The 112807-nt window shown below is 59.6% G+C and carries 109 protein-coding genes and 1 tRNA gene (1 of these 110 cut by a window edge); 61 read left to right on the top strand and 49 right to left on the bottom strand.

The window, feature by feature from the left end; translation table 11 throughout:
- The 8 genes from ACSHXH_RS05250 to ACSHXH_RS05215 all read left to right on the top strand — a co-directional run.
- Positions 1-1312 carry the 3' portion of a hypothetical protein gene (locus ACSHXH_RS05250; RefSeq protein WP_435670722.1) on the top strand. 185 nt of this gene lie to the left of the window's left edge, so 1312 of the gene's 1497 nt are visible here — the last part of the coding sequence; its start codon lies beyond the left edge, outside the window; it ends in the stop codon at positions 1310-1312.
- Between the two features lie 123 nt (positions 1313-1435).
- A complete protein-coding gene (locus ACSHXH_RS05245; protein ID WP_435670721.1) occupies positions 1436-2308 on the top strand; it encodes a glycosyltransferase family 2 protein in 873 nt (290 codons plus the stop codon).
- Positions 2308-3666: an oligosaccharide flippase family protein gene (locus ACSHXH_RS05240; RefSeq protein WP_435671000.1), complete on the top strand. Its 1359-nt coding sequence runs from the start codon at positions 2308-2310 to the stop codon at positions 3664-3666. Before ACSHXH_RS05245 ends, ACSHXH_RS05240 begins: the two co-directional genes overlap by 1 nt.
- Before the next feature lie 104 nt (positions 3667-3770).
- Positions 3771-10247, top strand: coding sequence for an SDR family NAD(P)-dependent oxidoreductase (locus ACSHXH_RS05235; protein ID WP_435670720.1), 6477 nt, complete (start codon positions 3771-3773; stop codon positions 10245-10247).
- 5 nt (positions 10248-10252) lie between these two features.
- Positions 10253-11278 (top strand): glycosyltransferase family 2 protein, encoded by a 1026-nt coding sequence (locus ACSHXH_RS05230; RefSeq protein WP_435670719.1) that lies wholly within the window; start codon positions 10253-10255, stop codon positions 11276-11278.
- Positions 11275-15855 (top strand): MupA/Atu3671 family FMN-dependent luciferase-like monooxygenase, encoded by a 4581-nt coding sequence (locus tag ACSHXH_RS05225; RefSeq protein WP_435670718.1) that lies wholly within the window; start codon positions 11275-11277, stop codon positions 15853-15855. The genes ACSHXH_RS05230 and ACSHXH_RS05225 overlap by 4 nt, the downstream gene beginning before the upstream one ends.
- Before the next feature lie 3 nt (positions 15856-15858).
- Positions 15859-16809, top strand: a complete 951-nt coding sequence (locus tag ACSHXH_RS05220; protein ID WP_435670717.1) for a hypothetical protein — start codon at positions 15859-15861, stop codon at positions 16807-16809.
- Between the two features lie 185 nt (positions 16810-16994).
- Positions 16995-18329 (top strand): Wzz/FepE/Etk N-terminal domain-containing protein, encoded by a 1335-nt coding sequence (locus ACSHXH_RS05215; protein ID WP_435670716.1) that lies wholly within the window; start codon positions 16995-16997, stop codon positions 18327-18329.
- Positions 18330-18336: 7 nt separating this feature from the next.
- On the opposite strand, the gene ACSHXH_RS05210 is transcribed toward ACSHXH_RS05215, so the two are convergent.
- The 6 genes from ACSHXH_RS05210 to ACSHXH_RS05185 form a co-directional block, all read right to left on the bottom strand.
- Positions 18337-19542, bottom strand: a complete 1206-nt coding sequence (locus ACSHXH_RS05210) for a P-loop NTPase (RefSeq protein WP_435670715.1) — start codon at positions 19540-19542, stop codon at positions 18337-18339.
- A gap of 132 nt (positions 19543-19674) precedes the next feature.
- Entirely contained in the window at positions 19675-21783 is a 2109-nt protein-coding gene (locus ACSHXH_RS05205) for an NAD-dependent epimerase/dehydratase family protein (RefSeq protein ID WP_435670714.1), read from the bottom strand.
- Between the two features lie 13 nt (positions 21784-21796).
- The gene (locus ACSHXH_RS05200) at positions 21797-22765 is read right to left on the bottom strand and encodes a glycosyltransferase (protein WP_435670713.1); all 969 of its coding nucleotides are present in this window, start codon (positions 22763-22765) and stop codon (positions 21797-21799) included.
- Positions 22762-24018 (bottom strand): glycosyltransferase, encoded by a 1257-nt coding sequence (locus ACSHXH_RS05195; protein WP_435670712.1) that lies wholly within the window; start codon positions 24016-24018, stop codon positions 22762-22764. The genes ACSHXH_RS05200 and ACSHXH_RS05195 overlap by 4 nt, the downstream gene beginning before the upstream one ends.
- Entirely contained in the window at positions 24015-24950 is a 936-nt protein-coding gene (locus ACSHXH_RS05190) for an NAD-dependent epimerase/dehydratase family protein (RefSeq protein WP_435670711.1), read from the bottom strand. Before ACSHXH_RS05190 ends, ACSHXH_RS05195 begins: the two co-directional genes overlap by 4 nt.
- Entirely contained in the window at positions 24938-26062 is a 1125-nt protein-coding gene (locus ACSHXH_RS05185) for a Gfo/Idh/MocA family protein (protein WP_435670999.1), read from the bottom strand. The genes ACSHXH_RS05190 and ACSHXH_RS05185 overlap by 13 nt, the downstream gene beginning before the upstream one ends.
- A 223-nt stretch (positions 26063-26285) precedes the next feature.
- Between ACSHXH_RS05185 and ACSHXH_RS05180 the strand changes: the two genes are divergently transcribed.
- Positions 26286-27095 (top strand): WecB/TagA/CpsF family glycosyltransferase, encoded by an 810-nt coding sequence (locus ACSHXH_RS05180; protein ID WP_435670710.1) that lies wholly within the window; start codon positions 26286-26288, stop codon positions 27093-27095.
- A 16-nt stretch (positions 27096-27111) separates the two neighbouring features.
- Here ACSHXH_RS05180 and ACSHXH_RS05175 read toward each other — a convergent pair whose 3' ends face one another.
- The 3 genes from ACSHXH_RS05175 to ACSHXH_RS05165 all read right to left on the bottom strand — a co-directional run bounded on the left by ACSHXH_RS05175 (position 27112) and on the right by ACSHXH_RS05165 (position 30676).
- Entirely contained in the window at positions 27112-27750 is a 639-nt protein-coding gene (locus ACSHXH_RS05175; RefSeq protein WP_435670709.1) for an ATP-binding cassette domain-containing protein, read from the bottom strand.
- Positions 27743-29386 carry an ABC transporter permease gene (locus ACSHXH_RS05170; RefSeq protein WP_435670708.1) on the bottom strand — a complete coding sequence of 548 codons (1644 nt, stop codon included), beginning with the start codon at positions 29384-29386 and terminating at the stop codon, positions 27743-27745. The genes ACSHXH_RS05175 and ACSHXH_RS05170 overlap by 8 nt, the downstream gene beginning before the upstream one ends.
- Before the next feature lie 84 nt (positions 29387-29470).
- Positions 29471-30676 carry an ABC transporter substrate-binding protein gene (locus ACSHXH_RS05165; protein WP_435670707.1) on the bottom strand — a complete coding sequence of 402 codons (1206 nt, stop codon included), beginning with the start codon at positions 30674-30676 and terminating at the stop codon, positions 29471-29473.
- 162 nt (positions 30677-30838) lie between these two features.
- Between ACSHXH_RS05165 and ACSHXH_RS05160 the strand changes: the two genes are divergently transcribed.
- The 6 genes from ACSHXH_RS05160 (at position 30839) to ACSHXH_RS05135 (ending at position 36610) form a co-directional block, all read left to right on the top strand.
- Entirely contained in the window at positions 30839-31444 is a 606-nt protein-coding gene (locus tag ACSHXH_RS05160; RefSeq protein ID WP_435670706.1) for a CDP-alcohol phosphatidyltransferase family protein, read from the top strand.
- A gap of 171 nt (positions 31445-31615) precedes the next feature.
- Positions 31616-33133, top strand: coding sequence for a 2,3-bisphosphoglycerate-independent phosphoglycerate mutase (gene gpmI, locus ACSHXH_RS05155; protein ID WP_435670705.1), 1518 nt, complete (start codon positions 31616-31618; stop codon positions 33131-33133).
- Positions 33130-34260 (top strand): murein hydrolase activator EnvC family protein, encoded by a 1131-nt coding sequence (locus ACSHXH_RS05150; protein WP_435670704.1) that lies wholly within the window; start codon positions 33130-33132, stop codon positions 34258-34260. Before gpmI ends, ACSHXH_RS05150 begins: the two co-directional genes overlap by 4 nt.
- Positions 34257-35594 carry a S41 family peptidase gene (locus tag ACSHXH_RS05145; RefSeq protein WP_435670703.1) on the top strand — a complete coding sequence of 446 codons (1338 nt, stop codon included), beginning with the start codon at positions 34257-34259 and terminating at the stop codon, positions 35592-35594. The genes ACSHXH_RS05150 and ACSHXH_RS05145 overlap by 4 nt, the downstream gene beginning before the upstream one ends.
- Positions 35595-35648: 54 nt before the next feature.
- The gene (locus ACSHXH_RS05140; RefSeq protein WP_435670702.1) at positions 35649-36131 is read left to right on the top strand and encodes an RNA pyrophosphohydrolase; all 483 of its coding nucleotides are present in this window, start codon (positions 35649-35651) and stop codon (positions 36129-36131) included.
- The gene (locus tag ACSHXH_RS05135) at positions 36131-36610 is read left to right on the top strand and encodes a hypothetical protein (RefSeq protein WP_435670701.1); all 480 of its coding nucleotides are present in this window, start codon (positions 36131-36133) and stop codon (positions 36608-36610) included. Before ACSHXH_RS05140 ends, ACSHXH_RS05135 begins: the two co-directional genes overlap by 1 nt.
- A gap of 70 nt (positions 36611-36680) precedes the next feature.
- On the opposite strand, the gene ACSHXH_RS05130 is transcribed toward ACSHXH_RS05135, so the two are convergent.
- From ACSHXH_RS05130 to dapE, 5 genes are all read right to left on the bottom strand, one after another.
- Entirely contained in the window at positions 36681-37457 is a 777-nt protein-coding gene (locus ACSHXH_RS05130; protein ID WP_435670700.1) for a transglutaminase-like domain-containing protein, read from the bottom strand.
- Positions 37458-37531: 74 nt separating this feature from the next.
- Positions 37532-38869, bottom strand: a complete 1338-nt coding sequence (locus ACSHXH_RS05125; protein WP_435670699.1) for a lytic murein transglycosylase — start codon at positions 38867-38869, stop codon at positions 37532-37534.
- Between the two features lie 155 nt (positions 38870-39024).
- The gene (gene rnr / locus ACSHXH_RS05120) at positions 39025-41313 is read right to left on the bottom strand and encodes a ribonuclease R (protein WP_435670698.1); all 2289 of its coding nucleotides are present in this window, start codon (positions 41311-41313) and stop codon (positions 39025-39027) included.
- A gap of 48 nt (positions 41314-41361) precedes the next feature.
- A complete protein-coding gene (locus tag ACSHXH_RS05115) occupies positions 41362-41790 on the bottom strand; it encodes a GNAT family N-acetyltransferase (protein ID WP_435670697.1) in 429 nt (142 codons plus the stop codon).
- Positions 41787-42935, bottom strand: coding sequence for a succinyl-diaminopimelate desuccinylase (gene dapE, locus ACSHXH_RS05110; protein ID WP_435670696.1), 1149 nt, complete (start codon positions 42933-42935; stop codon positions 41787-41789). The genes ACSHXH_RS05115 and dapE overlap by 4 nt, the downstream gene beginning before the upstream one ends.
- 274 nt (positions 42936-43209) lie before the next feature.
- Between dapE and ACSHXH_RS05105 the strand changes: the two genes are divergently transcribed.
- Together ACSHXH_RS05105 and ACSHXH_RS05100 are read left to right on the top strand one after the other, a co-directional pair.
- Positions 43210-44781 (top strand): Hint domain-containing protein, encoded by a 1572-nt coding sequence (locus tag ACSHXH_RS05105; RefSeq protein ID WP_435670695.1) that lies wholly within the window; start codon positions 43210-43212, stop codon positions 44779-44781.
- A complete protein-coding gene (locus ACSHXH_RS05100) occupies positions 44778-45857 on the top strand; it encodes a Hint domain-containing protein (RefSeq protein WP_435670694.1) in 1080 nt (359 codons plus the stop codon). Before ACSHXH_RS05105 ends, ACSHXH_RS05100 begins: the two co-directional genes overlap by 4 nt.
- Here ACSHXH_RS05100 and ACSHXH_RS05095 read toward each other — a convergent pair.
- The gene (locus tag ACSHXH_RS05095; RefSeq protein WP_435670693.1) at positions 45854-46204 is read right to left on the bottom strand and encodes a hypothetical protein; all 351 of its coding nucleotides are present in this window, start codon (positions 46202-46204) and stop codon (positions 45854-45856) included. The genes ACSHXH_RS05100 and ACSHXH_RS05095 overlap by 4 nt on opposite strands.
- Before the next feature lie 113 nt (positions 46205-46317).
- Here ACSHXH_RS05095 and ACSHXH_RS05090 point away from each other — a divergent pair, with 113 nt between their 5' ends.
- Complete coding sequence (locus tag ACSHXH_RS05090) at positions 46318-46707, top strand: rhodanese-like domain-containing protein (RefSeq protein WP_435670692.1); 390 nt, start codon at positions 46318-46320, stop codon at positions 46705-46707.
- 64 nt (positions 46708-46771) lie between these two features.
- Here ACSHXH_RS05090 and dapD read toward each other — a convergent pair whose 3' ends face one another.
- Both dapD and ACSHXH_RS05080 read right to left on the bottom strand, forming a co-directional pair.
- Positions 46772-47599 carry a 2,3,4,5-tetrahydropyridine-2,6-dicarboxylate N-succinyltransferase gene (dapD, locus tag ACSHXH_RS05085; protein WP_435670691.1) on the bottom strand — a complete coding sequence of 276 codons (828 nt, stop codon included), beginning with the start codon at positions 47597-47599 and terminating at the stop codon, positions 46772-46774.
- A gap of 66 nt (positions 47600-47665) precedes the next feature.
- The gene (locus tag ACSHXH_RS05080; protein WP_435670690.1) at positions 47666-48085 is read right to left on the bottom strand and encodes a hypothetical protein; all 420 of its coding nucleotides are present in this window, start codon (positions 48083-48085) and stop codon (positions 47666-47668) included.
- 127 nt (positions 48086-48212) lie between these two features.
- On the opposite strand from ACSHXH_RS05080, the gene ACSHXH_RS05075 reads away from it, so the two are divergent.
- From ACSHXH_RS05075 to ACSHXH_RS05060, 4 genes are all read left to right on the top strand, one after another.
- Positions 48213-49055 (top strand): TIGR00730 family Rossman fold protein, encoded by an 843-nt coding sequence (locus ACSHXH_RS05075; RefSeq protein WP_435670689.1) that lies wholly within the window; start codon positions 48213-48215, stop codon positions 49053-49055.
- A 115-nt stretch (positions 49056-49170) separates the two neighbouring features.
- Positions 49171-50157: a Hint domain-containing protein gene (locus ACSHXH_RS05070; protein WP_435670688.1), complete on the top strand. Its 987-nt coding sequence runs from the start codon at positions 49171-49173 to the stop codon at positions 50155-50157.
- Positions 50158-50288: 131 nt separating this feature from the next.
- Positions 50289-51311, top strand: a complete 1023-nt coding sequence (locus tag ACSHXH_RS05065) for an aspartate-semialdehyde dehydrogenase (RefSeq protein WP_435670687.1) — start codon at positions 50289-50291, stop codon at positions 51309-51311.
- A gap of 260 nt (positions 51312-51571) precedes the next feature.
- Positions 51572-51898 (top strand): hypothetical protein, encoded by a 327-nt coding sequence (locus ACSHXH_RS05060; protein ID WP_435670686.1) that lies wholly within the window; start codon positions 51572-51574, stop codon positions 51896-51898.
- On the opposite strand, the gene ACSHXH_RS05055 is transcribed toward ACSHXH_RS05060, so the two are convergent.
- Positions 51899-52549, bottom strand: coding sequence for a carbonic anhydrase (locus tag ACSHXH_RS05055; RefSeq protein ID WP_435670685.1), 651 nt, complete (start codon positions 52547-52549; stop codon positions 51899-51901).
- 149 nt (positions 52550-52698) lie between these two features.
- Here ACSHXH_RS05055 and ACSHXH_RS05050 point away from each other — a divergent pair, with 149 nt between their 5' ends.
- The 4 genes from ACSHXH_RS05050 to ACSHXH_RS05035 are packed head-to-tail and all read left to right on the top strand — an operon-like array spanning position 52699 to position 56670.
- Positions 52699-53079: a hypothetical protein gene (locus ACSHXH_RS05050; RefSeq protein WP_435670684.1), complete on the top strand. Its 381-nt coding sequence runs from the start codon at positions 52699-52701 to the stop codon at positions 53077-53079.
- A gap of 60 nt (positions 53080-53139) precedes the next feature.
- Positions 53140-54525, top strand: coding sequence for a leucyl aminopeptidase family protein (locus ACSHXH_RS05045; RefSeq protein WP_435670683.1), 1386 nt, complete (start codon positions 53140-53142; stop codon positions 54523-54525).
- Positions 54522-55388: a C40 family peptidase gene (locus ACSHXH_RS05040; protein ID WP_435670682.1), complete on the top strand. Its 867-nt coding sequence runs from the start codon at positions 54522-54524 to the stop codon at positions 55386-55388. Before ACSHXH_RS05045 ends, ACSHXH_RS05040 begins: the two co-directional genes overlap by 4 nt.
- A 37-nt stretch (positions 55389-55425) precedes the next feature.
- Positions 55426-56670, top strand: coding sequence for an MFS transporter (locus ACSHXH_RS05035; RefSeq protein WP_435670681.1), 1245 nt, complete (start codon positions 55426-55428; stop codon positions 56668-56670).
- A 58-nt stretch (positions 56671-56728) separates the two neighbouring features.
- Here ACSHXH_RS05035 and ACSHXH_RS05030 read toward each other — a convergent pair whose 3' ends face one another.
- Genes ACSHXH_RS05030 through ACSHXH_RS05010 form a run of 5 tightly spaced genes read right to left on the bottom strand, consistent with a single transcriptional unit; the run spans position 56729 to position 60470 of the window.
- Complete coding sequence (locus tag ACSHXH_RS05030; RefSeq protein ID WP_435670680.1) at positions 56729-57646, bottom strand: ornithine cyclodeaminase family protein; 918 nt, start codon at positions 57644-57646, stop codon at positions 56729-56731.
- Positions 57643-58245 (bottom strand): HAD family hydrolase, encoded by a 603-nt coding sequence (locus ACSHXH_RS05025; RefSeq protein WP_435670679.1) that lies wholly within the window; start codon positions 58243-58245, stop codon positions 57643-57645. The genes ACSHXH_RS05030 and ACSHXH_RS05025 overlap by 4 nt, the downstream gene beginning before the upstream one ends.
- Entirely contained in the window at positions 58242-58703 is a 462-nt protein-coding gene (locus tag ACSHXH_RS05020) for a YaiI/YqxD family protein (protein ID WP_435670678.1), read from the bottom strand. The genes ACSHXH_RS05025 and ACSHXH_RS05020 overlap by 4 nt, the downstream gene beginning before the upstream one ends.
- A complete protein-coding gene (gene fghA / locus ACSHXH_RS05015) occupies positions 58700-59530 on the bottom strand; it encodes an S-formylglutathione hydrolase (protein ID WP_435670677.1) in 831 nt (276 codons plus the stop codon). Before fghA ends, ACSHXH_RS05020 begins: the two co-directional genes overlap by 4 nt.
- Before the next feature lie 13 nt (positions 59531-59543).
- On the bottom strand, positions 59544-60470 hold the full coding sequence (locus ACSHXH_RS05010; protein WP_435670676.1) for an AEC family transporter: 927 nt from the start codon (positions 60468-60470) through the stop codon (positions 59544-59546).
- Between ACSHXH_RS05010 and ACSHXH_RS05005 the strand changes: the two genes are divergently transcribed.
- Genes ACSHXH_RS05005 through ACSHXH_RS04995 form a run of 3 tightly spaced genes read left to right on the top strand, consistent with a single transcriptional unit; the run spans position 60471 to position 63798 of the window.
- Positions 60471-60734 (top strand): hypothetical protein, encoded by a 264-nt coding sequence (locus ACSHXH_RS05005; RefSeq protein ID WP_435670675.1) that lies wholly within the window; start codon positions 60471-60473, stop codon positions 60732-60734.
- Between the two features lie 59 nt (positions 60735-60793).
- Positions 60794-62635, top strand: coding sequence for a DNA mismatch repair endonuclease MutL (mutL, locus tag ACSHXH_RS05000; protein WP_435670674.1), 1842 nt, complete (start codon positions 60794-60796; stop codon positions 62633-62635).
- A complete protein-coding gene (locus ACSHXH_RS04995; RefSeq protein WP_435670673.1) occupies positions 62632-63798 on the top strand; it encodes a DNA recombination protein RmuC in 1167 nt (388 codons plus the stop codon). The genes mutL and ACSHXH_RS04995 overlap by 4 nt, the downstream gene beginning before the upstream one ends.
- Positions 63799-63892: 94 nt before the next feature.
- Here ACSHXH_RS04995 and ACSHXH_RS04990 read toward each other — a convergent pair whose 3' ends face one another.
- On the bottom strand, positions 63893-64114 hold the full coding sequence (locus ACSHXH_RS04990; RefSeq protein ID WP_435670672.1) for a DUF6356 family protein: 222 nt from the start codon (positions 64112-64114) through the stop codon (positions 63893-63895).
- A 119-nt stretch (positions 64115-64233) separates the two neighbouring features.
- On the opposite strand from ACSHXH_RS04990, the gene ACSHXH_RS04985 reads away from it, so the two are divergent.
- The 4 genes from ACSHXH_RS04985 to ACSHXH_RS04970 all read left to right on the top strand — a co-directional run bounded on the left by ACSHXH_RS04985 (position 64234) and on the right by ACSHXH_RS04970 (position 66050).
- Positions 64234-64692, top strand: coding sequence for an Lrp/AsnC family transcriptional regulator (locus tag ACSHXH_RS04985; RefSeq protein WP_435670671.1), 459 nt, complete (start codon positions 64234-64236; stop codon positions 64690-64692).
- Positions 64693-64719: 27 nt separating this feature from the next.
- Positions 64720-65178: a DUF6173 family protein gene (locus ACSHXH_RS04980; protein ID WP_435670670.1), complete on the top strand. Its 459-nt coding sequence runs from the start codon at positions 64720-64722 to the stop codon at positions 65176-65178.
- 91 nt (positions 65179-65269) lie between these two features.
- A complete protein-coding gene (locus ACSHXH_RS04975) occupies positions 65270-65404 on the top strand; it encodes an aa3-type cytochrome c oxidase subunit IV (RefSeq protein ID WP_435670669.1) in 135 nt (44 codons plus the stop codon).
- Positions 65405-65423: 19 nt separating this feature from the next.
- Positions 65424-66050 (top strand): hypothetical protein, encoded by a 627-nt coding sequence (locus tag ACSHXH_RS04970; RefSeq protein WP_435670668.1) that lies wholly within the window; start codon positions 65424-65426, stop codon positions 66048-66050.
- Between the two features lie 4 nt (positions 66051-66054).
- Here ACSHXH_RS04970 and ACSHXH_RS04965 read toward each other — a convergent pair whose 3' ends face one another.
- Positions 66055-66378, bottom strand: a complete 324-nt coding sequence (locus tag ACSHXH_RS04965; RefSeq protein WP_435670667.1) for an AzlD domain-containing protein — start codon at positions 66376-66378, stop codon at positions 66055-66057.
- Positions 66375-67082: an AzlC family ABC transporter permease gene (locus tag ACSHXH_RS04960; RefSeq protein WP_435670666.1), complete on the bottom strand. Its 708-nt coding sequence runs from the start codon at positions 67080-67082 to the stop codon at positions 66375-66377. The genes ACSHXH_RS04965 and ACSHXH_RS04960 overlap by 4 nt, the downstream gene beginning before the upstream one ends.
- Positions 67083-67144: 62 nt before the next feature.
- Between ACSHXH_RS04960 and ACSHXH_RS04955 the strand changes: the two genes are divergently transcribed.
- From ACSHXH_RS04955 to ACSHXH_RS04940, 4 genes are read left to right on the top strand one after another with little or no spacing between them, the layout of a single operon-like run.
- Positions 67145-68023: a formate dehydrogenase accessory sulfurtransferase FdhD gene (locus tag ACSHXH_RS04955; protein WP_435670665.1), complete on the top strand. Its 879-nt coding sequence runs from the start codon at positions 67145-67147 to the stop codon at positions 68021-68023.
- On the top strand, positions 68020-68652 hold the full coding sequence (mobA, locus tag ACSHXH_RS04950) for a molybdenum cofactor guanylyltransferase MobA (RefSeq protein ID WP_435670664.1): 633 nt from the start codon (positions 68020-68022) through the stop codon (positions 68650-68652). Before ACSHXH_RS04955 ends, mobA begins: the two co-directional genes overlap by 4 nt.
- Positions 68649-69140: a molybdopterin-guanine dinucleotide biosynthesis protein B gene (mobB, locus tag ACSHXH_RS04945; protein WP_435670663.1), complete on the top strand. Its 492-nt coding sequence runs from the start codon at positions 68649-68651 to the stop codon at positions 69138-69140. The genes mobA and mobB overlap by 4 nt, the downstream gene beginning before the upstream one ends.
- Complete coding sequence (locus tag ACSHXH_RS04940) at positions 69137-71254, top strand: molybdopterin-binding protein (protein WP_435670662.1); 2118 nt, start codon at positions 69137-69139, stop codon at positions 71252-71254. Before mobB ends, ACSHXH_RS04940 begins: the two co-directional genes overlap by 4 nt.
- Before the next feature lie 108 nt (positions 71255-71362).
- On the opposite strand, the gene ACSHXH_RS04935 is transcribed toward ACSHXH_RS04940, so the two are convergent.
- Entirely contained in the window at positions 71363-72370 is a 1008-nt protein-coding gene (locus ACSHXH_RS04935) for a hypothetical protein (RefSeq protein ID WP_435670661.1), read from the bottom strand.
- A gap of 17 nt (positions 72371-72387) precedes the next feature.
- Entirely contained in the window at positions 72388-72858 is a 471-nt protein-coding gene (gene greA, locus ACSHXH_RS04930) for a transcription elongation factor GreA (RefSeq protein ID WP_435670660.1), read from the bottom strand.
- 272 nt (positions 72859-73130) lie between these two features.
- Between greA and ACSHXH_RS04925 the strand changes: the two genes are divergently transcribed.
- The 3 genes from ACSHXH_RS04925 to ACSHXH_RS04915 all read left to right on the top strand — a co-directional run bounded on the left by ACSHXH_RS04925 (position 73131) and on the right by ACSHXH_RS04915 (position 77390).
- Positions 73131-74780, top strand: a complete 1650-nt coding sequence (locus ACSHXH_RS04925) for an electron transfer flavoprotein-ubiquinone oxidoreductase (protein ID WP_435670659.1) — start codon at positions 73131-73133, stop codon at positions 74778-74780.
- A gap of 101 nt (positions 74781-74881) precedes the next feature.
- Positions 74882-76609, top strand: coding sequence for a tetratricopeptide repeat protein (locus tag ACSHXH_RS04920; protein ID WP_435670658.1), 1728 nt, complete (start codon positions 74882-74884; stop codon positions 76607-76609).
- Positions 76593-77390, top strand: coding sequence for a 4-(cytidine 5'-diphospho)-2-C-methyl-D-erythritol kinase (locus tag ACSHXH_RS04915; RefSeq protein ID WP_435670657.1), 798 nt, complete (start codon positions 76593-76595; stop codon positions 77388-77390). The genes ACSHXH_RS04920 and ACSHXH_RS04915 overlap by 17 nt, the downstream gene beginning before the upstream one ends.
- On the opposite strand, the gene ACSHXH_RS04910 is transcribed toward ACSHXH_RS04915, so the two are convergent.
- Entirely contained in the window at positions 77383-78381 is a 999-nt protein-coding gene (locus ACSHXH_RS04910) for a polyprenyl synthetase family protein (protein ID WP_435670656.1), read from the bottom strand. The two genes, ACSHXH_RS04915 and ACSHXH_RS04910, sit on opposite strands and share 8 nt — an antisense overlap.
- A gap of 56 nt (positions 78382-78437) precedes the next feature.
- Here ACSHXH_RS04910 and ACSHXH_RS04905 point away from each other — a divergent pair, with 56 nt between their 5' ends.
- The 3 genes from ACSHXH_RS04905 to ACSHXH_RS04895 all read left to right on the top strand — a co-directional run bounded on the left by ACSHXH_RS04905 (position 78438) and on the right by ACSHXH_RS04895 (position 79691).
- A complete protein-coding gene (locus ACSHXH_RS04905; RefSeq protein WP_435670655.1) occupies positions 78438-78653 on the top strand; it encodes a DUF2007 domain-containing protein in 216 nt (71 codons plus the stop codon).
- Between the two features lie 19 nt (positions 78654-78672).
- Positions 78673-79416 (top strand): tRNA1(Val) (adenine(37)-N6)-methyltransferase, encoded by a 744-nt coding sequence (locus ACSHXH_RS04900; RefSeq protein WP_435670654.1) that lies wholly within the window; start codon positions 78673-78675, stop codon positions 79414-79416.
- A 113-nt stretch (positions 79417-79529) separates the two neighbouring features.
- Entirely contained in the window at positions 79530-79691 is a 162-nt protein-coding gene (locus ACSHXH_RS04895) for a YdcH family protein (RefSeq protein ID WP_435670653.1), read from the top strand.
- A gap of 33 nt (positions 79692-79724) precedes the next feature.
- Here ACSHXH_RS04895 and ACSHXH_RS04890 read toward each other — a convergent pair whose 3' ends face one another.
- The 7 genes from ACSHXH_RS04890 to ACSHXH_RS04860 all read right to left on the bottom strand — a co-directional run bounded on the left by ACSHXH_RS04890 (position 79725) and on the right by ACSHXH_RS04860 (position 86585).
- Positions 79725-80663, bottom strand: coding sequence for a transcriptional regulator GcvA (locus tag ACSHXH_RS04890; protein WP_435670652.1), 939 nt, complete (start codon positions 80661-80663; stop codon positions 79725-79727).
- 280 nt (positions 80664-80943) lie between these two features.
- A complete protein-coding gene (locus tag ACSHXH_RS04885) occupies positions 80944-81540 on the bottom strand; it encodes an alpha/beta hydrolase (RefSeq protein ID WP_435670651.1) in 597 nt (198 codons plus the stop codon).
- Positions 81533-82465: a VOC family protein gene (locus ACSHXH_RS04880; RefSeq protein ID WP_435670650.1), complete on the bottom strand. Its 933-nt coding sequence runs from the start codon at positions 82463-82465 to the stop codon at positions 81533-81535. The genes ACSHXH_RS04885 and ACSHXH_RS04880 overlap by 8 nt, the downstream gene beginning before the upstream one ends.
- A 109-nt stretch (positions 82466-82574) precedes the next feature.
- Positions 82575-83438 carry an aromatic amino acid exporter YddG gene (gene yddG, locus ACSHXH_RS04875; RefSeq protein WP_435670649.1) on the bottom strand — a complete coding sequence of 288 codons (864 nt, stop codon included), beginning with the start codon at positions 83436-83438 and terminating at the stop codon, positions 82575-82577.
- A 79-nt stretch (positions 83439-83517) separates the two neighbouring features.
- A complete protein-coding gene (gene phbB / locus ACSHXH_RS04870) occupies positions 83518-84240 on the bottom strand; it encodes an acetoacetyl-CoA reductase (protein ID WP_435670648.1) in 723 nt (240 codons plus the stop codon).
- A 153-nt stretch (positions 84241-84393) separates the two neighbouring features.
- Complete coding sequence (locus tag ACSHXH_RS04865; protein ID WP_435670647.1) at positions 84394-85569, bottom strand: acetyl-CoA C-acetyltransferase; 1176 nt, start codon at positions 85567-85569, stop codon at positions 84394-84396.
- A 188-nt stretch (positions 85570-85757) separates the two neighbouring features.
- Positions 85758-86585 carry an EAL domain-containing protein gene (locus ACSHXH_RS04860; protein ID WP_435670646.1) on the bottom strand — a complete coding sequence of 276 codons (828 nt, stop codon included), beginning with the start codon at positions 86583-86585 and terminating at the stop codon, positions 85758-85760.
- Positions 86586-86814: 229 nt separating this feature from the next.
- Here ACSHXH_RS04860 and rpsD point away from each other — a divergent pair, with 229 nt between their 5' ends.
- Positions 86815-87435 (top strand): 30S ribosomal protein S4, encoded by a 621-nt coding sequence (gene rpsD / locus ACSHXH_RS04855; protein WP_435670645.1) that lies wholly within the window; start codon positions 86815-86817, stop codon positions 87433-87435.
- A 162-nt stretch (positions 87436-87597) separates the two neighbouring features.
- Here rpsD and ACSHXH_RS04850 read toward each other — a convergent pair whose 3' ends face one another.
- A complete protein-coding gene (locus ACSHXH_RS04850) occupies positions 87598-87813 on the bottom strand; it encodes a DUF1127 domain-containing protein (protein WP_435670644.1) in 216 nt (71 codons plus the stop codon).
- A 218-nt stretch (positions 87814-88031) separates the two neighbouring features.
- Between ACSHXH_RS04850 and ACSHXH_RS04845 the strand changes: the two genes are divergently transcribed.
- Both ACSHXH_RS04845 and preA read left to right on the top strand, forming a co-directional pair.
- Entirely contained in the window at positions 88032-89366 is a 1335-nt protein-coding gene (locus ACSHXH_RS04845) for an NAD(P)-dependent oxidoreductase (RefSeq protein WP_435670643.1), read from the top strand.
- Positions 89359-90666, top strand: a complete 1308-nt coding sequence (gene preA, locus ACSHXH_RS04840) for an NAD-dependent dihydropyrimidine dehydrogenase subunit PreA (protein ID WP_435670642.1) — start codon at positions 89359-89361, stop codon at positions 90664-90666. The genes ACSHXH_RS04845 and preA overlap by 8 nt, the downstream gene beginning before the upstream one ends.
- 173 nt (positions 90667-90839) lie before the next feature.
- Here the strand turns inward: preA and ACSHXH_RS04835 are convergent, their stop codons facing one another.
- Positions 90840-91082, bottom strand: coding sequence for a hypothetical protein (locus ACSHXH_RS04835; protein WP_435670641.1), 243 nt, complete (start codon positions 91080-91082; stop codon positions 90840-90842).
- A gap of 42 nt (positions 91083-91124) precedes the next feature.
- Positions 91125-91739 (bottom strand): TetR family transcriptional regulator C-terminal domain-containing protein, encoded by a 615-nt coding sequence (locus ACSHXH_RS04830; protein WP_435670640.1) that lies wholly within the window; start codon positions 91737-91739, stop codon positions 91125-91127.
- A gap of 176 nt (positions 91740-91915) precedes the next feature.
- On the opposite strand from ACSHXH_RS04830, the gene ACSHXH_RS04825 reads away from it, so the two are divergent.
- From ACSHXH_RS04825 to ACSHXH_RS04800, 6 genes are all read left to right on the top strand, one after another.
- Positions 91916-93166 (top strand): Zn-dependent hydrolase, encoded by a 1251-nt coding sequence (locus tag ACSHXH_RS04825; protein WP_435670998.1) that lies wholly within the window; start codon positions 91916-91918, stop codon positions 93164-93166.
- Between the two features lie 78 nt (positions 93167-93244).
- Positions 93245-94699, top strand: coding sequence for a dihydropyrimidinase (hydA, locus tag ACSHXH_RS04820; RefSeq protein WP_435670639.1), 1455 nt, complete (start codon positions 93245-93247; stop codon positions 94697-94699).
- A 41-nt stretch (positions 94700-94740) separates the two neighbouring features.
- On the top strand, positions 94741-95520 hold the full coding sequence (locus tag ACSHXH_RS04815; protein WP_435670997.1) for an ABC transporter ATP-binding protein: 780 nt from the start codon (positions 94741-94743) through the stop codon (positions 95518-95520).
- A gap of 6 nt (positions 95521-95526) precedes the next feature.
- Positions 95527-96459, top strand: coding sequence for an ABC transporter permease (locus ACSHXH_RS04810; RefSeq protein ID WP_435670638.1), 933 nt, complete (start codon positions 95527-95529; stop codon positions 96457-96459).
- Positions 96456-97304, top strand: a complete 849-nt coding sequence (locus tag ACSHXH_RS04805; protein WP_435670637.1) for an ABC transporter permease — start codon at positions 96456-96458, stop codon at positions 97302-97304. Before ACSHXH_RS04810 ends, ACSHXH_RS04805 begins: the two co-directional genes overlap by 4 nt.
- A gap of 24 nt (positions 97305-97328) precedes the next feature.
- Positions 97329-98315 carry an ABC transporter substrate-binding protein gene (locus tag ACSHXH_RS04800; protein WP_435670636.1) on the top strand — a complete coding sequence of 329 codons (987 nt, stop codon included), beginning with the start codon at positions 97329-97331 and terminating at the stop codon, positions 98313-98315.
- 61 nt (positions 98316-98376) lie between these two features.
- Here the strand turns inward: ACSHXH_RS04800 and ACSHXH_RS04795 are convergent, their stop codons facing one another.
- On the bottom strand, positions 98377-99408 hold the full coding sequence (locus tag ACSHXH_RS04795; protein ID WP_435670635.1) for a LacI family DNA-binding transcriptional regulator: 1032 nt from the start codon (positions 99406-99408) through the stop codon (positions 98377-98379).
- 122 nt (positions 99409-99530) lie between these two features.
- On the opposite strand from ACSHXH_RS04795, the gene ACSHXH_RS04790 reads away from it, so the two are divergent.
- A tRNA-Arg gene (locus ACSHXH_RS04790) sits at positions 99531-99607 on the top strand.
- Positions 99608-99622: 15 nt separating this feature from the next.
- On the opposite strand, the gene ACSHXH_RS04785 is transcribed toward ACSHXH_RS04790, so the two are convergent.
- Genes ACSHXH_RS04785 through ACSHXH_RS04775 form a run of 3 tightly spaced genes read right to left on the bottom strand, consistent with a single transcriptional unit; the run spans position 99623 to position 101106 of the window.
- Complete coding sequence (locus tag ACSHXH_RS04785) at positions 99623-100231, bottom strand: MotE family protein (RefSeq protein ID WP_435670634.1); 609 nt, start codon at positions 100229-100231, stop codon at positions 99623-99625.
- Positions 100228-100587, bottom strand: a complete 360-nt coding sequence (locus ACSHXH_RS04780; protein ID WP_435670633.1) for a hypothetical protein — start codon at positions 100585-100587, stop codon at positions 100228-100230. The genes ACSHXH_RS04785 and ACSHXH_RS04780 overlap by 4 nt, the downstream gene beginning before the upstream one ends.
- A gap of 9 nt (positions 100588-100596) precedes the next feature.
- The gene (locus tag ACSHXH_RS04775; protein ID WP_435670632.1) at positions 100597-101106 is read right to left on the bottom strand and encodes a flagellar basal body-associated FliL family protein; all 510 of its coding nucleotides are present in this window, start codon (positions 101104-101106) and stop codon (positions 100597-100599) included.
- Positions 101107-101204: 98 nt separating this feature from the next.
- Here ACSHXH_RS04775 and fliF point away from each other — a divergent pair, with 98 nt between their 5' ends.
- From fliF to fliP, 4 genes are read left to right on the top strand one after another with little or no spacing between them, the layout of a single operon-like run.
- Positions 101205-102833 (top strand): flagellar basal-body MS-ring/collar protein FliF, encoded by a 1629-nt coding sequence (fliF, locus tag ACSHXH_RS04770; RefSeq protein ID WP_435670631.1) that lies wholly within the window; start codon positions 101205-101207, stop codon positions 102831-102833.
- Complete coding sequence (locus ACSHXH_RS04765) at positions 102830-103432, top strand: ABC transporter ATP-binding protein (RefSeq protein WP_435670630.1); 603 nt, start codon at positions 102830-102832, stop codon at positions 103430-103432. The genes fliF and ACSHXH_RS04765 overlap by 4 nt, the downstream gene beginning before the upstream one ends.
- Positions 103425-103721: a FliM/FliN family flagellar motor switch protein gene (locus tag ACSHXH_RS04760; RefSeq protein WP_435670629.1), complete on the top strand. Its 297-nt coding sequence runs from the start codon at positions 103425-103427 to the stop codon at positions 103719-103721. Before ACSHXH_RS04765 ends, ACSHXH_RS04760 begins: the two co-directional genes overlap by 8 nt.
- A gap of 3 nt (positions 103722-103724) precedes the next feature.
- Positions 103725-104453 (top strand): flagellar type III secretion system pore protein FliP, encoded by a 729-nt coding sequence (fliP, locus tag ACSHXH_RS04755; RefSeq protein ID WP_435670628.1) that lies wholly within the window; start codon positions 103725-103727, stop codon positions 104451-104453.
- A 2-nt stretch (positions 104454-104455) separates the two neighbouring features.
- On the opposite strand, the gene ACSHXH_RS04750 is transcribed toward fliP, so the two are convergent.
- From ACSHXH_RS04750 to sfsA, 6 genes are all read right to left on the bottom strand, one after another.
- A complete protein-coding gene (locus ACSHXH_RS04750; protein ID WP_435670627.1) occupies positions 104456-105343 on the bottom strand; it encodes an extensin-like domain-containing protein in 888 nt (295 codons plus the stop codon).
- A 9-nt stretch (positions 105344-105352) separates the two neighbouring features.
- The gene (locus tag ACSHXH_RS04745) at positions 105353-106264 is read right to left on the bottom strand and encodes a prephenate/arogenate dehydrogenase family protein (protein WP_435670626.1); all 912 of its coding nucleotides are present in this window, start codon (positions 106262-106264) and stop codon (positions 105353-105355) included.
- Positions 106261-107346 (bottom strand): histidinol-phosphate transaminase, encoded by a 1086-nt coding sequence (gene hisC, locus ACSHXH_RS04740; protein ID WP_435670625.1) that lies wholly within the window; start codon positions 107344-107346, stop codon positions 106261-106263. Before hisC ends, ACSHXH_RS04745 begins: the two co-directional genes overlap by 4 nt.
- An 80-nt stretch (positions 107347-107426) precedes the next feature.
- On the bottom strand, positions 107427-108110 hold the full coding sequence (locus ACSHXH_RS04735; RefSeq protein WP_435670624.1) for a hypothetical protein: 684 nt from the start codon (positions 108108-108110) through the stop codon (positions 107427-107429).
- A gap of 14 nt (positions 108111-108124) precedes the next feature.
- Positions 108125-108916, bottom strand: a complete 792-nt coding sequence (map, locus tag ACSHXH_RS04730) for a type I methionyl aminopeptidase (protein WP_435670623.1) — start codon at positions 108914-108916, stop codon at positions 108125-108127.
- 92 nt (positions 108917-109008) lie between these two features.
- Positions 109009-109725, bottom strand: coding sequence for a DNA/RNA nuclease SfsA (sfsA, locus tag ACSHXH_RS04725; RefSeq protein ID WP_435670622.1), 717 nt, complete (start codon positions 109723-109725; stop codon positions 109009-109011).
- Positions 109726-109772: 47 nt separating this feature from the next.
- Here sfsA and ACSHXH_RS04720 point away from each other — a divergent pair, with 47 nt between their 5' ends.
- The 4 genes from ACSHXH_RS04720 to ACSHXH_RS04705 are packed head-to-tail and all read left to right on the top strand — an operon-like array spanning position 109773 to position 112717.
- Complete coding sequence (locus tag ACSHXH_RS04720) at positions 109773-110495, top strand: competence/damage-inducible protein A (protein WP_435670621.1); 723 nt, start codon at positions 109773-109775, stop codon at positions 110493-110495.
- Positions 110492-111229 carry a GNAT family N-acetyltransferase gene (locus tag ACSHXH_RS04715; RefSeq protein WP_435670620.1) on the top strand — a complete coding sequence of 246 codons (738 nt, stop codon included), beginning with the start codon at positions 110492-110494 and terminating at the stop codon, positions 111227-111229. The genes ACSHXH_RS04720 and ACSHXH_RS04715 overlap by 4 nt, the downstream gene beginning before the upstream one ends.
- Complete coding sequence (locus ACSHXH_RS04710) at positions 111226-111798, top strand: peroxidase-related enzyme (protein ID WP_435670619.1); 573 nt, start codon at positions 111226-111228, stop codon at positions 111796-111798. The genes ACSHXH_RS04715 and ACSHXH_RS04710 overlap by 4 nt, the downstream gene beginning before the upstream one ends.
- The gene (locus tag ACSHXH_RS04705; RefSeq protein WP_435670618.1) at positions 111770-112717 is read left to right on the top strand and encodes an OmpA family protein; all 948 of its coding nucleotides are present in this window, start codon (positions 111770-111772) and stop codon (positions 112715-112717) included. The genes ACSHXH_RS04710 and ACSHXH_RS04705 overlap by 29 nt, the downstream gene beginning before the upstream one ends.
- The last annotated feature ends 90 nt before the right edge of the window (positions 112718-112807 follow it).

Genomic DNA, 112807 nt, shown 5'->3' with positions numbered 1-112807 from the left:
TCGGTACCATGTGATCTTTGACGGTCAAGGCACACTTGACGTCACCGGTCGGGGGCGCGTGATCAAGAGGGAACCGGGGCTGCATGTATTCGCCTACACACCAGGACCCGGCCTTGTCGGGATCGCTATACGCGACACCGTTGCCGTCGATCCCATCCGCAATATCCGGGTGATTAAAGAAGATCAGGTCGCAGCGTATCAATCGGGCGCGGTCTTTAATCCAGTCTGGCTTGATCGTCTGGGGCGGGTAGACACCGTGCGATTCATGGACTGGATGAACACAAATGATTCCCCCGTTAAACGCTTGGATCAACTGCCGCTTGAGAGCGATTTCAGCTATGCATGGCGCGGTGCTCCGCTTTCGGTAATCGTCGATCTTGCAAATACCATGCAGGCCGATCCGTGGCTCACGTTACCGCATTTGGCCGATAATGCGTTTGTCCAAAAGGTTGCGGAAACCGTGCGGGACACGCTTGATCCAGATCTTGTGGCGCATGTCGAGTATTCCAATGAGGTTTGGAACTTCATTTTTGAACAGGCCCGATGGGCGCAAGGGCAGGCAGAAACCCTGTGGGGCGACATCGGCGATGGTTGGATGCAGTTTTACGGCAAACGCGCGGCGGAGGTGATGCAGATTTGGACGGATGCTTACGGCGCACAGGCCGAAGGCCGTTTGAAACGGATTGTGTCGGTTCACACCGGATGGCCGGAGCTTGAGCAAGCTGTGCTTTATGGGGACGAAGCTCAAGCCGCGTTGGGCTTTGCGCCTGCGGATATGTTCGATGCCTATGCGGTCACGGGTTATTTTGGATACGAAATCGGCGAAGTCGGTGCATTGCAAGATGCGTTCACCTTATCCGAGGCCAAGGCCGACGCGGATGGTCGTGCAGAGGGCCTATCGCGCGTGGCGTTGCGGGAATACGTGTCCAGACATCGGTTTGACGGGGTGATGGATCAGGCGTTGGAACAGGTGCGGAACGGGTCGTGGCGCGAGTTGACGCAAACGCTTTGGCCCTATCACGCAGGCGCTGCTGCAAATGCGGGGCTTGAGTTGATTATGTACGAAGGTGGCACTCATGCGGCTCCAATCGGAGAGGCGATCGAAGATGATCGGCTTGTCAATTTTCTAATTGGGTTCAGTTATTCGCCGCAGATGGGTGCGCTTTATCGGGACACTCTTGCGGCTTGGGCGGGTTTGACGGACAGCCCGTTCAATGCCTTTGTGGATGTTGCGCCGCCAAGCCAGTGGGGAAGTTGGGGCGCATTGCGCCACTTGAACGACGAAAATCCGCGTTGGGGCGCGTTGAGGTAGTCCTATTCCGCCAAACAGGACAACGAGACCGGACTTTTCCCTCTATCCTTAAAATTGACACGATCCTATGCAACTCGGACACTGCTTCAGCAGGTCCTGTGAAAGTTTGGGAATTGCCTTACCATGTTGCCAGTACTGCGCGGTCACGCGGATGAACCCTTGCCGGTTCTGAGTGTTCTGATCCCGGCCTCGAACGAAGAGGCCCTGATCGGGTCCTGTTTGCGCGCGCTTTTGCAGAGTGAATGGGCGCTTGGCGACCCGGTGGAGGTGATTGTGATCTCGAACGGCAGCCATGATCAGACGGCGCAGCGGGCGTTGTCGCATCAGGGTGCGTTTGAAGACAAAGGCTGGGATTTGCGCGTTCTGGACCGCAAAGAAGGTGGGAAACTTGGCGCGATGAATGCCGGCGACAAAGTCGCGCGAAGCGATGTTCGTGTCTATCTTGATGCCGATGTCGAAGTGTCGAAACGACTGCTTGCCGATCTTTTCACTGCACTTGATACGCCTGACCCGCGTTATGCGAGCGGCACGTTGCACCTGATCCCGCCGAAAACATGGGTGACGCGCGCCTATGCACGCATCTATGCCAAGGTACCGTTTATGCAACACGGCGTGCCTGGTGCAGGCTTGTTTGCCGTAAACGCCGCAGGCAGGATGCGCTGGGCAGAGTTTCCCAAGATTATTTCTGACGATACCTTTGTCAGGCTCAGCTTTCGCCCCCATGAACGGGTGGGCGTTCCGGCGACCTATACATGGCCGCTGGTCGAAGGTTGGGGTAATCTCGTCCGGGTGCGTAGACGACAGAACGCGGGTGTGGATGAAATCAGAGATCACTATCCCGATCTGATGCGCAACGATGACAAGCCGACATTCACCCTCTTGGACAAAGCAACGCTCGCGTTGAAAGACCCTATCGGGTTTGCTGTCTATTCGGGTGTTGCGCTGGCCGTTCGACTGACCGCGACCGGCGCAACCGATTGGAGCCGTGGCCGGTGATACATGCATTGGCCGCACAACTCCGGGGGGGATCGCTGAACGCCCGGTTCATGCGAAGCTCGATTTTCACGCTGGGCGGGTACGGTATGGGGCAGGCATTGCGCCTTGCTTCCAACTTGATTTTAACGCGGCTCTTGTTCCCCGAGGCGTTTGGAATGATGGCGCTGGTCGCGGTGATCATGCAGGGGCTTGCGATGTTTTCCGATGTCGGGGTCAGCCCGGCCATCATGCAGTCCAAACGCGGCGACGATCAGGATTTCCTGGATACGGCGTGGACCATTCAGGTCATCCGTGGTGGGCTTTTATGGGCGTTTGCGTGTCTTATCGCGCTGCCGGTCGCGGCGTTTTATGGCGAACCATTGCTGGCCTGGATTTTGCCCTGCGCTGGGATCAGCCTGTTGATTTCGGGATTCAACCCGACCCGCATGGACAGCGCCAACAGACATCTGATGCTTGGGCGTTTGACCGGGCTGGACCTCATGTCTCAAGGGTGCGGCATCGTGATTGCGGTGGTCTTTGCATGGTATCTGCAATCCGTTTGGGCGCTGGTGATCAGCGGCGTTGCTGCGTCGGTGATCTTATTGGTGCTTTATTCTGTCTTCCTGCCCGGGCAGCGCAATCGATTTCGTTGGGAACGGGCTGCTGCGAATGAGCTGATCGGCTTTGGGAAATGGATTTTCCTCAGCACGATTTGCGGCTTTCTTTATATGCAAGGCGACAAGCTTTTACTGGGGAAGTACCTGCCACTGGATCAGTTCGGCATCTACAATATCGGGTTCTTCCTTGCGAGTTTCCCGCTCTTGATGGGGGGTGTCATGACGCGCAAGGTTTTGATCCCGGTCTACCGCGAACGTCCCCCGTCCGAGAGCGTTGAAAACTTTCGCAAGCTACAGAAGATGCGCTTTCTTCTCACGGCGGCAATGATCGCGCTGACCGGGGCGGTGTCTGCGGCGGGGGTTGTTCTGATCAGCCTGCTTTACGATCCGCGCTATGCGATGGCAGGGGCGGTTGTCGTGCTGATCGCCGCAATGCAGATCCCGCAGATCATCGTGTTGACTTATGAACAGGCGGCTCTTGCCGCCGGGGATTCGCGCCGGTTTTTTGTTCTGTCCGCCGCGCGCGCGGTGTTGACACTGGCCTTCTTGATCGGGGGGCTTGAATTGGGTGGCTTATTCGGAGCGTTGATCGGGCAAGGGCTTGCCGGGGTCGCGGCCTATCCCTTTGTGGTTTGGATGGCACGCCATGTGGGTGCCTGGGATCCCAAGCATGATCTTGTCTATGCAAGCATTGGCATTGCAGTCGTGGCCTTCGCACTTTGGCTGAACGCGGGTGCCCTTGGCGACTTGGCCGCGCTTTAATCGACCAAAGGACGCTGCTACATTTTTGACCCTAGACGCATGTCGCGCCCAAGTTTCATCATAATTACACGCTAAGACGTCCTTTCAGGGACTAGGGTAAGACTATGACGGATGAATCAACCGCGTCGGAGTTGGTCGCGGATGGGGATATTGCCATCGTCGGGATGTCCGTGCACTTGCCGGGCGCGGCATCACTGGCAGAGTATTGGCGAAACTTGCGCGATGGTGTGTCGTCGATCCACCGTCTGAGCGATGACGACCTGACCAAGGCAGGCGTGCAGCCCGGTCTTATGCGGCACCGTGACTATGTCCCCTATGCTGCGCGGCTAGACAGGTTCGATCATTTTGATGCCGACTTCTTTGGCCTGTCGCCCAAAGACGCTGCGATCATGGATCCGCAGCACCGGCAATTTCTTGAATGTGCGTGGGAGGCTTTCGAGAACGCGGGCCACATGCCCGAACGTCATGACGGGCGCATTGGTGTGTTTGGTGGCTGTGGCATGGGCAGCTATTTCTACGTCAACCTGTGTTCAAACCCTGATCTGGTAGAAAACACCGGCATGTTCCTGTTGCGCCATACGGGCAATGACAAGGATTTCCTGACCACTCGTGTCAGCCACATTTTCGATCTTGATGGTCCATCGGTCAACGTGCAGACAGCTTGTTCGACCTCTTTGGTCGCCACGCATTATGCCTGCCAATCGCTGCTGAACGGTGAATGCGACATGGCGTTGGCAGGCGGAGTGACGATCGAACTGCCACAGGGGCAGGGCTATCTGTACAAGGAAAACGAAATCTTGTCGCCCGACGGTCAGTGCCACGCGTTCGATCACCGCGCGCAGGGTACGGTGTTCGGGTCTGGTGCGGGTGTGGTTGTGCTGCGCCGGCTGTCCGATGCCTTGGCTGATGGCGATCACATTTGGGCTGTGATCAAGGGCAGTGCCGTCAACAACGATGGAGCGGCCAAGGCGGGCTATCTTGCGCCCTCGGTTGACGGGCAGGCTGACGCCATCGCCGAAGCACATGCGATCGCAGGCGTTACTGCGGACAGCATTGACTATGTCGAATGTCACGGCACTGGCACCTATCTGGGCGATCCAATCGAAGTTGCCGCACTGACACAGGCGTTTCAGGCGACAAGCAACAAGGTTGGCCATTGCCGCATCGGGTCGGTCAAGACAAATATCGGCCACCTTGATACTGCCGCCGGGGTCGCTAGCCTCATCAAGGCGTCCATGGCGCTGCATCACCATCAGATGCCGCCAAGCCTCGGGTTCGAGAAACCGAACCCGGTGATTGATTTCGAAACTTCGCCGTTCCGGGTCAATGACCGCCTGACCGATTGGCCAAAGGCCGATCACCCCCGCCGTGCAGGTGTGAATTCGCTTGGCGTTGGGGGCACCAATGCGCATGTCGTCCTGCAAGAAGCGCCATCTGTCACAGCGCCGGACCAAAGCGATTGGCCGTTCCAGATCCTCACCGTATCAGGCCGCAACAATGCCGCGCTTGATGCGAACGCGGCTCAGCTTGCTGCGCATTTGCGGGCAAACACGGATCAACCGCTGGCCGATGTGGCCTGGACGCTTTGGACAGGTCGGCGCGCGTTTGAAAAGCGGCGCGTTGTGGTTGCATCTGATCATGCCGAAGCGGCGCGTCTGCTTGAACAAAAAGACACCCGGCGCGTGCACAGTCATGACGCTCTGACGAAACCGGACACCGTGTTCCTGTTTCCAGGTGGGGGTGCGCAATATGCCGGTATGGCGCGTGATCTTTACGAGACGGAACCTGTTTTTGCCGAATGGATGGATCGTGGGCTGACCCATCTGCAAACGCTTGATACGCGTGAAATTCACGCGCTTTGGCTTCCCGGTCCGGGGCAAGAGGCGCAGGCCGATAAGGTCTTGCGCACGCCATCGCTGCAACTGCCACTCATCATGATCGTCGAATATGCGCTGGCCCAGCTTTGGATGAGCTGGGGGGTGCAGCCCGCAGCGCTTACCGGTCATTCGATGGGGGAAAACACCGCTGCCTGTGTCGCCGGGGTCATGTCTTTTGAGGACTGTATTGGCCTTGTGCATCTGCGCGGCACGCTGTTCGATACTGTTGCAACAGGCGGCATGATTTCGGTCGCTCTGCCTGCGGAAGACCTGAAACCGCTCTTGGGCGATACGCTTGATCTGGGTGCGATCAACAGTCCGGGTCTGAGCGTTGCCTCGGGGCCAATCGCTGCTTTGGCGGCACTTGAACACGAGTTGACCCGCCGCGGGATCGAGCATCAGCGCATCCCGATCGACATTGCTGCGCATTCCCGGATGCTGGACCCGATCCTAGATCCGTTCCGCGCCTACCTGACCGCCATCCCTCTCAATCCGCCGCAAATCCCAATCACGTCCAACCGGACGGGCACTTGGATGACCGACGCTGAGGCGACCAGCCCGGACTATTGGGTGTCGCATTTGCGTGGCACGGTGAATTTCGCGGCCTGCCTCGATACGCTGTCGGACAAACCCAACCGCATCTATCTGGAGGTGGGGCCCGGCAAAGCGCTGTCCGCTCTCGCGCGCCAACCCGATGGCATCAGCGCCAACCAAGTGCTGTCGAGCCTCCGTCATCCAGATGAGTTGGTCGAAGACGACCGTCACATGCTCGAAGTGTTGGGGCGGATTTGGGCGCTTGGCGGGACTTTCGATTGGGAGCAAATCTGGGGTGACGCCCGCCGCAACCGCGTGCCGCTGCCCAGCTATGCGTTCCAGCGCGCCCGCTATTTCATCGAACCGGGCACGCCGCAAACGCACTCGGTATCGAATTTCCTGACCCGCATCGACGGCGTTGAAAACTGGGGTTGGACTCCGACTTGGCGTCCAGCCTACGCAGCCACGCCCGTAGATGTGCGCCGCGAACTGGACCGAGCCGACCTGCAAAGCTGGCTAGTGTTCATGGACGATACGGGCGTTGCATCCGCCGCTGCCAAGCGCCTGCGCGCCGCAGGCCATTCCATCGTTGAGGTGTGGCCTGGTGACAGCTTTGCCCGGCTGGATGACACAACGTATGTGCTGGCCCCCGAACGCGGGCGCGAAGGCTATGATCTTTTGTTCAGCGATATGCTGTCCCAAGGGTTGGTGCCAAGCCGTATCGCCCATTTTTGGGGAGTGACCAAGGATCAAAGCCATCGCCCCGGTTCTAGTTTCTTCCACCGGATGCAGGAACACGGATTTTATTCGCTGATGTTCATCGCGCAGGCGATTGCTGATGACTCTTTGCCAAAGCCGACCCAGATCACCGTGTTCACGAATGGCGCTTCCGCGCTATCGGACGAAGTGCTGGTAACGCCGGAAAAGGCGATCCTGTCTGGCCCTGTCCGTGTGATCCCGCGCGAGATACCGGGCCTCATGGTCAGTTCGGTTGATATGATTGTGCCAGAGAAACCCGGCAAACGCTTGTTCGGTACCAAACCCGATCAAGCCACGTTTGCGCAGGCGTGGGATATGCTGATTGATCAGGTGATCGAAGACATGATCGCCGACCCTTCAACCTCGATTGCCGCGCTTCGGGGGGAGAGGCGGTATGAGCAAAAGTTGCAAAAGACGCCGCTGACATCTGTGGTAGAGACAACATTGCGCAACCAAGGCACATTTTTGATCACGGGCGGGTTTGGAGGAATTGGCCTGACGATCGCCAAAGCGTTGGCCGAACGCAAATGCACCCTCGTGCTGACGGCGCGCGACGCGGTGCCGGACCGGACGGTCTGGGACCGATACCTGCACCGTCACGCACCACAGGACAAACAGGCCCGCCGCATCCGGGCGGTGCAAGAGCTTGAGGCGCTGGGCGCAACCGTACATACCTATGCCGCTGATGTTTGCAACCTGACCGATATGACCGCCGTGGTGGACAGTACCCTTGCCCAGACGTCGCGCATTGACGGGGTGATCCACGCCGCCGGTGTGATGGATGATGCCCCGCTTCTCGCAAAATCCACCGGGTCGGTTGAACGGGTCTTTTCTGCCAAGATCCATGGCACCAAGGTGCTGGATCAACTGTTCCCCGATGGATCGACTGATTTGATCGCACTTTTTGCATCTTCCTCAACCATGACCGCGCCTGCTGGTCAGATCGACTATGTCGCGGCCAATGAATACCTCAACGCCTATGCGCAATCGCGCAAGGGCGGCGCGACCAAGGTGGCTGCGATCAACTGGGGCATCTGGTCCGGAGTTGGCATGGCTGCTGATGCCTTGGCTGACCGCATTGGTTATAGCGAACCGACACAGTTCACCAAAGTTGATCTGCCCCTGTTGCACGAAACCGGCTTTGATCCGGCAGGGCACCGCCTGTTTGGCGCACGCTACAGCACGCAGGACTGGTTCATCGACGAACACCGCACCGGCCAAGGTGACGCGCTTTTCCCCGGTGCTGGCTATCTGACATTGGCAGCGCAGGCGTTGCGTGGGCAGGGCGAGACCGACAGTTTTGCAATTCGCAACATGACGTTCCTGCGCCCGCTGCACGTGGTCGAGGGTGCACAGCGTGACATCCGCCTGCGTCTGATCCGACGCGATACGGGCTATCACATGGATGTGCTGGGGAGTTGCACCCATGAGGGGCGGGCGGGCTTTGTGCCGACGGTCACCGCTGATCTGTCCCTTATCCCAGAAGCCGCACCAAAACCGATCAACATAAAGGCCATTCGCGCCCGCTGTGGTGTGGCTCGAACCGCCACCACCGGGGCCAAGCTTGACGCTGCGCAGGAAACGCAACTGGCCTTTGGCCCGCGTTGGAAAGTGCTGGATGGCTACGCTTATGGTCAGGGCGAAGGCATTGCCGATCTCTCGCTGAATTCTGCGGCGCGCAATGATGAGGGGTGGCATTTCCACCCTGCGTTGCTCGACATTGCCACGGGCTGGGCGATGGAACTGATCGAGGGCTATCGCGCCGACAAACTGTGGGTGCCGGTGTCGTATGACAGCGTGCGTGTGTACCACCGCTTGCCCGACCGCATCATCAGTTGGGTCCGCTCTGCGGGCAGCAATCGCAACGAAGATGAAACCGCGTCTTTCGACATCACCTTGGCCACGCCTGATGGAACGGTGTGCTTTGAGATTGAAGGCTTTTCGATCAAGCGCCTGTCGGACATGGCTGCTTTGTCGGCTCCTATCAAAGTCACCAAGTCGGAATTTGAACCCGCCGACTTCAGCCGGGCGACACAACCGCTCTCCTCCGCCGAGGAACGGTTCCAGCATAACCTGTCTCAGGGCATTCCATCCGCTGATGGTGCCGACGCGTTTTTGCGTGCCATTGGACGCAATGCGCCCCAGACCTATGTCTCGTCACTGGATATGGAAGCGCTGATTGAACAAGCGGGGGCCACCACCGACACTGGATCCGAGACGCAGAAATTTGACCGTCCGCAGCTAGATGGCGACTATGCGGCGCCCGAAACCGAGGTGGAACGCACCCTTGTTGGCATTTGGGAAGACCTGCTTGGCGTGCAGAATATCGGCGTAGAGGACAGTTTTTTTGATCTTGGGGGGCATTCGCTTATTGCGGTGCGCCTGTTTGCCAAGGTGCGCAAAACCTACAATGTTGATTTCCCGATCTCGATCCTGTTCGAGGCCCCGACGATCCGCGCCTGCGCTGCGTTGATCCAAGACCGCACCGGGATATCGGAAACGCCCCAAACGCAAGGTGCAAAACCAAAACCCAAGACACGGCGCTTCAAGCATCTCGTTGCCATGCATGACGGTGAGGGCGGACCAAAGACGCCATTCTTTCTTGTCGCGGGTATGTTTGGAAACGTGCTTAACCTGCGACATCTGGCGCAGCTATTGGGCACGGACCGACCGTTCTATGGGCTTCAGGCCAAAGGGCTTTATGGTGATGAAACCCCGCACAGGTCGATCCGGGATGCTGCGCGCGATTACATTGCCGAGATGAAGCAGGTCCAACCCCAAGGGCCCTATTTCATCGGTGGTTTTTCGGGCGGCGGGATCACCGCCTATGACATCGCGCATCACCTGCGTGCGATGGGGGACGAGGTTGCGCTGGTGGTTCTGCTGGATACCCCTTTGCCGCAGCGCCGTCCGCTGCACCGCCGTGACCGGCTGCTGATCCAATGGCAGGAAACCCGGCGCAAGGGATTGGCCTATCCGTTTGTCTGGCTGCGCAACCGCATCCGCTGGGAGATCGAAAAACGCAAGGCGACCGGTGAAACCCGGACCGCTCACAGTTTCCACAATGCCGAGATCGAACAGGCGTTCCTGCACGCTGTCTCCACCTACGAAATGCAGCCCTGGGGTGGGCGCATCGCGCTCTTCCGCCCGCCCTTAGTTGGGACCTGGACAGTGTCGGATGGACGGCTGGTCAACCACGAACGGGCTTATCTGTTCGATGATAACGATTGGGGCCAATATGCCCCGCAGATCGAAGTCTTCGAAGTGTCGGGCGACCATGACAGCATGGTACTTGAACCAAATGTTCGGGTTCTGGCCAGCTATTTGCGCAATGTCATCACCACGACCGAAGCGTCGGTGGCGGGCAAAGGCGCAGTTTTGACATTCAAGGCTTCAGAGGCCGCGGAGTAACCTGTATGACGCATATCGTCGTTGTTGTTCTCAACTACAAAACACCCGACCTGTCGGTTAAAGCGGCGCAATCCGCGGCCGCTGCGATGGGCGGTTTTAGGGGCGCAATTGTGCTGGTCGATAACGACTCGCCCGACGCGTCCTTTCAGCAGATGCAGGCTGGCGTGCGCGCGGCCACTTGGCCCGATCATCTTGAGGTGCAGGTCTTGCAATCAGGGCGCAATGGCGGCTTTGGCGCGGGCAATAATTTTGGCATCCGCGCTGGGCTAGAGATCTGCCCGGATGCGGAATTTGTCTATATCCTCAACCCGGATGCACAGGTTGAACCAGATGCAATTGCGGCGCTGGTCGATTACCTGAACACCCATCCCAAAGCCGCGATTGCCGGAAGCTGGATCTACGGTGAAGATGGGGCCAACCATTGCAGCGCGTTCCGCTTTCCTGGCCTGGCCTCTGAATTCGAGGCGTCGGCCCGGATCGGGCCAATGACCAAACTACTCAAAAAATATGTGCTGCCGCTACATGTGCCCGCCGCCTCTGGCCCGGTAGGTTGGATCGTCGGTGCGTCGATGTTGGTGCGGACCAGTGTGCTGAAGGACATTGGTTTGTTTGACGAAACGTTCTTTCTGTATTTCGAAGAAACCGATCTGTGCCTGCGCGCCCACCGTGCCGGTCACGAGGTGCATTTTGTGCGCGAAAGCCGTGTTTGCCATATAGGCTCAGTCTCAACCGGGATGGGCACATGGAAGCGCACGCCATCCTATTGGTACGAAAGCCGCTGGTACTATTACAGCAAGAATTACAGCCGCGCGTATGCAATGGCGGCAACCATCCTTAATGCGATTGGCACGACGTTTTGGCGTTTGCGGCGGCGGATCGAAGGTAAGCCGAACACCGATGCCAATCGCTTTGTCCGGGACCTGATCGCGCATGATGTTCAGGCGCTGTTCCGCCCGATCCCTGATGCGTCGATCCGTGCCATCGGATTGCGCCCGGAGCCTGCGCTTCAGACCAGTTTGGATGGATCATGAGCAAATTTGACAGCATCATCATTGGCGACGAAAGCCTGACGCACCATTGCGCCGAAACCCAGTTGAATCAGGGACATCGGCTGAGTGCTTTGGTGACTGACAATCCTGATTTGGCGGAATGGGCCATGTCCCGCAACCTGCGGGTTGAAGCGCATGGTCCTGATCTGGCGGCACGCCTGTCCGGCTTGTCCGTCGACTGGGTGCTGAGCATTGCCAACCTCAAGATCCTGCCGCCCGAAGTTCTCGCGCTGGGCCACAAAGGTGCTGTGAACTTTCATGACGGGCCGCTGCCGAAACATGCCGGGTTGAATGCGCCGATCTGGGCACTGATCGAAGGCGAGGTGGCGCACGGCATCACGTGGCACCTGATTGATGGCGGTATCGACACCGGCGACATCCTTGTGCAGCGCAGTATCGACATCTTGCCCGAGGACACCGCCCTGTCACTCAACACCAAATGTTACGAGGCCGGGCTGACCAGTTTCCCCGACCTTTTGGAAGAGCTCGTAGGCGGTCTGCCCAATCGGCGCGCACAGAACAGTGCGCAGCGCAGCTATCACGCGCTGACCGACCGGCCACAAGCAAACGGTGTGTTGCGCTTTGATCAACCAGCAGAACAGGCCTTGCGCCTGATCCGCGCGCTGGATCATGGCAGCTACTGGAACCCGATATGCACACCCAAGCTGCGTATGAAAGGCATGGTTGTGCATATCGGCACTGCGACGGTTACCCCAAGTAGCGCCGCTGTGGGTACAGTGATTGATGTGACTGACACGTCGCTGACAATCACTTTTGCCGATGCCGCGTTATGCCTGAATGACCTGACTGGTGCGGATGGGAAACCAGTCTGCCCCGCCAACCACATCACCCTTGGAGAGACGCTAACCGACCTGACCGAAGCGGAAAGCACTGACATCACCGCCTGCATGCAGCGTGTCGCCAAACATGAGGGCAAGTGGCGCGGCACGCTCTTGGGTACCGTCCCGCTGTCATTGCCGTTTGTCAAATCTGGTGGACTGGCGGCTGTCAGAACCGAACCTACCCAGATCGTGGCAGATCACCTAGCCCAGGCGCTGGCCATTCTGACGGACGGCATGTCTGCTCAAGCTGACACCAGCCTCGCGCTGTCCAACCCGTCGCTGATCGCAGGTGCGCACATGGGCCTTGTCTGCCCTTGGGTGCCCGTAAGCGCCGCGACCCTCAAGCAGTGCATCCCGACAATCGAGACCGGCTTTGCCACTGATTTGCCCCTGCGCGATCCGTCCCTGTCACCGCTTCTAACGCCGGGCTTGGGCTTGTCGCTGAACGCTGGTGCGATCCCGGGTGCTGCAATCACCTTCGAGCTGACAGGCAACACTGTGTCTGCGCATATCGACGACGCGCGTATCGCACCGGATTTCGCGCATGTTTTGATCCGCCGTATCCGCTGGATCGCGGATCAATTGTCCGACGGCAAAGTGCCAGAGGCGATTGACACCTTGCCGCCCGGTGAACGCCGCGACGTGTTGGAGACACACAACTCAACCGTGCATGGCATTGACGGCCCCGCCACGATGCATGCTGCTTTCGAAGCGCAGGTCGCCCGGACCCCCGATGCACCCGCCCTGGTGTTCGAGAATGACACGATCAGCTTTGCCAGCCTGAACGCCCGCGCCAACCGCGTGGCCCACACCTTGCGCAACATGGGCGTAAAGCCTGACACGATGGTCGGCCTGCACTGCCGTCGCGGGCCAGACCTGATCGCTGCGGCACTGGGAATTCTCAAGGCAGGCGGCGCATACCTGCCGCTTGACCCTGACTATCCAAAGGACCGCCTTGCGCATTATCTCAAAGACAGTGCTGCATCTGTGCTCATCACCCAAAGCAGCCAGCGCGCAGGTCTGCCGCCAACACAGGCAGACCTGATGGTCATCGACAATGACTCACGCTTGGCAATGGCCGCGTCGGACAACCCGGCACCGGCAGCTGCGCCTGAAAACCTTGCCTATGTGATTTACACCTCTGGATCGACCGGTATGCCTAAAGGCGTCATGGTTGAGCATCGCAACGTAGTGAACTTTTACGCAGGCATGGATGCCGTTGTGCCTGATCGCGACGGGGCGACATGGCTTGCCGTAACCAGCCTGAGCTTCGATATCTCGGTGCTCGAACTGTTTTACACAATGTCGCGCGGGATCAAGGTTGTCCTGCCCAGTACCAGCAAACGGGGTTTGCTGTCGGGTGGTCCTGTGCGCAAACGCGGCGCAGGCATGGAGTTTTCGATCTACTATTGGGGCAACGATGACGGTGTGGGGCGGGACAAATACCGCCTGCTGCTGGACGGGGCGAAGTTTGCCGATGAAAATGGGTTCTGTGCCGTCTGGACACCGGAACGTCATTTCCACGCCTTTGGCGGGCCCTATCCGAACCCGTCCGTCACGGGTGCGGCTGTGGCCGGTGTGACCAAGAATATTGGTGTGCGCGCGGGCAGCTGTGTCGCCCCTTTGCACCACCCCGCCCGTATCGCTGAGGAATGGGCGGTCATCGACAACCTGACCAACGGGCGCGCAGGGCTTGCCATTGCAAGCGGCTGGCAGCCGGATGATTTTGTCCTGCGCCCCGAAAACACCCCGCCTGACAACAAATCCGCGATGTTTGATGCCATCGATCAGGTGCGCAAGCTGTGGTGTGGTGACCCCGTCGCGTTCCCGCGCAAAGACGGCCAGATGCACGAGGTGATCACCCAACCACGCCCCGTCTCCAAGGAACTGCCGATCTGGGTCACAACCGCGGGCAATCCCGAAACGTGGCGCGAGGCCGGGAAAAACGGCACCAATGTCCTGACCCACCTTTTGGGCCAATCGATTGACGAGGTTGCGGAAAAGATCACGCTTTACCACCAAGCGCTGCGCGAGGCCGGGCACGCTCCGGATGATTTCACCGTCACGTTGATGCTACACACCTGCCTGTCCGACACCCGCGACCATGCGCGCGAGATTGCCCGTGAACCGATGAAGGATTACCTGCGCTCGGCTGCTGGCCTGATCAAGCAATACGCCTGGGCGTTTCCGGCCTTCAAAAAACCCCTTGGTGTCAAAAACGCGTTCGAACTCGACCTAGGCGATCTGAGCGAGGAGGATCTTGAGGGCATCCTCGATTTCGCTTTTGAACGCTATTTCAATGAGTCCGGTTTGTTTGGCACCATTGACGATGCGCTGGCCCGTGTGGACCAACTCAAGGCCATTGGTGTGGGCGAAATCGCCTGTCTCATCGACTATGGCATCGACACGGATCAAGTTCTCGAAGGGCTACAACCATTGGCCGAGGTGGTGCGCCAGTCCGCCGCTGCGCCCGCTCACGAAGAAGCAGATTTCTCGATCGCAGCGATGCTTGCCCGGCACGACGTGACGCATATGCAATGCACCCCTTCTATGGCGCGGATGATTGCGGTGGATGATGGCGCCCGCGCGCAGTTGCGTGGTCTCAAGCACCTGCTCCTTGGCGGCGAGGCTTTGCCCGGTGCGTTGGTTGCGGACCTGGCCAACGCCACGGATGCCATTATCACCAATATGTACGGACCCACAGAGACCACCATCTGGTCATCGACCGAACGCGCCACCGCAGACGAGGCGACGGTCAATATCGGTCGCCCCATCACCAATACGCAGCTTTACGTCCTTGATAATGCTTTGAATCCGGTTGGCATCGGCGCAGAAGGCGAGCTTTGGATCGGTGGCGCGGGTGTGACCCGTGGCTACTGGAACCGGGCGGACCTGACGGTGGACAGGTTCCGCGACAACCCATTTGGGCCCGGGCGCATCTACTGCACGGGTGATCTGGTGCAGCGCCGTCCCGATGGCCGCCTGAATTTTCTGGGCCGGGTGGATCATCAGGTCAAATTGCGTGGATTCCGCATCGAACTGGGCGAGATTGAAAGCGCGCTTCAAAACGTGCCAGGTATCACACAGGCGATTGTGCTGGCCCGCGAAGATACCCCCGGAGATGTGCGTCTGGTGGCCTATCTGACTGCTACGACGGCGATTGATACAAAGGCCCTGCGCAGCGATTTGGCCACCCGACTGCCAGACTACATGATCCCGGCGTATTTCGTGACGCTTGACGCGTTTCCAGTCACACCGAACCAAAAGATCGATCGCAATGCGCTGCCTACACCTGTGGCGGCAACAGCCGGGCCCAAGCCGCAGGTTTTGCCCGCGGCACATCCCAATGCAGGGCAGGCGGAGGATGCGCTCTGCGTGCGCGTTGCCGCCATCTGGACAGAGGTGCTGGGCGTTCAGTCAATGCAGCCTGATGACAATTTCTTCGATCTTGGTGGCCATTCCCTTTTGGCGGTGCAGACCCACCGCGTGTTGCGGGATCGGCTGGGTGTGGCAAAGCTGTCGATCACCGACATTTTCCAGTTCCCGACTCTGGGCGCTTTGGCGGATCGCTTGGCCAAGCTGGGTGCTGGGTCAAACGGTCAGGCTAAGGCTGGCACGATCACATCTTTGCCAAACCCCGTCGCCACGGATCGTGCACAGGCGCGGTCTGATGCGATGGCACGCCGCCGCGCGATGCGCGCCTGTCGTCAGGCCTGACAGATGAAGACAGCGTACGGATTTCTTGCGGGTGTTGCAGTCCTTGGAAGCGCGGTTGCCGTTTGGGGGTTCCTCACTGCGCCGACGGGGCTATCGCCAGAGCAGTTGGAAGCGCGCTATGAAACGCCTTTGCAAGCGCCGACTGGCCCGCTCAGCGTTTACCACCTTGGTCATTCGCTGGTCGGGCGCGACATGCCTGCGATGCTGGCGCAATTGGCCGGCCATGACCACGCCTCGCAATTGGGATGGGGCACACCGCTGAAGGCGCATTGGGAACCGGACGAGCCAATCCAAGGCTTTGACACCGAAAATGCCCATGCCCAGTACCGCGATGCCAAAGAAGCGCTGGCCAGTGGGGACTACGGTGCGTTCGTTCTGACCGAGATGGTCGAGATTGAAGCTGCGATCGCGTATTTCGAATCCCCGATCTACGTCGAAAAATGGGTGGGCGCCGCACGGGACGGCAACCCCGAGATCCGAACATATCTTTACGAATCCTGGCATGACCTCAACGATCCGCAAGGCTGGCTGAATCGACTGGATGCAGACCCGGCCCGGTATTGGGAGGGTGTGCTTTTGTCACAAGCGATGGCGCATCAACCCGATGCCAACCCGATTTATGTCATCCCGGCAGGCCGCGTCATGGCAGAACTTGTCCGCCGCATTGAAAACGGCACAGGCGTTGATGGCATGACGTCCCGCGAACACCTTTTTGCCCGTCTCGAAGACGGGTCTTTGGACACAATTCATGTCAACGATCTGGGGGCCTACCTTGTTGCGTTGACACATTATGCCGTTCTCTATCAGCGATCTCCCGTGGGCTTGCCTGCCCAGCTCAACCGCTTTGACGGCACCCCGGCAGAGGCCCCAAGCCCCTTGCTGGCAAAGCTGATGCAGCAAACTGTGTGGGATGTTGTCTCGGACTTGCCGATTACCGGCATCCCCCGGAACTGATCCTCCAACCACCTTCAAACTGCTGTCCCACTGCCAGGAATGGAAACGCGTTGTTTCCATTCCTGCAAACCTTTGCTGTCGCATTCTCGCCTTGTTTTGGCTAAATTGTGTCTTGTTCGGGGCGGGGTGTCATAGTTTGACCTCAACTTGGGCAAGGCGGGGGCCTTGGTACTGGAGTTGATCGCGTGTTGTATTTTCAGTCGTTCGAAGAGGTCTTCTCCGCGCTCAAGCGGCGCATGGGTTTGATTGTCCTGAGCACATTGATCGGGTGCATTGTGTCGGTCGCGGTCGCGCTGACACGCGTTCCTGTCTACAACGCGATTGCCGTTGTGCAGATCGAAGACCCTCAGGTGGCAAGCACCAACTCCACTCCGGGGGCTGCAACGGATGCGCGCGGTGGTCTTGATACACGCCGCACTGTGCGTCTGATCGAACAGCGCGTCATGTCGCGTGGCTCGCTGGTCGAGATCATGGACACCCATAACCTCTTCAATGACGACCCAAGCATGACACTGACGGAACGTCTGACCGCGATGCGCGAGTCTGTCACGATTGACGCCATTCTTGCGGGCGAAGCATGGCAGCCGAACCAATCCGTGTCCGGAATGGTGATCGAGGTTAACCTGAACGATCCCCAGGTCGCTGCTGACGTGGCCAACGATATTCTGGCCCGCGTGTTGGAAGAAGCGCGTACCCGAAGCGTGGATCGCGCACAGGTTGAGCTTGAGTTCTTTAACGTCGAAGAGACGCGTATCCGGACCGAGATCATTGCCGCTGAATCCATCATTTCTGGCTACAAATCCGCCAATGCTGAAGTACTGCCTGCCAACATTTCGATCCTACAGGGTGAGTTGACCACGTTGAATGCGTCGCTGCTAACCCTGCGCCAGCAGATCGTTGGTCTTGACTCAAACAGCAGCCGCGTGCGCCCCGAAGCGTTGCAGCGTCAGGTGTCCGTGCTTGAAGACCAGATTGCCTTGATCGAAAATCGTACATCGCAAATCACTGCGCTGCTCACCCGCGCCCCTTCGGTGGAGCGTGAATTGGCCTCTCTGGAACGCGAATTGGCACAATTGAACGAACAGTTTACCGTTATTTCGCGTCGCAAGGCTGATGCTGAAATGAGCCAGAGCCTTGAGCAGCAGCGCCAGTTGGCCCGTTTTGAAGTGCTTGAGCCCGCAATCGCCCCGGTCTACGCAATTTCGCGCAGCAAACGGTCAATAGCGATGTTGGGTGGCGTGGCCAGCTTGATGATGGGTGTGGGTCTGGCGTTTGTTCTAGAATTGCTGAACCCGCCGATCCGCAACGCAGCCCAGATGGAACGTATCCTTGGCTTGCGTCCTGTGATTTCGGTCCCGATGCTGGGTACAGTGTCGTCTGATGTCAGCAAGAAAAAGCGCAATGGTTCCAAGTTTGGGTTGGGCATCCTTGCGGCGATGTTTATGGGCTTGATTGGGCTGATCGCAAAGCCGCTGGCGAACCTCGCGGGTTTGTCAGTGTCGCCGCGCCGCGCACAGTGAGCGCTGCTTAGTAGGTGTAATCGCCCGTTTCGGCCTGTTCAGCCTTGTTCAGGACAACGCCCAGGAGCGGAATGTTTTCGCCGATCCGACGTTCCGTTTCCTTGATGTCGTTGGCCTTGGTCATTCCGCCCGCCGCCACGATCAACAATGCATCCATGTGAGGGCGCATCGCGATTACGTCATCATTCAATAGCGCGGGTGGCAGGTCGAACAGCATCACGTCAGGCGCGAACTGTTCTTCGATCTGGTTGAGCACCCGCTGGGTGGACGGATCTTGCAACAGCTCTGCGGCATAGGGCTCGACGATCCCGTTGAATCCGATTGCCACATGCGATCCGGCCGAAATTGAATTTGAGGCAAAACCCTGCAAATGGGCGTCCGGCGCTATCTCTTCGCGCAGCATGTCCCCGATAGCGCCTGTGTCTCTGACACCAAAGATCTTGTGCAGGCTCGGGTTTCGCATGTCGAGGTCAAGCAGCACGGTCCGGCAGTTTTCCTGCCGCGAAAGACTGATCGCCAGATTGGCCGCTGTAAAGGTTTTGCCGCAATCCTTGGTCGGTGACGTAATCGCAACCCGCTTCCACCCGTTTTCCGCCAACGCCTGAAGCATGCGTGTCCGCAGGATATCAAACCGCGTATGGGACGGATCGGTGCGCAGCGCGGTGATCACATGGCGTTCATCCAGCCGCCGTTCGTCCAACGGAAACCGGTCAATGCTGCGCCAGCATTCTTCGGGATCATTTAGCAGCTTTTTCGGGGCGCTGGCCAGAACAAGGGGCGCTTTGGGCTTTGCCGCACTCTCTTTTTGACGTGCTTGTGCAGCGCGTGCTGTTTCGGCCTCGTGTTCGGCTTCAAGGCGCTGTTTCTCGCGCTCGGCTTCAAGGGCAGCGGCCTTTTTTGCCGCGATCCTACGTTCGGTTTCCAATTCCGCGTCACGCCGCTTTTGCGCCTCAAGCTCGGCCTCTCGTTGCAACTCGGCTTGGCGCGCCACTTCGGCTGTGCGCAGGCGTTCCGCTTCGATCTCGGCTTGGCGCGGACGCTCTGCCTCGCGCTCGGCGCGCAACTGCAACAGCGCCTCTTTTTCCGCGATCAGCGCTTCCAGGTCTTCCATTGAAGCATCGTATTGCGGCTTGGGTTCAGGGCGCTTTGGAGGCTCCGCAGGCACACCCGCCCCACGCCGGTTCCGGCGTTGGAATTTGGGCTGCTCGGTCATGTTTCAGCCTCGTTGCGGGGCATTGTCACCTTCCGGTTTTCATCCACGGGCAAGCCGCATGCAAACGGTCTGACAGCGTAATCTGTCAAGAATACGACCGATTTGAGGGGATTGTTGATCACATGACAGCGATCAAAACCCAAACAGGTTCGCTTTGCCAATCGCCTCTTTGATAAAACGCGCCTTGTCCTGTTCCGGGGCCCAGCCCAGCTCTGCTTTTGGTTTTGTGTTCACAAACGGAGACAGATGCGCCCGGCTTTTCCAATCGGCCAGCGACGGACGGGTCAACCCCTTGCGGCGCAGCGCATACACTTTGAGCATATGCTTTACCGCATCCGCCGCCCAGAACAGGGTCAGATTCCCGGTACTGACCCGCACGCGCGCACCCAATGCTGTGTGGATCGCATCAAAATAGCCTTTGCCCGACAGCATCGGTTCGCCGATCAGGTTATAGCTTTGACCCACCGCATCAGGATGGTCCCCCATCAGGATCAGCCCTTCGGCCACGTCGTCGATCAGCACAAAGGGCAGGATGTTCAGACCATTGCCCCATATGCGCACCGCGCCTGCACCATGCCAGCGCCCAATGCCCCAATGCTGCAACGGTCCGCCATGGCCCACAACAATTCCCGGACGCGCGATCACCAAGGGCAACCCATCGCGCCGGTGCATCTCCATCAGACGCTTTTCGCATTCCGCCTTGGACCGCGCATACATGTTGCGGTCGCTCATATCGGTGGGAAATGCGACGTCCTCGGTGATCTTTTGCAAAGGCGAGGACATGTCGTAGCTGGCAATCGTGCCGGTATAGACCAGCCGTTTGACGCCCGCCTCTTGGCAGGCTTCGGCAATGCGCACGGCCACGCCCACGTCATGTTCAAGCGCCTCGTCCCAGGTGCCTTCCAGTGACCGCGCAAGGTTAAACACCACGTCGATCCCCTGCATCGCATCGACCAATGCGGCCTTGTCATACAGCGACACACCCACGGTTTCGACCTCATCGGACAGGTCGGGGAAGGGGCCGTGTTTGCCCCGGCTTAGAACGCGCACATCTTGCCCCTTGGCAACCAAGGCGCGGGTCAATGCCCGACCGATAAAGCCGGTGCCGCCAATCACCATCGCGGTTGCCTTAGGATCGCGCGTTTTCTGTTTCGGTGCAGCGGGTTTGAGGTCGGCGTCCGGCAGTAAGGCCAAAGCCTGATCAAGGGCGTGCATCACCGCGACAGCGCTAGCACCCGAGAAGCGCGCATCTGCCGGAACATCACGCCGCAATGCCCCATAGACAGCCGCATCCATGCCTTGAAAGCTGAGCGCGTAGGGAGACTTGCGATTTAGCGATGCGACCTGCGTAAAGGTGTTGCCCAGCCCTTCGCGCAGGTGTTGCCAGCTCAGGTCCAGTTGCCGCCGAAGCGGGTTGAGCACCAGATCAGACGCGTTCTCGCGCTCTACCACCAAGGTGTCTGCGGCAAAGTCCAACCGCGCCCGTCCTGACGATCCACGCAGTGTCAGGGATCGGTCGTCTATCGTTTCCACCATCGAGATGGTCAGATTGACATCCACATCACCGGCCCGCGCCATGATGCGCCATGCCTGATGGCGGGTGTCGTTGCCCGGCAGGTCAATAGGTTTCGACAGATGCACCGATACAATATCCGGCGCTCCAAACAGGTCGACGATGAACCCCATCAAATGCGGTCCAAGCTCAAGCAGCAGGTTTTTCGGGTCGCGCAGCAGCCAGATGCCAAACGGCCCCGACCGCAGCGGCGCAAGCGGAAGGCACCAATGCACTTCGGCCACTGACACGCGACCCAGATCGCCCGTGGCCAGCATGGCTTTCAACCGCTCGTAAGACGGCAGGCCCATGAAGTTGTGCCCGGCATGAAACCGCACGCCGTTTTCTTGCGCCACAGCTTCGATCTCGGCGGTCTGGGCAGCTGTGGTTGCAACCGGCTTTTCCACCAGCACATGCACTCCGCCCCGAAGGCATTGGAGTGCCAGCGGATGATGCAGATGCGGCGGCGTCAGGATATGCACCGCATCGCAGACACCCGCCTCAATCAGGTCGCCGACATCTGCGAACACCGGCACGCCCAACCCGTCAGCCAGCGCCTTGGCTGCTGCTTCGGACGGGTCGCAGACGGCTGAGATTTCGACCCCGTCGGTCGCGCGCAACGCATCCGCGTGCCAGCTTGCGATATAGCCCGCACCAATCAGGCCAACCCGTATTTTCGAAGACGCCATACGCCCAAACCCCTTACTTGTATTCAATGATGCGCATCTGCGCGTGGCTTAGACGCCGCCAATGGTAACGGATCATGCCAATGACATTCGGAAACTTGGACAGCGTCAGGAACACCGCGTGTTTGCGCGCCTCTGGTCCCGGCAGGCCCTCTGCCTGCAATCCACGGGTCGTGCGCCAATGGGAAAACCCGTATGCACCGAGAACCAGCAAAGGCACCGCGGGCGACAGGACCGCCCCGAAAAGTGCCAGAAGCGGCAGGATCAGGCCAAAGACCCAGCCCCGCTTTCGTTCGCGGACAAAGTAATCCGGGTGCATATGCCCCACCTGGGCAAAGCCATGCCCGGTGCGTTCGGCCCGTTTCCACCATTGCTGAAACCGAAGCCGCCCGCCGTCATGCCGTGACATTTCAGGGCTGATGCGCACCAGCCGCCAGCCAGCCTTGCGCAGGCGGGTGCAGAACTCATCATCCTCTGCGGCGATGACACGGGGGTCGAACCCGCCAACCGCTTCGAACGCAGACACGCGCACCATCATGTTGCCGCCGCAGGCCTCGATTTCGCCCTCGGGGCGTTTCCACTCAAAATCCGACATCTGGTTAAAAATGGTGGTGTCGCGGTGGAGTTCGGCCTGACGCCCCGTCACCAGCGCCAGATCATCCTCGGACCGCATCTTGTGTTCCGCAGCATCAAGCCAGCCATCCGTCATAATGCAATCCCCATCCAGAAACTGGATTGCCAAAGGCGGATTGTCCTGCGCCATCACCGCCTCGAACCCGGCGTTGCGCGCACGCGCAGCGGTGAAGGGCACGGACATATCAAGGTCAACAACAGTTGCCCCGACGGATGATGCGTTGGCCACGCTGTCATCGGTTGACCCGCTATCGACATAGATCACGCGCCGCGCTTGTGGCACGACCGATGCCAGAGATTTGACCAGACGCGCGCCTTCGTTTCGTCCGATCAAGACAACATCAACACTCATGCCGACAACCCTTTGTTGGGCCGCAGTCCCGGCGTGGGGCCGGGTGTGGCGTAGGTACAGAACAGGTTGGACAACCACGCCGCTTCGTGCGCCGCGTCGTATTCTGCGATCACTTTGGCCCGGCCCGCAGTGCCGAAACTGCGGCGGAGGTCAGGGTCTGACAGCAGTCCACCAAGCACATCGGCAAAGGCCTGAGCATCACCCGGTGGCACCAGCCGTCCACTGACACCGTCTTCGACCAGTTCCGGGACACCTGCAATCCGGGTCGTCAGAACCGGCACCTGCGCTGCCATTGCCTCCATCAAAACAACCGGCACGCCTTCGGCAAAGCTGGGCAAGACAAACACGTCCGTTTGTGCCAATTCCTCGGCTACTTCAGCTTGTGATTTGTAGCCAAGGAACGTCACCTTGTCTTGGAGCCCGCGTGCTTTGACCTCTGCCTCAAGCGCTGTGCGGTCCGGGCCGTCACCCACAAGGCGCAGAGTCAAATCGGGATGCTTATCTGACAAGTGCGCCAGCGCATCAATCAGGATAGGAACACCTTTGACTCCGGCCAGCCGCCCGACAAAAAGCGCCCGTTTGCCATTGAGATTTGGCTGTCGCGCATAACGTGATGGGTCCACGCCGCAATGTACGATGTGGAGTTTGTCCCAATGCTGAGCATCGGCAAAACACATAAGCTGCGACCTGCAGAAATGGCTGATGCAGGCGACAAACGACGCGCGGGCGGCCTTTTCGTCAATCCGCCAGTGATGTGGTTCAAAAAAGATATCTGGCCCGTGGATGGTAAAGCTCCAACGGATACCCGACAGTGCGCCGACCAACATCGCAACGGTGCACGACGCCTTGGCAATATGGTTGTGTAGATGGGTCACGCCCTCATCCATCAGCTTTGCCGCCAAAACACCCGCTTCGATGAAATAGATCAGATTATATAGCCTGCCCTTCAGGCCCCTCGGCGCGGTTCGCCACGCAAGGCCCAGTGCGGACAGATACCGACCCGGCGTCTTGATCCAGCGCAGATGCGCCCGCAGCGTCGTCGCGGGGGATTTTACCGCGTCCAGAACTTTGAACGTCTGCGCGTGTTCCCCGCGTTGTTCGGGACCGACAAGGTGTTCTACCCCGGTGGTGCGGATGGAACAGGTCAGAACCTCATGCCCGAGGGCGCGCAGATTGGCGACTTCGCGTTGAATAAACGTGTCACTGGCGCGGGGGTACTCGCCGGTCAGATAGGCAATCTTGGGCAGGGTCATCGCACAGCCCTCCAATCTGGGGCCGGATTGGGCAACGTGTCTGCAGCGACTGGTTTTTTCAGCCTATACCGAATGGGCAAGGCACGCTGCCTCAATACGTTTTCGCGCAAAAGTCCGGGCAGTTTCGCGGATATGGGCCGCAGCGTCCGCGCAACCGACGCCACAAGGCGCCAAGGCAGCGGCACAACATGCTTGGGCCAGCCAGTTTTGCGCAGGGCGGCAATCACCTGCCCGCGCGTTGGCGATACGGGGTCGATGATGGCAAACGTGTCGGTCACCTTGCACACAGTTGCGTCGACCAGCGCAGCGGCACAGCGGTCGACATGGCACATCGGCAAAGCGTCGTCGCCCCCAATGCGCAGCAAAACGGGGCCAAGTCCAACGCCCAGATGCGCGTTCCACAGATGGTCTGCATCATAGACGATCCCGGGGCGCAGGACTGCAAAACTTTCGAAACGCGCGGTGCGGGCGATCGTTTCCTGACGCACCTTTGCACCGGAATAGGCATCGCGCGACATAGACGGGTTTTCGAGAGGGCACTCGTCTGTCAGATCACCTCCGATGGGCACCTGGCTGGTGTCAAACACCGCAATCGAACTGGCCAGCGTAAGGTGCGGCGTTCCAGCCTGCCGCATGGCCTGAATCAGATGTTCGGTGCCGCCGACTGTGAGCTTTTTGTGATCTTCAGGATCGCCCGACATCGCGGCGGCCAGATGAATAACCGCATCGCAGCCCGCAAGTGCATCGGCCAGAGTCGTAACAGAATCCCCGATTGTCAGGTCGGTTGCAACATACGACACGCCCGTACGGGGTGCCCCTTTGGTCCGCTGAACCGCGACCACCTCAAGCCGCGCATTCAGGGCGGCGGTGACGGTGGCCTGCCCGATAAACCCGGAGGCCCCGGTGATCAAAATACGGGTCACATCGCCCATGGCATTGGCTCCATCGGGGTGCAGCGCGTGGTCATGGCTTGTGCTCCCGAGGTTTCGCCTGCGTTCTGGATCGCCAGCGTCACTTCGGTCATGTGCAGCGCAAAATCGTTGGACAGGCGCGACGGGCGGCCCGTGCGGATCGCGTCAAGCATCTCGGCTGGGCCCAGCATGAAGTTCATCGCGGCAGCGCCCCAACGTTTGACCTTGGGATGTGTCGGTTGGGACAGCTTCAGCGTTTTGGGGAAAGGTGATTCCATCAGCCGGCGGCGCAGGGTCATGCGTTTTGCAAAGGTCACCTTGGCCGAATTGTCCCACGCGGCCTTGCAGGCCAGCACACCGTTATCCCCCACAACGCGAATTTGGTGATCATGCGGGGCGACGATAGAGCAGGTCAGCCGCGTCATCGGGCCATTGTCAAAGAACAGCGTCGCCACCGACACGTCCGGCGCGTAAGGCCCGGTGCCTTCCTTGTCGGGGATGGTTTCGGCAGAGGCCGCAACCACAGTGCGCACCGATCCGAACCACGAGATCAGCCAGCCAAGATAGTAGCCCGCATGCTCCAAGGTACAGCCGACGCGGAATTCGTCCCCGAACGGCCAGGGCGCACCAGATTCGGATATCCACTTTTTGTAGGCGGCTTGCGGCACGAACCCATCGTCAAGTTCCGCATAGATCACCCGTGGCGCGCCCGCGATGCCTGCACGCAGGGCATGGCCCAAGGTTTGTGCGGCTTCACCCAACACGCTGCACGGCGCGGATGCCAGCATCAGACCGGCCGCGTTTGCCTGCGCATAAAGCGCTTTGGCCTCGTCCATGTTCATGGCGAGCGGTTTTTCAGAGTAGGTGTGGCACCCGGCAGCAAGGCAGGCAGAGTTCACCTCGAAATGCGATGACGGATTGGTCAGGTTCAGCAGAACACCATCGCGCGGATGTTGGTCAAGCAATTGCTCAAGCGACCCGACCAAGGGCACGTTCCAATGCGCGCAAAACTGTACCAACCGGGTGCTGTTTTGATCATACACCCCGGCAACGGTGATGCCGTCCATCGCCTGCAAGGACCGCATGTAGAGGTCAGCCACAAAGCCGCAACCGATAAGAGACACCACACCCATCATGATATCGCTGTCAACCGGAGGAGAGCGTGGCCGAGGCCACGGAAAAGGAAGGATCGAAGGCGTTTCACAGGCTGCTCTTGGATTATACGCGCTTTGTTCAGGCTTCTAAGATCACTCAATCATGGTCATATTTCGACAAAAGCGGATTTTATCAGGGGTAATCCGGGAATTTGCGCCGGAATGTCTTGATTTTGCAGCAGTCTGTCGCCGATGTGGCGCCATGACTTCACCGTTTTCCCCTTCACATGCAGCAGATCAGTCCCCGATGCGGTTCTGGGGGCGCGGCTATGACGTTCCGGTGAACGTGCCGGACTGGGCGTCGCTGGACACGGAAATCAACCAACGTCTGCGCGTGGGCAAAGGGTTTTCGGTTGCGACGATCAATCTGGATCACCTGGTCAAGCTGCGCGCAGACGCTCGGTTTCGCACGGCTTACGCGGCGCAGGACATTGTCGTGGCTGATGGCAACCCGATTGTGTGGCTGTCCCGGCTGGCGGGCCGACGGGTGGCCTTGATCCCCGGGTCGGATGCGATTGTGCCGATTGCCCGTATGGCAGCGGCACAGGGCAAAACGCTGGCCTTGATCGGAAGCACGGATCGGGCCCTCGCGGGTGCAAAGCAGTATTTCGAGGCCAATATTCCTGGCGCGCGGGTGGTTGCAACGATTGCGCCGCCAATGGGGTTTGATCCCACGGGTGCGTCTGCTGATACCGTGTTGGCGGCCCTACATGATGCGCAGGCCGATGTTGCGTTTCTGGCGTTGGGCGCACCGAAGCAGGAATTGTTTGCGGCGTATGGGCGCGACAAACTGCCATCGGTGGGGTTCGTGTCTATTGGTGCCGGGCTGGATTTCTTTGCCGGGACACAGGTGCGTGCGCCGAAATGGGTACGGGCGATTGCGATGGAATGGCTGTGGCGTGCTGCGTTGCAACCGGCGCGGATGGTGCCACGCTATGCCAAATGCGGGCTGATCCTGCCAAGTGAAACGGTCAATGCGATCAGGTTAAAACTGGGCGGAGGCCCCAAATAAGTCGACCGATTTCGCGCTATTCCAACCGGTGCACCCGGCCCTCGGCGGCCTCGGCATCGGCATGGTCGTGAGTGACCAGCAAAACCGGCAGTCCTTTGGCCCGTGCCTGACCAAAGACCAAGCTCCTGATCTGGCCGCGGCGTTCTGTGTCGAGCCTTGAGAAAGGTTCGTCCAGCAACAACGCCTTTGGCTCGGACAACAACATCCGCATAAGTGCGACGCGCGCCTTTTGACCGCCGGACAGGGTGTCGGGATCGCGGTTGGCAAACCCGTCCAGTCCGATATCGGCCAATGCGGCGTTGATCCGCTCTGCCCGGGCGGCCCGGCCTTTGACCTCTGCCCGTAACCCGAATGCAAGGTTTTCACCCACGGACAGATGGGGAAACAGCAATTCGTCCTGAAACAAGATGCCGACATGCCGCGCCTCGGGTGCAAGATCGGTGATGTCGCTGCCATTCAGAACTACGCGCCCCTGTGCCACAAATGCGCTGTCCAATGTGCCGATGATATAGGACAGCAAGGTCGATTTCCCCGACCCGCTTGGCCCCATCACGGTCAGCACCTCTCCCGGCGCGATATGGTCCGAGATGTCAACGAGCAAGCGCCCGTTGCGGCGGATCGAAATGCCCTCAAGGGTCAATCCGGGATCAGGCATGGCGCAGCCCCCTTCGGTTACGCCAGACGATGGCGGGGATGAACAACGCCAAGGCGAACGGCAGGAAGGCCAGCGCTGTCTGGCTGAGCGCGTAGACCGAAATCACCCGCCTGTCGCCCCCCGAGGCCAGCGCGACCGCTTCCGTCGTAAGCGTTTGCACCCGGCCCGCACCCGCCAGAAGCGTCGGCAGAAATTGCCCGATGGACACGGCAAAGCCCACGGCCGCAGCGGTCAGGATCGGCCGCAGCAACATTGGCAGCCGCACGCGCCACAGAACCCCGTCACAACCCGCACCCAAGGCCCGCGCAACATGGCCGTAGCGTGCATCCCATGCGCGAAACGGATCAGCCAGTGAGAGAAAGACATAGGGCAGAACGAAGATGATATGCACCATGATCACCGCTGTGCGATTGCCGTCGATCCCCGTAAAGATGGCAAGCGTTTGCAACCCCGTCAAAAACGCAATCTGCGGCACGATCAGCGGCACATACAGCAACCAAAGCGCGCGTGTGCTGGGTTTCAGCCCGTGGCGTTCTTCGGCCTCCAGACAGGCGAGGGTCAGTAGCAGGGCGATCAGCGTGGCCACTGACGCGATGATCAGCGTTTCGCTGGCCACTGGCCAAAGAGTCATCGCGTGCCGCATCCATGTGCGGCCAGAAAAACTATCGGGAAGCAGGTTGGGAAAGCTCCAGAATCCGGCGACCGACCAGATAAGCAACCCGAACAAGCCGAAGACGATAGCACTCGCGCTAAGGATGGCGGTGGCAAGTGATGCGGCGCGGATTGCCCGCGTGGCCCCGCCGCGTGCGCCCGAGGCCACCCAGCGATGGCCGATCCGGGCCACGATCCCTTCGGCCAGCCGCCACAGGATCAACGTGCCCACCACCAGCGCCAACTGCCAAACTGCGGCAGCCGAGGCAAGGAACCGCATATCCAGGTTGGGGTCGTTCATCCATCTAAGGATTTGCACCGCAAGCGTGGGCGGTGTGGTCGGTCCAAGGATCAGGGACACATCGACCACCGTCATGGAAAACGCCAGCACTGCGTAAACGGGCAGGCGGATCTGGGCATAGACCCGTGGAAATACGGTTTTGACCCATGCCGTGACTGGCGCATAGCCCAATGCCAGCGCGGTATCGCGCGCCTGACCTGTGCGGATCTGGCTCAATGCGGCCAATGTCATGAGCAACAGGAACGGCACCTCTTTGACCACCAGACCCGCGATCAGCGACAGGCCATAAGGGTCTTGCAGGATCAACAGATCGGGCGGTCTGTCCCATCCAGTCAGCCAGGGTGATGTCGCCCGCGCGATCCATCCTGACGGCGCAATCAGAAACGCCAGCCCAAAGGCAGCAGCGGCATGGGGCACCGACAAGAGCGGTGACAACGCGCGTTCGATGATCCGAAATGCACGCGATCCGCTCCATGCCGCGCAGATGAGCGTGACCAGCAGCAGCGACAGTGCAGTTGCAGTAACACCTGTGGTGACGCTCAGAACGCTGGCGCGGGTGATGCCGGGCCAGTCAAACAACATCGCAAACGCGTGCATGTTGAGTGTATCACCACCCAGCGCCGGCATGTACCCAAAGGCCGGGGCCAGCGTGCCCAGAAGCCCGGCAATCACTGGACCAATCATGATCCCTACCGTCAAAAGCGGGGCCCATGGCAGAAACCGGGCCCGTGCCGTGAAAGTATCGCAGCTTTGGGTCACGCAGCGTCCCTATTGCGCGACGCCGTACCGGTCGGTCCAGTCTTCCTCAAGCCGGACCATCCAGCTCGGATGTGGTTCGGACAGGGTCGCGCCCAGATCTTCGGGCGGCAAGGTGGCGATGCCCAGCTCCAGCGCATCAAACCGCGCGCGGTCTTCACCAGTCAGCTTGGTCAGATCAAGAACAGTGCCAAGGCCCCAAACCTCGGGGTCCTGCATCATCGCCTGCGCCTCGGGGGACATCATGAAATTGGCCACCACCATCGCACCCGCCTTGGCATTCGCATTGTAAGGGATAGCGACAAAGCTTGCGTTGCCGATGCTGCCTGCGTCCATCACGAAGGACCGGACTGACGGCTGCAATTGGCCATTGGCGATCGCGTTGCTGGCCTCGTTCGGATTAAAGCTGATGGCCAGGTCGATCTCACCATCCGCCACAAGCTGGATCTGCCGCGCCTCGTTCTGCGGATAGGCCCGGCCAGACCGCCAGAGGGTTGGGGTTAACCCGTCAAGGAAAGCCCAGAACTCGGCTGTTGCGGCATCATATACCGCGTCGTTGACCGGCGATTGCAGGACTGACGCGTCCGGCACAAATTCAATCAACGCTTGTTTGAGAAAGGTCGAACCAAGAAAATTCGGCGGTTGCGGATAGGTGAACCGCCCGGGATTGTCAGCGGCATAGGTGGCCAAAGCCTCCATCGTCGTGGGCGGCGTGTCCAGCCGTTCGGTGTCATAGTAGAACACCACCTGCGCCATGCCCCACGGTGCCTCAAGCCCATCTGTGGGCACCGTGAAGTCCGAGATCACCGCAGGCTTGCCCGCCACATCGACATTGGCCCAGCTTGGCATTTGTTCGACCCACGGACCGAACAACAGATCCTGCTGCTTCATCGCGGCAAAATTTTCACCGTTGATCCAGATCATATCCACCGCGCCGCCGTCATCCTTGCCAGCTGTCTTTTCCGCCAAAACCCGGCTGACCGCATCAGCGGTGTCAGACAGCTTTACGTGCTCCAGCGTCACACCGTAGTCTTGGTTCACTCGGTCACCGATCCAGGCGATAAAGCTGTTGATGGTGTCCGACCCACCCCATGCGTTCCAATACACGGTCTCCCCGCGCGCCTCTTCAACCACCGCGTCCCAGTTCGATGGGTCCGGTTCCGCCTGTGCGGCAAAGGCAGTGAACGTAACGAGCGAGGCGGCAAGAAGCGTGCGCATGAAATCTGATCCCTAGTGCAAAAGGCAAAAGCCCCGGTTTTGGCGTTAAAACCAGCGTTACCCGTCTTGGGTCAAATGACAAACAGGTGTGCAAGATTTCAGTATACCGGTCACATCCCGCCCGCTATGGCAGTTTGTGACCCAGCACCCCGAGGCCCCAAAATGATCGACGCGACCATTCTGCCGCTTGTGAAACGCGCCATTGCCCGCCCGGCGCGCATGCTGGTTGCACGCGGCATCCGGGCGGATCAGGTCACGTTTGTGGGGTTTGGAATCGGTCTTATGGGGGTGCTGGCCGTCTGGGCGGGCCTGTTCTGGCTTGCATTGACGTGTCTTGCGCTCAACCGTCTCGCGGATGGGCTGGACGGGGCCGTGGCGCGCCTGACCCAACCCACGGATCGCGGCACGTTCCTCGATATCGCATTGGACTTTATGTTCTACGGCCTGTTTCCGCTTGGCTTTGCCTTGCACGACCCAGGTGCAAACGCGCTGCCTGCTGCCGTTTTGATCTGTAGCTTCATCGGCACAGGGTCCAGCTTTCTCGCGTTCTCAGTCATTGCCGAAAAGCGTGGGATCACGTCGGACCAGTACCCGACCAAGGGCATCTATTATCTCGGTGGTTTGACAGAAGGCACGGAAACCATTGGCCTATTTGTCGCCATGTGCATCTTCCCGGCAGCGTTCCCCTGGCTTGCCTACGCCTTTGCCCTGCTTTGTGCGATCACAACCGGAACGCGATGGTTGGCGGGATGGCGTATGTTTGACTAGCGCATCCTGCCCCTCCTTATGTTCTCAAATACTGTCGAGGGTTTGGAGGCAGAGCCCCAATGGATTGGATCACATCAGCGGTTCGATCAATGGGCCTAAGCGCCCTCTCCACATCCTGCACCGCCTCTGCTAGACCGCATGAAAGATTAGGCCGAGCAGGAAGCGCAGCATATGACCACTCCGAAACCTGTCGTTTTGACCATCCTCGACGGCTGGGGCCTGCGCGACGATCCCACCGCCAATGCGCCGAAACTGGCACAGACGCCGACGATGGATCACCTGATGGCGACCTGCCCCCATGCAACATTGATCACGCATGGACCGGATGTAGGCCTGCCAAAGGGACAGATGGGCAACTCCGAGGTGGGTCACACCAATATCGGTGCCGGGCGCGTGGTGGCAATGGATTTGGGCCAGATCGATCTGGCCATCGAAGACGGCAGTTTTTTCACCAATGCAGCGATTCTTGAGTTCGCCAAGGCGGTCAAGGACGTGGGTGGCAGGGCGCATGTCATGGGTGTGGTGTCGGATGGGGGCGTGCATGGGCACATCACCCACATCAAAGCCACTGTGAAAATGCTCAGCGATCTGGGTGTCGACGTGGTGCTGCACGCGATCACAGATGGGCGCGATGTGGCACCGACATCGGCCATGGGCTTCATCACCGATCTGAGCGCAAACCTGCCCAAGAGCGCCCGGATCGGCACCGTCATTGGGCGCTACTTTGCTATGGACCGCGACACGCGTTGGGATCGGGTGGAGCGCGCCTATCGGGCGATGATCGACGGGCAGGGTGCTGCTGCAATGAGTGCCGTTTCTGCGGTCGAGGACGCCTATGCAAAGGGTCAGAATGACGAATTCATCGAACCCTGCGTGATTGCTGATTATGCCGGGATGGCCAAGGGGGATGGGGTCTTCTGCCTCAACTTCCGGGCCGACCGTGCACGGGAAATTCTTGCGGCCATCGGTGCCCCTGATTTCGATGGGTTCCCGCGTGAAAGACCCGCACTGTCCTGTCTGCTGGGCATGGTGGACTATTCCAAAGCGCATGACGCCTACATGACAACCGCCTACCCCAAACAAACGATTCACAACACGCTGGGTGAATGGGTGGCAAAACATGGCAAAACCCAGTTCCGCCTGGCCGAGACCGAGAAATACCCGCACGTGACCTTTTTCCTGAACGGGGGGCAGGAAGCGCCCGAAGCCGGTGAAGACAGGTTTATGCCCAAAAGCCCGAACGTCGCCACGTATGATCTGCAACCCGAGATGTCCTCCGACGAAGTGACTGCGAAATTCGTGGCTGCGGTCGAGGCGGGGTATGACCTGATTGTCACCAACTACGCCAATCCTGACATGGTTGGGCATACCGGTGATCTGAATGCTGCGATCAAGGCCTGCGAAGCGGTGGATGCCGGGCTGGGCACAGTTCTGGCTGCCATAGAAAAGGTGGGGGGCGCGATGATCGTGACCGCCGATCACGGAAATTGCGAAACCATGGTGGACCCGGAAACCGGCGGGCCGCATACCGCGCATACGACGAACCTTGTGCCGGTGGTGCTGTATGGCGGGCCCGAGGGCGCAAGGTTGGCCGATGGCCGACTGGCCGATCTGGCACCCACTCTGCTTGCGCTGATGGGCCTGCGGCAACCGGACGAGATGACCGGGCAAAGCCTGATCCGCATATGAGACACCTCGTTCTTCTTCTTTGTCTGTTGGTTGCGCCTGCGTCGGCGCAAACCCCGGCTCAAGCGGCGCTTGGTGCAATGGCGCAGTTAGAAGAGGCGACCGTCAAACTGGACGCAGCAGAGAGCGCACGGGATCGCGTGCGCGCTCTGACCGAAGCGGTGCAGGCGTTCGAAGCCGGCCTTGCGGCGATGCGTGACGGCTTGCGGGCAGCATCGATCCGGGAAACTGAACTGCGCCGCGCGCTTGACGCCCGCGATGCCGAAGTAACGCGACTTCTGGCGGGATTGTCGGCGCTGGGCAGCTCTGCGGGACCACAAAGCTTTGTGCATCCCGATGGCCCTATCGGCGCGGCGCGGGCCGGTGTGTTGATGGCGTCGGTGACGCCTGCGCTGTCTAATGCCGCTGCCGGGTTGCGCGCCGATCTCGAAGAGGCAACAGCGCTGCGCCAGCTTCAGCAGGATGCGGCCAACACGCTGCAAACTGGGCTGGCAAATATCCAAACTGCGCGCACCGCGTTAAGCCAGGCAATGGCCGAACGCACCGACCTGCCGCGCAAGTTCACCGAAGACCCGGTCAGGACCGCGCTCTTGATCGCGGCGACCGAAACACTGGATGGGTTTGCGGCGGGGCTGAGCCAGATCTCGGAAACCGAGGCGGATTTGTCGCTGCCCTCGGCGCGCAACCGCAAAGGGGCGCTGTCGCTTCCCGTCTCTGGCGAGGTTCTGCGCCGCGCGGGCGAAACCGACGCGGCAGGTGTCACGCGTCCCGGCGTTCTGATCGCCACCCGCCCGCGTGCTCTGGTGACGACGCCTGCGGCAGCGACGATCCGGTACCGGGGGCCGCTTTTGGATTACGGGTTGGTCACCATTCTTGAACCCGAACCCGATGTCTTGTTTGTCTTTGCCGGTCTTGAAACAGTGTTCGGAGAAACCGGACAGGTGCTTCCCGAAGGCAGTCCTGTCGGTTTGATGGGCGGCCCAGAGGGGCAAAACGGTGATATTCAATCACCATCCGGTGAAAGGGCTGGCGAAGCACTGTCCGAAACGCTCTATATAGAGGTCAGATTGGGCGACACGCCAGAGGACCCCCTTGGGTGGTTCACAGAGGATAAGGGAATGACTGAATGAAAAAAGTAGTCATGGCGGCCATGGGCGGCACATTGGCAGGCATCGTGGCCACCACGCAATTCGTGGGTCCGCTGGTGGCACAGGAAAGCGCGCGCACCACAAATGTATACGAACAGCTTGATCTGTTCGGCGACATCTTCGAACGCATCCGCGCGCAATATGTCGAAGAGGTGGATGCGGGCGATCTGATCGAAGCGGCCATTGACGGCATGCTGACCTCGCTTGATCCCCACTCCAGCTACCTGTCGCCCGATGATGCCGCTGACATGCGTGTTCAGACACGCGGCGAATTCGGCGGTCTTGGAATCGAGGTCACGCAGGAAGATGGCTTCGTCAAGGTTGTGTCCCCCATCGACGGAACCCCTGCCGATGACGCCGGCATCGAGGCTGGCGATTTCATCACCCATGTGGATGGCGACTCGGTTCTGGGTCTGGCCCTGGACGAAGCGGTGGACATGATGCGCGGCCCGGTCGGGTCGGAAATCATCATCACCGTTGTGCGCGAAGGCGAATCCGAACCGTTCGACGTGTCGATCATCCGCGACACGATCAAGCTCACTGCCGTACGCACGCGTCTTCAAGGCGAAGCTGTTGTCCTGCGTGTGACCACGTTCAATGACCAGACTTATTCCAACCTTGAAGAGGGTCTTGCTGAACAGATCGAAGCGGCAGGTGGACTGGACAATGTTGAAGGCATCGTTCTTGACCTGCGCAACAACCCCGGTGGTTTGCTCAATCAGGCGATCCGCGTCAGCGATGCGTTCCTTGAAAAGGGCGAAATCGTCAGCACCCGTGGCCGCAACCCCGAAGATGGCGACCGCTACAACGCCACACCGGGCGATCTGACCGAAGGCAAGCCGATTGTGGTTCTGATCAACGGCGGCTCGGCGTCGGCGTCGGAAATCGTCGCTGGTGCGCTTCAGGATCACCGTCGCGCCATCGTTGTCGGCACCAAATCCTTTGGCAAAGGGTCGGTTCAGACAGTCATGCCGCTCCGGGGTGATGGGGCCATGCGCCTCACAACCGCGCGCTACTACACCCCGTCGGGTCGGTCGATCCAGTCGTTGGGCGTATCCCCGGACATCATCGTGGCCCAGCCACGCCGCCCCGAAGCCACCGAGGAAGAGGAAGAAACCAACGCTTTCAGCCGCTCCGAGGCCGATCTGCGCGGCAGTCTCGACAACGACAGCCTCAGCGAAGATGAAATTCAGCAGATCGAGGCTGACCGTGACAAGGCCGAAGCCGCCGCGGCCCTGCGCGAAGAAGATTACCAACTGGCCTATGCCATCGACATCCTCAAGGGGTTGACTGCGCTTCAACCGTCGAACGACTAAGACACCAACGCGGCACGGGATTGTCTCGTGCCGCGATTTGACAAAGGCCTTACGATGACACCCGATGAAATTGCGCGCTTGCCCTATCGCCCTTGTGTGGGCGTCATGTTGGTGAATGCGGACGGCAATGTCTTTGTTGGCCAAAGGCTCGATAATCCCGGTCCGGCGTGGCAAATGCCCCAAGGTGGCGTGGACAAAGGCGAAAGCCCCCGTGACGCTGCCCTGCGCGAATTGTGGGAAGAAACCGGGGTTACGTCTGGGCTGGTCAAGATCGAAGCGGAATCAAAAGACTGGATTCCCTACGATCTGCCACCTGACCTTGTGGGCAAGCTCTGGAAGGGGCGGTATCGAGGACAAGAACAGAAATGGTTTCTGATGCGGTTCAAAGGCACGGATGATCAGGTTGATATTGCAACCCAACATCAGGAATTCAGCCGCTGGAAATGGATGGAACCAGACCAACTCATCAACAACATCGTGCCGTTCAAACGCCATGTCTACGAACGCGTTCTGGCCGTGTTCAAGGAACACCTGTGATGCGGCTTGCAGCGCTTGTCGCGTCCATGGTGGCGCTGGCACAACCTGCATGGGCGCTAAGCTGTATGTCCACGAATGTTGCTGCCGACTATGCTTATGCGGCCGCGTCCAATGCTGCATATATCGTGGTCTCGGGCGATCTGTTCTTCGATATGTCCAAGCTTCCCGACACCAGCAAAAACCGCACATCCCGGATGGGCACCAGCACTGAAATCAAAGGCTGGCTGAAAGGCAAATCGCTGACTCAGGAGGGCTTTACCAAACCGTTCGAACGTGACGTGACCCTGCGCGTGTCATGTCTTGGCCCGTGGTGCGGTACCATCGCCAAGGGCGCGCACCTGACCTTTCTCAAGCAAGAAGGCCGCAGTTGGGTCATCGAGGTCAGCCCCTGTCCAAGTCTGACCTATGCGGACCCGACGCCAGATCAGGAATCCATGCTTCTAGCGTGTTTCAGGGGCCAAGAGTGCATCGCCAATTAGAGTCCACCCGCGCTATTGGGGCGAATGAGCTTGGCGATGGTCCTGCGCTAAACGCGCAGTGCTTTGGGCGTCACTCCACCCTGACAGAAACGCTTTGAGCGACAAAATCCGTTTGGCCAAACACGTTGAGAAACGCCACATCCGCGGCATCCGCGCCGACGCCAATGCGCGCAATGGTGTCGGCAGGGGCCATGCCGGTTGCGTCCACCAAATGCCATGTGCCGTCCAGATAAACCTCTGCCACGGCATGAAAATCAGGCGGTGAAGCCCCCGGCGCATAGACGCTGGCAAAGCGCGCGGGGATGGTCGCGGCGCGGGCCAACGTGATCAGAACATGCGCGAAATCGCGGCAAACACCTTGCCGCTGCACAAAACTGTCGAGCGCGGTGGTCTGCGCGTTGCTGACCCCCGGCACATAGCGAAACGCGCCTTCGATCCAGTCACGGATCGCAGCGATCCGCGCCCCGCCGTTCAGGTGCCCGAACTCGGCGGCCACAAAGGCCTGAAATTCATCCGACGGGCAATAGCGCGAGGGCATCAGGTAACGCACCGTATCACCGGGAAGCCGGTGAGGCGGAACGGCGTCCAAAGCGCTAAGATTCAGCAGGGCGCGGTCCACCTTGATCCGGGCGGTGTAGTCACATCGGAACAGGCCATCTGCCCGCAGCCAGATGCGCTCTCCCAGGCCTTCGTCTGCCGCGACGCGGGCAAAATGCGTGACCTCGGAACAGTCGATATGTGCGTGCAACAGGCGTTGGTCGGCAAGGTCCGCCGCTTCGACTTGCAAAAGCAAATCAGTGGGAGTGGACAAGCGGTATTGCAGATTCACATCGATGTTTAGGATCACATTGGGGCCTTCATTGGAGCGACGGGCGGCGCAGGCGGCGTTTCGGGGTAGCCCCCTTGGTCGTGACTAGCACCCTAGCGCAACTTCCTGAGGATGTTCAGCGACGCATATCCATCTGGGATGTCGCCAACAGAAGCCTGAAATGCGCGCACTGCATTGATGGTCAAAGGTCCGATCTTGCCGTCGATCTTTTGCGTGTCAAAGCCCTTGGCCGTCAGTAAACGCTGCAATTCCTTGCGTTCGCCATAGGTCAGCGCGCGGTCTTCGCGTGGCCAGCCGGATTGGATTGGGCCGCTTCCGGTGATCCGGTCACTGAGGTGACCAACTCCGATCACATAGGCATCGGCGGTGTTGTAGGTCTCGATCACGTCGAAATTCTTGAAGATCAGAAACGCCGCGCCTCTCGCCCCCGCAGGCAGCAGCACTGATGCGTCCCCGTGATCTGGCACCGCCGCACCATCAAGACCAATGACACCGATCTTCGCCCAGTCAGAGGGCAGGCGTTTGGTGTTCCGATCGGCAAGCCTGTAGTCGAACCCCTGCGGGATCGTGACCTCAACTCCCCAAGGCGCGCCTTTGACCCAGCCGTTCTTCGCAAGGTAATTCGCGGTCGAGGCCAGCGCATCTGCCGGATCGTCCGACCAGATGTCGCGCCTGCCGTCACCGTCGAAATCCACCGCGAGCGATTGGTAGGACGTTGGGATAAACTGAGTGTGCCCCATTGCCCCGGCCCAGCTTCCGGTGAAATTGGCCAAATCCACGTCGCCACTTTGCAGAATCTTGAGCGCTTCGATCAATTGTTGTTCAAAGAATGCGCTGCGGCGGGCGTCAAAGGCCAAGGTCGCCAGCGATCCGATCACGGGGTTTGATCCCCGGAAGGTGCCATAGGCCGATTCCAGCCCCCAGATTGCGACAACCACGTCCTTGTCGACATTGTAGCGCGCCTCGATCTGGCCAAGCACGTCCATGTGTTTGTGCAGCGCAGCCTTGCCGTTGGTGACCCGCGCGTCCGAGGCCGCACTGTCAAGGTAGTCCCAGATTGTTTTCGTGAATTCCGACTGGTTGCGGTCGCGGCGGATCACGTCGGCGTCATATTGCACATTCGTAAACGCCCGGTCCAACACATCGCCAGAAATATCCTGTTGCAAAGCGCGCGTGCGGAACGCCCTGATCCAGTCCTCGAACCCGGCTTGGTTTGCCACCGGGCTCACCGATGCGGGCGACACGGCGGGCCGCAAGAACGGGCGCAGCGAATTGCGCGGGGCGGTGACCGATACAAGCGATACCATGTTTCGACTGACCTCGGCCTCGGTTGCAGACCGACTGACGGGACGGGTCGTGTCCCTCAGCGTTTCGGCCAAGGCGGTGGTCCCGACCAGCGTCAGAACAAAGGCTGTTACCTGAATGCGCATGTCTTCATTTCCTGCTGCCCGCGTCCGTTTGCCGAACTTTGATCCAGCCTAGCGCGATTGTGTCGATTTGCGAAGCAATCAAAACGGCGCCAAGCGATGTCCTGCCGCACCTGTATGAAAGGGGCCGACGCTGATCAAATGAAGGGGTTACAGGGTTAGCCGTTCCGCCTTTGCCGCGTGACCTTGCGCTTGGTCTTGGCGTCTTTCTTTTTTGCCTTGGCCGCACTGCGTTTTGGTCCTCCTTTGCCCTTGGGTCGGGATCCGCGCCCCATGCGGCCCTTTCCCGACCCGCTTGGCAGCTCGGCGTCCTGTAGTGTCAAAAGCTCAAGACCGATCCCGCCGGTAACCGGCGCAGCCTCGACCAGCTTGACGGTCACGCGTTGCCCCAGCCCGATCATCACACCAGTGTCGGATCCCATCAGCGTCCCAGCATCGGCATCAAAATGGAAATACTCGTTGCCCAGCGACCGGATCGGGATCAACCCGTCCGCCCCGGTTTCGTCCAGTTTCACGAACACGCCAAACCGTGCGATCCCGCTGATGCGCCCGGCAAACTCGGCCCCCACACGATCCGACAGGAACGCGGCCAGGTAGCGGTCGGTCGTGTCCCGCTCGGCCATCATCGACCGGCGTTCCGTGTCGCTGATATGCTGGGCGGTTGCGTCTAGCTTGTCGATTTCCTCAGCCGACAATCCATCCGCACCCCACCCATGCGCTGTGATCAGCGCACGATGCACAATAAGGTCGGAATAGCGTCGGATCGGTGATGTGAAATGCGCGTAATTCTTGAGAGCGAGGCCAAAATGACCAAAGTTCTGCGGGCTGTAATAGGCCTGCGTCATCGACCGCAGCGTGGCGATATTGATCAGTTCCGCCTCGTCTGACCCGGCGGCGGCGTTCAACAGTTTGTTGAGATGCGCTGTCTGAAGAACCTGTCCCTTAGCTAGCGAAAACCCAGCCGCTTGCGCCGTTTCGCGCAGCGATTCCATCTTTTCGGGCGGCGGTTCTTCGTGCACGCGGAACAACAGCGGCGTGCGCTTGGCATTGAGCGTTTCGGCCGCGGCCACATTGGCAAGGATCATGAACTCCTCGATCAGCTTGTGCGCATCCAGCCGGTCGGCAAAATTGACCGATTGCACAGTACCATCTTCGGCCAACACAATTTTGCGTTCCGGCAGATCAAGGTTCAGCGGCTGACGGCGGTTGCGCGCCTCGCGCAGGGCCGCGTAGGCGGCATAAAGCGGGCGAATAACGTCGGACACCAGCGGTGCAACCTTGTCATTCGGATCGCCATCCATCGCGGCTTGAACCTCTTGGTAGTTCAGCGACGCCGGAGACCGCAACAGCCCGCGCACGAAACGGTGGCTGATCTTTTCGCCCTGTGCGTCGATCACCATACGGACCGCGATACAGGCACGCGGCACCCCTTCGTGTAGCGAACACAAATCGCCGGACAATCGGTCTGGCAACATCGGCACGACACGGTCCGGGAAATAGCTGGAATTGCCCCGCTTGCGGGCCTCGCGGTCAAGCGCCGTTCCCGGCGAGACGTAGTGCGACACATCCGCGATGGCGACCCAGATCACATGACCGCCTGCGTTTGCGGGGTCGTCATCGGCATGGGCATAGCACGCATCATCGTGGTCGCGCGCATCCGCCGGGTCGATGGTGACAAGCGGCATCTCGCGCAGGTCTTCGCGGCCTTTGAGCCCTGCGGGTTTCATCGCGTCTGCCTCGGCAACCACATCATCGGGAAACGTGTCTGGAATCCCGTGCTGATGAATGGCGATCAACGATACGGCGCGCGGCGCGGATGGGTCACCCAGCCGTTCGACGATGCGCGCGCGCGGCAGGCCCATGCGCCCCGCCGGTCCGGCCTGCTCTGCCTCGACCAGTTCGCCATCTTTGGCCCCGCCCGTGGCATCGGCAGCGACGATCCACTCCTTGTCTGACCCTTTGTCGATGGGTTTGATCCGCCCGCCTTCGGATCCTTTGGCAAAGATGCCCACCACCTTGCGTGGGTTTGATCCGATGCGCCGGATCAGCCGGGCCTCGTAATTGTGATCTTCCTCGTGCACCACCTGAAGCCGCGCCAGAATGCGGTCGCCTTCGCCAAGCGCGGGGTCAGAGGCGCGGGGCACCACAAGGATGATCGGCTCCACCCCTTCGCCGTGCCATTCCAACGCGCGGGCAAACAGATCCCCATCGGGGTTCGGGGCCTTGACCTGCAACACACTCACCGGCGGAAGGCGATCCGGGTCGCGGTAGGTCTTTTGACGCTTTTCCAGATGCCCTTCGGCCTCAAGCTCTTTGAGCAGGCGCTTCAGATCAATCCGTGCGGCGCCTTTGATGCCAAAGGCCTTGGCGATGTCGCGCTTCGCGGTGAGGGTCGGGTTGGCGGCGATCCAGTCAAGGATGTCCGCCTTTGTCGGCAATTTGCTCATGCCCCTCAGGTAGCACGGGGACACAACCGCGTCATGGCGAAAGTCGCATCACGGTGCGATGTGCAATTCCATCATCCGGTGGTCAATGCCTGCGTCATCGAACACATCGCCATAAGCGGCAAAACCCAACTTTTCATAGAAGCCCAACGCATCAATTTGCGCGCCCAACGCGGCGCGGGTGATGCCGGGCGTGTCGCGCAGTACGTCCAAGGCATGACGGATCAGGACCGCACCCAACCCAGTGCCGCGCTGATCGCGCAGAACACAGACGCGCCCAATTTTGCCGGTCTCGCCCATCAAAACGATGCGCGCTGCACCCACAGGCCGCGCATCGCGTTTGGCCAGCAAATGGATCGCGGTGGCATCGAGGGCGTCCCTCTCAAGCTCTACAGGGACATTTTGTTCGCCCACGAACACTTCATAGCGGATGGCGAAGCATGGGGCCAGGTCCGTGACCTGCGAGACTGTGACGGTCATTGCGCGAAATAGTCCCCGAGGATTCGGGTGTAGATCGCCTTGAGCTGCTCGATCTGAGCCACCTCAACCCGTTCATCGACCGCGTGCATCGTCTTTCCCACAAGGCCAAATTCGACCACGGGGCAATGGTTCTTGACGAACCGCGCGTCCGATGTGCCGCCGCTGGTGGACAGTTCTGGGGTGACGCCGGTTTCCGTGGCAACCGCCCTGCCGATCAGATCAGACAACGGCCCCGGCGGGGTCAGGAAGGCCTCGCCCGAGACCTTGATCTTGACCTCGGTCTTGGTGCCGAACGCGGCGTCGATCTTCGCCGCCTCATCGTGCAACCAATAGGACAGGCCCTCGCCTGTATGGATGTCGTTGAAGCGAATGTTGATGCAGGCGCGGGTTTCGGCGGGGATCACATTGGTCGCCGCATTGCCGGTGTCGATGGTCACAACCGCCAGCGTGGATGCGTCGAAATGGTCAGTGCCCGTGTCCAATTCATGCGACGCGAGCCGATCCATCAACCGGGCCATCGCGGGCATCGGATTCAAAGCGCGGTGCGGATAGGCCGAATGGCCCTGTTTGCCAGCCACCGTAAACCACGCGTTCATCGACCCGCGCCGCCCAATCTTCATCATTTCGCCCATATGGTTGGGGCTGGTCGGCTCACCGACAAGACAAACGCTCATCTGTTCGCCTTGGGTCTCCATCCAATCCAAAAGCGCCATTGTGCCGTCAATCGCGTCGCCTTCCTCGTCCCCGGTTATGGTCAGGATCACCGCACCATCGGGGGGAGTGTCTTGCACGAAATCAACGGCGGCCGCGACAAAGGCGGCAACGGCCGATTTCATATCAGTCGATCCGCGCCCACACAGCATGCCGTCCCGGATCTCGGCACCAAAAGGCGGCATGGACCAGTCATCGGGATTGCCCAAGGGCACCACATCCGTATGCCCGTTAAAGCCAAAGCTGCGCGCATGGCCCCTGTTGCCCCAACGCGCAAAGAGGTTCGACACCTCGCCGCGATCCACGCGGGTGCAGGTGAACCCAGCGCGTTCCAGCACCTCCTGCAACAGCACAAGCGCGCCGCCTTCCTCGGGCGTGACAGAGGGGCAGCGGACAAGGGCTGCGGTCAGGTCAACGGGGTCGGTCTTGGGCATAGCTTTGGTCCCTTGTGTGGCGCTTGTGCCTTGGCTACCGCCAAGTGCCGCCAGAGGCAAATGTGGCGAAAAGGACGCAATTCACGGGTGCTGGTGCCCAAATCGAAGGTGCGCTTAGATGACAGCGCTCAATCTGTCATGCTATTGATTAAGTAATAATAAGACAAAACGGCCTGAGGCAGAGCAGCGACCCGATGACGGGCACGGCACGGTGAAAACACCGGTCGCGCATCATCCGTATCAGGTATGTGCCTTGCGCCGATGTGAGGCAGACATGGCGACCGGAGCAGAGTTAAGCTATAACACAGGTGCCAATGCGGTTGCTATGGCGAACGCCATTTTCGGCACAGGCGTGACCGTGGTCAATGCCAGTTACACAGGCGACAATCGCGCCTCGGCGATATACAGCAATGGTGATGCGCTTGCCCCAAACGTGACCCCCGGCGACACCGGGGTGATCCTGTCCACCGGGCAGGTCCGAAGCTTTACCCAAAGCAATGGCGATCCCAACCGAAGCGCGTCGACAACCACCACAAGCAACGGGCAGAACAACAATTCCGATTTCAACGCGGCGGCGGGTGCAAGCACGTTCGATGCGGCCTATCTTGACGTGGATTTTGTGCCTGACAACAGCCTGATGACCATGCGGTTTGTGTTTTCATCCGAGGAATACCCGGAATTCACAAACTCGATCTATCAGGATTTTGTCGGCGTCTGGATCAATGGCCAGCAAGTCGACATCGTTGCCGGAGATGGCGACGTTGACCCGGCAAACCTGAACACGACGGCCAATATCAACCTGTTCAAAGACAACACGGGCGACGATTACAACACCGAAATGGACGGGTTTACCGTGACCCTCACGATGACCATGCAGGTCAATGCGGGTGTGACAAATTCCATTCGGATCGGCATCGCGGATGTGGCGGATAACAGCTACGATTCCAACCTTTTGATTGCAGGCGACTCGGTCCAGACTGAACTCATTGCCCGGTCTGACCTTGTCAGTATGTACACCAACCGGACCAAGACGCTTGATGTTTTGGACAACGACGTCAACAACGGCGTCGGGGTGATGTTCATCACCCATATCAATGGGGTTGCGGTATCGGTCGGAGACAGCGTGACCCTTGGCACGGGTCAGGTCGTCACCCTGAACGCAAATGGCACGCTGTCCGTCACGTCGGACAATGACTTTGAAACGGTCAATTTCACCTACGGGATCGAAAACAGCGCCGGCGAAATGGACACTGGCTTTGTCACCATTGCCACTGTGCCCTGCTTTGTTGCCGGGACGCTGATCCAGACTGACACGGGGCAAAAACAGGTCGAAGCCCTGCGGCCCGGTGATCTGGTCTGGACGCTGGACCGGGGCCTGCAACCTTTGCGCTGGATTGGGCAACGCACCGTTGCCGCCGTTGGATCATTCGCACCTGTGCGCGTTGCCGCCGGAACCTTTGGCGATCACGCCAACCTGATGCTGTCACCGCAGCACCGCATCCTGGTGCGCGATCCGCTGGCCGATCTGGTCTTCGGCACACCCGAGGTGCTTATCGCGGCCAAGCACCTGATCAACGGGCGCACCGTGCAATCGGTGGAAGGCGGCAGCGTCACCTACGTGCACCTGCTGTTCGACCAGCACGAGATCGTCATGGCGAACGGGCTTGCCACCGAAAGCTTCCTTCCCGGACCGCAAACCGTTGACGTGTTCGAAGATGATATCGTTGATGAAATCGCGGTGCTTTTCCCCGATCTCGACCTGCAAACCGGCGAGGGCTATGGCGATGCGGCACGCCAGATCCTGAAAAAGCACGAAGCCAGGATGCTGTTTGGAACCGCTGCATGAGCTGGTTTGCCCTTTTGGATTGTGACACGCAGACACCATGGGTGCAGGATGCGATCGAGGATATTCTTGAACGACGGCCCCGCGCCTGCGTGCCGCGCGGGTCCATCCTGCTGGAAACCGGTCTGTCGCCCGACGCACGGCCCCAAACCCTGATCAGTTACAAACGCGACGGCAGCACTCCTTCAAGCTTTTCACTGATGTCCACACCCCATGGCAGCGTGGTTCTGGTGATCGCGCAAGGCGATGTCGTGGTGCACGAAGTGGTCGAGCGCGGACGCGAAGCGCGCACCGATACCCTGCAAGTGACGATCAGTTGGGATGTACGCAATCAGGCAGGGCGCATTGTTGTGGCGCGCCCGGAAAGCGAACATGTTCTGATCCGTCATTTCACCATGACCCATGCGCCGCTTTTGTCGGACTTGGCCGCATTGGCCCGACCACAAGGCCTGACCGAGATTGACCCTGATGTGATCTTTGTGGCGCTGTCGACCGAAATCGAAGCCGTCGGCCCCATGCCCACCTTGTCACCCTCGGTGCCGATTGAGACCGCGCAAGGCGTGCGCCTCGCCGCGTCCCTAAGGCAGGGCGATGTGGTACGGTCGGCCAATGGCAAACTGATCCCCGTCCTGCACACGGTCAAACGCGAGGTGCCCAGCCTTGGATCGTTCCGCCCCGTGCGTTTGCGCGCGCCCTATTTCGGACTGACGCAGGATATCGTGGTGTCCCGCCACCAGCGGCTTTTGGTCAGCGGTCCCGAGGTCGAGTACCTGTTTGGGCGCGAAGATGTGCTGATCCCTGCATCAACGCTTGCCAGTGGTTATGCCGGTCACTTCGAACCCGCGCCACGTTTTGTGACCTATCACCAGCTTTTGCTGCCGCATCACGACGCGGTCCGCACCCCCGAAGCTGCACTCGAATCGCTGTATATCGGGCGGATGCGACGCGACAAAACGCTGTTGGAGGAGTCGATCCTGAGGCATCTGCCGCGCGCGCTTTTACCCGAACACCACCGTGCCGGATATCAGGTGTTGCGGTCGTTTGAGGCGATTACACTGGCCGAGGCGCGGGCGGCTTAACCTTTGTCTTTGTCGCCGAAATAGGGCGTGACCTGCGCCACAACCACCGAGTTTTCGTCAAGCGCCTTCTGCATCAGCGCAATCTCGTCCGGCTCGATGTCGTGGCCCTGTTCCTTGCGTTCTTCCAGCGTGCCGTAGCCGGTCACGTCCAAAGGCGCCATATCTGCCTGTTTCAGGATCGCCACGGTCTCGCGCACCGCTTCGGCCTCGTCCACGCCGGACGCATAGCACATCAGCCCGGCCCCTGTGGCCCCTTTGGGAAGGCCATCGCCGGTCTTGCGGCCCAGTTCGACCACAAGGGTATAGACCGAATGTGGTTTCTTCGGCTTCTTGGGGGTGTCGCTCATGATGCGGCCTGTCTGTAAGAGTGCGCGCGTCATCTGCCACGAAACCCGGCGCGCGTCGAGGGTTGTTGCCGCCGCGTGGCTGCGCATACTGGGGCAAAACACGGAGAGACGATATGAAATCAGTCAAAGACATGGTGGCGGCAGCCAATTCCGTGGTCGCACATGCGCCCGCGACAGAGATGCTGGATCTGCACTGTCAGGACGGCGTGACGTTCGTCGATCTGCGCGATCCGCGCGAGCTTGAGCGCGACGGCATGATCCCCGGCGCATTCCATTGCCCGCGCGGGATGCTGGAATTCTGGATCGATCCGCAAAGCCCCTATGCCAAGCCGCAGTTTCAGACTGGCAACCGTTTCGTGTTCTATTGCGCCTCGGGCTGGCGGTCGGCCCTGTCGGCACAAATTGCGCAAGAGATGGGGCTAGAGAATGTCAGCCACATCAGCGATGGCTTTGGCGGCTGGAAAGCTGCGGGCGGCTCGGTTGGCGAGAAGCCCACAAAGTAGGGTGGGTGCTATCCCGCCCCACCTGTCAGTGTGTGGGGTGGGCAGGTCTGCCCACCATCCATGATCAATCGCGCAGCAATTCGTTGATGCCGGTCTTCGACCGCGTGCGTTCGTCCACCCGCTTGACGATCACCGCGCAATAGAGGTTGATCCCGTTCTTTGACGGCATAGACCCGGCCACGACCACCGAATAGGGCGGCACTTCGCCATACATGATGTCGCCGGTTTCACGGTCCACGATCTTGGTGGATTGGCCGATAAACACGCCCATGCCCAGAACCGACCCTTCGCGGATGATGCAGCCTTCGACCACTTCGGATCGCGCGCCGATAAAGCAATTGTCCTCGATGATGGTTGGCCCGGCCTGCATCGGCTCAAGCACGCCGCCAATGCCAACACCGCCCGACAGGTGCACGTTCTTGCCAATCTGTGCACAAGAACCAACGGTTGCCCATGTATCAACCATCGTGCCTTCGTCGACATAGGCCCCAAGGTTCACGAAGGATGGCATCAAAACCACGCCGGGTGCGATGAACGCGGATTTGCGCACGATACAGTTCGGCACAGCGCGGAACCCTGCCGCGCGCCACTGGTTGTCGCCCCAGCCCTTGAATTTGCTGTCGACCTTGTCCCACCAGCCTGCGCCTTGCGGGCCGCCGTCCTGATGTTCCATGTCCTTGATACGAAAGCCCAGAAGCACGGCTTTCTTGGCCCACTGGTTCACATGCCAGCTGCCATCATCCTGCTTTTCGGCAACACGCAAAGATCCGCTGTCCAAAGCGTTCAGCGTGTCTTCTATCGCCTCGCGTGTTCCGCCTTTTGTGGCAGGCGTGATGGTATCCCGCGCGTCCCACGCGGCTTCGATGGCAGTTTCAAGCTGGGCGTTGGACATAGCGCGTTCCTGTCAATTGGGGTTTGCTGCCCTATAAATCGCCCGTCGCCGGATCGCAATGCACGGCTACATCGCTCGTTCAAACAGGTAGTGATGGCTGTGTCCGGGAAACGGCGCTGAAAAGCGACGCATGAGTTGCGGATAACTGTGCCCCAGATCAGAAGCTTTCGCGCATTTGCGGCCATCATCGCACCTGATCACGGCAAGCCCTGCGCCTGCCTCCTGCAACATGAAACCCTTTTGGCGCAATCGTTCCTGAAGGTCAGACCAGCCTTTTGCATGATTGAAATCATCAGCCAGAAGCGCGCGTAAGGGCGCGATGAGCCGCGCGTCGGGCCAAATGGCCTTTTTCGGGTACGTTCGGCGAAACAGGTCACGCTTGATCGCATCCATCACCACGTCCTGAACATCCCACTGGCTTTCCCGGGCCGCTTTTTGCAGGGCTGCATGAGTCGTCGGGTCAATGTGCAAAGGTATCGTTTCCATGCCCCGAACTTGCCGCGTCCGGGTTAACTTCGAATGAACAGACAACAAAAATTGTGCACTCTTGGCTTGCCAATCTCACCAGACCGCATTCTGGTGCAACGAGCCGCGATGAAGGAATGACACCCGCATGAAAGACCACCGCAACAGCCCGTTCCGCGACGCGGGCCTGGACCGCAGCACCGCAAGCCATGTGCCGGACACGCCGCAAACCCGGTCTCCGGCCTATCGGCTGGCCTTTGCCGATGACGATTTCCTGTGCCGCGAGGAATTGCGCCCGGTGCGCTTGCAGCTTGAACTGCTCAAGCCGCAGCTTTTGCTGGACGAACACCAGATCGAAAGCACCATCGTTTTGTTTGGCGGTGCACGTATTCCGAGCCCCGCGGACAAAGACAAAGCACGCACCAAAACGCTTGCTGATCTGTCGCATTTCTACGATGAGGCGCGCAGCTTTGCCCAATTGATGACGCGCAAATCTCTGGCCACCCAAAACCGCGAATTCGTCGTGGTCACGGGTGGTGGGCCGGGTGTCATGGAGGCTGGCAATCGGGGCGCTGCGGACGAGGGCGGCAAATCCATCGGGCTCAATATCGTGTTGCCGCATGAACAGGCCCCAAACGAATATGTGACGCCCGAGCTGTGCTTCAACTTCCACTATTTCGCGATCCGCAAGATGCATTTCTTGATGCGTGCCCGTGCGATCTGCGTCTTTCCCGGTGGGTTCGGCACGCTGGACGAGATGTTCGAGGCGCTGACTTTGATCCAGACGGGGCGCATGGACCGCGTGCCATTCCTGCTTTTTGGCCGGGCGTTCTGGGAAAAGATCATCAACTGGGAGGCGCTTTCCGATGCTGGAACGATCAGCCCGGAAGACCTTGATCTGTTCCGTTTTGTCGAAACAGCAGACGAGGCCGCGAAAATCATCGAAAGCTGGGATCCCGCACCGCCACGGTCAGATATCCCGGGGCGCTGATCACCGCGCCAACCCCGTTAGGACTGCGTAAAGCCTGATTGGCTAGGCTTGCCCCGGTATCTGTTCGGGGACAGGGGCACGCCAGGCACATCCCCGCAAAAGGGGGTGTGGCGCAATGGCGGTCTTGACGGTGACGGCGTTCAAATGGACGGGCACGTTTTACAACGCGCAATATACCACGTCTTACTCCGCCACATTCGACGACGATGATGGCGCTTACGAAGGCAGCGGCGACGCCAATGAAACCGTGTCGATCGACAACGGTCCGCCCTCTGCATCATGGGGCCAACCCCATAGCATCAATGTCGATTTCACCGATGTGGACGGTCAGGCCCACGTCGAAACCTTTTATTTCTTCAACACTGATTCGGAATGGTACTTTGTGCCGGCCGAAGGTTCTGCGTTCACCATTGGGGCAACGCTTGGGTCTTACCAAAACCACACGGACGGCTGGAACTATGCCGATGTTGTGTGCTTTGCGAATGGAACGCAGATCGCGGTTGAGGGTGGGGCAAAACCCGTGGAACAGCTTCAACCGGGGGACCATGTCTGCACCCTTGATGGTGCGGCTCTGCCGCTCAGGCTCAACCTGAAACGAACGGTGTCGCGGTTTGACCTGATGGCCAACCCAACCTTGCGCCCCATCTGCATAGAGGCGGGCGCCTTGGGCGCGGGTCTTCCCAGCGATACGCTCTATGTCTCGCGACAACATCGCATGCTGGTCGCGTCGTCGATTGGACAACGCATGTTCGGCAGTGACACGGTGCTGGTTGCCGCGATCCGCCTGACCGTTCTGCCCGGATGTTCTATCGACACCAGCCTGCGCGGGATGTCCTACCATCACCTCGTGTTTGACGAACACACCATCGTTTTTGCCAATGGCGCCCCATCGGAAAGCTTTTTTCCCGGCCCGCAGGGGCTGCACGCGCTAACACAAAGCGCGCGCAGAGAATTCGCCGCACTGTTTCCCGATGAAGCACAAGGCGTCGATCTGGGGCGTGCTACCCGGTGCATCCCATCGGCCAAACACCAAAAACAATTGCTGGCCCGGCATCTCAAGAACGGCAAACCGCTTCTGTCGGGTCAGTTTTTCCCACTATGATTGCGCAGAGGGTGCATTTCGCCCCCCCAAGACCCGTGAAGACCCTTTCGCAGGCGCAGCACGTCCTGTATGAGCCACGCTCAGTCCGGCCCCGACACGACACCGGGGTTGGCAAGTGAAAGGAGAGCCACATGGGCTACAGAGTCGTCGTTGCAGGTGCCACCGGAAACGTGGGCCGCGAAATGCTGAACATTCTGGCCGAACGCCAGTTCCCCGTTGACGAGATCGCCGTGCTTGCATCGCGCCGGTCGCTGGGCACGGAGGTCAGCTTTGGTGACAGGACGCTGAAGACCACGGATCTCGACACGTTTGATTTCACGGGCTGGGACATTGCGCTGTTTGCCATCGGCTCTGACGCGACCAAAAAATACGCGCCCATCGCTGCCAAGGCGGGTTGCGTGGTGATCGACAACTCATCGCTCTATCGCTACGACCCCGATGTGCCGCTGATCGTGCCCGAAGTGAACGCGCATGCGATCCACGGCTATTCCAAGAAGAACATCATCGCCAACCCCAACTGCTCGACTGCACAGATGGTGGTCGCGCTCAAGCCGCTGCACGATCGCGCCCGCATCAAGCGCGTTGTTGTCTCGACCTACCAATCGGTGTCGGGTGCCGGCAAAGAAGGCATGGATGAATTGTGGGATCAGACCAAGGCGGTCTACAATCCGGTGTCCGAAGTGCCACCTGCGAAGTTTCAAAAGCAGATCGCATTCAACGTCATTCCGCAAATCGACGACTTCATGGAAGACGGGTCGACCAAAGAAGAATGGAAGATGGTCGTCGAGACCAAAAAGATCATCGACCCGTCGATCAAGGTCACCGCAACCTGCGTGCGTGTGCCGGTCTTCGTCGGCCATTCCGAGGCGATCAACATCGAGTTTGAGGATTTCCTCGACGAGGACGAAGCCCGCGATATCCTGCGCGAAGCGCCGGGCGTCATGGTGATCGACAAGCGCGAACCGGGTGGCTACGTGTCGCCAATCGAATGTGTCGGCGATTATGCCACCTTCATCAGCCGCATCCGTCAGGACAGCACGATCGACAATGGCATCAACCTTTGGTGTGTGTCGGATAACCTGCGCAAAGGCGCGGCCTTGAACGCGGTACAGATTGCCGAGGTTCTGGGACGGGAAGCGCTCAAAAAGGGCTAACCGCGCACAACGACCTTCGGTCTAAACAAACGGCTTTCGACCAACGGTTCGGAGGCCGTTTTCTTTTTTCGACTAAGCGGCTGCATAGTGGGGGCGCAGGCCAGACGCCGCGCGCCGGGGCAGGGCGCGCCCATTCGCTCACAAAACCCGACACTCTGTTGCGGAATCTTCACACCCCAGAAGGGCGCACAGAGGTGCCCCATTCTTGCCGCATTTGGCTCGCACCCTGAAATCGTTAAGAACCAGTAAAGGCGTTCCCGATGGCGATTCAGTCCGTTCCCCTTCATGCCGATACGTCCACCGGTATGCCGATGCCGTTGGACAGTGAAACTGCGATGCTGCTGCGAACGGTGCTGCTGCCGCATTTTGAACGCGCGACAAGCTGGGGGGACCTGTGTGCCCGTCTTGCTGCCAAAGGCTATGCGATCACTTTTCGCGCGGGTCATCTGGTGCTGGAAGACGAAACTGGCAAGCCCGTCTGCACAGGCGCGATGATCGGCTCTCCGCTCTCCCGTCTGGCGACCCGTCTGGGCCGGCCCAAGCTGCGCACCGATTGCTCGGGCGCGTCAGCCACGCTTCAGAACTGATCAGACTGGCTGAAACGCCCGCGTCTTGGGGTCGAAAAACTCAAGCCCGCCTTCGCCGATATCCGTCCACAACCCGTGCAGCGTCAGCAGATCCTGCGCAACGGCGTCGCGGATGAACGGAAACGTCATCAGGTTCTCTAGCGACACGATCACCGATTCCTTTTCCAGCGCGCGCAGCTGACCTTCGGGTGTGTTCATCGCCTTCACCCGCTCATAGCCCGGGCGCAGAATATCCATCCACCGGCCCACAAAGCTGGACTGTTCCTCAAGATGCGGCGCATTGCCGGAACACATATCCAGACAGCCCTGCACCCCGCCGCAATTCGAATGCCCCAGCACGATCAAATGTGCCACGTTCAGCGCAGTCACTGCATATTCTACCGCTGCCGAGGTGCCATGGTGATCGCCATCCGGTTCATAGGGCGGGACGAGATTGGCGATATTCCGGTGGATGAAAAACTCACCCTGATCCGCGCCAAAGATCGACGTCACATGCACCCGGCTGTCGCAGCAGGAAATCACCATCGCGCGTGGGCGCTGGCCTTCTGTGGCCAATCGCTTGTACCACGCGCGGTTGTCCGAATAGGTCGTGGCCTTCCAGCCCTGATACCGTTGTATGAGATATGCGGGCAGCGGTTTCGCGGCGTCCATGAAATCCTCCGCCTCTCTGGTCGTCGATTCCAGCGGGATACGTCGAAATTAATCGGAATTCGAGGGAAAAACCGTCGCGGGGGTTACCAATTGGAAAGGCAGGGCTGCGATAGAGGTCGCCGGGTAAGGGTGAGAAAGGATTTAAACTGATGCAGGAAATCTTGGTGTTGCATCCGCGTGACACAGCATATTTTGACGAAGACACCCTGAATGCGCTGAGTCGTGATCTGGGCCCGTCAGTGGCCGAAAACATCCTATGCCGCGCGCTCGAAGACATCGCATCGCGGTTTCACCGTATTCGTGATGACTACAGCCGCGGCAATCACGATGCGTTGCGCAAATCGGTGCATGCGCTGATCCCGATTGCCGATCAGATTGGCCTGCCGATCCTTGCACGGGTCGGCCATGACGTGATGAACACCATCGACACCGGCGATCCGGTGGCGCTCGCGGCCACGCTGTGCCGATTGGTGCGCTGCGGTGAAATGGCCATGTCCTGCGCCGAAATGGGGTTGGACCTGTCGCTCTGATTCCGCTTGCAGCGCGTGGTCATCGGCGTACGGTCCCGCCTATCAGGATAGGGGAAAGCCATGACCGTTGCACTCGCACCAGCGGGAACAAAAGCGCTGCCAGTCTACGTTTTGGGGTCTGAAGACGTTGCACTCTGGGCTGCACAGCAAAGCGACACTGTGCGCACCTGGGTCGAAGCAAGCAGGTTCAAGGGCGCGCTTGGCACCGCTTTGATGATCCCTGACGCCATTGGCCATCCTGACTCTGTGCTGGTTGGCTACGGCACCGCGGCGGCCCGCAAACGCGACCGATACGCGCTGGCCGCGGCCCTGCCCAGACTTGCGCCCGGCACCTACCGCATCCACAGTGGCATCGAAGATGAACATCTTGAACAAGAGGCGCTGGGTTGGCTGCTGGCAAGCTACAGCTTTGACCGCTACCGCGACAGCGGGGCCGAACAGGCCACCCTTGTCGCACCAGACGGTGTTGACGCGACCCGCCTGTCGATCATGGCTGAGGCCGAGTTCCTGACCCGTGACCTGATCAACACACCAGCCTCTGACATGGGCCCGGCAGAACTTGAATCCGCCGCGCGCGGCTTGGCCGACCAGCATGGCGCAGCAATCGCCGTGACCACGGGCGATGCCCTGCTCAAAGACAATTTCCCGATGATCCATACCGTGGGCCGCGCCTCAGATCGTGCGCCCCGTCTGATCGACATGACATGGGGCAATCGCGGGCCAAGGATCACGCTGGTGGGCAAGGGCGTGTGTTTTGACACCGGCGGCCTGAACCTCAAACCCGGCAGTTCGATGGGCTTGATGAAAAAGGATATGGGCGGCGCGGCCAATGTGCTGGGCCTTGCCCATATGATCATGGCGTCCGGGCTCGAACTTCGACTGCGGGTGCTGATCCCGGCGGTGGAAAATTCCGTCAGCAGCAACAGCTTTCGACCCCAAGACATCCTGACCTCGCGCAAGGGCCTTACGGTCGAGATCAACAACACCGATGCCGAAGGCCGTCTGGTGCTCGCCGATGCGCTGACCCTCGCCTCCGAAGACACGCCTGACCTGATCGTGTCCATGGCCACGCTCACCGGGGCGGCCCGGGTTGCCGTTGGCCCCGATCTTGCCCCCTATTTCACCGATGATGACGTGGTGGCGACCTCGCTTGACCTTGCGGCGCGACGCATGGCCGATCCGGTGTGGCGTCTGCCGTTCCACGACCCTTACGAGGCCATGATCGAACCGGGCATTGCCGATCTCGACAATGCGCCCAAGGGTGGGTTTGCCGGGGCGATCACCGCCGCCCTGTTTCTGCGCCGGTTCGTCAGCGAACAGGATCGCTACATCCATTTCGACATTTATGGCTGGCAACCCAACCCGGCCCCTGGCCGTCCCAAAGGCGGTGCCATGCAGGGCGTGCGTGCGCTCTTCGCCGCGCTGCCAGACATGATGGACCTATGAGCGACCGGCGCGATTTCTGGTCCAAAGCCACCGCTGACGAGATCGCACGCGCCTGCGACGAACACGGCCTGCGCCGCTGCGACCCGGAGATCAGACACACCGCGCAGCCCGTGACCGACCTTTTTGCAAAACCGGGCGGTGCACGTGACCGTCAAATGTTGCGCGGACAAGCATTCACCATTCACGCACTATCGAAGGATGTGTGGGCTTACGGCGAAATGGCGGCCACGCGCTATTCCGGCTGGATCGCCGTCGAGCAGCTTGTCGGCCACCCGGACATGACCCCGACCCACCGGATCGCCGCTGCGCAAAGCTACGCCAAACCGACAAGCGGCCTGAAAACGCCTGGCCCGGTCAAATCCCTGTCAATGGGGTCCGAACTGGTGGTCCTCGACGAGAACGACGGCTGGTCGCGCGTCGCATGGTCGGGCAGGCTTCACAGCCAAGAGTTGTTCGTGCCCTCCCGACATCTACGACCCATCGACCATCACGACACCGATCCTATTGCGGTCGCCGAACGCCTGCTCGGCACGCCCTATCTCTGGGGTGGCAACTCCGCCTTCGGGATTGACTGTTCCGGTCTGGTGCAGATCGCCTGCCACGCCTGTGGCCTCGCTTGTCCCGGCGACAGTGATCAGCAGATGGAGCAGCTGGGTGACACCCTTGCCCCCGGCACGCCGCCGTTACGTGGTGATCTGCTTTTCTGGAAAGGTCATGTCGGATGGGTGTCTGACCCCGATACGCTGCTGCATGCCAACGCGTTTTCCATGTCGGTGCGCCACGAAGCGCTGCACGCGGCAATCGACAGGATCGCCGCACAGGGCGATGCCGTCCTGCGCCACGCTCGCTTGACCTCGCTCTGAAATCGGCTCAAACCGTCGCGGTTATCGGAGCATTCCTATGCAAGCGCGCGCCTCAATCTTCACGCCTGTCCTGATCGGCGGGTGTGTCATCATCCTTGTGTCCTTTGCGATCCGGGCCAGCTTTGGTGTGTTCCAAATCCCCATTGCCGAAGAATTCGGCTGGTTGCGTGCGGAATTTTCCCTCGCCATTGCGATCCAGAATCTTGCCTGGGGCATCGGGCAGCCGGTGTTCGGGGCGCTTGCGGAAAAGATCGGTGATCGCAAAGCGATCGTTTTGGGCGCTTTGGTCTATGCGGCGGGACTGGTGCTGTCGTCCTTCGCGGTCACACCCGAAGCGCATCAATGGTACGAAGTTCTGGTTGGTTTCGGCGTTGCCGGCACCGGGTTCGGCGTGATCTTGGCCGTTGTCGGTCGCGCCAGCTCAGACGCCAACCGCTCGATGAGCCTCGCCATTGTGACGGCGGCAGGCAGCGGCGGTCAGGTGTTTGGCGCGCCGGTGGCGGAATGGATGCTCACCATGATGACCTGGCAAATGGTGTTCGTGTGGTTCGCTGTGATCATCCTGTCGGTCATCCTGGTCTTGCCGTTCATGCGGTCCCCTGTCCGTGTGGCCAGCAAGGGCGAGCTTGAAGAAAGCATGGGCGCGAACCTTGTCCGGGCGTTGCGTGATCCATCCTATGCGTTGATCTTTCTGGGCTTTTTCAGCTGTGGCTATCAGCTTGCCTTTGTCACGGCCCATTTTCCGGCCTTCGTGACCGAACTGTGCGGCCCGATCCAGCCGGGGGGCATCCTGCATTCCATCGGCATCACCACAACATCGGCGCTGGGGGCTGTGTCAATCTCTCTCATCGGGTTGATGAACATTGTAGGGACGCTGGCCGCTGGCTGGGCTGGCAATCGCTGGTCCAAGAAATACTTGCTCGCGGGCATCTACACCGCGCGGACCATCGTTGCGGCGCTCTTTATCATGTTCCCGATCACCCCCACTTCGGTGATCCTGTTCTCTGCCGCGATGGGATCGCTCTGGCTGGCCACCGTGCCGCTGACCTCGGGCTTGATCGCGCATATCTATGGGTTGCGCTACATGGGCACGCTCTATGGTATCGTGTTTTTCAGCCATCAATTGGGCAGCTTTATGGGTGTCTGGCTGGGCGGGCGGATGTACGACATCCATGGCGATTACACATTGGTCTGGTGGATTGGCGTAGGCGTTGGGGCGTTCAGCGCGATTGTGCACCTGCCCATCCGCGAAAAACGCCAACCCGTTCCGCTGGCGGCCTGACAGGCGCTGGTTTCCTGTGACGCAAACCGACGATGCGGTCCCGTATCGTCGCCCGGCTCTACCGTGTCTGCCAGCGATCCAGAATGTAGCGACTGACCATCAGGTCAAGATGCGCGCCGCCGCCGTTCTTGAACAGCGTGATCTCGTTCTCGGACGTCCGGGTAAACGCGCCAAGGTCATAGTAATCGGCCACGATATCGGCCTCGGTGATCACGCCCCGCGCAATCGGATCACGCATCTCTCCGATATGCCCAACGGTTGTGTCGCGGGAATCCACGAACACGCGCGACCGGGTCAGCGCGGTATCATCCGCCTCGCGCATATCCGGACGATACGCGCCAATCAGATCAACATGCGTGCCTGCGCGCAGCCAGTCGCCCCGCAAAACCGGCGTGGTCGACATCGTGGCGCAACAGACGATATCTGCCTGTCCTACTGCCCCTGCCAGATCCGGCGCAACGGTCACATGATCGAATTCCGCCGCCAAAGATGCGGCCCGCTCATCACTCCTGTTCCAAATCACAAACCGGGCTTCTGGAAACCCGGTGGAATACGCCTCAACCAAAGATCGCGCGACCGTGCCTGCGCCCACGATCACAATCACCTTGCTGTCGGCCCGCGCCAGACGCCGCGCGCCAAGCAGACTGTCGCCCGCCGTTTTCCATTTCGTCACAAGATGGAAATCGACAATCGCCTGCAATGTGCCATCAAGGTCTGAATAAAGCGTTACGCCGCCATTGACCGCAGGTTTGCCATGCGCCGCGTTGCCCGGAAAGATCGTCGCCGATTTCACGGCAAGGCCAAGCCCGTCGATCCACGCAGCCCGATTGAGCAGGGTGTCATCGCCGCGATACAGGAAACTGTCGGCAATCTCGGCGCGGGGCAGATCATGCCCGGCGGCAATCGCATCGGTCAGGCCCAGCCAATCCAGCCGCGCCTCCCCTTCGACAAACGGGATCATCACGGGTGTCGTCATGGCAAAAGCCCCTCTTGCTGCAACCGGGTGCGAAACCCCTCTGGCCCGCAAAACAGATGCGTCTGCCATCCGCGCGCCGTGGCCGCGTCGATATTTTCTGCACGATCATCGGTGAACAGCAATGCCTCGGGGGCAAGGCCGCAGTCTTCTTCGACCCGGCGGTAAATCTCGGCTTCGGGTTTGTTCACACCCATATCACCAGACAGGTACGTGCGGTCGAACTCCGCCAGAACCGGATAGAGCGGCAGCGCCATTTGAAATGTGCCGCGTCCGAAATTGGACAGAGCAAAGACCGGCACGCCAGTGGCCTTCAAAGCCCGCAACACCGCGACTGACCCATCGATCACCGGCCCAACCAGATCAAGCCAGTTGTCGCGCCAAAGCAGGATCTCTGCCGCCCATTCGGGATGCGACCGCGCGCAATCCTGCACAACCGTGGCAAGGTCTCCGCCCCGGTCCACCGCGTCGTGCATCTTGTGCAAATCCACCGCCGCAAACAGGGCGCGGCGTCGGTCCTCGCCGATGGCACGGTCATAGAACCGTTCGGGGTGCCACGCGATCAACACGTTGCCGATGTCGAACACCACCGCGCGGATCATCTGGGCACGTCTCGTGCCGCCGCGCGCATCTCGCGCTCAAGCGCATCCAGAAACCGGGATCGGTCTGCCTTGGAAAACGCGCGCCCGCCGCCTTGTCGAAACGGATCTGCCGCCCGCAAATCCGTCATCAGATCACGCGTGGCCAGAACCTGCCCGATATTGCGCGCGTCCAGCGTCTCTCCGTTGTGTTTGAGCACGCGCGCCCCGTTCTCGACACAACGCGCCGCCAGCGGAATATCTCCGGTGATCACCACATCCCCCCGCCCTGCGCGATCCGCAATCCACATATCGGCCACGTCCGGCCCATCGGGCACGACAACCACTTCGACAAACGGGTTGTCTGACATCCGTAAGCCGCCATTCGACACCAGGTACATCTGCGCCTTGTGCCGCGTTGCCACGCGTTCTGCCTCACCCTTGACGGGGCAGGCGTCGGCATCCACGAAAAGCCGGGTCACAGCCCCAGCGCGTCGGCATGGAACGCGATGTGATCGGGGATAAAGGTGGCGACAAAGAAATACGAATGATCATAACCTTTTTGGATGCGGAACACCCCATCCTGACGCCGCGCCGCCATCGCATGGCTCAAGGTTTCGGGCTGCAAAAGGTCAAGAAACTGGTCCGCGCCGCCCTGATCCACAAGCACGGGCCCATCGAACCCCACCGCCTCCATCTGCACGCGCGCATCATGCCGCGCCCAAGCCGCCTCATCATCGCCGAGATACGCCGACAATTGCTTGCGGCCCCAATCGCTCTGGCTGGGGTTGGCAATCGGCGCAAAGGCCGACACCGACGCAAACCGCCCCGGATGGGCCATCGCCAGCGTCAGCGCACCGTGCCCGCCCATCGAATGCCCGGTGATCGCCTGACGGCCGAGGTCAATGGCGAATTCCGATCCCAGAAGTGCCGGCAATTCCGCAGACACATAATCCCACATCTGGAAATGCGGCGCCCACGGTTCTTGCGTCGCATTCACATAAAACCCCGCACCCTTGCCCAGATCATAGGCATCGTCATCCCCCACAGCATCCCCGCGCGGAGAGGTGTCGGGGAACACCACAGCCATCCCGGCCTCGGCGGCAAAGCCTTGGGCAGCGGCCTTGGTCATGGCGTTGTCATGCGTGCAGGTCAGGCCCGACAGATACCACAGCACCGGAACCGGTCCTTCTTTGGCCGCAGGAGGCAGGAACAATCCAAAGGTCATGTCGCATGCGCACGCGTCCGACGCATGGGAATACACACCCTGGACACCCCCGAAACACCTGTTTTCCGAAATGGTTTTCATGGCGTGTCCTTTCCTAGACCAAAACCTGTGAGATCACGAACGACACAGTCAGGATACTGATGGCCGTAGAGATCAGAATGGCCGCGGACACCCGCTGCGGCGCGACGTTGTAATGCTGCGCAAGGATGAACACGTTGCCCGCCACCGGCAAAGACGCGGCGGCCACGACCACACCCGCCTTGTACGGGTCCGCCGGGAACAGGAAAAACACCCCAAACGCCACCGCCGCCGGGTGGATCACCAGCTTGCAGAAACTCAACCATCCCGCGATGTTCAACCGCTCTGCCGATTTGCTGGCAAGCGAGGCACCAATCGCGAATAGCGCGCCGGGTGTGGCAGCGGCCCCCAGAATGCTTAAAAATTGGTTAACGGGCTCTGGGATGGGCACACCCGTGGCCGACACCATGAATCCGGCGACAATTGACACGATCATCGGATTCTTGAGCAGCCCAACCCCGACGGTCTTGAAGATCCGCATCGACATTCGGCCTTCGCGCGATCCAACGACCAAAATCACGATCAGCGAAGAAAACACCACCAAATCAATGGCCAAGATAAGGATAATCGGTCCCACCGCATCCTGTCCCATCAGCAGGGCAAGCATGGGCACACCCAGAAACCCGGTGTTGCCAATCGCCGCGACCTGCCCCTCGAAGGCGGCGGTTTCGGTGTTCATGCCCCGCATGAACGCAACCGCCATCCCGATCCCATAAACAAATGCCGTCCCCCACAGGTACCCGGCAGCGATCCGCCAGTCGAAAATCTCGGCCAGCGACAGGTTTGCGGAAAAGCGAAAGATCATCGCGGACAGGGCAAAGTAGAATACGAATTTGGTCAGGTACGCGGTCGCTTCAGGGGTGAAAAACCCAGTTTTGCCCGCGCCATAACCAACGGCAATCAGGGCAAAAAACGGCAGGGTCTGAAGGAAAATGGACAGCATATGTGTTTTGTTATCACGCAGACGGGCGGGGTCAATCTCGACAGGGTTCTGTTAACCCCCTATATTTATCCCATGCGTGTATTTTTGGCTTGGGACGCTTCGATGACGCTACAGGAGCAATCCATTGCTGACGACAAGATGCGCGCAGAAATTGCAAAGCTTGTCGCTGAAACCTCTGAGATAAACCAGAATATGAAGTATCGCTTCTGGGTTTTGATGGCTGCATACGTCAGCGCGATGGGTATCTTGTTCAAATTTTTCTGACGCGTCTGGTGCCCAAAACCCCATAGAAGAATCGCAAGTCACATGCTACATCTCGTGGCATGAATTCCCCCGCCACCAATATCCGCGCCTCAATTCAACAGCTTGAGGAAAGCGCCATCAACCGCATTGCGGCAGGCGAAGTTGTGGAACGCCCCGCCTCTGCTGTGAAAGAGCTGGTTGAGAACGCAATAGATGCCGGGGCCACCCGCATTGAGGTGGCGATTGCCGATGGCGGCAAGACGCTGATCCGCGTCACCGATGATGGGTGCGGTATCCCGCCCGAGGAGCTGCCGCTTGCGCTGGCCCGCCACGCCACGTCCAAGATCGACGGCTCTGACCTGCTCAACATCCACAGCTTCGGGTTTCGCGGCGAAGCGCTGGCGTCACTCGGTGCGGTGGGCCGGTTGACCCTGACCAGCCGATCCCAGGGGTATGACGCGGCAGAGCTGTCTGTCAGTGGCGGCACGCTTGATCCGGTCAAACCGGCGGCGCTCTCCAAGGGTACGGTTGTCACGCTGCGCAGTCTTTTTTTTGCCACGCCCGCGCGTCTGAAATTCCTTCGGTCTGATCGCGCCGAAATGCAGGCGATCTCGGATGTGCTCAAACGGCTGGCAATGGCCGAACCTTCGGTCAGCTTCACCCTGCGCGATGTGTCGGGGGGCGGCGAAGGCCGCGTGAGCTTCCGCGCCGATGCCGTCACCGGCGACCTGTTCGATGCGCTGCGCGGTCGTTTGGGTCAGGTCATGGGCCGCGAATTTGTCGACAACGCCGTGCCGATTGATGCCGAGCGCGAGGGCATTCGCCTTACTGGCTTTGCCGCTCTGCCCACCTATTCGCGCGGCGCTGCGGTGGCGCAGTTCCTGTTCGTCAACGGCCGTCCGGTGCGCGACAAGCTTTTGATCGGCGCGTTGCGCGGGGCCTATGCGGATTTCCTGAGCCGCGACCGTCACCCGGCGGTGGCGTTATTTGTCGATTGCGATCCGCACAAGGTGGACGTGAACGTGCATCCCGCGAAATCCGAGGTGCGGTTCCGCGAACCAGGTCTGGTGCGCGGGCTGATCGTGTCCGCTCTGCGCCATGCACTGGCCGAGGCCGGGCACCGCGCGTCGACCACCGTCGCGGATGCAACCCTTGGAGCGATGCGTCCAGAACCACACGGCCAGTCCCGGATTTACCAAATGGACCGCCCGAGTTTCGCCGCGAAACAGACGGCCTACCATGCGCAATCGCCGGGTTTTGCCGAAATGCAGCAAAGCTATTCGGGGCGGATGGTGGATGTGCAAGACACCCCGCAAGAGACAGTTGAGACGTCCCGCGAAACCTTGCCTTTGGGTGCGGCGCGCGGGCAGGTGCATGAAAACTACATCATCGCCCAGACCGAAGACGGGATCGTCATTGTCGATCAGCACGCCGCGCATGAACGGCTGGTCTATGAAAAGCTCAAAACCCAGATGGCGGCGAATGGCGTGCCCGCGCAGGCGCTTCTGATCCCCGATGTGGTCGAGATGAGTGACGGCGACAGCGCGCGCCTGCTCGACATTGCGGAAGACCTGACCCGAATGGGCCTGACCATCGAACCTTTCGGCAATGGCGCTGTTGTGGTCCGCGAAACGCCAGCCATTCTGGGCGAGGTCAATTCCGATGCGCTCTTGCGCGACATTCTCGACGAGCTTGACGATCAAGGCGAAGCCCGCGCGGTGCAGGACCGGATCGAGGCGATCCTGAGCCGTGTCGCCTGTCATGGCTCCATCCGGTCGGGGCGTCAGATGCGGGCGGAAGAGATGAACGCGCTTTTGCGCGAGATGGAAGCGACGCCCTATTCCGGCCAGTGCAACCACGGTCGGCCCACCTATGTCGAACTCAAACTCAGCGACATCGAAAGACTGTTTGGCCGCACATGATTCAGATCGGCGATCTCATTCTCGACCTGAGCGATCCGGTCGTCCTGCTGGCGCTTGTCTTGGGTGGCTTGGTGTTTGTGCTGCTGTTCATGTCGCTGATGTCAGCGCGTCGCGCTGCGAAACTCAGCGAACCGCTCGTCTATCAATTGGCGCAGGTCGGGCAGCGGGTTCAAAGCTTGAGTGACGGGCAGGAACGGTTGTCAGGCGGTCTGCACCATGTGTCAGAGGCGCAGGCGCAAAGCCAGACCGCGATGTTGCAACTGATGGAGCGGCGTCTGGCGCAGGTGCAGGAACAGATGACCGAGAACCTGCACGGGTCGGCCCGGCGCACAGCGCAAAGCCTTGGTGACTTGCAGCAGCGGTTGCAAAGCATCGACAAGGCGCAGGAAAACATCACCAAGCTGTCGGGCGATGTGCTGTCCTTGCAGGACATCCTGTCGAACAAACAAACGCGCGGGGCGTTCGGGGAAATCCAGCTGACCGACATCGTTGGTAAGGCGCTGCCCAAGGACAGTTTTACGCTTCAGGCGACCTTGTCGAATGGCAAGCGCGCGGATTGCCTGATCCACCTGCCGAACCCGCCGGGGCCCATTGCGATCGACAGCAAGTTCCCGCTGGAAGCCTATGAGCAATTGCGTCGTGCGGACACGCAAGATCAGCTCAATCGCGCGGCGCAGCAACTTCGGATTTCGGTGCGAAAACACATCAAGGACATCTCCGAGAAATATATTATCGAAAGTGAGACCGCAGACGGCGCGCTGATGTTCCTGCCGTCCGAAGCGGTTTATGCCGAACTGCATGCGAACTTTCCCGAAGTGGTGCGCGACGGGTTCGCGGCGCGAGTCTGGATCGTGTCGCCGACCACCTGCATGGCCACGCTGAACACGATGCGTGCAATCCTCAAGGATGCGCGGATGCAGGAACAGGCAGGCGCGATCCGCAAGGAACTGGGCCTGCTTTATGCCGATGTGGACCGTCTGGGCAGCCGGGTGGAAAACCTTGATCGGCATTTCGGTCAGGCGGCCAAAGATATTGCGGATATCAAGATCAGCGCTGACAAGGCCGGACGCCGGGCGCGGCGGCTGGACAATTTCGATTTCGAAGAATTGGCCAAGGTCGACCCGACCCCCGTGGTGCGTCTGGCCAAGCCGCCGGGTGAATAGGTCAACATCTGCACCCTATTGTTTCGCGCGCGAAACATTGGATCCGATGTGGACCTATTCACCATTTGGTAACGTTCGGGAAAAGCGCCCGAAATCAGTGGCGGCGGTCCATCCGGGTGTGCAGACGCTTTAGGATCGTGCTGGCGGTTGTTGTGCATAGTGCGGGGATCACCGCGTGCACCAGCGCCGCGCCTGCCGCGACGGTCAGCCAAAAGGCAAAGCTGGCGGCGAAGCGCATGTGTTCGAAATAGGTCTCGTTCACTGTTTGAGGGTGTTCGATGAACACTTTGTGCAAGACCGATCCTGTTTGTGCCATTGGGTGTGCCCTTTTGCGGTTTCTGTCCCTAATGACTGCAAAGATGACGGATTTTGCTGGAGCTGTTTTCCCAAAAATCTTACCCTTATGGTAAAAGGTTGGGAAAAAATCCTATGAAAATGGAAAAGATGGATGATTTCGATAAGGCAATCCTGCGTATTCTGCAACGGGACGCCAGTCTGAGTGTTGAGGTGATCGCGGACCGGGTGGCCTTGTCGCGTAATGCCTGTTGGCGGCGGATCAAGTTGATGGAGGAGGCGGGTATCTTGGTGGGGCGCGTGGCGCTGGCCGATCCGGTCAAGCTTGGATGTCCGTTGGAGGTGATGGTGATGATCCGCGCAGGGCGGCACGATGCCGATTGGCTGGACGGGTTCCACAAGACGGTGCGCGCCATGCCCGAAGTTGTGGGCGCATATCGCATGACGGGGGATCTGGATTACCTGCTGCGGGTGCGCGTGGCGGATGTTCCGGCTTATGACGCGTTTTACAAACGCGTGATCGCGCGGATTCCGCTCTCGGATATTTCGGCCAGTTTCGTTATGGAAGAGATTAAGGAAACCACGGCCTTGCCGATTTAAGAGTGCCAATCTGTTAAGGGGTTCGACATGAACGAGGACATCCAGACCACCGCTGAAGCCGTCGAAGCCGAGGCGCTGCCCCGGAGGGTGGACACGCATGCCAAGGGCTGTGGAGAGACCGGGGCGAAACCTGTACCCGAGGCCATGACGCGCAAATCGGTGAAGCAGAAAAGCGCGTCGGAGTGGGCCTATGAGCGGCTCATTCTGTATATCCAGACTTTCGAAGAACAGTTGGACAATGAACACGAGGTCGCAATGGGCTTTGCCGGGAACGAAACCGGCGTATTGCGGATCGAAGGATTGGGGTTCTTTGATCCCGATATCGTGACCTTTTACGGCAAAGACGCATCGGGGGCGCGGATGCAGTTGATCCAGCACGTGTCGCAGTTGAACGTCGCTTTGCGGGCGCTTCCGATCCCGCGCGAGGATATCCCGCCGCGCCGCATCGGGTTCGAGCTTGCGGCGGAATTGGAACACTCTGACTGAACCGCGACACACTGCGCGCTTGGCATGGGTGACAGGGTCAGGCAAACCGGGTAGCGAAGGATCAAACATACATATCTGAGGGATGTCAAAAATGGCTGAACACAAGCACGGGTCGATGGACACAACCGTACACGAAAAGACCTTTGACGGTTTCATGCGCTGGGCTGTCCGCGTTGCGGTTTTCTCGATCGGAATTCTGATCTTCCTTGCGATTTTCAATTCCTGAGACTGACCCCGAGGTCCCTATGCCCCTGATGTTGCGCGCCCTTGCCGGGGTCCTGATGATGGCCCTCGCGGGGTGTGGCGCGGGCGCGGATATGCGCCCGGATGCCTCGCCCGAGGTGATCAGCAGCGCGTCCTATCGCCATTCCGGTCCGACCGCGTTGACGCTATATACGATGATCAACAACCGGTCTGGGGCTGGGGCACATACCAGCCTGATGATCAACGGATCGCAAAGGGTAATCTTCGATCCGGCAGGCACCGTGCGCCTAAGCGCTGTGCCGGAACGGGGCGATGTTTTGTATGGCATCACACCGGGTGTGGCAGATTTCTATGCGCGGGCGCATGCGCGCGAATCCTATCACGTCGTGATCCAGCGGATCGAAGTGTCGCCGGACGTGGCGGAACGGGCGCTGCGCCTTGCGGTCGCAAACGGCCCGGTGGCGTCGGCGCAATGCGCGCTAAGCACGTCGGCCATCTTACGACAGCTTCCGGGATTCGATGCTGTTGGATCGACGTGGTTCCCCAAGGCGCTGATGGATCAGTTCGAGGCCCTTCCGGGTGTGCAGACCACGAAGATCTTCGAGAACGACGCGGATGACAAATCGCTTGCCATCGCGCAGTTCGAACAGGCGGTTGCGGGTCAGTAAGGCGCTAAAGCAGCGTGCTGAGCGACACCAGAACCGCAGCCCCAACCCCCATCGCGGCAAAGACGTTTTTTGTCAGATAACCCACGGCAAATGTCGCCGCGGCGGCCGCAAGGCGGGTTGCGTCCGGGGCACCGCCGGTGGCGGTGGGCCACAGAACAAGCGGTGCCACCAGCGCCGGGATCACCGCAACAGCCGTGTAGCGCAGGTGCCGCAAGAGCCATTCCGGCATCGCGCGATCCCCCACCAGGCCCAGGAACGCAAAGCGCAGGCCAAAGCTGCCCAGCCCAAGTGCGATGATGATCACCCAAAGTTCGGTTGTGGCGCTCATGGTGTCAGCCCCAGCCGTGTCTCGGCCTTGGCCCCGGCCATCATCCCGCCAAGCCCCGCCACCAACAGACCGGCATTATAGGGCAACCATGCAAAGGCCAGCGCCAGAACCACAGCGACCAGCGCCGCGATCCGGTGCGCTGGGGTGCGCAACATCGGGCCGATCATCGCCAAAAACGCGATGGGCAGTGCAAAGTCGAGGCCAAGGCTTGCCGGTATGCTTTCGCCCAGCAGCGCGCCCAGAAGCGTGAACGCGTACCATGGTGGGCAGATCGGGGTTACGACGCCCAAGAAATACGAGAATTTCTGTGTGGTCGTCTGGTCCGGGTGTTTTTCGTAATCGAGGACAGTCTGGGCGTAGGTCTGATCAACCAGAAAATACGCCGCGATCGCGCGTTTCCACAGCGGCAAGCGGCCCAGATGTGGCGTGATCGACGCCGAATACATCGCCATCCGCAGGTTCACGGCAAGTGCTGACGCAATGACCACCAGCGTTGGTGCATTCTCATTGATCAGTTGCAGCGCCGTGAATTGTGCCGCCCCTGCGATCACGACAATGGAAAAGCCCATGGTTTCGTGTACCGCAAGCCCGGCTTCGGTTGCGAGTACCCCAAAAAGCATGGCAAAGGGGCCGATAACGGCCAGAAAGGGAAGGCCGTCGCGGACGCCCCGCCAGTAGCTTGACATTGCGGTCCCTGCCGCCATCACTGTGCCTCGTCTGCTAAGTTCGGACTGGACGTAGCCTTGGACGAAGGGAGATGCAATCAATGCCGGATGACCTGTCACGGGACTATCTGATCGCGCCTGATCCGGGGGCTGCGCGCCTCACGCGGCGGGTGATTGGCACCGACCACACCGGTGCCGAAACCGAGATCAGCGTGGTCGAGGAGCGCCCGTTGACGATCTTTCTGAACAGTCAGGAAATCGTGACGGCGATGACGATTGGCGACTACCCGGAATACCTTGCCGTGGGGTTTTTGCGCAATCAGGGCATGTTGTTGGCCGACGACGTGGTGACGCGGGTCGAATACGACGACGATCTTGAGGTTGTCGTGGTGCGGACCGAACGCCAGACGAGCTATGAGGAAAAGGTCAAGAAAAAGACCCGCACCAGTGGGTGTGCCGTGGGCACAGTCTTTGGCGATATGATGGAAGGGTTGGACAAGGTTGTCCTGCCCCGCACAGAACTGCGGACATCGTGGCTTTATGCGCTGGCGCACCGGATCAACACGACGCCGTCGCTCTACCTAGAGGCGGGGGCGATCCATGGCACGGTGCTGTGCCAGCAGGACCGCCCGCTGGTCTATATGGAGGACGTGGGCCGTCACAACGCCGTGGACAAGATCGCGGGTTGGATGTTTCAGGAAGGTGTCGATGCCGGGGACAAGATGCTCTACACCACCGGGCGGCTGACATCCGAGATGGTGATCAAGACGGCATTGATGGGGATACCCGTTCTTGCCTCGCGGTCGGGCTTTACCGCGTGGGGCGTTGAGATTGCGCGTCAGGTCGGGCTCACCTGTATCGGACGGATGCGCGGCAAGCGGTTTGTGTGTCTGTCGGGCGAGGACCGTTTGGTGCGCGACATGGACCCGGACATGGTGCCCGAGGAAAGCCGCAAATCCCGCAGGAAGAGCGCGGAATGACCGAACCTCTGGGTGTGATCCTTGCCGGTGGTCTGGCGACGCGCATGGGCGGTGGCGACAAGGCGTTGTTGCCCCTTGGCGGGCAGAGTCTGTTGCAGCGCGTGATGGACCGGCTTGGGCCGCAGGTCGGGGATATGGCGCTTAATGCCAATGGGGATGCGGCGCGGTTTGATGCGTTTGGTCTGCCTGTGCTGCCTGACAGTGTTGCGGGGTTTCCGGGGCCTTTGGCCGGTGTTCTGGCGGGTCTGGACTGGGCCGCGGGGCAGGGGGCAGAGGCCATCGTGACCGTTGCGGCAGACACGCCCTTCTTTCCGACTGATCTGGTGCAGGTGTTGCAGGACAGGGCGCAAGGTATGGCACATCCGCTTGTCCTGGCTGCGACCCCGCGCGGGGAGGAAAAGACCAAATCCATGAGCCGTTCCGGCCTGATCCGGCACCCGACATTTGGCCTCTGGCCGGTTGCGCTGCGTGATGATCTGCGCGCGGCATTGGAGGACGGGATCAAGAAAGTGGTCATCTGGACCGAAAAACACCACGGGCGCGAGGCGGTGTTCCCGACCGACGGTGGAGACCCGTTCTTTAACGTGAACACCCCGGACGACCTGAAGACGGCAGAGGCATTGGCATGAAACTTTATGGTGTGACGGGATGGAAAAACGCGGGCAAGACCGGGTTAATGGAACGTCTGGTGACGGAAATCACCGGGCGCGGCTTTGCCGTATCCACTGTCAAACACGCGCATCACACTTTTGATGTCGATCACCCCGGCAAGGACAGCCACCGTCACCGCGTTGCAGGCGCGACAGAGGTGCTGTTGGCGTCGCGCAATCGGTTCGCGCTGATGCACGAGTTGCGAGACGAAGACGAGCCAACGCTGGAGTTTCTCCTGTCCAAGCTGGCTCCGGTCGATCTGGTGCTGGTCGAAGGTTACAAACGCGACCGCCATCCCAAGGTCGAGGCGCATCGCGCGGAAACCGGCAACACCCTGATCGCCCCGGGCGACCCGACGATCCGCGCGGTGGCCAGCGATACGCCAATGGCGTTGGACCGTCCGGTGTTTGACCTGAACGACACAGTTGCGATTGCTGATTTCATCCTGTCCGAGGTGGGTCTTTGACCGGGTTCGACACCCTTGCGATTGTCGATTGGTCGGCGGGAAAACGTGCGCCGGACCGTCCCTCAAAGGATGCGATTTGGATTGGTGTGACGCGGTCTGGTGTCGATCAGGACCCGGTCTATTGCCGGTCGCGGATTGAAGCCGAGGCGTGGCTTGCGGCCTTTGTCGAGGCTGAGGCGCAGGCTGGTCGGCGCGTGTTGATTGGGTTTGATTTTCCGTTTGGGTATCCGCGCGGCTTTGTCCGGCGCATCACCGGATCGGACGATCCGCTGGTGTTCTGGGATTGGCTGGAGGCGCGGATCACCGACAATGCGGCAGGCGAGAACAACCGTTTTGAGGTGGCGTCAAGCCTCAACCGGTTGTTTGACGGGCCGGGGCCGTTCTGGGGCAAACCTCGCGAGGATGTTTGGCCGGATGTGCCTTATCGCAAGACAGGCATTGCCTATGAGTTTTGCGCAGAACGGCGGGCCTGCGATAATGCGGCAAGCGCGTCGTCTTCGTGTTTTCAACTCTTCTTTAATCCGACTGTGGGAAGTCAGGCCCTGATGGGGCTGCCCATGCTGGCACGGTTGCGGCAGCGTGCGGGTGTGGCGGTCTGGCCGTTTCAGGATTGCTCTGACGCGCCGGTTGTTCTGGCCGAGGTTTGGCCGGGCCTGATCGAAGCGGCGGTGAAGGAGGGTGGCGCAGACGAGATACGCGATCGCGCCCAAGTGCGGCTTTTGGCGCGCGCCTTGGCGGGGCTTGCGCCGGGGCGGTTGGAGGCGATGCTGGCGGATACCGGTCCCGAGGCCAGCGAGGAAGCGTGGATTCTTGGCACGGGGCACGCTGTGGAGTTGGTGGCTGCTGCGCAGGGCGTGGTGGGGTTGACGCCGCCGCCCTTGCGCAATGATTGTTTCGCCTTGCCTGCGGGGGTTGATTGGACGCCGGTGGATGATGCGCTGGCGCTTTTGCGCGCCCGTATGACGCCGGTGGTCGGGGTCGAAACTGTGCCGCTGATGCAGGCGGCGGGGCGGGTGTTGGCCGATGATCTTGTGGCGCTGCGGTCAAACCCGCCGCATCCGAACACCGCTGTAGACGGGTACGGGTTTGCCGGGGGTGCGATCGGCGACGGACCGCAGGTGTTGCCTTTGGTTGACGGGCGCGCGGCGGCCGGTGCGCCCTTTGCAAGCGCGGTGCCCGAGGGGGCCGCGATAAGGGTTCTGACCGGGGCAGATTTGCCGGATGGCGTGGACACGGTTGTCCTCGATGAAGACACGCGGGTGCAAGACGGTCAGGTGGCGTTTCACGGCCCGCTCAAGCGCGGGGCCAATACGCGCAAGGCTGGGGAGGATGTGACTGCGGACGACATCGCGCTGTATCGTGGTCGGGTGCTGACCCCTGCGGACCTCGCGCTCGCGGCGGCTGTTGGGCATGGCACTCTGGTGGTGCGCACGCGGCTGCGCGTGGCGGTTTTGTCGACCGGAGACGAGATCGTGGAGCCGGGTGCGCGCGCGTCGGAAGGGCAGATTTTTGATGCCAACCGTCCGATGCTGCTCAGCCTGTGTGCCGGGTTTGGCTTTGACATGGTTGATATGGGCCGCGCGGCGGATGCGCGGGACGCTGTGCGCGCATCATTGGACGCAGCGGCAGATCGGGCGGATGTGATCCTGACCTCTGGCGGGGCGTCAGCGGGCGATGAGGACCATATTTCGGCGCTGTTGCGCGAAACCGGCGCGATGCAGGAATGGCGCATCGCATTGAAGCCGGGACGCCCGCTTGCTCTGGGAATGTGGCGCGGCACGCCGGTGTTCGGCCTGCCGGGCAACCCGGTGGCGGCGCTTGTCTGTACGTTGGTTTTCGCGCGCCCTGCCATGGCGGCGTTGTCGGGGGCCGGGTGGTCAGAGCCGCAGGGCTTTGCGGTGCCTGCCGCGTTCGAGAAGCGCAAGAAGCCGGGGCGGCGCGAATACCTGCGGGCGCGTATCCGTGATGGGCGCGCGGAGGTGTTCAAATCCGAAGGGTCCGGCCGGATCAGCGGGTTAAGCTGGGCCGAAGGTTTGGTCGAACTGCCCGATGGTGCGGTGCATGTTCGACCCGGTGACCCGGTGCGGTATATTCCGTTCGGGTCATTTTCCTGAGCCGGTTTGGATGCGATGACGCATCCAGAGGTTCCGTTGCCGGAACCTTCGGGGGCTCTGCCCCCAAACCCCCGAGGTATTTATGGCCCAAAGAAGCAGGTTTGAGGTTTAGTCGAAGGTGCCTGTCACGCGGCCTAAAAGCATGAAGGCGCGGGCTGTGCGTGTGCTTGCCAGATCCGAGATTTCGGAATCGGTGGCAGTTTCCTCGAACCGGGAGAACCCTTTGTCGAACACCCGCAGGAAGTGATGCGCCGCATCGCGGAAGATCGGGTCTTGTTTCATGCGGCCTGCCGTCAAGGCGAGTGAAGATCGGTCACGCACCCCCCCCAAGGCAGCGATGGTGCGCCCGCGTTCGCCCTTGGCAAAACGCCGCCACAATTCGGGCCGGGCCATATCGGGGCGCAGGTCGTCCATGTAGATGCCGTCCTGGCTGAGCAGGGTCAGTACGTCTTGCGCGGCTTGCACCAGCTGTGCCGATGGGCGGTCTTTGAGCGCACGGCGCAGGGCAGCGAAGCCTTCTTGGTCGTCGGCGGTTTCCGGGAAATGCAGCGCGCGGATGAAATCGGAATTTGACAGCGGGGGGTGCATCGCTTCTGCCGGTGTCCCCAGTGCCAGGACGGGCTGGTCGCCTGTTTCGGCATCAGGTGCCGCTGCATGCACCGCGATTTGAGCCGCGCGGGTCGAGGTGAACATCGCCAGAGTGGTTTCTGCCTTTTTCTGCGCATCCGCAATTTCGTCCAGTTTTTTGACGATGGACGGGTGCGGCTGCTGATCCCGCCCGCCTGCCTGGTTTTGAGTGATATAGGCGTGCCGGATCGCGTCGATCGCGGTTTGCAGGCGTGTGCTTTCTTCGCGCAGAATCCGTGAGGACCGCGCGCCCAGCGCGGCGACCCAGATCATGCCAACGGGAAAGAAAATCACCATCAGAGTCAGCAGAAACCGCAGACCGTCTGCGCCGTCATTGCCCGAAAACAGGAAAAACGCGGCTGATATGACCAGCCACAACACGCTGAGTGCGGCGGCGGTCAGTTCAATGCCGCTTAGCCCGCGGGTGGTGTCACTGGCGCGGTTCGCAATGGGGTCGGAGAGGGCGCGCGCGTCTTTTTTCGGTGTCATGGCGGGGGATCGACCCATCAGATGTATTCGATTTTCAGCACTTCGTAGGACTTTTCACCGCCCGGAGTGCGCACTTCGACGCTGTCGCCTTCTTCTTTTCCGATCAGGGCACGGGCGATGGGTGATTTGATGTTCAAAAGACCTTTTTCGATAATGGCCTCGTGTTCGCCGACAATCTGCCAGGTCTTTTCTTCGTCGGTGTCTTCATCCACCAGCGTCACGGTCGCGCCGAATTTGATCGGGCCGGACAGCTTGGTTGGGTCGATCACCTCGACAAGGCTCAGCACGCCTTCCAGTTCCTTGATGCGGCCTTCGATAAAGCCCTGCTTTTCGCGCGCCGAATGGTATTCCGCGTTTTCCTTGAGGTCGCCCAGTTCGCGCGCCTCTGCAATCGCCTTGATGACGGAAGGGCGCTCTTCTGACTTGAGCGTTTTCAATTCTGCTTCCAGCGCGGCATGCCCCGCGCGGGTCATAGGTAGCTTTTCCATGGGACGGTTCCCTCTTGGTCGGCAGAGCTTGCGCCCTGGCACCGGTGACTTTGGTGCGGTCCAAACATATCATTTACTTTGGCACAACAGTGACCTGACCCCGGATGGAAACGCAAGGGGCCTTGCACGGATCGGCGCTACGCGGCGCATGAAAAACTGGCATTTCAATCCAAAGACCGGCTGTAACGCGGTGTCGCAATTGACCGTTCCGCACCTGCGCGTTACGTCAATTGGAACGTTTTCGGCAGGTGAATTTGAGGAAAGAGCCCGACATGAGCGAACACACGCGCGAAGCGATGGAATATGATGTTGTCATCGTGGGTGCAGGCCCCGCCGGTCTGTCCGCAGCGATCCGTCTGAAACAGCTGGACGCGGATTTGAACGTCGTTGTCCTTGAAAAGGGCTCCGAGGTGGGTGCGCATATCCTGTCGGGTGCGGTGCTTGATCCATGCGGTCTGGATGCGTTGATCCCGGATTGGAAAGCCAGGGGTGCGCCGCTGAATGTGCCGGTCACGGATGACAGTTTTTACATGCTGGGCGAGGCGGGCAAGCTGCGAATTCCGAATTTCCCGATGCCGCCGCTGATGAATAATCATGGCAATTACATCGTGTCGATGGGCAATGTCTGCCGTTGGATGGCGGAACAGGCCGAAGAGCTTGGGGTCGAGATTTTCCCCGGCATGTCCTGTTCCGAGATTGTGTACGGCGAGGATGGCAGCGTCAAAGGCGTTGTCGCCGGGGAGTTTGGCAAAAACGCCGATGGCACGCCCGGTGCGGGCTATGAGCCGGGGATGGAATTGCTGGGCAAATACGTGTTCCTGAGCGAAGGCGTGCGGGGCAGCTTGTCAAAGGAGGTGATCGAGAAATTCGATCTGTCCAAGGGCAAGGAGCCGCAGAAGTTCGGCCTTGGGATGAAAGAGATTTGGGAGATTGATCCCGCCAAGCACAAGCAAGGGTCGGTCACGCATACGATGGGTTGGCCGCTTGGGTCGAATGCCGGGGGTGGATCGTTCATCTACCATCTCGACAACAATCAGGTCTATGTCGGGTTTGTGGTGCATCTGAACTACGAAAACCCGCATCTTTATCCCTACATGGAATTCCAGCGCTTCAAGCATCACCCGATGGTGAAAGACTTGCTTGAGGGCGGCAAACGTGTGGCTTACGGCGCGCGGGCGATTTCCGAAGGTGGGTATCAGTCGATGCCCAAGATGGTGGCGCCGGGTGTCGCGCTTCTGGGCTGTTCGGTGGGCATGGTCAACGTGCCGCGCATCAAGGGCAACCACAATGCGATGCTGTCGGGCAAGGCTGCCGCCGAAGCCGCCTATGCCGCGATCCAAGGTGGTCGCGCGTCTGATGAACTTGGCGATTACGAGGCGGAGGTGCGCACGGGCGCGATTGGTGAAGACCTCAAGAAGGTGCGTAACGTCAAACCGCTTTGGTCAAAATACGGGCTGACCGCGTCTTTGACGCTGGGCGGTTTGGATATGTGGACCAATACGCTGGGCTTTTCACTTTTGGGGACTCTGGGGCATGGGAAATCCGATGCCGAGGCCACCGGAGAGGCGTCCAAGTTTGCGCCGATTGAGTATCCGAAACCCGATGGCAAGCTGTCGTTTGATCGTCTGACCAACGTGTCTTTTGCCGCGACCAACCATGAGGAAAGCCAACCAGCGCATCTGCATCTGAAAGATGCGTCGGTGCCGGTGTCGGTGAATCTGCCGAAATACGGTGGCCCGTCCGCGCGGTATTGTCCGGCGGGGGTATATGAGTTCGTCAAGGACGAGACCGGGGCTGACAAGTTCGTGATCAATTTCCAGAACTGCGTGCATTGCAAGACCTGTGATATCAAGGATCCAAGCCAGAACATCGTCTGGACGGTCCCGCAGGGTGGGGACGGTCCGAACTATCCGAATATGTAAGCTGCTAAAGGCCGGGCTCCTGCCCGGCCTTTTTGCTTGAGTTGCGCGTGTCAGGGTGGCGCGCTAGGTTTCATGAAAATGCGCTTTTCAAGGAGAAGACCATGGTTCGTTCGAGCATGAAGCGCCTGATGGGGTCAGCAGCTGTTGCGCTGTGTCTGATGGCCCCGGGGGGTGTTTTCGCCAATAGTCTTTCCGGCGATTATCTGGCTGGACGACAAGCCAGTTTCGATGGCGATATTCAGGCGGCGGCGCGCTATTATGGTCGCGCGGTCATGCATGACGCTGAAAACCCTGTGCTGCTTGAGCGCGCGGCGCTGGCGGAGATCTCATTGGGGGATGTCGAGCGTGCAGCGGCGCTGGCCAACAAGTTGGTCGCGGAGGGGCATCGCAGTCAGGTCGCACATATGGCGATTGTCGCGCAGCAGGGCATGTCTGAGGATTTCGCATCCCTGATCGCGCGGATCGAAGACGACCGGGGCGTTGGCCCGTTGGTGGACGGGTTGCTGCTTGGGTGGTCGCAGCTTGGTTTGGGCGATATGTCCACCGCTTTGGTGCAGTTCGATGATCTGTCCGATCAGCAGGGCCTGCGCAACTTTGCCTTGTATCACAAAGCGTTGGCGCTGGCGTCGGTTGGGGATTTCGAAGGCTCTGCCGCGATCCTGGAAGATGCGGGCACCGGCGGTATGCAGCTTACCCGGCGGGGCGTGATGGCGCATGTTACGGTGCTGAGCCAGCTTGATCGTGCCGGAGATGCGCTGGCGTTGATCGAAACCTCGTTTGGCACTGACCTTGATCCCGGCCTGCGGGCGATGCGTACAGCCCTTGAGGCGGGCGAGGCGTTGCCCTTTACCCATGTGCGCAGCGCGCGTGATGGTTTGGCAGAGGTGTTCTACACCCTCGCAGCCGCGCTTTCGAGCGAAGCGAATGACGAATTCACCCTTCTCTATACCCGGATCGCAGAATACCTGCGCCCCGATCACGTTGACGCCATTCTGCTCACAGCCAGCCTGCTGGATGAACTGGGCCAGTCTGAACTGGCGGTCAAAGCCTATGCGAACGTTCCCGAAGATCACCCTGCCTACCACGCCGCTGAACTGGGCCGCGCCGCTGCCCTGCGCGACAGCGACAAGGTGGATGCAGCGATTGAGGTGCTGCAACGGCTGACCAAAACACATGGCGATCAGCCCATCGTACATTCGACACTGGGCGACACGATGCGTCAGTTGGAACGCTATGAAGAGGCGATTGACGCCTATACCCAAGCGCTTGATCTGTTCGAGGAAGAAACCCAGCGCCAGTGGTTCCTGCATTATGCACGCGCGATCAGCTATGAACGGCTTGACCGTTGGGACGAGGCCGAGGCCGATTTTCGCACGGCGCTTGAGCTGAACCCGGACCAGCCGCAGGTGCTCAACTACCTTGGGTACTCGCTGGTCGAAAAGAAGATCAAGCTGGATGAGGCGCTTGATATGATCGAACGGGCGGCTGCCGCGCGCCCCGAAAGCGGGTATATCATCGATTCCCTTGGCTGGGTTCTGTACCGGCTTGGGCGCTATGACGAAGCCGTGGGTCACATGGAGCGCGCCGCAGAGCTCATGCCGGTGGATCCGATCGTCAATGACCATCTGGGCGATGTCTATTGGGCCGTGGGTCGCAAGACCGAAGCACGGTTTCAGTGGAAGCGGGCGCTGTCCTTCATTGTCTACGGATCAACCGCCGAAGAGGTGGACGCTGACCGCATCCGCGCCAAGCTGGACGTGGGGCTGGATCAGGTGCTTGCCGAAGAAGGTGCGCCGCCCTTGCGAGTGGCAAATGACAGCAGCGACTGAATTCGCGCCTGCCAAGATCAACCTCGCTCTGCATGTCGTTGGCCAAGAGGCCAACGGGTATCATTTGCTCGATTCTCTGGTGGTGTTTGCGGATGTTGGTGACAGGGTGTCGGTCACACCGGCCAGCGCGATGTCGGTCACCGTGGATGGCCCCTTTGCCGAAGGTGTGCCGAATGACGCGCGCAACCTTGTGTGGAAAGCGGCTGAGCGGGCCGGTATCGCCGCACAGATTGTTCTGACCAAGAATCTGCCTCACGGGGCCGGGATTGGTGGCGGGTCTTCGGACGCCGCTGCGGTGTTGCGGGCGTTGGGCCGTCCCGATCTGGCGCTTGAGCTTGGTGCGGACGTGCCCGTGTGCCTAAAGGCCACGCCGCAACGGATGCAGGGAATCGGGGATGTGCTGGCCGATGTGCCCCGGTGTCCGGCCTTTTCGTTGGTGTTGGTCAATCCCGGTGCCCATGTGCCGACACCGGATGTGTTCAGGGCGTTGCAGGTCAAGACCAATTCCCCGATGAAGGCTATGCCGACCGACGGTGATTGGCTTGCATGGCTCAAGGCGCAGCGCAACGATCTGCAAGGTGCTGCAATCGCCCGTGCCCCTGTGATCGCAGATGCGCTTGCGGTGCTGCATGACGCGGTGTTGGCGCGCATGTCGGGATCGGGATCGACCTGTTTTGGCATCTATCCAGACAGGATAGGCGCAGAAAAAGCAGCCGCGCGGATCGCGCAGAACAATCCTGATTGGTGGGTCACCGCGTCACAGACTGTTGGCGCTAGTTGACCCGCGCCACCACATAATCGGCCAGGTCATTGAGCATGTCGCGGATCGGATGTGCGGGTAGCGTGGCCAATGCGGCACGCGCTTTTGCAATCCAGTCATTTGCCTCGGCGCGCGTTGCCTCAAGCGTGCCATGCTTGTTCAAAAGCGCAATCGCGTGATCCAGGTCACCGTCTTCCTGACGCCCTTTGGCAATCGTACGGGTCCAGAACGCGTGTTCTTCGGTATCGGCCAGCGCCACCGCCTTGATCACCGGCAGGGTCAGCTTGCGTTCGCGGAAATCGTCCCCGACGTTTTTGCCGGTGGCGTCCGACCCCCAGTAGTCCAAAAGGTCATCAACGATTTGAAATGCGATCCCGAGGGCATCGCCATAGTCATACAGCGCTTTGACCTGTGACTCGTCCATATCGGCAATCACGCCGCCGACTTCGGTCGCTGCGGAAAACAGTGCTGCCGTTTTGCCGCGTACGACTTGCAGATAAATCGCCTCGGTTGTCTTGAGATCCTGTGCTGCTGTCATCTGAAGGACTTCGCCTTCGGCAATGGTGGCGGCGGCATCGGACAGGATGCCCAGCACGCGAATGTTGTTGGTTTCGGTCATCAACTGGAAGGACCGTGCGAACAGGTAGTCACCCACCAGCACGCTTGATTTGTTATCCCAGAGCAGGTTCGCTGTGGGCCGTCCGCGCCGCTTTTCGCTTTCGTCAACGACGTCGTCATGCAGCAGCGTTGCCGTGTGAATGAATTCTACCGTTGCTGCCAGCTTGATGTGGTTGTCGCCCGTGTAGCCGCACATCCGCGCCGCCGCGAGAGTCAGCATCGGGCGCAAGCGTTTGCCGCCGGCCTCGACCAGGTGCGCGGTCACTTCGGGGATGCGCGGCGCATGGTCCGACGCCATCCGTGTGCGGATGAGCGTGTTCACCTGTGCCATGTCGTCCGACAGGATCTCTGCCAAACGATCATGCGGTTTTTGACCTGGTTTATCCAACATCATCACCATTCCTTCAGGAAGGCTCGACAAAGCGGGCCGGGTGTTCCTACATCATGGTCATGGAAGAGCTTTTGCGCACCAATGACATCACATTGATACCGCTCGCCCGAGCCGTGCTTGAGGACGAGGGTATAGCCACGTTTGAATTGGACGTAAACATGAGCATCCTCGAAGGGTCTATCGGCATCCTGCCGCGTCGTCTTATGGTGCGCAGTGACGATCTTGACGAGGCGCGGCGTGTTTTGCGCGAATACGGTGTCAGGTTTGAGGACTGATCCTTTCGGCTCGGACGACTTGAGCCGAGATGATTTTCTGGGTGGCGCGGTTCGCCTGTGGCAACCAAGGCACGGGTATCGCGCAGGGCTGGACCCGGTGCTTTTGGCCGCCTGCATTCCGGCCAAGCCGGGTGAGACGGTGCTGGAGCTTGGATGCGGGGGTGGTGCCGCGATGGCCTGTCTGGGCGCACGGGTGCCGGGCGTGATCTGCACGGGTGTTGAAATGCAGCCCGCCTATGCCACTCTTGCGCAGCGCAACCTTGATGACAATGGGCTGACCGGCACGGTCTATTGCGCCGATCTTTCCGCGCTGCCGCCCGAGATCAAATCAGACCGCTTTGACCACGTGATCGCCAATCCACCCTATTTCGAAGATGCCCGCGCGGTTGCCCCCCGGTCGCAGGATCGCGCCGTGTCGCGGTCGGGCGCGTTGCCGCTGGCGAAATGGGTCGATGTCGCGTCGCGGCGACTCAAGCCCGGTGGCATGGCAACGTTCATTCAACGCGCCGACCGTTTGCCCGAACTCATGACCGCGTTTTTCGCCACTCTGGGCGCGCTGGAGCTATGGCCGCTGCATCCGCGCGGCAACAGGCCAGCGCGACTTGTCCTGTTGCGCGGGCGCAAAGGGCGTAGGGCGGCGTTTATGTCGCACCCGCCGCTCGTGCTGCACCGCGGCGAAAACCACGAAAAAGATGGCGATTCGTATTCGGAAGTTGTCTCGCGCGCCCTTAGGTCGCCACACTCCCTGCTTTTCCCCAAGTAAAACCTGAACAACCCTGGCTTGGTTAGCAGGAATATACCGATCTTGCGGTTGCAGCGTGACAGAATTGTAAAACTGTGGTCGACTGAAGATCCAATCAGTCACAGGAGGACTTCATGAGCTTGACTTCACATCTTCAGGAACTGAAGCGAAAGCACCAAAACCTGTCTGAAGAGGTCGAACAGGCCCAACGCGCGCCGGGGGTTGATGACCTTGCAGTTGCGTCAATGAAAAAGCAGAAACTTCGACTGAAAGAAGAGATTGAGCGTCTCTCGTAATTAAGATTGGCCCGGGTCTCCCCCCGGGCTTTTTCATATCTGATCAACTGAGATAAGTCGCTTTACAGGCAATTGCGCCACCAAAAGCCCTATCTTTTCATCGAGCCAGTCCGAAAATGCTGCGACCTGCGGTTTTTTTTCATGCCCCACCGGGCAGACAAAGCGGAAATGTGCGTCGGTTGACAGGGCGATGTCGAAGGGTGCCACAAGTTGCCCGTCGTTCAACGCACCTACCGCCAATGTGCTGCGGGCCATGACAACGCCCCCACCGGAAAGCGCCGCATCCACGGCATGGTCGGCATGGCTGAAATGTGAGCCGGTAAGCTTTGGCGGGGTGATCCCGTTGGCTCGGAACCACTGTGCCCAGTCTGCGCGGGGCCGCAGGAAATCGACACTGTCGTCAAAGATCAGCGGCGCGCCGCATAGTTTTTCGGGTGTGTCATACAGCTTGGCCATCGCAGGCGTCATCATCGGTGCGAACCAGTCTTTCATAAGCACGCGGGAATACAGCCCCTCGTCCGGTCCATAACCAAACCGAATTGCGGCATCTACGTCGTCGCGCACAAAATCGACGAGACGCAGGCTTGCCGAGAACCTCAGGTCAATATCCGGATGCGCCTGCGCGAACTCGAAAAGGCGCGGGGCCAAAACCTTGGCGGTAAACGCCGGGCCCGCTGTCACGGTCAGGATGTTCGACTGCGCCTGGCGTCGGGCCGATCGCCAGGCCGCAAGGATCCGATCGAACCCGTCCCGCACACCAGACTGAAGGGCCACACCCTCGGGTGTGAGTTCGACCGCGCGGTTCAGGCGGCGGAACACCGGCGCGCCCAGATGTTCCTCAAGTGATTTGATCTGAAAGGACAGCGCGGCAGGGGTCACATGCAATTCTGCTGCGGCCTGCGCAAACGACATGTGGCGCGCAGCAGCTTCGAAGGCTCGTAAGGCGGTTAGAGGGGGAGGTCGATCGCTCATCAATGCATAAGTATAACTTAACTGAACTGGTGAAAAGTCTCGTTTGTCAAAGATTTATCGGGTCGTCATATATGAGACAGTTAAATTTTACAAATGTGAGGAGCCACACGTGTTCGAACATGCCAAAGACATCCAACACCGCGACGCGATCCGCGCGGCACACCAAGCCCGTGGCGAAATGATGCGCAGCCTGATGCGGGCTCTCTTTTCCGGACGCTCAAAAGACTGAAGCTCAAAGCCACAGCACCCCCGCACCGTTCTGGCCGGGGGTGTTTTTCGGTCAGAGCATATTGGCCTGAATGGCAGCCAATTCCGATTGCACAAGTTCGTGCCCCCCGGGGTGCCAGTGTTCTGTCACCTCGGCGTCCTGCGCGCGGAGATAGTCGAGCAGGGACTTGGTCAACGGTGCAGGGCAGATCGGATCACGCTCGCCTGCGGTGATCAACCAGCGCGTCGTGGCAAGCCCCGGTTGCGGGGCCGGTGTCCACGGGATCAACGGATGCATGGCAATCACATCGGTGAAGATGTCTGGATTTTCAAAGGCCACAGCCGCCGCGATATTCGCGCCGTTGGAGTACCCCAAGGCAATCACACGCTGCGCGCCGGTTTCTTCGATCTTTGAGCGCACAAAAATGGCCATTGCGGCGCGTCGTTTGGCCAGATCTTCCATGTCGTAAACCCCTTCGCCAGTGCGCCGGAAATACCGCGCCATCCCGTTCTCTGACACATCCCCGCGCGGCGATACCACTTGCGCACCGGGCCAAAGCTGTTCGGCTAGGCTATGGAACTGGGTTTCATCCCCGCCAGTGCCGTGGAAGGTGAAGACCAAAGGCGCGCCCGGCGTGCCCTTGGTCTCGCGCAGAATGTAGTCAGTCAACGATCGGCTCCAGGTATTTTTCTTCCAGAACGCTGCGCAAATGCTCGTGCTGGCTTGGCAGCTTAAGTGCCTCACCCAGATGCGCCGTGTCTTCATCGCGGTCAAAGCCCGGCTCGTTGGTCGCCACTTCGAACAACACGCCACCGGGTGTGCGGAAATAGATCGCATAAAAGTAATCGCGGTCGATCACCGGCGTGACTTGGTAGCCGGTATCCATCAGCGCGCTGCGCACCTCAAGTTGTGTGTCTCGGTTGTCGACAGAAAACGCAATATGGTGTACCGATCCCGCGCCCTGATCGGCGCTGGGCGCGTTGACCTGCGTGATGTCAATGACGTTCGCCTCTTTGCCATTTGGAACGTGAAATCGCGTGACATTATCTTGCGTGTCCAGCTTTTCGTAGCCCATGAAGGTGAGCAATTCTGCACTGGCCGCCGCATCCCGCAGCCGCATATCAGCACTGTGAAAGCCGCGAATGGCGACACCTGCGTCCACGCCATTGTTCGTCCACGGTGCGCGGGCATCATCACCGGTTTCCACAAGCACGAACCCATCGCCATCTGGCCCGTCAAAGCGGAGACGGTTCTGGCCAAAGGTTGTCTCTGACACAAGGTTTTTCACATCGAATGTCGCAAGCCGTTCTTGCCAATAGGGCAAGCTGCCGTTGGGTACGGCAAAGCCTGTGATGCCGACCTCACCCGTGCCGGGCCGACCGCGCCGCGCGTTTGGGAACGGGAAATAGGTCATCACCGTGCCGGGTGTGCCCGCTTCGTCGCCGTAGTAAAGGTGATACACCTCGGGGGCGTCGAAATTGACAGTCTTCTTGATCCGGCGCAGGCCAAGAACCTTGGTGAAGAAAGCGTTGTTTTCCTGTGCCCCGCTGGCAAGTGAGGTCACGTGGTGTAGCCCGTTGATCTGGTTCAGCATGTCAGGTCTCCTGAAAATGGGTCGGCAATTGCCGCGTCGACCGTGTATTTAGCTGATCTTGTCCGCACATAAACGCACGTAGGCGCGCCGTTTTTGTGCAAATTCGCACCTAAGCGCGGCGTGAGGCCAGCGCCGCAGTCCCTGCGCCAATGGTGATCAGCGCCGCCGCCGCCACCAATTGCCAGGACGCCTGTGCAAATCCGGCCCCGATTAAAACAAGCGTCGACAGCAGCGGTGCTGCATAGCTGGCCACGCCAAGCACCTGAATGTCGCCGCGTTTCACGCCGATATCCCAGACGTAAAACGCCAGCCCAACCGGCCCCAACCCCAATGCCAGAACCGAAAGCCAGCCGAAGCCGGTGTCAGGCCATATCGTTGCTTCGAACATCAGGTGCGCGGGCACGGACAGGAGGGCTGTCAACACGCAGAACACGGCCACCGCTTCGGTCGGGGTGGTGCCCAGCCGTCGGGACAGCACGGAATACCCGCTCCAGGTCAGCGCGCAAAAGCCTGCAAGGATCAAGCCTGGGACTGCGCCGCTTTCAAAGCTCGCGCCGTTGCGCAGCACGATCAGCGCTGCCCCGACGAAGGACACCAGCGCGCCAATGATGTGTCCCGTGCGCAGGGTTTCACCGGGCAGCAGGCCGGAAAACAATACGATGAACAGTGGCCAGAGATAGGCGATCAACCCGGCCTCGGCGGGTGGGGCCAGCCGCAGCGCCGAGAAATACAGTGCGTGATAGCCAAACAGGCCCGCAGTGCCGAAGGCGTAGATCTTCCAATTGATTCCGCGCAGCACCGACATCCGCCCACGCGCCAGCACCCAGATCACCCCGACTGCACCGCCGATGGCAAAAGTCAGCGCATTGAGCAGGAATGGCGGCACCGGCGCAGACCCGGCGGTGAAGAGCGCCAGAAGTGCCCAAAGAAGCACGGCGATAAATCCGGTGGCGGTGGCTTTTGATCTGCTCATGAGGTTGGTTAATTCCCGACCGCACAAAAGAAAAGGCCCGCGCAGCAGGCGGGCCTTTCCGAAACTCTGCGATTTGAGATCAGACGAAGAACTGGGCGCCGTTGGCCGAAATGGTCGATCCGTTGATGAAACCGGATGTCTCGGACGCAAGGAACACGACACAGCGGGCGATTTCATCGGGCTCACCCAAACGACCCGCCGGGATGCCTGCAACGATCTTGGCGCGGACCTCTTCGGGGATCGCCATGACCATTTCGGTAGCGATATAGCCGGGGCAGATCGCGTTTGCGGTGATGCCTGCGCGCGCGCCCTCTTGCGCCAGCGATTTGACGATACCCAGATCGCCGGCCTTGGTCGCGGCATAGTTCACCTGACCGAACTGGCCTTTCTGGCCGTTGATTGATGAAATCACGATCACGCGGCCAAACTTGCGTTCGCGCATGCCGGGCCAAACGGGGTGCACCGTGTTGAACACGCCTGTCAGGTTGGTGTCGATCACCTCGTTCCATGCTTCGGGGGTCATCTTGTGGAATGGTGCGTCGCGGGTGATGCCCGCGTTGGCGACAACCACGTCGATGGGCCCAAGATCGGCTTCGACCTGTGCGATGCCCGCTTTGGACGCGTCATAGTCGGCGACGTTCCATTTATAGGTCTTGATGCCGGTCTCTGCGGTGAATGCAGCGGCTTTTTCGTCATTGCCAGCATAGGTCGCGGCAACCTCGTAGCCTTCGGCCTTAAGCGCTTTGGAAATGGCTTCGCCGATACCGCGGCTTCCGCCGGTGACAAGTGCGACACGGGACATGGGGGTCTCCTCCTTGGTGGTCGTGTTGGTAAGGTTGTTATACCTTGAAACAAGTACGCGCAACATTATTGCGCAGTGGATTTTGATTTTGAAAAGAAGCTACAAAAAAGGGGCGCACGCGGCGCCCCTGATCTTTGTCCGCGCTGCGTGGGGTCAGTCCCGCTCTACGCAAAGAGCGACACCCATGCCGCCACCGATGCACAATGTAGCAAGTCCCTTCTTGGCATCGCGGCGCTGCATTTCGAACAGCAAGGTGTTCAGAACGCGGGCCCCGGATGCGCCGATCGGGTGACCGATGGCGATTGCGCCGCCATTGACGTTCACGATCGCTGGATCCCAGCCCATGTCCTTGTTCACGGCACAGGCTTGGGCAGCGAATGCTTCGTTGGCCTCGACCAGATCAAGATCGCCAACCGACCATCCTGCTTTGTCGAGGGCCTTGCGCGATGCGTAGATCGGGCCGACGCCCATGATCGACGGGTCCAGACCAGCGGTTGCATAGGATGCGATGCGGGCCATCGGCGTGATACCGCGCTTTGCCGCGTTGTCCGCGCTCATGAGCAGAACGCCTGCTGCGCCATCGTTGAGGCCAGAGGCGTTGGCGGCTGTGACAGAACCATCTTTGGCAAACGCGGGGCGCAGCTTTTGCATCGCGTCCATGGTTGCGCCGTGGCGGATGTATTCGTCCTTATCGACAACGATGTCGCCTTTGCGGGTCTTGATGGTGTAGGCGATCACCTCATCATCGAACTTACCCGCCTTTTGTGCGGCTTCGGCCTTGTTCTGTGACGAAACGGCGAATGCATCCTGCATTTCGCGGCTGATCTGCCATTTTTCGGCAACGTTTTCTGCCGTTTGGCCCATGTGGTATCCGTTGAAGGCGTCCCAAAGGCCGTCGCGGATCATGGTGTCGATATATTGCATATCGCCCATCTTGTGGCCCTGACGCAGGTTCGCGGCATGGGGCGACATGGACATGTTTTCCTGACCACCGGCACAGACGATGTCTGCATCGCCCAGCATGATGTGCTGCGCACCAAGCGCCACGGCACGCAGACCTGATCCGCACACCTGGTTGATGCTCCAGGCGGACCCTTCTTTTGGGAAACCCGCGTTGATATGTGCCTGACGGGCCGGGTTCTGGCCTTGGGCGGCGGTCAGAACCTGACCGAGAATCGTTTCAGACACGGCGTCCTTTTCGATGCCGGCCCGTTCGACCAGCGCGTTCAGAACCGCAGAGCCCAGATCATGGGCAGGTGTATTTGCGAAAGAACCGCCAAACGACCCAACGGCCGTCCGAGCGGCGGATGCGATAACGACGTTGGTCATATGTCCCTCCACCAAAGTCATGGTTCAGACGTTCTTCCACAGCACTTATCGCTTGTGCGCGGCTGTGGCCCCAAACCGCTTATGGCGTTCTCCTAGCGTAATGGTGGACCGTCGCATACCGGACAGGGTGTCTCAGGGGAGTTGTGCATAGTTGGGTTGACCTAGCGTCATGATAACGGCGCGCGGGGTCAGTGGACCGCGCGGGATTGTGGTGGCGTGCGCCAGGGTGGATGCACCGTTGGGGCCCCAAAATAATAGCCTTGAAGGAAATCCACCCCCAGTTCCCCCAGTGCATATGCATCGGGGGCGTTTTCGACAAATTCGGCAACCGTGAACATATCGAATTGCTGGGCGATGGCGATAATCGCGCGGGTGAGGACATGATTGTCGGGATCGGTCGCAATGCCGCGAATGAACTGGCCATCGATCTTGAGGATATCGAACTGGAATTCCTTGAGATATCGCAAGGCGGTGTAGCCCGCGCCGAAATCATCCAGAGCAAAGCTGATTCCGAGCTTTTGAAGATCGCGCATCGCCTGCACGACCAGTTCTGGAACCAGCATCGCGGACGCCTCTGTTATCTCAAGTATCAGACGTTCAGCGGCAGACGGATCACGTGCCAGCCCGCGTTCCAGCACCTTGCGCCATTTCGGATATCCGATAGACCGGGCCGACAGGTTTATGGCCAATCGGATGTCGGGGTTGTGCAGCAGTGTGCGCAGGCCATGTTCAAGGGCAAGACAATCCAAAAGCCTGCCGGTTTCGCGTTCTTCAATGCTTTCGATGAATTGGCCTGCCGGGATAATCCGCCCGGTGGGGTCAGTGACGCGGATCAGACCTTCGTAAAAGGCAACATGATCCTGTCGCTGGGCCTGAACCACGGGTTGAAAGGCCAGCCGCACTTCGCGGTGGCGCACCGCGTCTTCGACCACGGACAGGATGTTTTGGTCACGGGTTTGCACCGCCGCATCAAGAGGTGACGGACCAAATGCCTTTCGGACTGCGCGCTGCGCCATGGGAGCATCCTTTGTTTCGCTCCTGGCACTGTGACAAGCGCGCGTTAAACAAGGTTTAATGCGGGGCCGAAATATCGCGTGTTGACTCTGTAGAGACCCACCGTGTAAGCGCGACTTCATTGGTGTTGGTGGCCCCCGCAAGGGGATGCCTGTCATGGGTTTAACGCCCAAAAGGACAACGCTCTTCATAGTCGCCTTTCGGGGCGTCGTTCCAAGAAGGAGATCAGCCGTGACAAAACGCACGTCTGCCAAGTACAAAATTGACCGCCGGATGGGTGAAAACATCTGGGGTCGTCCGAAATCCCCCGTCAACCGTCGTGAATACGGCCCCGGCCAGCACGGTCAGCGCCGCAAGGGCAAATTGTCCGACTTTGGCCTGCAGCTGCGCGCAAAGCAGAAGCTGAAGGGCTATTACGGCGACCTGACGGAAAAGCAGTTCCGTCGCATCTTTGCCGAAGCAGAACGTCTGCGCGGTGACACCGGCGAACAGCTGATTGGCCTGCTTGAGCGCCGCTTGGACGCGGTTGTGTACCGTGCCAAGTTCGTGGCTACCGTCTTTGCCGCACGTCAGTTCGTGAACCACGGTCACGTTCTGGTCAACGGCCAGCGCGTGAACATCCCGTCCTACCGCGTCAAAGAAGGCGATGTGATCGAGGTCCGCGACAAGTCCAAGCAGATCGCAGTTGTCCTTGAGGCAACCCAGCTGTCCGAGCGGGATGTGCCCGATTACATCGAGGCCGATCACTCCAAGCTCAAGGCGACTTTCGTCCGCACACCGGGTCTGTCGGATGTGCCGTACCCGGTGATGATGGAACCGAACCTCGTCATCGAATATTACGCTCAGAACTGATTTTGGGGTCCGCGCGGTGTCACCGTGCGGGTCGTCCAATCAGAACATCTGTTGCAAAGCCGTCCCCTCGGGGCGGCTTTTTTCGTTTTCAGAACCTGCCCAAAGAAAAAGGCCGCGCAAATTGCGCAGCCTTTTTTCCCATCAGGTCTGTTGAAAGACTGATTACATGTAGAGCACATCGCGGAAGACGTAACGCACGATGTCTTCGCGCTTGAGCCCTTTGGCTGCGAGCGTCTCATCCGAAAGCGCCTGAAGGCGTTCGACTTCGCGGATGCGAATGTTGGCTTCAGCAACCTGAACGAACCCTTCGCTCAGTCCATTGAGAAGGCGGGTGAAAAAGCCGGGCTTTTCGTCGTGATATGTCTGTGTCAGTGCCATGATATGCCTCTGTTTTGCTTAAATTGTGTTCACTCCAATCTAAGTCGTTGAAAACGTGTTGAGTACCGACGCTTTGGAATACCCGCCACGCCTCAAACGCATAACGCCGCAGTGCAGCATTGGCAGAAATCAGGAGTCCAAAAATTTTACCAGTTGATAAAATTTTAAACCCGTGAGAGCGTTTGAGCCAGGATCAATCAGACACGCGGAGTGTGAAGATGGACGCCAGAGCTTTGAAAGAAGGGATTGTTTCAGGACGGATGGACCCAGATGCGCTAAGCGCCGGGTTCGCCGATCTGCATGCGCCTTTGGGCGATCACGAGGCTCTGGTGGCGGCAGACAGATGCTATTTCTGCCACGATGCGCCGTGCATTACCGCCTGCCCGACGGCCATCGACATCCCGTTGTTCATTCGCCAGATCGCAACAGGCACGCCCGAAGCGGCGGCGAAAACGATCCTGACGCAGAACATCATGGGTGGCATGTGCGCCCGCGTGTGCCCAACCGAAACCCTGTGCGAGGAGGCGTGCGTGCGCGAAGCCGCCGAAGGCGAGCCGGTCCAGATCGGTCGACTTCAGCGCTATGCGACGGACACGCTGATGGCGCACGGGATGCATCCTTTCTCCCGGGCGGCCTCGACAGGCAAACAGATTGCCGTTGCCGGGGCCGGTCCGGCAGGGTTGGCCTGTGCGCATCGCCTCGCCATGCATGGGCATGATGTGGTGGTTTATGACGCGCGGCCAAAGGCTGGGGGTCTGAACGAATACGGGATTGCCGCCTACAAAAGTACCGATGATTTCGCCGCGCGCGAAGTGGACTGGCTTTTGCAGATTGGTGGGATCGAGATTCGCACAGGACAAGCGCTTGGTCGTGATGTGACCCTGGCAGGTCTGCAAAGCGCCTACGATGCGGTGTTCCTTGGCATGGGCCTTGGCGGTGTGAATGGGCTGGTGGCGCCGGGCGCGGATAAGGACGGCGTTCTGGATGCGGTGGATTTCATTGCAGACCTGCGGCAGGCCAACGATCTGACCAGCCTGCCTGTGGGGCGCGATGTGGTTGTTATCGGTGGCGGAATGACCGCTGTTGATGCGGCTGTGCAGTCCAAGCTTTTGGGCGCGCTTAACGTCACTATCGTCTATCGCCGGGGCCGCGACAGGATGAATGCCAGCGTTTGGGAGCAGGATCTGGCCGCAGCCAAAGGCGTGCGGATCATCCCCAATGCATCACCCGTCGCCGTGCATGGAAATGGGTCTGTGCGCGAGATCGAGTTCGAGTTCACTGACGACGATTTGACGCCAACGGGCCAAACCTTTCGTCTTGCCGCCGATCAGGTGTTCAAAGCGATTGGTCAAACACTTGCAGGTGACGGTTTGCCAGCGCTGGACGGGCGCAAGATTGCGGTCACGGGTGCGGGGCGGACATCTGTCGACGGGGTCTGGGCTGGGGGCGATTGCGCCGCTGGGGGAGATGACCTGACCGTGACGGCAGTGGCCGAAGGACGCGATGCGGCCGAAGATATTCATGCAAGCCTGATGGGAGGCTCCAATGGCTGATCTGACAACAGACTTCGTGGGCATCAAAAGCCCGAACCCGTTCTGGCTGGCCTCGGCCCCGCCGACGGACAAGGAATATAACGTCCGCCGCGCCTTTGAAGCGGGGTGGGGCGGTGTGGTCTGGAAGACGTTGGGCGAGGCGGGACCGCCCGTTGTCAACGTCAATGGCCCCCGCTACGGCGCGATTTGGGGCGCGGATCGGCGGCTGTTGGGCCTGAACAACATCGAGCTGATCACCGACCGACCGTTGGAGGTGAACCTGCGCGAGATCAAAGCGGTCAAGCGTGATTACCCGGACCGCGCGATGGTCGTGTCGCTGATGGTGCCCTGCGAAGAGGACGCCTGGAAGGGAATCCTGCCCTTGGTGGAAGAGACTGGGGCCGATGGGGTTGAGCTTAACTTCGGCTGTCCGCATGGGATGTCGGAACGCGGCATGGGCAGCGCAGTTGGCCAAGTGCCCGAATACATCGAGATGGTGACGCGCTGGGTCAAACAAAACACGCGTATGCCCTGCATCGTCAAGCTGACGCCGAATATCACCGATATTCGCAAGCCAGCAATGGCAGCGCATGCTGGTGGGGCTGATGCGGTGAGCCTGATCAACACGATCAATTCGATCACCTCGGTCGATCTGGACCTGTTCGCGCCGGAACCCACGATTGACGGCAAAGGCGCGCATGGCGGCTATTGTGGCCCTGCGGTCAAGCCGATCGCGCTCAACATGGTGGCGGAAATTGCACGCTCGCCCGAGATGCGTGGCCTGCCAATTTCTGGCATTGGCGGGGTCACCACATGGAAGGACGCGGCCGAATTCATGGCGCTGGGTGCGGGCAATGTGCAGGTCTGCACGGCGGCGATGACCTATGGGTTCAAGATCGTGCAAGAGATGATCTCGGGTCTGTCGCAATACATGGACGAAAAGGGCATGACGGCGACGTCTGACCTTGTGGGGCGTGCGGTGCCGAATATCAGCGATTGGAAGAATCTGAACCTGAATTATGTGACCAAGGCGCGTATTGACCAAGACCTTTGTATTTCGTGTGGGCGGTGTTTCGCGGCCTGTGAAGACACGTCACATCAGGCGATTGCGATGTCCGAGGACCGTGTGTTCACCGTAAAGGATGACGAATGCGTGGCCTGCAATCTCTGCGTGAATGTGTGCCCGGTTGAGGCCTGCATCACGATGGAGCAATTGCCTGTGGGCGCATTGGACGAACGGACGGGTCTTTCCGTTGCGGCAGAGCATGGGGATTGGACAACCCATCCGAACAACCCCGCGGTGCGGACAGCGGCAGAGTGAGCCGCGCGTGGTTTCTGCATTCGCTTAACAGAATTTTATGGAGAGCCTGAGAAACTTCGTACGAAGTTTCTCGGACCCGGCCATAAAATTCTGGGACTCCGTGCGCGTGTTTGCGGCAAGATGAACACGCCCGAATATCGGGGCGCGTTTTTTTGCTGTAAGTTGGAGCGGATCTATCCCAGTCGGGTGATTGGCTGGGAGTGACAAACGATCAAGTAATCTGTCCCAACATCATAAAGCTGAAATCCGCGCGCCTGTATTTCGGCGCGCAGCAAGTCCAGACCAACCTCGCGGTGGATCGCGCCTTTCTTACGGCGGACAACGCCCTTGCGGCGCACCGCATCCGCGCTGAACAACTGATCTCTCCACGCCGGATTATAGGCTGTGGGCGACTCGAATGGATGGTGCATCAACATGGCGTTATTCTGCACGGACTTGTTTAAGGCATCGTAAATTGCTTACGGCGTGAGCACCTTACGAAACATTGCCTCGACAAACGTATCCGCGCCGCGGGCGCGTTTGTCGTCGCCGGGCAACAGCACTGCGATCTGGGCTTCGAAATCCGCATAATGCTGTGTCACTGCCCAGATCGAAAAGATCAGATGGGCGGGGTGCATCTGTGCCAGTTTGCCCTCGGTCATCCAGCGATTGATGATGCCGCATTGCCGGTCGAACAGCGGTTTAAGCGTACTTTGCAGATGTGGCAGCATCCGGGGTGCGCCTTGCACGATTTCGTTCGCAAACAGCCGCGATTCACGCGGATAAAGGCGGCTCATCTCCATCTTGCGGCGGATATATCCCAGAATTTCCTCCAACGGGTCACCGTCCGGGTCCATCGCATCAAGCGGGTTGAGCCATTCTTCCATCAGCGTGTTGAGAAGGTCGATATGGATCGCTTCCTTGCTTTCGTAATAGTAAATGAGGTTGGGCTTGTGCATGCCGCAGGCTTCGGCAATCTGATCGAGCGTGGTGCCGCGGAACCCATGCGTGGCGAACAGGCCAAGGGCCGCGTCGCGGATGCGCTGACGGTTTTCGGTCTGGATGCGGCTGGGCTTTCGGGCGGCATTGGTCATGGGCTATTTTTCTCCTGCTGTATTTGCAGGCACGACCCAGAACTAAGGCCGGCGCAGGCAAACTCATTCCAGATGATACCTTGACAGCTTGGGGGTGCGTTGCAATCGTAACTTTACCAAATGGTAAAAAACCTGCGGATGTCATGCAGGATAAACCAGAGGCGAGGGAAATTGGAATGGCGGCACCCGGCGAAAACCTGCGGATCAATGGCGACCGGCTGTGGGACAGCCTTATGGAGATGGCAAAGATCGGGCCGGGCATCGCGGGGGGCAACAACCGCCAGACGCTGACCGACGAAGACGCGCAAGGCCGTGCGCTGTTCCAGACATGGTGCGAAGATGCAGGTTGTACCATGGGTGTCGATGAGATCGGCAATATGTTCGCGCGGCGCGAGGGGACTGACCCGGACGCGCTTCCGATCTATGTCGGATCGCATCTCGATACGCAGCCGACGGGTGGCAAATACGACGGGGTTCTGGGCGTGCTGGGCGGGCTCGAGGTGATCCGGTCGCTGAATGACCTTGGCATCAAGACAAAGCACCCCATCGTTGTGACCAACTGGACCAATGAAGAAGGCACCCGCTTTGCGCCTGCCATGCTGGCCTCTGGTGTGTTTGCGGGAAAACACACGCTGGATTGGGCGTTTGACCGTAAAGATGCGCAGGGCAAGACCTTCGGAGACGAGCTTGAGCGGATTGGCTGGAAGGGCACTGAAAAGGTCGGGGACCGCAAGATGCACGCGTTCTTTGAGCTGCATATCGAACAGGGTCCGATCCTGGAGGCCGAGGGCAAGGACATTGGCGTTGTGACCCATGGTCAAGGCCTGCGCTGGATCGAGTGCACCGTCACCGGTAAGGAAAGCCACACCGGATCGACACCCATGTCGATGCGCAAGAATGCGGGTCGCGGTTTGGCGCTGATCACGGAACTGGTGCACGAGATTGCAATGAAGAACCAACCAAACGCGGTGGGGGCCATCGGGCATATCGACGTCTATCCGAATTCGCGCAACATCATTCCGGGCAAGGTGGTGTTTACCGTCGATATGCGCACGCATCTTCTGGATAAGCTCAACGCGATGGTGGCCGAGTTCATGGAACGCGCGCCTGCGCTCTGCGAGAGCATTGGCGTTTCCTTCGAGAGTCATATCGTCGGTCAGTTTGATCCACCGGCGTTTGATGAAGGGTGCGTTGGGGCGATCCGGGATGCGGCGGAACGGTTGGGCTATTCTCACATGGATATCGTGTCGGGTGCGGGGCATGATGCCTGCTGGATCAATGATGTGGCGCCCACGGCGATGGTGATGTGCCCCTGTGTTGATGGGCTGTCGCACAACGAGGCGGAAGAGATTTCCAAGGAATGGGCGACGGCGGGGGCGGATGTTTTGTTCCATGCGGTCGTTGAGACGGCGGAAATCGTGCGGTGATCGGGGGCTCTGCCCCTGGCCTCCGGCCACCCCCGGGATATTTTTAAACCAGAGAAGATCAGGACGACGGAGCGAGATATGACCACAGTCATCAAGAACGGAACGGTTGTCACTGCGGATCTGACCTACGAGGCGGATGTCGCCATTGAAAACGGTGTGATCATTGCGATTGGGCCGAACCTGAAAGGCGACAAGGAACTGGACGCGACGGGTTGCTACGTGATGCCCGGTGGGATCGACCCGCATGTCCATCTCGAGATGCCGTTTATGGGGACATACTCGGCCGATGATTTTGAATCTGGCACGCGTGCGGCGCTGGCCGGGGGCACCACGATGGTGGTGGACTTCTGTCTGCCAAATCAGGGTGAGGGCCTGCGCGACGCGCTGAAGCGGTGGGATAACAAATCGACCCGCGCGAATTGTGATTATTCGTTCCACATGGCGGTGACATGGTGGGGTGAGCAGGTCTTTAATGACATGAAGTCGGTCATTGCGGATCGCGGGATCACTACGTTCAAACACTTCCTCGCCTATAAAGGCGCGTTGATGGTGAATGATGACGAGCTGTTCGCGTCGTTCAACCGTCTGGCCGAACTGGGTGGCATTGCGATGGTCCATGCCGAGAACGGGGATGTGGTGGCCGAGATGACAGCGAAGCTGCTGGCGCAAGGCAATACCGGCCCCGAGGGGCACGCCTATTCGCGGCCCTCGCAGGTTGAGGGTGAGGCGACGAACCGCGCGATCATGATTGCCGACATGGCGGGTGTGCCGCTTTATGTCGTGCACACCTCTTGCGAAGAGGCGCATGAGGCGATCCGGCGCGCGCGGATGCAGGGCAAGCGCGTCTGGGGCGAGCCGTTGATCCAGCACCTGACGCTGGACGAAAGCGAGTATTTCCATGACGACTGGGATCATGCAGCGCGACGCGTGATGTCACCACCGTTCCGCAACAAGAAACATCAGGACAGCCTTTGGGCCGGTCTGATGTCGGGGTCTTTGTCGGTCGTGGCCACGGATCATTGCGCCTTTACGACCGAACAGAAACGCTTTGGTGTCGGCGACTTTTCCAAGATCCCGAATGGCACCGGGGGTCTTGAGGACCGCTTGCCTATGCTTTGGACGCAAGGGGTTGAGACGGGCCGCCTGACGCCGAACGAGTTTGTTGCCGTCACCTCGACCAATATTGCGAAGATTTTGAACTGCTACCCCAAAAAGGGCGCGGTTTTGGTGGGTGCAGATGCCGATCTGGTGGTGCTTGACCCAAAGAAAGAGAAAACCATTCAGGCCAGCACGCAGCAATCTTCCATTGATTACAATGTGTTCGAGGGCCATCATGTCAAAGGCTTGCCGCGCTTTACGCTGACGCGGGGACAGGTCGCGGTTTATGATGGTGAAATCCGTACTCAGGAAGGCCACGGCAAGTTTGTTGCCCGCGAACCGAACGGGACGGTAAACAAGGCGCTGTCGACATGGAAAGACCTGACCGCGCCATCACCCGTTCGGCGAACCGGCATTCCTGCGACGGGGGTTTGATGCAGGTTCTGTCAGAGGCTTCGGTTGCGGATCAAAGTCACATGAACACGGTTGTGTCCGCGAAAGCGCTCGACCTCACATTCGATACGAATGACGGGCCGGTGCATGCCCTGTCCGGTGTCGATCTGGAGATAGGAAAGGGCGAGTTCGTCAGCTTTATCGGGCCGTCGGGCTGTGGCAAGACGACGTTTCTGCGGTGTATCGCGGCGTTGGAAACGCCGACGGGTGGGACGTTGACCGTCAATGGCATGACCGCGGATGAGGCGCGGCGGGCGCGGGCTTATGGCTATGTGTTCCAAGCGGCAGGGCTTTATCCTTGGCGCACGATTGAGAAGAACATCGCCTTGCCGCTAGAGATCATGGGGTATTCCAAGGCCGACCAAGAGGCGCGGATTGCGCGGGTTCTGGATCTCGTGGAGTTGTCGAGTTTCGGCAAGAAATATCCTTGGCAATTGTCTGGCGGGATGCAGCAGCGGGCGTCGATTGCACGGGCGCTGGCGTTTGACGCGGATATCTTGCTGATGGACGAGCCGTTTGGCGCGCTTGACGAGATTGTCCGCGATCACCTGAACGAGCAGTTGCTGGACCTGTGGTCACGCACCGAAAAGACCATCGCGTTTGTGACCCATTCGATCCCAGAGGCGGTGTATCTGTCGACCAAGATTGTCGTGATGAGCCCACGGCCGGGGCGGATCACGGACATCATCGAAAGCCCGCTGCCCAAGGACCGGCCTCTCAATATTCGGGACACGCCAGAGTTTCTGGCGATTGCGCATCGCGTGCGCGAAGGGCTTCGGGCGGGGCATGCCTATGACGATTGACGCGCCATGAAGACCCTTCTGCCCATCCTGACCGTTCTCGCGGCCATTGTCGCGCTTTGGTATCTGGCTGTAGCCCCGATGAATATGCGGGTTGCGTTGGATGTTGCAGACCGGGCGGGGGCAGAGGTTGTCCCTCCCGAAGCGCGCGCGCGGTTTGAGCAACCGCTGTGGCGGCTGATGGTCGACAATCCCGCATATATTTCCGGCGGATATGCGCTTGACCGGCCGCGGTTGCCAACGCCGGGGCAGGTTGGACAAGAGCTTTGGAAGACCACCGGGGATATGGTGCTCAAGGGGCGACCGATGTCGAAACGGTCGCTGATCTATCATGGCTGGATCACCTTGCAATCAACGCTTTGGGGCTTTGCGCTGGGCACGGTTCTGGGCATGGCCGGGGCAATCGCCATTGTCTACAGCCGCGTTGTGAACATGAGCCTGATGCCGTGGGCGATTATCAGCCAGACTGTGCCTATCGTTGCGCTGGCCCCGATGATCATCGTGTTGTCGAGCCAGGTCGGCATCGAAGGGCGCACGGTGCCCAAGGCGATCATCTCGGCCTATCTGTGTTATTTCCCGGTTCTTGTCGGCATGGTCAAAGGGCTGCGATCACCGGGCGCGGCGCAGCTTGATTTGTTGCGGACTTATTCGGCCTCCGGATTTCAGGCGTTTTTGAAACTGCGCCTGCCCGCGTCGGTGCCCTACCTGTTCACGTCGCTCAAGATCGGCATTGCTGCGGCGTTGGTGGGGACCATCGTAGGTGAGCTACCGACCGGGGCGATTTCTGGTCTTGGGGCGCGCATCCTGATTGGGGACCAGTTCGGCACGCCCCTTGCCATTTGGGCGGCCCTGTTCGCCGCTGCGATCCTTGCGGGGGCATTGGTGACGCTTTTGGACCTCACTCAGCGGATCACCCTGCGGCGGATGGGGATGCAGGCATGAGCTGGCTGATCTTTGCGCTTATGTTTTGGATTGGGGCTTGGGCGTTGAACACCTATCTGGCCAATTCGGGCTGGCGCGGGTCGCTGGTGGTGCGGGTGTTTGTTCCGATGCTGTTCGGTGTGACCCTGATTGTGCTGTGGGAAGGCATCGTGCGCGGGCTTGGTGTGTCGCCAGTGATCCTGCCCGCGCCTTCGACCGTGGCCCAGACCTTTGCCGCGTCGACGGATATTTTGTGGGAAGATTTCAAGCAGACGGTTGTGAAAGGTGCGTTGTCGGGGTTCATAATCGGCGTGCTTGCAGCTTTTGGCACAGCGGTCCTAATCGACCGCTCCGCATTTTTGACACGGGGGCTGCTGCCCATCGGGAACTTCGTGGCTGCTCTGCCGATTGTCGGGATCGCGCCCATTCTGGTAAGCTGGTTTGGCTTTGACTGGCATTCCAAAGCGGCGGTTGTGGTGGTGATGGTGTTCTTTCCCATCCTCGTGAACACGGTGCAGGGATTGCGAGAAACCGATGTGATGCAGCGCGACCTGATGCGCACCTACGCTGCAAGTTATTTCGACACTTTGCTTAAGCTGCGCCTGCCGGCTGCACTTCCTTTCGTGTTCAACGGCCTGAAAATTGCGACGACGCTTGCATTGATTGGGGCAATTGTTGCTGAATACTTTGGATCGCCCACACGGGGGATGGGATTTCGAATCTCGACCGGGGTTGGCAGCCTGTCGATTGATCTGGTCTGGGCTGAAATCGCGGTCGCCGCGATGGCCGGAACAGCGTTCTACGGGACTGTTGCCTGGGTCGAAAAGCGGGTGACGTTTTGGCACCCGTCACACCGCGGACATTAAAAAATACAACAAGGAGGTTACAACATGAAATCGAAGGTCCTTGGCGCATTTGCCGCCTTTGGTCTTGCCGCGCCGGCTTGGGCGGCGGACGACGTGACATTGCAGTTGAAATGGGTCACGCAATCCCAGTTTGCCGGATACTATGTGGCGCTGGAAAACGGCTATTACGAAGAGGCCGATCTGAACGTCACCATCAAACCGGGTGGTCCCGACATCGCACCAACGCAGGTGATTGCGGGTGGCGGTGCGGATGTGACCGTCGAGTGGATGCCTGCCGCCTTGGCCGCGCGTGAAAAAGGCCTTCCGTTGGTGAACATTGCGCAGCCGTTCAAAAGCTCTGGCATGATGCTGACCTGTTGGAAGGATGCCGGGATCGAGACGCCCGAGGATCTTAAGAATCGCACTTTGGGCGTTTGGTTCTTTGGCAATGAATTCCCGTTCATGTCCTGGATGAGCTCAATGGGTGTGTCGACCGACGGCAAGAGCGAGAACGGCGTTGAAGTTCTCAAGCAGGGATTCAACGTAGATCCGCTGTTGCAGCGTCAGGCCGATTGCATTTCGACCATGACGTATAACGAATATTGGCAGGTGATTGATGCGGGTGTCAGCCCAGATGACCTTGTGACATTCAAATACGAGGATCAGGGCGTGGCGACGCTCGAAGACGGGCTTTACGTGCTGGAAGAGCGTCTTGAGGATCCGGCCTTTGTCGACAAGATGCAGCGCTTTGTTGCGGCGTCGATGCAGGGTTGGAAATGGGCCGAGGAAAACCCCGAAGATGCCGCGATGATCGTCCTTGAATATGACGAGACTGGCGCGCAGACCGAAACGCATCAAAAGCGTATGATGGGCGAAGTGGCCAAGTTGACCGCAGGGTCGAATGGCGCGCTTGATCCGGCGGATTTCCAACGCACGGTGCAAACGCTTTTGGCGGGCGGGTCTGATCCGGTCATCACCGCTGATCCGGGCGATGCCGCGTGGACCCATGTGATTTCTGACGTTTTGAACTAAGGTTTGGTGACGTCTTTGAACGTGGAAAGGGCCGCGTGCGGCCCTTTCTTTTCGTCTGCTCTCAGCGGCGAAGCGTGTCGCCGTAGCTGATTTTTGGGGTAAGCTCGACCACCTTGGGCAAGTCGATATCTGGGGTATTTACCCTTTGCGAGATGATCTCGGCGGCCTTGCGCCCGATTTCTGTCCGGCAGGCATCCATCGTTGCCAATTGCCGCGGTAATCCTTCCAGAAGCTCCACCCCGTTGAAACCGGCAAGCCCGATTTGGTTAGGAATGTCGATGCCCTTTTCCAGCAGAGATAGAAGACCACCCGCCGCGATCATGTCATTTGAATAGTATAGAAAATCGAGGTCAGGATCTCGTCTGAGCATCGCCTCGGTCATCTCGCGCCCTTTCGCCAGAGCCGATCCACCAGAGTAGAATTGCTGATCTGCGATCTCGATCCCGCCTTTGGCGAGCGCTGAGGTGAACCCTTCAAAGCGTTTGCGCGCCCGGTGATCCAGCGGCATCTTGGTTCCGAGAAATCCGATACGTTCATACCCGGCCTTCAAAATGGCCTGTGCCATTTTCCGGCCTGCCCGACGATGTGAAATCCCGACCACCGAATCGATTGGCGTGCCATCGACATCCATGATCTCAACGACCGGGATACCGCTTGCTTTGAGCATCGCGCGTGATGCGTCGGTGTGCTCAAGCCCCGCTATGATCACGCCTGACGGACGCCAGGACAGCATCTCGTAAAGAACGCGTTCTTCTTTTTCCGGCAGGTAATCTGTCACGCCCACGACCGGCTGGAGTTCGGTCTCTTCCAAAACTGCGCTGATCCCTGACATGACTTCGGGGAACACCATATTGCGAAGGCTTGGGATGATGACAGCAACCAGGTTGACCCGTTGACTGGCCAGTGCGCCCGCGATCTTGTTCGGCACATAGCCGAGCGATTTGGCAGCAGACAGAACCCGCTCGCGTGTCACGGCCGATACATCGCCGCGGTTGCGTAAAACCCGGCTGACCGTCATTTCCGAGACGCCCGAAGCCTCAGAAACATCACGGAGCGTGAGGGGGCGTGTATCGTCACTGGCCAAGAGCGTCATCCTATTTTGTTGCCCCGATGTTACCGCAATCTTTCACACACCAGCAAGCGATTGCGTTCCTTGCGAAAAAAACACTGAAGAAGATGACAAGACGGGTCAGTATCAGTATGCCTGTCGCGCGTGGCCCCGTGGCTCAACTGGATAGAGCAGCCCCCTCCTAAGGGGCAGGTTGCAGGTTCGAATCCTGCCGGGGTCACCATGTTTCCATCACAGATCACTCCAGTGGGATGTCAGCATTGCGTCCGGCCAGTTCAACGCTGATCTCGTAAGCTTTTGCTGGGGTCATTCCGGCCATGATCCGTGCTGCGTTGTCGGCGGGCATGCGGGCAAGGAATCCTGCTGCAAAGGTTGCATTCATTTGTTCGAACAACGCGGCTGCCTGTTTCGGTTTCATGGTGGCGTAAACACTGGTGAGCTGGGAAATATCGTCTTCGGCTGCGGCTGAGGCGAGCGATATCGTATCGCGTAGGCTTTGTTCGGCGTGTTCCAGCTTGATCAATTCGGCCTGGATCGCAGCCTCGGCCGCGGCTATTGTTGTTTCACGCTCCTCCATTTTGGCTTCAAGTTCGATCAGGCGCGCTTCTCGTTGTTTGATCGCGTCTAGTGCTGCGCCCATGTTCTGCGGGCGTGATAGGTCTGTTGTCTTTGCTTCTAGGCGCTCTTCCAATGGGCCAATCGGCGTCGTTTCGCTTGCAATCACCTGGCCTGCTTCGGTCACCAAACGCACCCCCGCTGACAGCAACAAAAATGCACCGATGATCGCAAGTGTACCTTTCTGCCGCCGTCTGGGCCTTGGCCTTTTTGTGGTTTGGGTCAGTGTCATCTTTGCTCTCCGGCATGGCGCGAAAAGATTGGGCCGGTGGGAGCTGGCGGTCGATTTGGCTGGCCCTGTGTCGGTGGCAGGTCGTGCATGGACGCAACCATCAATTCCAACCGCTTGGCTGAATCTTCTGCGCGGCGCGTCAAATCTTCTAGGCTGTCGCTGGAATGAGTCGCGGTCTTCTGAGCGTTTTCCAGGGCTGTTTGAAGGTCTGTGACTTGCGCTGACAAGACGGCGACAGCCGCGCCAACCCCGTTTTCAAGATCATTGAACCGCGTCAAACGGCGCGACAAGACAAAGCAATAAAGCCCGGCCCCCAGCGCGCCGGCCACAAGAAGGATATCAGCAACCAATTCCATTTTTTGTCCTCAATTCAGGATAAATTCTGTCACAAGGAGGCTGTTCGCCTTGCCCAAGCCAACGATCATGACGACTCGACGAAACAAATGCAGGCGGATTTTGAACAGCGCCCCTGGCCCCTCGATATCTTCGGCTGTAAGGGCGCGAAGATATCCATTCATGGCATCCTGAATCCGCGGCAAAAGATGCTCAACATCGCTTTGGTGTTGCCTGGGGACTTCGATTTGGCCGGTAAACCGAAGGTGGTCATTCTTTGCCCCGGGCGGCAAAGTCACGATCAATGTGGGGATTTCGACAAACACCACATCTGCGCGGCCTTCAGAAACTCCCGTCGTTTCAGATGCCTGCTTCTCATGTATATTTTTGGTCCCGCCCAAGGGAAACATCCCGCTGGAGACGCCAAAATACCCAAGTCCTGCACCTGCCAGACAAAGAACCACTGAAAGGATCAGTGCGCTCTTTGATAATTTGACAGGCGCGTTGCCCGTTTCGTTTCCTGTTGCTCCAGCCGTTGCCATGACGCATCCAATTTCGAGTTCATGGACCGTTTTACCCGTGAGGCACTAACCGATTGTTAACACGAACCGACGATAACAGCCGTCATCAGCGAAACAGAATGTTTTGGATTCGGAGGATATCGGTGCAGCAAATTTTGCCAGTGTGGCGACGTCTGAGCAACGCGCGCAAAGCGGTCGTGCTTGGATCTACAATTGTGATTTTTCTGGCGGTTCTGGGCATGTCACGCCTCGTGACACAACCGCGGATGACCCTTTTGTATTCAGGGCTTGATGCCGCCGCTGCCGGCGAGGTGGTGCAAGCGCTTCAGCAAAAGGGGGTTGCGTTCGAAGTGCGCGGAACGTCCGTCTTCGTGTCCGACGCAGCGCGGGATCAATTGCGCCTAACGCTTGCCAGCGAAGGCCTGCCTGCGTCGTCGGGGCAGGGGTATGAACTTCTTGATTCACTTTCGGGCTTTGGGACCACGTCGCAAATGTTCGATGCCGCTTACTTACGCGCAAAGGAAGGCGAGCTTGCGCGCACCATCGTGTCTTCGCCGGATGTCATGATGGCCCGGGTGCATATAGCCACCGGAAGCGACAATCCGTTTCGGCGCGATCTTGCGCCGAGCGCGTCTGTGCACGTGACAGCCCGATCCGGTGTCATTGACAGGGCGCAGGTCCAGGCAATTCGCCATCTTGTGGCCTCTGCGGTTGCAGGGCTTGATCCGTCAGGGGTGGCTTTGATCGATTCGCAGGCTGGTCTGGTGTCTGACGATGGCACCATGGTTGGTGCGTCGCATGATCAGGACCGCACGGATATGTTGCGTGACCGTGTGCTGCGGCTGGTCGAAGCGCGGGTTGGTCGTGGGAACGCAGTCGTCGAAGTGAGCATCGATACCGTTACGGACAGCGAATCCATTACTGAACGGCGCTTTGACCCAGACAGCCGTTTCATCATTAGCTCTGATAGCGAAGAACGTTCTGATCAATCAGAGAATGCGGGTTCCGGCGCGGTGACCGTTGCGTCAAATCTGCCAGATGGCGATGCCAACGCCAGCGAAAGCGAAACGCGCCAAAGCTCTGAAACGCGGGAACGGCTGAATTATGAAGTGTCCCAAACCACGCGCGAGATCATCAAGGCACCGGGCGCGATCAAGCGGTTGACCGTGGCGGTCATGGTCAATGGCACTGTCCAAACTGATGCGCAGGGTGCGCAAAGCTTTGTTCCAGTGTCGGACGAAGAACTGACTGCGATGCGTGATCTTGTGGCATCGGCGGTTGGTTACAACGAAGTCAGGGGTGATGTCATTACCTTGAAATCCCTGTCTTTTGAGCCGCTTGAGACACTGGGTTCGATTCCGTCAGAGCAAGGTTGGTTTATAGGCCAGCTTGACCCAATGAGCTTGATTCAGATCGCTGTTCTCGCACTTGTGGCCCTTGTCTTGGGCATGTTCGTGGTGCGGCCGCTTTTGCTGCCATCGCGTCAGCCGGTTGGGCTTTTGGCACCAGCCAATACACAATCGAGACCCAACATAGCGTCTGACTTGCCGGTTTTGAGCGGCACGATCGAGCCGGATGGATCAGTGGGTGGGCTTCCTGCACTGGCAGAGCCTCGGGGACAGCAAGAGATTTCTTCCTCTGAAGACGCAGTGGCGCGCTTGAAAACCCTGATTGAAGAGCGTCGCAGCGAAACCGTGGAAGTCTTGCGAAGCTGGCTTGACGAGCCAAGACCAGAGGATGCGCGATGATATCGATTTCGACTTATCTCGAAGATTTCGGGGTCGCCACGTCTGCCACACCCAATCTTACCATAACAGATGAAGCACTTGAAACAGAACGTCTTGAATCCTTTGACAAGGGATATCGGGCGGGCTGGGACGATGCGATCAAGGCCAAATCCGAAGAAGGTGCCCATTTTGCTGACGCGGTGGCACAGAACCTGTTGGATTTGTCCTTTACCTACCACGAGGTGCACGCGCAGGTGTTGTCCAACTTGACCCCCCTGTTCACCGAAATTCTGCAAAAGATGCTTCCTGCGCTGGCGCGAGACACGCTCGGGGCCCATATCGCGGATCAGTTGTCGCAAATTGCACGGGACATTGGCACGGTTCAAATCGCAATAGCCGTGGCCCCTGGGGCAGGGGCGCATGTTACCCAGCTCGTGAATTCTGCGTCTCACAGCCTGCCGGTCACAGTGACGGAATCGTCGTCGATAGGTGAAGGCCAGGCGGAACTGCGGCTGGGTGCAAAGGAACTCTCAATCGATTTGATCGATGTGACTTCTCAGATAACGGATGCGGTCCACGCGGTTTTGTATGGGCAAGTCGAGGTGCGGGCACATGGATAAATCAGTTCAAGGTTTGGAGGCTCCCAAATCCGATGCCGCGTTCACCTGCGTACCGATCGAAATCACTGTATCCGTTGGCCGCGCGCGCCCTCTGGTCCGGGAACTACTCCAGCTGGAAGAAGGGTCAGTCTTGGTGTTGGACAAACGCGTGGAGGATCTGGTTGACCTTTATGTTGGCGACCGATTGATCGGGACGGGCGTTCTGGAAATATCGGAAGGCGGCGAGCAGCACGGGCAGCTTTGCGTGCGGCTGGTTGATGTGAACGATTTCGGAAATTCAGGCGGCTGACGGGTGGTCCGGCTTTGTTTCATCACACTTGGACTGGGCTTAATCCTGTCCGGTGCGGCCTCGGCGCAAAGCCTGTCGCTTGATTTTGGCGATGGCGGATCGGTGACGGCGACCACGGTTCAGTTGATCGCACTGATCACGATTCTGAGTGTCGCACCGGGTATTGTGATCACGGTCACCTGTTTTCCGTTCATGATCACGGTCCTGTCCATCTTGAGACAAGCTATAGGGTTGCAGCAATCGCCTCCGAATATGCTTATCGTCAGCATTGCCCTGTTTCTTACGTTTTTTGTAATGGAACCAGTTTTGATCGATGCGTGGGAACAGGGGATTCAACCGCTTTTGAACGAAGAAATCGATACGCAAACAGGCTTTGAACGCGGCTTTGAACCGTTTCGCATTTTCATGGCGGCACAAGTTAATCCTGACACGTTTGCCACCATGGCGCGGATCAGATCAGATTTGGATTTGACCGAAGTCACATCTGAAACCCCCTTGTCTGTCTTGATCTCGAGCTTTCTTTTGTCAGAACTGGCGCGGGCGTTTCAGGTTGGGTTTCTTATTTTCCTGCCATTTCTCATCATCGACCTCGTGGTTGCGGCCGTATTGATGTCGATGGGGATGATGATGGTGCCTCCAGCGATTGTGTCGCTGCCGTTTAAGCTCGCGTTTTTTGTTGTGGCCGATGGTTGGGCGCTGGTCGCGGAAAGCATCGTTCGGTCGTATCAATAGCGTTAGCGGCAGAACGCTCCGCCTCGATGCCGCGCAGTGTCAAAGTGAAAGTGGTCCTTGTGGAATCGGTTGGACTCGGGGCCAAGAACAGTTCCGAAGATGCCACAGGCACGTTTATGCATCTTGCGCAGGATCGGCCCAGTATCCCTTCGATCCCATCCTTGCAGCAATGTGATCTCTGATCCGTCGCGCAGTCGAAAACCTGAGATGTCGATGGCCCGACCTTTGCCATGCTCGCTGATCCGCGCGCCGGGTTGATTGTTGCGGGTGCGACAGGCGTAATGCGCTGCGACCTTGATCTGGCTGACGCCGCCACCAGTGGTGCCAATGGCGGGGTTCATCCCCTTGTCCACCCAGGACTTGAGTGCTTTGGCCGTTGGGCAATCCATAACGGCGTGTTGGCTCAGGCTGATGCCAGACACCGACCGCACCCGCACCCCGTTCTGAATGCCGCACGCTGACAACCGCCCGGGGACAAAACCGACAACGTCTCCCTGAATCGCGCTGTCTCCACAAATGGCCCCTTTGGCCTGTTCGCGGCGCTGCGCCATCGCTTTGCGTACCATCGTGTCAGGACGCAACGCGGGACGGATCGACAAGCCGGTGGCCTGTGGGGATAGGGCCGCAAACGCGCGTGCCACCGCTGAGGTGTTTTGAACAGGTGCTGCCTGCACAGAGATTGGACCCTCGGGTTCGATCTCTTGGATCAGTTGGCGGGCAAGCGCCGCTGCATTCAAGGTAGGGCGCGCGGTTGGACGTATATCGGACAGCGCCAGTGCTGCGTCTTGCGTTTCGCCCCGGGCAACCGGCTTGAGCGATGTGTCGGGCGCTGCAATCACCGCCCCCGTCATCCCCATCATCAAAACAAACAAACCACTCGTTAACCGCATACCATTGTCCTAGCCCGAGCGCCCGAAATTCGGTGCCGCCGTGTCTTGGCCCGCTTCGATGATGCCGCGCCGAATGGCACGGGTGCGGGTGAAATACTCGTGCAGGAAATCACCATCCCCTTGCCGGATGGCCCGTTGAAGCGCGAACAGCTCTTCGGTAAAGCGCCCCAGAATTTCCAGCGTTGCGTCCTTGTTCGACAAAAACACATCACGCCACATGGTGGGATCAGAGGCGGCAATGCGGGTGAAATCCCGGAAACCCGCGGCAGAATACTTTATGACTTCGCTGTCGGTCACGCGGCGCAGATCGTCGGCGACACCGACCATCGTGTAGGCGATCAGGTGGGGACAATGGGATGTCACCGCAAGGACAAGATCGTGATGGTCCGGCTCCATCACATCAACATTTGCTCCAAGCCCGCGCCAGAACTTCTCAAGCGCCTCGATCGCAGCGGGATCGCTGTTTTCGGGTGGGACAATCAAACACCACCGATTGTCGAACAAGGTGGCAAACCCTGATTCTGGCCCGGAGTGTTCTGTCCCTGCCAAGGGGTGCGCTGGCACAAAATGCACCCCCTCGGGAATGTGCGGTATCACGTCGGTGATGACTTGGCCCTTGACCGAGCCCACATCGGTGACCGTTGCCCCTGGCTTGAGATAGGGCGCAATATCTGCCGCGATCTGGCCCATGACCCCAACGGGGACGGCAAGAACGACCAGGTCTGCGTTTTTCACAGCCTCGGCAAGCGTGTCGCACACCGTATCGCATAGCCCAATGCGGCGCGCGGTTTCGCGGGTTTCGGCGCTGCGGGCAAAGCCTGTGACATGGCTCGCAAGATCGCCGCGTTTCATCGACCAGAACATGGACGATGCGATAAGGCCCAGACCGACAAGGGCCACGCGGTTGTAGATCTGGGTCATCGCGCGCCTGCCTTGAACTGGCCAACGGCATGGGCCACGCGGCGGCAGCTTGCTTCGTCACCGACGGTGATGCGTAAGGCATGGGGCAGGTTGTAGGACCCGACCTGCCGGACGATCAGCCCTTCTTTTTGCAAATATAGATTGCAGGCCTCGGCCTCGGCCTCATCCGTGAAACGGGCAAGAATGAAGTTCGCCATCGAGGTGTCCGAAGGCACACCGTGTTCGGCAAGCGCCTCGGCGAGCCACGCGCGCAGTCGGGTGTTCTCAAGGCGGCATTTCTCGACATAAGCGGTGTCACGCACTGCGACTTCGGCGGCCGCCAGCGCAGTGCCCGATAGGTTGAACGGTCCCCGAACGCGGTTGAGCACGTCGATGATCTCTTGTGGGCCGTAGCCCCAACCAATGCGCAACCCGCCCAGACCGTAGATTTTTGAAAACGTACGCGTCATCACAACATTGTCGCGCGCGCGCACCAAAGCGGCCCCGCCATCATAACCATCGACGAATTCGGCATAGGCCCCGTCCAGCACCAGCAAGGCTTGTGGCGGCAGGTTCTCTGCCAGCCGTTCGATCTCTGCCAGACCGATCATCGTGCCGGTTGGGTTGTTCGGGTTGGCGATAAAGACCAAACGAGTCCGGTCGGTGCAGGCTGAGAGGATCGCATCAACATCGGTGACACGCTCATGTTCTGGCACCTCGACCGGGGTGGCCCCGGCGGCCAGCGCACAAATCTTGTAGAGTGCGAATCCATGTTCGGTGTGAATCACCTCATCCCCCGGCCCGGCATAGGCTTGGCACAGGAAGGTGATGATTTCATCGGACCCAACACCACAGATGACCTGATCGGCGTTCAGGCCGTAGATTTCGGCAATGGCGCGGCGCAGCGCGGCATGGTCGGTGGACGGATAGCGATGCAGCTCAAGAACAGATCGGCGCACGGCTTCTTGTGCAGCCGGGCTTGGCCCGAACGGATTTTCGTTCGAGCTGAGTTTCACCACGTTCGAGACACCCTCGACATGGGACTTGCCACCAACATACAGTGCAATATCCATGATTCCGGGTTGTGGGGTGATCTTGGTCATCTGAACCTCCGCTATGGCAAACGGTTTAGCGGGGCTGCAGGATAAGGGAAAGCGACAAACCATCCCACCACACGAGCTGTTCAGTTGTGTGTCTGATCAAGTATCTGTGACAGAAACGGCGCATAAAGATCGGGCGGTCCCTGGTAGTCCGCGCTGCGGGGTAGGGTCAGCATGTGCACATCAGGATTTTGCAAGGCCTCCGGCGTGGCATCCGCCACGAGCGTGAGAAAGGTGAACGTCGTATCGGGCCCGAACAATTGACGCCCCAGCGACGTGATCTTTGCATAACGGGGTGCGGTCAGTTGGAAGTCATCCCACGGTGTCACGTTGCGCACCGTGCCGGGCAGGTTGGGTTGGACATTTGACCAGACCAGATGCGTTCGGCCTTCATAGTCGGGGGCCAGAAAGGGCGCGGCCTGATGAGCCAACTTACTGACAAGACTGTCCTTTTGGGCCGGGTCGTCAAACGCTTTGGCGATATCCTGCTCGTGGAAAAAGCAGATACCGGGCAAATGCCTGTGAAACAGCAACACCCCATAGTCGACGACATATTCGGATGTATCTTCCAGAAGCGCCTGCAAGTGACCATCGACAGCATGCTGCAACAGCGTCTCTGTGCCGATCAGGGAAACGATGTTCCAGTCAAACAGCGATTTGACAAAGTGATGCACAGTGTCGGGGTGCAGGGCTTGAAAGACATCAAACTGAAACCGGTTGATGCAGCTGCACCCGATGGTCAGAATGCGTGTCGGATATGTGTCCATGCGACGCGGATCACTCAGGTGTCGTAGGTCGGATGAAACCGTCCGGCGGGCGATGGCGTGAACACCTCGCACCCGTCAGAGGTGATGCCGATGGAGTGTTCAAACTGTGCTGACAGGGATTTGTCACGCGTGACGGCCGTCCAGTCATCGGCCAGAACCTTGGTTTCGGGGCGCCCCAGATTAACCATCGGCTCAATGGTAAAGAACATGCCTTCCTCAAGCCGGGGACCGGTGCCCGCGCGCCCGTAATGCAACACATTGGGTGGCGCATGAAACACGCGGCCAAGGCCATGTCCGCAGAAATCGCGCACCACCGCCATGCGGTTTGCCTCGACATAGGTCTGGATGGCGTGGCCGATATCGCCAAACGTGTTACCGGGCTTGGCCGCGTCGATGCCTTTGAACAGGGCGTCATGGGTCACTTGGATCAGCCGTTCAGCCTTGCGGCTAAGCTTGCCAGCCACATACATCCGGCTTGTGTCGCCGAACCAGCCATCGACAATCACCGTCACGTCGATATTCAGGATGTCGCCATCCTTGAGCTTTTTGTCGCCGGGAATGCCATGGCAGACAACATGGTTCACGCTGATGCAGCTTGCGTGTTGATAGCCTTTGTACCCAATGGTCGCCGACGTCGCGCCCGCCTCTTCGACGCGGTTGCGGATATAGTCGTCAAGTACGGTCGTGGTCTGGCCCACGAACACATGCTCCGCCACCTCGTCCAGAATCCGGGCCGCCAATTCACCTGCCGCGCGCATACCCGCAAAGTCAGCCGCATCGTGGATGCGGATGCCTTCTCGTGTCATGCGACCATCATGGTTAGTGTTCACGCGCGAACTCCAATACCTGTTTGTTTGAGTTTTAGCCCCCCGAGCACCGTTTTGCCAGTGGCGCGACGTTACGGCTCAGCCGGGGGCTCCATCGGGATCGGTTTGCCCAAAAGCACAGCATCGGGCGTGATGTTGCAATCCATGACAAAGGTTTCAACGCCGACCTGTGATGCCGCTGCCCAGGCTTTGGCGTATGCCGGGTCAATATCAGCGGCGAGCGTCATGCGGCGACAATCCGTGCGCTGCACAAGATAAAACATGATGGCGCGGTGGCCTTGTTGGACCATGGCAGTCAATTCGTTCAAGTGCTTGGTGCCGCGCGCCGTGACGCTGTCAGGAAATTCGGCCAGACCGTGCTGACGCGATAGGGTGACGGATTTCACCTCAATATAAATGTCAGGGTGCCCGTCGCGGGTTAGGAAAAAATCGATCCTGCTTTTCTCGCCATAAGGCACTTCGGCGCGCAGACTGTCGAAATCGGTCAGGCCCGGCACCTCGCGGGCCTCAAGCGCGGCGCGCAGCATGCGGTTTGGCACGGCTGTATCGACTCCGGTGAAGTGCCCGTTTTCGTGCTCTACCAGCCGCCAGCCATATTTCAGCTTTTTCTTCGGATCATCATTGGGCTCCAGCCAAACGCGCATGCCTGGCGCGGCCAGACCCATCATCGACCCCGGGTTGGCGCAATGCGCCGTGATCTCTTGCCCATCCGCCAAGGTGACGTCTGCCAGAAAGCGTTTGTACCGCCGGATCAGGACGCCCGGCACAAGAGGGGTTTGAAAGCGCATGACCCCCGCCTATACCTGAGAAAAACCGGTGATCAAGGAGGCAGCGCATGCCCAACCCAACTGCGGCCATGCTGGTGATCGGCGACGAGATTCTCTCGGGCCGGACCCGCGATGCGAACATGCACCATCTGGCGCAGGAATTGACCAAGGTGGGCATCGACCTGTGCGAGGTGCGCATCGTGAGCGATCACCGCGAGGCGATTGTTGCGGCGTTGAACGCCTTGCGCGCGGCCTATCACACGGTGGTCACCTCTGGTGGGATTGGGCCAACCCATGACGACATCACCGCAGATTGTGTGGCCGCGGCCTTTGGGGTGCCTATCGACGTGCGTGCAGATGCCGCCGCGCTCTTGCAGGCGCATTATGACAGCCGTGGAATGGATTTCAACGATGCCCGCAAACGTATGGCGCGTATTCCTGATGGCGCGACGCTGATCGAAAACCCGGTGTCGATTGCGCCGGGGTTCACCATCGGCAATGTGCATGTGATGGCAGGTGTGCCGTCGGTGTTTCAGGCCATGGTGGCGACCGTGATCCCGACCTTGACCGGCGGTGCGCCGATCTTGTCGCAAACGCTTCGGGTGGACCGGGGCGAAGGCGACATTGCCGGACCTTTGGGTCAGATCGCCACTGATTTCCCGGACCTGTCCATCGGGTCATATCCGTTTCAGCAAAACGGCGCATACGGATCGAACATCGTAGTGCGCGGCAGTGATGGCGCGCGGGTAGATCACGCGATGGCCCGGCTGGTCGAGATATTTCCCGCATGATTCCAACGGTCCAGATGCTCTATGCTGTGACCGAGGCAACATGGCCGCCGGCAGACCGCACCCCTGCGGGGCCGTGGATGCTGCGCAACGGCGCGCGGGGCGGCAAGCGCGTCAGTGCTGCCACCGCCCAAGGCGACTGGACCGACGATGATCTTGCCGCCGCCGAAACTGCGATGCGCATGCTGGGGCAAGACGCTCTTTTCATGATCCGGGAAGGCGAAGACGCGCTGGACAGCGCGCTTGAAGCTCGCGGATACGAGATCATTGATCCGGTCAACCTTTGGGCCTGTCCCGTAGATCAACTGACCGACAGGCCGGTTCCCCGCGTCACCGCCTTTGCCATCTGGGAACCGCTTGCCATCATGCTGGATATCTGGGCTGACGGGGGCATTGGCCCCGACCGGATCGCCGTGATGGACCGGGCCGAAGTGCCAAAGACCGGGCTGCTTGGCCGAATCAGCGACAAACCCGCAGGCACCGCCTTTTGCGCCATCTCGGACGGTATCGCGATGGTACACGCGCTTGAAATCACGTCGGCCCATCGCCGCAAGGGCATGGGCGTCTGGCTCATGCGGCAGGCGGCACATTGGGCCAAAGCTCATGGCGCGGACTGGATGAGCGTTCTGTGCACACAGGCCAATGGCGCCGCCAACGGGCTCTATGCTTCCCTCGGCATGCAGGTTGTGGGACAGTACCACTACCGCATCTTGCCCAACACAAGCGACAGCGAATGACCAAAGACACCCTTCCCACGGCGCTCAACCTTCCGATGGTTGACCCGTTGCCCCCCGAAACACAGAAATATTTTGACGTCTGTCAGGACAAGCTGGGCATGATCCCGAATGTCCTTCAGGCCTATGCCTTCGACATCGAAAAGCTCAACGCATTTACGGCAATGTATAACGATCTGATGCTGGCGGGCAGTGGCCTGAGCAAGCTGGAGCGCGAGATGATCGCGGTGGTCGTCAGCTCGATCAACAAGTGCTTTTATTGCCTGACCGCTCATGGTGCTGCGGTCCGCGCCTTGTCTGGTGACCCGAAATTGGGCGAAATGCTTGTGATGAACTGGCGTGTTGCAGACCTGCCGCATCGGCACCGCGCCATGCTGTCCTTTGCGGACAAAGTCACCAAGACCAGTGCCGAGGTGACCGAGTTTGACCGTGAGGCCTTGCGGGATGCCGGGTTCAGCGACCGTGATATTTGGGACATCGTGAATGTCACCGGTTTTTTCAACATGACCAACCGCGTGGCAAGCGCCACGGATATGCGGCCCAATGACGAGTATCACGCGCAGGCGCGCTAAGCTTTTTGGCGTCATCCTTGGCGCAGGTCTCTGCGCCGCTGTCCCCGGTCTGGCGCTTGACCTGGCGCTGCCCATTGGCGCGCGTGAAACCGTGTCACGGGTGACGCAAGCCGGCAGCTATGATCTGCCCATCGGGGTCTGGACCGAGGAAACCGGTTTGCCCGTGGCCAGTCTTGAGGGCGAAGTGCGCCGCAAGGCCTGGCGCATTTCCGGTGCCGGGATCACCACGGGGCAGGTTGTCGGTCCGGTGCGCGATGAGCTTGTCGCCGATCAGTTCGGGATCATCTTCGAATGCAACGCCCGAAGCTGTGGCGGGTTTGACTTCCGCTTTGGTACCGAGGTGCTGCGCGCGCCGAACATGTATGTCGATCTGTCCGACTACCGGTTCTTGTCCGCGAAATCCGCCGATGCCACACAGGCGCTAAGCCTTCTGGTCAGCCGCGATGGCGATACCGTCTTTGTCCAACTGATCGAAGTGGGCCCGCCCGGACGGCCTGCCGTATCGGTGTCCAACGCGGCAAGTTATGCTATCCTTGAACAGGTCGGCGATGTGGTGGCCGAACTGGAACGGGTCGGGCATGTGGTGCTGGCCGATCTGGATTTCGCCAGCGGCTCTGCTTCTTTGGGCGATGGGGCCGTGCCGTCCCTGGATGCCGTTGTTGCCTATCTGACCGCAAATCCCAGCCGCCAGATCACCTTTGTGGGACATACCGACGCCACGGGATCGCTTGCGGCCAATATCGCTTTGTCCCGCCGCCGGGCCGAGGCCGCGCAATCCTATGTCACGGCGCGCGGTGTTCCTGCGGCGCAGGTTTCTGCCGACGGGGTTGGGTTCCTGTCACCGCGCGCGCCGAACCTGACCGCAGCAGGGCGCGAGGCCAACCGCCGTGTCGAAGCCGTGCTTATTTCTGTTGAATGAGTGTATCGGATCGGGCTGCGCCCGATCCGACCGGGGGGGGGGGGGGGGGGGGGGGGGGGCGGGGGGGGGGGGCGGGCCCGCGGGAGAGGA

The sequence above is a fragment of the Marivita sp. genome, from assembly GCF_051251565.1.
GTDB lineage: Bacteria > Pseudomonadota > Alphaproteobacteria > Rhodobacterales > Rhodobacteraceae > Marivita.
Note: the sequence above shows the minus strand (reverse complement) of the source record. Positions and strands in the feature narration are given on the sequence as shown.

Coding starts and splice junctions, on each gene's coding strand:
- fliF (WP_435670631.1), top strand. CDS start 101,205: ATGTTTTGGATTCGGAGGATATCGGTGCAGCAAATTTTGCCAGTGTGG.
- ACSHXH_RS05210 (WP_435670715.1), bottom strand. CDS start 19,542: ATGACCGAGCAGCCCAAATTCCAACGCCGGAACCGGCGTGGGGCGGGT.
- ACSHXH_RS05150 (WP_435670704.1), top strand. CDS start 33,130: ATGAGACACCTCGTTCTTCTTCTTTGTCTGTTGGTTGCGCCTGCGTCG.
- sfsA (WP_435670622.1), bottom strand. CDS start 109,725: ATGCGCTTTCAAACCCCTCTTGTGCCGGGCGTCCTGATCCGGCGGTAC.
- greA (WP_435670660.1), bottom strand. CDS start 72,858: ATGGAAAAGCTACCTATGACCCGCGCGGGGCATGCCGCGCTGGAAGCA.
- hisC (WP_435670625.1), bottom strand. CDS start 107,346: ATGACCAAGATCACCCCACAACCCGGAATCATGGATATTGCACTGTAT.
- ACSHXH_RS04795 (WP_435670635.1), bottom strand. CDS start 99,408: ATGACGCTCTTGGCCAGTGACGATACACGCCCCCTCACGCTCCGTGAT.
- ACSHXH_RS04835 (WP_435670641.1), bottom strand. CDS start 91,082: ATGTTGATGCACCATCCATTCGAGTCGCCCACAGCCTATAATCCGGCG.
- ACSHXH_RS05060 (WP_435670686.1), top strand. CDS start 51,572: ATGGCGATTCAGTCCGTTCCCCTTCATGCCGATACGTCCACCGGTATG.
- ACSHXH_RS04960 (WP_435670666.1), bottom strand. CDS start 67,082: ATGGCGGCAGGGACCGCAATGTCAAGCTACTGGCGGGGCGTCCGCGAC.
- ACSHXH_RS04995 (WP_435670673.1), top strand. CDS start 62,632: ATGATTCAGATCGGCGATCTCATTCTCGACCTGAGCGATCCGGTCGTC.
- ACSHXH_RS04975 (WP_435670669.1), top strand. CDS start 65,270: ATGGCTGAACACAAGCACGGGTCGATGGACACAACCGTACACGAAAAG.
- ACSHXH_RS04810 (WP_435670638.1), top strand. CDS start 95,527: ATGAAGACCCTTCTGCCCATCCTGACCGTTCTCGCGGCCATTGTCGCG.
- ACSHXH_RS05075 (WP_435670689.1), top strand. CDS start 48,213: ATGAAAGACCACCGCAACAGCCCGTTCCGCGACGCGGGCCTGGACCGC.
- ACSHXH_RS04705 (WP_435670618.1), top strand. CDS start 111,770: ATGACGAGTATCACGCGCAGGCGCGCTAAGCTTTTTGGCGTCATCCTT.
- ACSHXH_RS05135 (WP_435670701.1), top strand. CDS start 36,131: ATGCGGCTTGCAGCGCTTGTCGCGTCCATGGTGGCGCTGGCACAACCT.
- ACSHXH_RS04965 (WP_435670667.1), bottom strand. CDS start 66,378: ATGAGCGCCACAACCGAACTTTGGGTGATCATCATCGCACTTGGGCTG.
- mobA (WP_435670664.1), top strand. CDS start 68,020: ATGACCGAACCTCTGGGTGTGATCCTTGCCGGTGGTCTGGCGACGCGC.
- dapD (WP_435670691.1), bottom strand. CDS start 47,599: ATGTCCAACGCCCAGCTTGAAACTGCCATCGAAGCCGCGTGGGACGCG.
- ACSHXH_RS05095 (WP_435670693.1), bottom strand. CDS start 46,204: ATGAGCGACACCCCCAAGAAGCCGAAGAAACCACATTCGGTCTATACC.
- ACSHXH_RS05230 (WP_435670719.1), top strand. CDS start 10,253: ATGACGCATATCGTCGTTGTTGTTCTCAACTACAAAACACCCGACCTG.
- ACSHXH_RS04785 (WP_435670634.1), bottom strand. CDS start 100,231: ATGACACTGACCCAAACCACAAAAAGGCCAAGGCCCAGACGGCGGCAG.
- ACSHXH_RS04985 (WP_435670671.1), top strand. CDS start 64,234: ATGGAAAAGATGGATGATTTCGATAAGGCAATCCTGCGTATTCTGCAA.
- ACSHXH_RS05080 (WP_435670690.1), bottom strand. CDS start 48,085: ATGGAAACGATACCTTTGCACATTGACCCGACGACTCATGCAGCCCTG.
- phbB (WP_435670648.1), bottom strand. CDS start 84,240: ATGTCCCGTGTCGCACTTGTCACCGGCGGAAGCCGCGGTATCGGCGAA.
- ACSHXH_RS05010 (WP_435670676.1), bottom strand. CDS start 60,470: ATGCTGTCCATTTTCCTTCAGACCCTGCCGTTTTTTGCCCTGATTGCC.
- dapE (WP_435670696.1), bottom strand. CDS start 42,935: ATGCCCAAGACCGACCCCGTTGACCTGACCGCAGCCCTTGTCCGCTGC.
- ACSHXH_RS05235 (WP_435670720.1), top strand. CDS start 3,771: ATGACGGATGAATCAACCGCGTCGGAGTTGGTCGCGGATGGGGATATT.
- ACSHXH_RS04955 (WP_435670665.1), top strand. CDS start 67,145: ATGCCGGATGACCTGTCACGGGACTATCTGATCGCGCCTGATCCGGGG.
- ACSHXH_RS05045 (WP_435670683.1), top strand. CDS start 53,140: ATGACCGTTGCACTCGCACCAGCGGGAACAAAAGCGCTGCCAGTCTAC.
- ACSHXH_RS05035 (WP_435670681.1), top strand. CDS start 55,426: ATGCAAGCGCGCGCCTCAATCTTCACGCCTGTCCTGATCGGCGGGTGT.
- ACSHXH_RS05185 (WP_435670999.1), bottom strand. CDS start 26,062: ATGGGTGTGGTGTCTCTTATCGGTTGCGGCTTTGTGGCTGACCTCTAC.
- ACSHXH_RS04925 (WP_435670659.1), top strand. CDS start 73,131: ATGAGCGAACACACGCGCGAAGCGATGGAATATGATGTTGTCATCGTG.
- ACSHXH_RS04935 (WP_435670661.1), bottom strand. CDS start 72,370: ATGACACCGAAAAAAGACGCGCGCGCCCTCTCCGACCCCATTGCGAAC.
- ACSHXH_RS04970 (WP_435670668.1), top strand. CDS start 65,424: ATGCCCCTGATGTTGCGCGCCCTTGCCGGGGTCCTGATGATGGCCCTC.
- ACSHXH_RS04775 (WP_435670632.1), bottom strand. CDS start 101,106: ATGGCAACGGCTGGAGCAACAGGAAACGAAACGGGCAACGCGCCTGTC.
- mobB (WP_435670663.1), top strand. CDS start 68,649: ATGAAACTTTATGGTGTGACGGGATGGAAAAACGCGGGCAAGACCGGG.
- ACSHXH_RS04990 (WP_435670672.1), bottom strand. CDS start 64,114: ATGGCACAAACAGGATCGGTCTTGCACAAAGTGTTCATCGAACACCCT.
- ACSHXH_RS05200 (WP_435670713.1), bottom strand. CDS start 22,765: ATGAGTGTTGATGTTGTCTTGATCGGACGAAACGAAGGCGCGCGTCTG.
- ACSHXH_RS04980 (WP_435670670.1), top strand. CDS start 64,720: ATGAACGAGGACATCCAGACCACCGCTGAAGCCGTCGAAGCCGAGGCG.
- yddG (WP_435670649.1), bottom strand. CDS start 83,438: ATGAGCAGATCAAAAGCCACCGCCACCGGATTTATCGCCGTGCTTCTT.
- fghA (WP_435670677.1), bottom strand. CDS start 59,530: ATGAAAACCATTTCGGAAAACAGGTGTTTCGGGGGTGTCCAGGGTGTG.
- preA (WP_435670642.1), top strand. CDS start 89,359: ATGGCTGATCTGACAACAGACTTCGTGGGCATCAAAAGCCCGAACCCG.
- ACSHXH_RS05125 (WP_435670699.1), bottom strand. CDS start 38,869: ATGCGCATTCAGGTAACAGCCTTTGTTCTGACGCTGGTCGGGACCACC.
- ACSHXH_RS05225 (WP_435670718.1), top strand. CDS start 11,275: ATGAGCAAATTTGACAGCATCATCATTGGCGACGAAAGCCTGACGCAC.
- ACSHXH_RS05245 (WP_435670721.1), top strand. CDS start 1,436: ATGTTGCCAGTACTGCGCGGTCACGCGGATGAACCCTTGCCGGTTCTG.
- ACSHXH_RS04745 (WP_435670626.1), bottom strand. CDS start 106,264: ATGACCCAGATCTACAACCGCGTGGCCCTTGTCGGTCTGGGCCTTATC.
- map (WP_435670623.1), bottom strand. CDS start 108,916: ATGACACGAGAAGGCATCCGCATCCACGATGCGGCTGACTTTGCGGGT.
- ACSHXH_RS05190 (WP_435670711.1), bottom strand. CDS start 24,950: ATGGGCGATGTGACCCGTATTTTGATCACCGGGGCCTCCGGGTTTATC.
- ACSHXH_RS04880 (WP_435670650.1), bottom strand. CDS start 82,465: ATGCTGAACCAGATCAACGGGCTACACCACGTGACCTCACTTGCCAGC.
- ACSHXH_RS05055 (WP_435670685.1), bottom strand. CDS start 52,549: ATGGACGCCGCGAAACCGCTGCCCGCATATCTCATACAACGGTATCAG.
- ACSHXH_RS04895 (WP_435670653.1), top strand. CDS start 79,530: ATGAGCTTGACTTCACATCTTCAGGAACTGAAGCGAAAGCACCAAAAC.
- ACSHXH_RS04845 (WP_435670643.1), top strand. CDS start 88,032: ATGGACGCCAGAGCTTTGAAAGAAGGGATTGTTTCAGGACGGATGGAC.
- ACSHXH_RS04715 (WP_435670620.1), top strand. CDS start 110,492: ATGATTCCAACGGTCCAGATGCTCTATGCTGTGACCGAGGCAACATGG.
- ACSHXH_RS04720 (WP_435670621.1), top strand. CDS start 109,773: ATGCCCAACCCAACTGCGGCCATGCTGGTGATCGGCGACGAGATTCTC.
- rnr (WP_435670698.1), bottom strand. CDS start 41,313: ATGAGCAAATTGCCGACAAAGGCGGACATCCTTGACTGGATCGCCGCC.
- ACSHXH_RS04850 (WP_435670644.1), bottom strand. CDS start 87,813: ATGGCACTGACACAGACATATCACGACGAAAAGCCCGGCTTTTTCACC.
- ACSHXH_RS05140 (WP_435670702.1), top strand. CDS start 35,649: ATGACACCCGATGAAATTGCGCGCTTGCCCTATCGCCCTTGTGTGGGC.
- ACSHXH_RS04800 (WP_435670636.1), top strand. CDS start 97,329: ATGAAATCGAAGGTCCTTGGCGCATTTGCCGCCTTTGGTCTTGCCGCG.
- ACSHXH_RS05050 (WP_435670684.1), top strand. CDS start 52,699: ATGCAGGAAATCTTGGTGTTGCATCCGCGTGACACAGCATATTTTGAC.
- ACSHXH_RS05105 (WP_435670695.1), top strand. CDS start 43,210: ATGGCGACCGGAGCAGAGTTAAGCTATAACACAGGTGCCAATGCGGTT.
- ACSHXH_RS05090 (WP_435670692.1), top strand. CDS start 46,318: ATGAAATCAGTCAAAGACATGGTGGCGGCAGCCAATTCCGTGGTCGCA.
- ACSHXH_RS05005 (WP_435670675.1), top strand. CDS start 60,471: ATGTGTTTTGTTATCACGCAGACGGGCGGGGTCAATCTCGACAGGGTT.
- ACSHXH_RS05065 (WP_435670687.1), top strand. CDS start 50,289: ATGGGCTACAGAGTCGTCGTTGCAGGTGCCACCGGAAACGTGGGCCGC.
- ACSHXH_RS04865 (WP_435670647.1), bottom strand. CDS start 85,569: ATGACCAACGTCGTTATCGCATCCGCCGCTCGGACGGCCGTTGGGTCG.
- ACSHXH_RS04735 (WP_435670624.1), bottom strand. CDS start 108,110: ATGGACACATATCCGACACGCATTCTGACCATCGGGTGCAGCTGCATC.
- ACSHXH_RS04915 (WP_435670657.1), top strand. CDS start 76,593: ATGACAGCAGCGACTGAATTCGCGCCTGCCAAGATCAACCTCGCTCTG.
- ACSHXH_RS04760 (WP_435670629.1), top strand. CDS start 103,425: ATGGATAAATCAGTTCAAGGTTTGGAGGCTCCCAAATCCGATGCCGCG.
- ACSHXH_RS04830 (WP_435670640.1), bottom strand. CDS start 91,739: ATGACCAATGCCGCCCGAAAGCCCAGCCGCATCCAGACCGAAAACCGT.
- ACSHXH_RS05160 (WP_435670706.1), top strand. CDS start 30,839: ATGATCGACGCGACCATTCTGCCGCTTGTGAAACGCGCCATTGCCCGC.
- ACSHXH_RS05025 (WP_435670679.1), bottom strand. CDS start 58,245: ATGATCCGCGCGGTGGTGTTCGACATCGGCAACGTGTTGATCGCGTGG.
- ACSHXH_RS04905 (WP_435670655.1), top strand. CDS start 78,438: ATGGAAGAGCTTTTGCGCACCAATGACATCACATTGATACCGCTCGCC.
- ACSHXH_RS05115 (WP_435670697.1), bottom strand. CDS start 41,790: ATGACCGTCACAGTCTCGCAGGTCACGGACCTGGCCCCATGCTTCGCC.
- ACSHXH_RS04805 (WP_435670637.1), top strand. CDS start 96,456: ATGAGCTGGCTGATCTTTGCGCTTATGTTTTGGATTGGGGCTTGGGCG.
- gpmI (WP_435670705.1), top strand. CDS start 31,616: ATGACCACTCCGAAACCTGTCGTTTTGACCATCCTCGACGGCTGGGGC.
- ACSHXH_RS05175 (WP_435670709.1), bottom strand. CDS start 27,750: ATGCCTGATCCCGGATTGACCCTTGAGGGCATTTCGATCCGCCGCAAC.
- mutL (WP_435670674.1), top strand. CDS start 60,794: ATGAATTCCCCCGCCACCAATATCCGCGCCTCAATTCAACAGCTTGAG.
- ACSHXH_RS04780 (WP_435670633.1), bottom strand. CDS start 100,587: ATGGAATTGGTTGCTGATATCCTTCTTGTGGCCGGCGCGCTGGGGGCC.
- ACSHXH_RS05070 (WP_435670688.1), top strand. CDS start 49,171: ATGGCGGTCTTGACGGTGACGGCGTTCAAATGGACGGGCACGTTTTAC.
- ACSHXH_RS04750 (WP_435670627.1), bottom strand. CDS start 105,343: ATGCGGTTAACGAGTGGTTTGTTTGTTTTGATGATGGGGATGACGGGG.
- ACSHXH_RS05040 (WP_435670682.1), top strand. CDS start 54,522: ATGAGCGACCGGCGCGATTTCTGGTCCAAAGCCACCGCTGACGAGATC.
- ACSHXH_RS05205 (WP_435670714.1), bottom strand. CDS start 21,783: ATGGCGTCTTCGAAAATACGGGTTGGCCTGATTGGTGCGGGCTATATC.
- ACSHXH_RS04860 (WP_435670646.1), bottom strand. CDS start 86,585: ATGGCGCAGCGCGCAGTCCGAAAGGCATTTGGTCCGTCACCTCTTGAT.
- ACSHXH_RS04920 (WP_435670658.1), top strand. CDS start 74,882: ATGGTTCGTTCGAGCATGAAGCGCCTGATGGGGTCAGCAGCTGTTGCG.
- ACSHXH_RS05165 (WP_435670707.1), bottom strand. CDS start 30,676: ATGCGCACGCTTCTTGCCGCCTCGCTCGTTACGTTCACTGCCTTTGCC.
- ACSHXH_RS05195 (WP_435670712.1), bottom strand. CDS start 24,018: ATGACCCTGCCCAAGATTGCCTATCTGACCGGCGAGTACCCCCGCGCC.
- ACSHXH_RS04910 (WP_435670656.1), bottom strand. CDS start 78,381: ATGATGTTGGATAAACCAGGTCAAAAACCGCATGATCGTTTGGCAGAG.
- ACSHXH_RS05180 (WP_435670710.1), top strand. CDS start 26,286: ATGACTTCACCGTTTTCCCCTTCACATGCAGCAGATCAGTCCCCGATG.
- ACSHXH_RS04825 (WP_435670998.1), top strand. CDS start 91,916: ATGGCGGCACCCGGCGAAAACCTGCGGATCAATGGCGACCGGCTGTGG.
- ACSHXH_RS04890 (WP_435670652.1), bottom strand. CDS start 80,663: ATGAGCGATCGACCTCCCCCTCTAACCGCCTTACGAGCCTTCGAAGCT.
- ACSHXH_RS05170 (WP_435670708.1), bottom strand. CDS start 29,386: ATGATTGGTCCAGTGATTGCCGGGCTTCTGGGCACGCTGGCCCCGGCC.
- ACSHXH_RS04815 (WP_435670997.1), top strand. CDS start 94,741: ATGAACACGGTTGTGTCCGCGAAAGCGCTCGACCTCACATTCGATACG.
- ACSHXH_RS04710 (WP_435670619.1), top strand. CDS start 111,226: ATGACCAAAGACACCCTTCCCACGGCGCTCAACCTTCCGATGGTTGAC.
- ACSHXH_RS05145 (WP_435670703.1), top strand. CDS start 34,257: ATGAAAAAAGTAGTCATGGCGGCCATGGGCGGCACATTGGCAGGCATC.
- ACSHXH_RS04765 (WP_435670630.1), top strand. CDS start 102,830: ATGATATCGATTTCGACTTATCTCGAAGATTTCGGGGTCGCCACGTCT.
- ACSHXH_RS05030 (WP_435670680.1), bottom strand. CDS start 57,646: ATGACGACACCCGTGATGATCCCGTTTGTCGAAGGGGAGGCGCGGCTG.
- hydA (WP_435670639.1), top strand. CDS start 93,245: ATGACCACAGTCATCAAGAACGGAACGGTTGTCACTGCGGATCTGACC.
- ACSHXH_RS05100 (WP_435670694.1), top strand. CDS start 44,778: ATGAGCTGGTTTGCCCTTTTGGATTGTGACACGCAGACACCATGGGTG.
- ACSHXH_RS05220 (WP_435670717.1), top strand. CDS start 15,859: ATGAAGACAGCGTACGGATTTCTTGCGGGTGTTGCAGTCCTTGGAAGC.